Below are 115,343 nucleotides of genomic sequence, written 5' to 3'. Positions count from 1 at the left end.
GTCGCACGGCCTTCGCAACGGCTTCACCTTTGTAATACAGCAGGGCGCTGAAGATCAGCATCAGGGAACAGTGCATCAGAAAGCGCCCGACATGCGCCGCCTGTGCAACCAACCAGGTTGCGGTTTTACCAAAATAGGGCTGCACCTTGGCGAAAAGACCGCTGCCGCCGCTTTGCAGCAGCGTCTGCCAGCTGTTGAATAATTTCTCACCGACTAAAGGAATGGACGTCAGCCACTCCAGCGCTGGCGGCGAAAAGTTTTCCTGTCTGGCTCCCCAGCTCATTAGCGCCGAACTGTTCTCCACCACGCTACTCACAAGAACGGCAATCGGGACAATAAATAGCAGGATGAGCAGCAGCGTCATAACGAGCACGGCGAGAGAACGTCTCCCCCATAATAGCGCCTGAAATTTAATCAGCATCGGCCAGGTGGCAATGACCACCATACATGCCCAGGCGAATCCCAGAATAAAAGGCTGTACCACCCAAAAACAGGCAATAATCATGATGGTAATAAACACCAGACTGAACAGGATTCTGGCCAGATCAAATCGTGGTGGCTGGGAATATTTGCTCAATGAATCGTTCCTCAATAGCAAAGAAAGGGCTTAGGCGAGGTTGCTTGGGTGAAGCCATGTAGTCACGAGCCATCATGAGATATTTCCGAGGGTTTTGACAGCGTGTTGAACATTTTGTTGGTGAAACGGCCATTAGCCAACACGCTGTATGTTTTTGCCGATCCGGGAGCGCACACGATTGCGAAATGTGATAAAACGTGATGTCCCCGATGACAGAGCGGCTATATCGGGCTCTTCACAGGCATATCACGACATATTGGCAAACACATCATGTACGGACAGGGTCAAAAAATAATGATCCCACAGATCACGCAATCTCCCGGGCTGGTCCAGCCGGTGCTTAATTTTCTGGAAGCATTGAAGAAAAATGGATTCACAGGCGATACGGCGACCAATTATGCCGATCGTCTGACGATGGCAACGGATAACAGCATCTATCAACTTTTGCCGGATGCGGTGGTTTTCCCCCGTTCAACCGCTGATGTCGCGATCCTCTCACGGCTGGCGGGCGATACGCGTTTTTCAGGGCTGACCTTTACTCCACGCGGTGGCGGGACAGGAACGAACGGGCAGGCGCTGAATCGCGGCATCGTGGTCGATATGTCGCGTTATATGAACCGCATTCTGGAGATCAATCCTGAGAAAGGCTGGGTGCGCGTCGAAGCTGGCGTCATTAAAGATCAGCTTAACCAGTATCTGAAGCCTTATGGCTATTTCTTCGCACCCGAGCTGTCGACCAGTAACCGGGCGACGCTGGGCGGCATGATCAATACCGATGCCTCAGGGCAAGGTTCGCTGGTGTACGGGAAAACTTCAGACCATGTGCTGGGGCTGCGTGCGGTGCTACTGGGTGGCGAAATGCTGGATACGCAGGCGATGCCGATAGAACTGGCAGAGAAGCTGGCGTTAGAAGATTCCGCCATCGGCCGTATTTACCATACGGTGCTGCACCGCTGTCGCGAACAGCGCGCGTTGATTATCGACAAATTCCCTAAGCTGAATCGTTTTCTGACGGGTTATGACCTGCGTCATGTGTTCAGCGACGATCTCCGCACCTTTGACCTGACGCGTATTCTGACTGGGGCGGAAGGCACGCTGGCGTTTATCACCGAAGCGAAGCTCGATATCACGCCGCTGCCGAAGAGCCGTCGTCTGGTCAATATCAAATACGACTCCTTCAACTCCGCGTTGCGCAATGCGCCGTTCATGGTGGAAGCGAAGGCGTTATCCGTTGAAACCGTGGATTCCAAAGTCTTAAACCTTGCCCGCGAAGATATCGTCTGGCATTCCGTTAGCGAACTGATTACCGATGTGCCTAATCAGGAAATGCTCGGCCTGAATATCGTTGAATTCGCAGGTGATGATGAAGCACTGATTAACGGGCAGGTCGACTCGCTCTGTCAACGGCTGGATACGCTGCTGGCAAACGGAGAAGGCGGGGTGATTGGTTACCAAACCTGTAACGATCTGGCCGGCATCGAGCGTATTTATGCCATGCGGAAAAAGGCCGTCGGGCTGCTGGGCAACAGCAAAGGGCTCGCGAAGCCGATTCCGTTTGCGGAAGATACCTGCGTGCCACCACAGCATCTGGCGGATTACATCGAAGAGTTCCGCGCGCTGCTGGACAGCCATAACCTGACGTACGGCATGTTCGGTCATGTGGATGCTGGGGTGCTGCACGTTCGTCCGGCGCTGGATATGTGCGACCCGCAACAAGAAATGCTGATGAAACAGCTTTCTGACCAAATTGTCGCGCTGACGGCCAAATATGGCGGTCTGCTGTGGGGTGAGCACGGTAAAGGCTTCCGCGCTGAGTACAGCCCCGAATTCTTTGGGCCAGAACTGTATGCCGAACTGCGCCGCATCAAGGCCGCGTTCGACCCTGATAACCGACTTAATCCGGGTAAGATTTGTGCGCCGCTAGACGTGGATGCGCCGATGATGAAAGTCGATGCGGTCAAGCGCGGCACGTTCGACCGCACGATCCCGCTGACGGTGCGTACGGCGTTCCGTGGCGCGATGGAATGTAACGGCAATGGTCTGTGCTTTAACTTTGATGCCCGTAGCCCAATGTGCCCGTCGATGAAAATCAGCGGCAACCGGATTCATTCTCCGAAAGGCCGTGCGACGCTGGTGCGTGAATGGTTACGCCTGCTGGCGGAGCAGGGCGTCGATCCAGTAGCGCTGGAGAAAGCGTTGCCGCAGCAGAAACTGAGCCTGCGAGCCTTTATCCAGAAGACCCGCAATACCTGGCAGGCGAAGCAAGGGGATTACGATTTCTCGCACGAAGTTAAAGACGCGATGTCGGGCTGTCTGGCGTGTAAAGCCTGCTCAACTCAGTGCCCTATCAAGATTGACGTGCCCGGTTTCCGTTCTCGCTTCCTGCAACTTTACCACACGCGCTATTTGCGTCCGGTGCGTGACTATCTGGTTGCCGGTGTCGAAAGCTATGCGCCGCTGATGGCACGCAGCCCGAAGACGTTTAACTTCTTCCTGAAAATGCCGCTGCTGAATAACCTGAGCCGCAGCCAGATCGGCATGGTTGATTTGCCCCTGTTGTCATCGCCATCGCTGCGCCAGCAATTTGCAGGACACAGCGGCGTCAACACCACGCTTGAGCAGTTGGAACAGTTGCCGGAAGCGAAACGCCAGCAGTACGTGTTAATCGTGCAGGATCCGTTTACCAGCTATTACGATGCGCAAGTGGTGGCAGATTTCGTCCATCTGATCGAAAAACTGAAGCTGAAGCCAGTCCTGTTGCCGTTCTCACCGAACGGGAAGGCGCAACACATTAAAGGCTTCCTGCAACGTTTTGCCAAAACGGCCTCGAAGACGGCAGATTTCCTGAACCGCGTCGCCAAACTGGGAATGCCGATGGTAGGCGTCGATCCTGCGCTGGTGCTGTGCTATCGCGACGAATACCGTGAAATTTTGGGCGAGAAGCGTGGCGATTTTCAGGTGCAACTGGTGCATGAATGGCTAGTGACGGCATTGGCAGACAGCACGCCGCAGCCTGCCACTGGCGAATCCTGGTATCTGCTGGGGCACTGTACGGAAACCACGGCGCTGCCGATCAGCACGAAACAGTGGTCCGATATCTTCTCGCGCTTTGGTGCCAAACTGGAGAATGTCAGTGTCGGATGTTGCGGCATGGCGGGAACCTACGGGCATGAAACCAAGAACCTCGCTAACTCGCAGGGAATCTATGCGCTTTCCTGGCAGCAGGTGTTGCAGAAGTTACCGCAGAAACGCTGCCTGACTACGGGCTATTCGTGCCGCAGCCAGGTGAAACGCATGGAAGGCAGCGCATTGCGCCATCCGCTACAGGCCTTGCTGGAGATTATCTGATGCTATGGAAACGACAGGTTACGCTTGAGCAGCTCAACGAACCGAGCCAAACGTGTATGGTGGGTCATGTCGGTATCCGTTATACCCATATCGCGGAGGATTCTCTGGAAGCGGTGATGCCAGTGGATTCTCGCACGCGTCAGCCATTTGGCTTATTGCACGGTGGTGCGTCCGTCGTGCTTGCGGAATCACTGGGTTCCGTCGCGGGCTATCTGTGTTCTGAGGGCGATCAGCAGGTGGTGGGGCTTGAAATCAATGCCAACCATCTGCGAGCCGTGCGTGAAGGGGAAGTGCGGGGCGTATGCCGTGCGCTTCACGTTGGCCGCCGTAGCCAGGTGTGGCAGATTGAGATTTTTGATAATCAGAATCGCCTGTGCTGCATTTCGCGTCTGACGACGTCGGTCATTACGCCGTAAACATGAAGCACGAAACCAGATTGCTGGCCGGTCTGGTTTCGTTGTTCTGGGAAAACATTGTTCTTAAGAAAACACTGTTCTCAAGAAAACATTGCTCTTCAGGGGAGAAACGGCACGCGCTTAACGAAGTCGGTCTGAAACGCGGTGGCTTTATCCCACGAGCCTTGCATGCTTAACTGATGGCAAATCGACTTCAGCGTGTTACGGGCAAAGTAGTAACTTTGCACTCGAAAGAGGTGGCAACGCCCTTCATTATTAATCTCTTTAATCAACCGATTGTGCAGTTTGACCAGCGCATGCAGATAGCTGTCGTCATCGCCATTTCTCAAACAGAGTTCAACCATGTCCATGCAGGCGTTATGATAGCGGCGTAAATGGTCAATATTGCTTCCCGGACGGTTCAGGCGAGCTTCCGCCATATAGAAATCAACGGTGGCATCGCGAATCTGAAATTTATATTCGTCAATTTGGTGGTGCAGCCAGGCATTCATGGAAAGCATGGTTATCGACCCTGAATATTAAATGATAATCATTATCATATTAATAAAAAAGGCCATGATCAATGGGTAAAATGTGCTTTAGCGTTAAAAGTGCGATCGGAAATCACATAAATCTTCATATACCTTCCCTCTTTTACAAATAGGTATCGTCGATAAATGTTATAATAATGATAACGAGATGATAATTTTTACCTTCCCGAAAGGGACAGGGGTGATGAATTTAATTCATTTATTATCAATTGGTTAGTTGATTTTTTGCCGCATTGTTTGACGCGTCAGAGACGTGTAAAATAGCGCTATTGGCTCGTTAAAAACCGAAATGTTACGAATAGCCCTGCGAAACAAGAGGTTGAAGCTAGTTTCATTATCACTAACATTAGGGGAAACCAGCCTAAAACTGGTACCACACGCAATGAGGTATTCCATATGCAAGCGGAAAATGTAGGGACGTTTTCACTGGATGAAAATGTCTGGCAAGGATTGACGCTGACCGACAGCGCCGTGAAGCAGATTAAGAATCTGATGAAGCAGGATGAAGCCGTGCAAGGATTACGGCTCGGCGTTAAACAATCAGGCTGTGCAGGGTTTGGCTATGTGCTGGATCTGGTACAGGAGTTCGAGACCGACGATCTGGTGTTCGAACGTGATGGCGCAAAACTGTATGTCCCATTGAAGGCGATGCCTTTCATTGACGGCACAGAACTTGATTTCGTCCGTGAAGGGCTGAATCAGATATTCAAGTTTAATAATCCCAGAGCGCAGCATGCTTGTGGATGTGGCGAAAGCTTTGGCATTTAAGTGATGAAAAATTATGGCACGTAGCACGGTAGATGTACCTGATGATGTCCAGATCTGGATGGGTGATGGACGCTATAAAGAAGGTTTCTTCACGCAGTTGGAAACCGATGAGCTGGCGCACGGCATCAACGAAGATGTCGTACGGGCGATCTCGGCGAAGCGTAACGAACCTGAGTGGATGCTGGAATTCCGTCTCAATGCCTTCAAAGCGTGGCTGGAGATGGAAGAACCGCATTGGCTGAAAGCCCATTACGAGAAACTGGACTATCAGGACTATAGCTATTATTCCGCGCCTTCCTGCGGTAACTGCGATGACAGCTGCGGCTCTGAGCCCGGTGCCAAGCAGCAATCCGGGATTACGGACGTGAATAATTACCTGACCAGCGAAGTAGAGAATGCGTTTAATCAGCTGGGTGTTCCTGTCCGTGAAGGCAAGAAAGTCGCGGTCGACGCGATTTTCGACTCCGTCTCTGTTGCGACCACGTATCGGCATGAGCTGGCTGAAAAAGGCATTATTTTCTGCTCATTCAGCGAAGCGATTCAGGAACATCCCGATCTGGTGCGTCAGTATCTCGGTACGGTTGTACCGGCGAACGACAACTTCTTTGCGGCGCTGAACTCGGCGGTTGCCTCTGACGGCACGTTTGTGTACATCCCGAAAGGCGTGCGCTGCCCGATGGAACTGTCGACGTATTTCCGCATCAACGCGGCGAAAACCGGTCAGTTCGAGCGTACGATCCTGATCGCCGATGACGACAGCTACGTCAGCTACATCGAAGGTTGTTCCGCGCCCGTTCGTGACACCTACCAGCTGCACGCTGCGGTGGTGGAAGTCATCATCAACAAGAATGCCGAAGTGAAATACTCCACGGTGCAGAACTGGTTCTCCGGTAAAGATGACGCCGAAGGCGGGATTCTGAACTTCGTGACCAAGCGCGCGCTGTGTGCAGGTGAGCATTCAAAAATGTCATGGACGCAGTCAGAAACTGGCTCCGCGATCACCTGGAAATACCCGAGCGTCATTCTGCGCGGTGACTACTCCGTCGGCGAGTTCTTCTCTGTCGCGTTGACCAACGGTCGTCAGCAGGCCGATACCGGCACCAAGATGATCCACATCGGTAAAAATACCCGTTCGACCATTATCTCTAAAGGGATTTCCGCCGGACGCAGTGAGAACACCTACCGTGGTCTGGTGAAGATCATGCCGAGCGCGACCAACGCCCGTAACTTCACCCAGTGTGACTCCATGCTGATCGGCAGCGAGTGCGGCGCACACACCTTCCCATACGTGGAAGTGCGCAACAATACCGCGCAGCTGGAGCACGAAGCGACGACCTCGAAAATTGGTGAAGACCAGCTGTTCTACTGTCTGCAACGCGGTATCAGCGAAGATGACGCCATCTCGATGATCGTGAACGGATTCTGTAAGGACGTCTTCTCTGAATTGCCGCTGGAATTCGCGGTAGAAGCACAAAAGTTACTGGCGATTAGCCTGGAACACAGCGTGGGTTAATTCGGCGGTTACCGGGATTTTCACAGAGAATAATGAGAATCATCGGTCCCGGAATTCATTAAGCGCCCGCCACATTGGGCGTTGGAAGGAATAAGCATGTTAAGCATCGAAAATTTAAAAGTCAGCGTAGAAGGCAAAGAGATCATCAAAGGGCTTAATCTCACCATTAAGCCAGGTGAAGTTCACGCAATTATGGGCCCGAATGGCTCAGGAAAAAGTACGCTCTCCGCGACGCTGGCTGGACGCGAAGAATATGAAGTGACCGATGGTTCGGTCAGCTTCAAAGGGAAAGATCTGCTGGAATTGTCTCCAGAAGATCGTGCGGGCGAAGGCGTCTTTATGGCGTTTCAGTACCCTGTCGAGATCCCTGGCGTCAGCAACCAGTTCTTCCTGCAAACCTCCGTTAACGCGGTGCGCAAATACCGCGAGCAGGAACCGCTGGATCGCTTTGACTTCGCCGACTTTATCGAAGAAAAGATCGCGCTGTTGAATATGCCAGAAGATTTGCTGACCCGTTCGGTCAACGTAGGTTTCTCCGGCGGCGAGAAGAAGCGTAACGACATTCTGCAGATGGCGGCGCTGGAGCCAGATTTGTGCATTCTGGATGAAACCGACTCCGGTCTGGATATCGATGCACTGAAAATCGTCTCTAACGGCGTGAACTCCCTGCGCGACGGCAAACGTTCGTTCATCATCGTCACGCACTACCAGCGTATTCTTGATTACATCAAACCGGATCACGTCCACGTTCTGTATCAGGGACGTATTGTGAAATCCGGTGATTTCTCGCTGGTGAAACAGTTGGAGGAGCAAGGCTATGGCTGGCTTACCGACGAGCAATAAGGTGACGAGCGATAACGCGACGGGTAAAACCAGCATCGCACAGAAACAAGAGCAGGCGCTGCAGCAATGGCATGGTCTGTTTGAACGTGATGCGTCGCGCCGTTCTGAAGGGGCGAACCAGCACTGGCAGGATGTGGTGCGCCTTGGCTTACCGCACCGTAAGCATGAGCACTGGAAATACACGCCGCTGGATGGCTTGCTGAGCAACGAATTTGTCGCACCACAGGCACCGTCTCTCGATCGTGCAGCGGTAGACACCTTGGCCTTAGCCGTAGATAGCTGGCGTCTGGTGTTTGTCGATGGCGTATTCAACGCCGAACTCAGCGACAGCGCCTGGGGGCCTTATCAGGTTGACGTACAGGCGGCGCATGCGCATGGCGTGCTGCCTGCTGCCATCCAGTCTGAAGTGTTCCTGCACCTGACCGAAAGTCTGGCTAGCACCAGTACGCTGATTCGTCTGGCTGCCGGCCAGCAGGCGGAAAAACCGCTTTACCTGTTGCACATCAGCAGTAGCCAGGAAGCCGCGTTGAACACGGTTCACCATCGTCATCATTTGAACGTCGAACGTGGCGCGAGCGCGGAAATTATCGAGCACTACGTCAGTCTGGATGAGCATGCGCACTTTACTGGCGCACGCCTGACGGTGAATGCGGCAGAAAATAGCCAGGTTAGCCACTATAAGCTGGCGTTTGAAGCGGCAGCGGGCTACCACTTCGCGCATAACGATCTGGTACTGGCGCGTGATGCTCGGGTTCGTAGCCACAGCTTCCTGCTGGGGGCGGGGCTGACGCGTCACCACACCAGCGCCCAGTTGAACGGCGAAGGTACCAATCTGTCCATGAACAGCCTGATCCTGCCGGTTGGCAGCGAAGTGTGCGATACGCGAACGTATCTGGAACACAATCAGGGCTATGGCGAAAGCCGCCAGTTGCATAAAGTCATCGTCAACGATCGCGCCAGAGCGGTGTTTAACGGCATGATCAAAGTTGCGCCGCATGCGCTGAAAACTGACGGACAGATGACTAACAACAACCTGCTGTTGGGCCGGTTGGCCGAGGTTGATACCAAGCCGCAGTTAGAAATCTACGCAGACGACGTGAAATGCAGTCACGGTGCCACTATTGGCCGTATGGACGAAGAACAGCTGTTCTATCTGCGTTCCCGTGGTATTACGCAGCAGGATGCGCAACAGATGATCATCTTCGCCTTTGCGGCGGAAGTCACAGAAGCGATTGAAAACGAGTCTCTGCGAGATGTGGTTCTGGAACGTATCGCGCAGCGTTTGCCAAACGCGCTGGCGAATGCCGGCAAGGCGGTATGATGAGTTATCCTATTGAACGGGTTCGTGCCGATTTCCCGTTGCTGGCAAGCGAGGTTAACGGCCAGCCGTTAGCCTATCTTGATAGCGCCGCGAGTGCGCAAAAACCGCACGCGGTTATCGATCGCGAAGCCGAATTCTATCGCCATGAATATGCAGCTGTGCATCGCGGCATTCACACGCTGAGCGCACAGGCGACCAGCGCGATGGAAGCCGTGCGCGAGAAGGTCGCCTCCTTTATCAATGCGGCCTCAGCGGAAGAGATTGTTTTTGTCCGTGGGACGACGGAGGCCATCAATCTGGTGGCTAACAGCTATGGTCGCGCTTTCATTCAGCCGGGCGACAACCTGATCATCACCGAGATGGAACACCATGCGAATATCGTTCCCTGGCAGATGCTGGCGGAAGCGCGTGGCGTTGAGGTTCGCGTATTGCCGCTGGCTGAAGATGGCTCGCTGGATGTCGCAAAGCTTCCCGGCTTGTTGGACGAGCGTACTCGCCTGCTGGCGGTGACGCAGATCTCTAACGTGCTCGGCGCGCTGAATCCGGTGAAAGCGATGATCGCGCAGGCAAAAGCGGTTGGTGCGGTCGTGCTGGTCGATGGTGCGCAGTCGATCATGCATCAGACAGTCGATGTGCAGGATCTGGACTGTGATTTCTTTGTCTTTTCAGGACATAAAATCTACGGCCCTTCGGGTATTGGCGTGCTGTATGGCAAACGTGACCTGCTTCAGGCCATGCCGCCGTGGGAAGGCGGCGGGGCGATGATTCGTCAGGTTAGCCTGCGTACCGGCACCACCTATGCCGATTCGCCGTGGCGCTTTGAAGCCGGTTCGCCGAATACTGGCGGCATCATGGGCTTAGGTGCCGCACTGGATTATGTGACGGCGCTGGGGCGTGAAGAGATTCAACGTTATGAATCCTCGCAGATGCAGTATGCGCTGGAAGCGCTCACGCAGGTGCCCGATCTGACATTGTACGGGCCTGCTGAACGCCACGGCGTGATTGCATTTAACCTTGGGCAGCACCACGCCTATGATGTCGGAAGTTTCCTCGATCGGTACGGTATTGCGATTCGCACCGGCCACCATTGTGCGATGCCGCTGATGGAACACTACGGTGTTCCTAGTATGTGCCGCGCCTCGCTGGCCGTTTATACTACACGCGAAGAAATTGACCGGCTGGTTGCCGGATTGCAACGTATCCATCGATTACTGGGCAGTTAAGCGCCGCGCGTGGACCTGTTCGGGGAGAAAAACATGGCGAGTCTGCCAGAACCGCAGAAACTGGCGCGCAACTTTGCGCGCTGTAATGACTGGGAAGAAAAATATCTTTATGTCATCGAGTTAGGGGAGCGTCTTGACCCTCTGCCCGATGAGTGGCGTAATCCAGACAACCTGATTTCAGGGTGCCAAAGTCAAGTTTGGATTGTGACACAGCCCGATGAACAGGGCGTTATCACCCTGCACGGCGACAGCGATGCCGCGATTGTGAAGGGGCTGATTGCGGTGGTGTTCAGCCTGTATCAGGGGCTGACAGCGCAGGAGATTGTTGAATTGGACGTGCGGCCATTCTTTGAATCGCTGGCGTTGAATCAACACCTCACGCCATCCCGTTCTCAGGGGCTTGAGGCTATGCTGCGCGCGATTCGTGCGCATGCTGCGGCACTGCTTTAATTTTCTTCCCTGTTTTCTGCTTTCCTGAAGTATAAAAAAGCGCTGTGACGGAAAAAAACGTCCAGCGCTTTTTTTGTTTTTTCATTTACTGATATTTACCAACGGCACGTTATTGTTTTTTGGCAGATTTATTAACTCGCTGATATTTCAGAATTCGTCCCGTATATTTATTTCCCATTAAATTTTATGCTGGCTCTGCTTTGTAAAGAATTGAATATCAATGCTTTGATTTTTAAATAAAATATTCTTTTGTTACAACAATGCTAATATATACCCACGCTCGGTGGAAAGGGGCAACAATAGCCGCATTGACACCAGATATCCCCGAACCATTCAGGTTGCAAAAACGCGAATGCACAGGCAGCTTGAGGTATGACGGGGTAAACAGGGTATAGCCAACCGGATACCGCATTCTGGGTACAGAACCGGATGTCGTTGATAAATTACTTATGTTAGTTGTGATGTAGGGAACCTAATATGAAACGCGCGTTAACTTTACTTGGTATGGCCTTCGCGGCATACCTGACCAGCACCGCCGCTACAGCGACGGAATACCCGCTACCACCACCCAATAGCCGCCTTATCGGTGAGAATATCGCTTATACGGTCCCCAATGATGGTCGTCCGCTGGAAGCTATCGCAGCGGATTTCAAAATTGGTCTGTTGGGCATGATGGAAGCGAATTCAGGCGTAGATCCTTACTTGCCGACAGCCGGTTCCACGCTCACGATCCCGACGCAAATGCTGCTGCCGGATACCCCGCGCGAAGGCATTGTGGTCAATCTGGCGGAACTGCGCCTTTACTACTACCCGAAAGGGAAGAATACCGTCATCGTTTACCCGATCGGCATTGGTCAACTGGGGCGCAATACGCCACTGATGACGACCAGCGTAAGCGAGAAGCGTGAAAATCCGACCTGGACGCCAACGGCGAACATCCGTAAACATTATCTTGAAGAGCAGGGCATTAAACTGCCTGCCGTCGTTCCGGCTGGCCCAGATAACCCGATGGGGTTACATGCGCTGCGCCTGTCAGCACACGGTGGCGTTTATCTGCTGCACGGTACGAACGCGGACTTCGGTATCGGTATGCGCGTAAGTTCCGGCTGTATCCGTCTGCGCCCAGATGACATCAAAGCGTTATTCGACAACGTGCCAGTCGGTACGCGAGTGCAGATTGTTAACGATGCGATTAAAACGTCCGTTGAACCCGACGGCAAACGCTACGTTGAAGTGCACCAGCCTCTGTCGAAAACCGATAAGGACGATCCACAAACCATGCCGATTGCGCTGACGGCGAAGACGCAGAAGTTTGTTAAAGATGCGGAGACGGACAGTAAAGCCGTTGCTGATGCCATTGTGCGTCGTTCAGGCATGCCAATCGTGGTTAGCGTAGGACAAGACATCAATACCTACCAGCCACCAGTAGAATCGGCTCCAGAAGCGCCTGAAACGCACCAGGTTGCGCCGATCACGGCGATCAGTACCACCGCTCGGTAATAATGAAATAAATCGGCCAGATGCGTTTAGGCGCATCTGTGCTGACCCAAGGATGGGGCAGAAGGATGAAGATGCCTGACAAAGCGAAAAAAGGATTGAAAGAGAACGCTGAAAAGGTAAAACGCAGGCAAAAAAAAATGGCGCACAGTGTGCGCCATTTTCACTACTTAACCAGTTCGATTACTTTTTGTAAGTACGAACTTGGTTGTCCAGACGCTGGTTAGCACGAGCTGCGTCATCTTTAGCAGCTTGTACGTCAGAGCGGATTGCGTTCACGTCGTTGCTCAGTTGGTCAACTTTAGCGTTCAGAGTCTGAACGTCAGAAGACAGCTGATCAATTTTAGCGTTGCTTGAACAACCAGCAAGCAGAGTAGAACCCAGGATTACCGCGCCCAGTACCAGTTTAGTACGATTCATTATTAATACCCTCTAGATTGAGTTAATCTCCATGTAGCGTTACAAGTATTACACAAACTTTTTTCTAATGAGAATAAATTTTTGATGAGAACATGCTTAATTTTGATCGTTCGCTCAAAGAAACAGCGAGTTTTACATATTCATTAAAAAAGTAAGGAAAACAGTGCTATTTTTATCGGATAACTCTGAGGCTTTCGGCTATTAAATGACGTGTTACACAGACGCATTAATTAGGTTATCGCACTGTAGAAAGTCGTTTCAGAATATAAAAAAAGCGCCATTAAGGCGCTTTTTACCGATCTGATTGTTGGGATCAGAGACGGTGTACGGAAGCGGTGTTGGTTGTGCCGCTGGAAACCAGTGCACCAGACACCATAACCACAACATCGCCAGCTTGCGCATGACCGGTGTTCAGTGCAGCTTCTTTACCGATGCGGTAGAAATCATCAGTAGAGGCAATTTCCTTCACCAGCAGCGTATCAATGCCTTTGCTCAGCAGAAGCTGACGCGCAGTAACTTCGTTAGTCGTCAGCGCCAGAATGCGGGCATTCGGGAAGTATTTACGGATAGATTTGGCAGACTTACCGCCGCTGGTCGCAACCACAATCAGTGGCGCATCCAGTTTCTCTGCAGTTTCTACCGCACCACGGCAGACAGCCTCGGTGATACGCAGAACCGGGGGAGTCTTGATGGTATCCAGACGGCTTTTCATCACGGAATCGGTACGCTGACAGATCGTCGCCATGATGGTAACGGATTCCAGCGGGTATTTGCCTTTCGCACTTTCGCCAGACAGCATAACGGCATCGGTGCCGTCGATGATGGCGTTCGCCACGTCGCCAGCTTCAGCACGGGTAGGGCGTGGGTTTTTGATCATGGAATCCAGCATTTGCGTTGCGGTGATCACCACTTTGCGTGCCAGGTTACATTTTTCAATCATCATCTTCTGCGCGAAGATGACTTCTTCAACTGGGATTTCAACGCCCAGATCGCCACGAGCAACCATGATGCCGTCGGATGCTTCCAGGATTTCGTCGAAATTGTTCAGGCCTTCCTGGTTTTCGATCTTGGAGATGATCTGAATGTGCTCGCCACCGTGTGCTTTCAGGTGAGCGCGGATCTCTTCAACGTCAGAACGTTTACGGATAAAGGATGCCGCAACGAAATCGACGCCTTGTTCGCAACCGAAAATCAGGTCGCGTTTGTCTTTTTCGGCCAGCGCAGGCAGTTGGATGGAAACGCCAGGCAGGTTAACGCCTTTATTCTCGCCCAGATCGCCATTATTCAGCACTTTACAAACGACGTCGTTACCGTTGACTGCGGTAACCTGCATACCGATCAAGCCGTCATCAACCAGAACGGTGTTACCGACGCTCAGGTCTTCAGTAAATCCAGCGTAGGTTACTGCAACGCGATCTTTGTTACCCACGATGCTTTGATCGGTGGTGAACGTGAACGTTTGACCTGCGGTCAGCGTGACGTCAGCGCCGTTTTCCAGCTTCATGGTACGAATTTCTGGGCCTTTGGTGTCAAGGAGGATAGCGGCTTGTTTACCGGTTTTTTCCATGACGGCACGCAGATTCTTGATGCGTTGACCGTGTTCTGCGTAATCCCCGTGAGAGAAATTCAGGCGCATAACATTCATGCCGGCAGACAGCAGGTTGCCAAGCATTTCTTCCGACTCAGTTTTCGGCCCGATGGTACAAACAATTTTTGTCTTTTTCATAAGATAGTTTCTACAAGTTGTGATGGATAAAAAAACGAGTGAACCAGTGGCGAGGCGAGACAGGCCGCTGGAAAGAATGCGTGAGGGAACAGTATAGGAGGTAAGTATAGATGGTCGTCGTGAATGGGTGATGAAGTGCACAGCCGCTCGTCGCATGAGAGCGGGATTCGCGTTGGCGATGCCGTTGATAATAATGTTATTGATAGTGGCACGTTGTTTAGCTGAAACCATTCAATTGAAACGACGTTTCGTATTATAGTTATTAAGCGACGAGAAACAAGGTGGTAAAAGGGGTGAAATTGAATATTTTGTCGTGTTTACGCAAAAAACTGAGCGATTTGGTGTTTTTACCTAACTTTGTTGCGCAACTGCCTAAGAAACCCACGGTATAAATACGGTATTACGGCGAACGACGGCAAGTGGTTGATTCTTGTAACAGTCGACAATAAATAAGGAAAACACGTGTAAGCGGCATGTTTTTCTGTCGATCCGTATCACGTTTTTGTGTCATGCTTCTTGAGAAGATGAATGCAAATGGTAGTTTACCTGCCATTGCGGATTGTTACTGCGTAAGCAGGCAAAACCAGATGCTCGTTCTTGCTACGGGTGTCTGGTTTTTTTGTTTCCAGGGTTTGAAAAATGAAGATTGCCAAAATACTCAACAATAATGTCGTCACCGTGATCGACGAAAACAATAATGAGTCGGTTGTGATGGGACGCGGGCTGGGCTTCAAAAAGCACTCTGGCGATCTGCTGGACGAAACGCTGATTGAACGTGTGTTTGTGATGAAATCCGGCGAGCTGACATCGCGTCTACAGGAGCTGCTGTCAGAGATTCCGATGGATGTCATCACGACAGCAGACAAGATCATTCTGCTGGCAAAAGACCGTTTGCCCGGGAAACTGCAAAACAGCGTCTACATATCCTTAACGGATCACTGCCATTTTGCGATAGAGCGCCACAAACAAGGGGTGGACATCCGCAATGTGCTGTTATGGGAAATAAAACGGCTGTATCCAAAGGAATTCGCTGTTGGCCTGGAGGCGCTGGATATTATTGAGCAGCGTCTTGCCGTGCGGTTACCGGAAGATGAGGCGGGATTTATTGCGCTGCATTTGGTGAATGCGCAGCTTGACAGCGAAATGCCGGAAGTCTTGCAGATTACCAAAATCATGCAGGAAATACTGAATATTGTAAAATATCAGCTGAGTCTGGATTATAACGAACAGGCGTTAAGCTATCATCGTTTTGTTACGCATCTGAAATTTTTTGCGCAGCGGCTAATAGGAAAGAGTACGGTATTTAGTGATGACGAATCATTACATGATGTCGTGAAGGAAAGATATCAATTGTCTTATCGCTGCGCGGAAAAAATACAGGTTCATATTGTTCAAAAGTATCAGTACACGTTAACGAAAGAAGAGTTGATGTTCTTAACCATTCATATTGAACGTGTGCGGACAGAAGGTCAGGATAAAATAGAGCCAGGCGATGGGGAATAAGTTCTGTTAATTTGCTTTTCGTCACAAAATAGCAGTATGGCAAGATAAATTCCCTTGCATACGACGAAAGTGAAAGCATAGAGTATGTGGAAAACAAATTATCAGATGAAGTTGGTTTTATTGTCGGCACAGTAGTTGTGCTAACAAACAATCAGGATTGTTACTGTCAGGCTAATCTAGGCGGGCAGGCAAAACCTAAATCGTTTTCTCAATGCTTATTGGGAAAAGCGATTTAGGTTTTTTTTTGTCTCAAACAGAACTGGCAACCTTAAATCATTGATATTTAGGTCTGTTTAGTATTAAGGATAGACGATGGAATACAAAGCATTAGCAACAGAGATACTCGATGGTGTCGGCGGACGCGGCAACATCATTAGCGTGATGCACTGCGCAACTCGATTACGTTTTAAATTAAAAGACGATAAAAAAGCGGATGCCGCTGCGCTGAAAAGTAATTCAGGCGTGATTATGGTCGTTGAAAGTGGCGGACAATTTCAGGTCGTCGTCGGCAATCATGTTAGTGACGTCTATCGCAGTTTACAGAATATTGCTGGGCTGACCGATCAGGCTGATTCCTCAAATAATGAGGAAGGCGATGAGAAAAAAGGGAATCTTCTTTCCCGCTTCATCGATATTATTTCTGGCATATTTACACCATTAATCGGTGTTATGGTTGCTTCCGGTATTTTAAAGGGATTCTTAGCCCTGAGTTTAGTGTGCGGCTGGATGGTTGAAACCAGCGGAACCTATAAAGTTCTGTTTGCAGCAAGCGATGCATTATTCTTTTTCTTCCCCGTGGTGTTAGGTTATACCGCAGGGAAAAAGTTTGGTGGAAATCCATTCGTTACCATGGTGATTGGCGCTACGCTGGTGCATCCTTCCATGATTGTTGAATTTGGCGCTATGCAGAACGCGAATTATCAGCAACTTTATTTCCTTGGCATTCCGATCACATTTATTAATTATGCCTCTTCCGTTATTCCCATTATTTTCTCAGCCTGGCTCTCCTCACGTCTGGAAAAGCCACTGAATGCGATATTGCATATCAACATCCGCAATTTCTTCACGCCGTTACTGTGCCTTTGTATTACGGTCCCCGTTACGTTTCTGCTGATTGGGCCGGCGGCAACCTGGCTTGGGCATATGCTGGCCGGCGGCTACCAGCTGATCTACGGGCTGAACTCCACGATTGCAGGCGCACTGATGGGCGCGCTGTGGCAGGTGTTTGTGATTTTTGGTCTGCACTGGGGCTTAACGCCGCTGATGATCAACAATCTCAGCGTGTTAGGGCATGACACACTGCTGCCGCTGCTGACGCCTGCGGTGTTGGGGCAGGCAGGAGCGGTGCTGGGCGTGTTGCTGCGTACTCGTGATATGAAACTGAAAGGAATTTCTGGTTCGGCGTTCTCGGCGGCAATTTTCGGTATTACCGAACCTGCGGTGTATGGCGTCACGCTGCCGCTGAAGCGTCCTTTCATCTTTGGCTGTTTAGGCGGTGCCATCGGCGCGGGTGTTCTGGGATATTTCAACACTACTATTTATTCCTTCGGCTTCCCGAGCATCTTCACCTTTACTCAAGTTATCCCGCCGACCGGTGTCGATAATACTGTCTGGGCTGCCATCATTGGTACGGCGATTGCCTTTACCTTCGCGGCTGTGACGACCTGGGCGTTCGGGATTCCCGCGCAAGAAAAAGCAACAGAAGCAAATGCGCCTGAGGCGGCACCACAAGCCACACAGCGTCAGAGCGATGCAACGCGCAAGCAAGAGATCAACAGCCCGATCGAAGGTACGGTTCTGCCACTTGAACAAGTCGGCGATGAAACGTTTGCCAGTGGCTTAATGGGAAAAGGGATTGCGATTAAACCGCAGGCCGGGCGCGTAGTTTCACCGGTGAATGGGACGGTTGCCTCGCTGTTTAAGACCAACCATGCCATTGGGCTCGAATCGGAAGAAGGAGCCGAGGTGCTCATTCACGTCGGTATCGATACAGTGAAATTGGATGGCCAGTATTTCACTGCACACATTAAGACTGGCGATGTCGTGAAGCAGGGCGATCTTCTGGTGGAGTTTGATTATCAGGCGATTGAGAAAGCCGGTTATGACACGACAACGCCCGTCATTATCACGAATAGCGAAGATTACGTTGATGTTCTGCCTACCGCCGGAAACGCCGTGCAGGAACAGGGCGCTTTGCTGACGTTAATCCGCTGACATTGAAATTTACGACCCAATTGGGAGGAGAAAAGATGAGCCATCAGTTTCCGAAAGCATTCTTGTGGGGCGGCGCGATCGCAGCCAATCAGGTTGAAGGTGCGTATTTAACGGACGGTAAAGGGTTATCAACGTCCGATTTACAGCCACAGGGTATTTTTGGCGAGATCGTCACGCGTACGCCGGGCGATAGCGGAATCAAAGACACTGCGATCGATTTTTATCACCGCTATCCCGAAGATATCGCGCTCTTTGCAGAAATGGGCTTCAAATGCCTGAGAATCTCGATTGCCTGGACGCGTATCTTCCCGCAGGGTGATGAAACCCAGCCGAATGAGGCAGGGCTGGCATTTTACGATCGCCTGTTTGATGAAATGGCAAAGTATGGCATTCAGCCGCTGGTGACGCTGTCCCACTATGAAATGCCGTACGGTCTGGTGAAGAATTACGGCGGCTGGGGAAGCCGTGAAACGATTACGTTCTTCGAGCGCTACGCCCGCACGGTATTCCAGCGCTATAAAGACAAAGTGAAATACTGGCTGACGTTCAACGAAATTAACTGCGCATTACATGCACCATTTACAGGAATTGGTTTACCTACCGAGAGTAGTAAGCAGGATATTTATCAGGCGATTCATCACCAGCTCGTGGCTAGTGCTAAAGCGGTGAAGGCGTGTCATGACATCATCCCTGATGCCAAAATCGGCAATATGATGTTGGGTTCCATGTTCTATCCATTAACCTGCAAGCCTGCGGATGTCATGGAAACCATGCAGCAAAACCGCGACTGGCTGTTCTTCGGTGATGTCCAAGCCCGAGGATACTACCCGGCGTACATGAAGCGTTTCTTTGCACAGCACGGTATTACGCTAACGGTAACGGAAGACGATCGTCAGTCGCTGAAAGAAACCATCGATTTCATTTCTTTCAGCTATTACATGACGGGCTGTGTGACCACGGATGAAGAAGTGAACCTGAAAGCCCGTGGCAATATTTTGAATATGGTGCCGAATCCGCATCTGGAAAGCTCCGAATGGGGCTGGCAGATCGACCCGGAAGGGCTGCGTTATTTACTGAACTATCTGTATGACCGCTACCAAAAGCCGCTGTTCATTGTGGAAAACGGTTTGGGTGCCAAAGATAAACTTGAGAGCGATGGCAACATTAACGATGACTATCGCATCCAATACCTGAACGGTCACCTGTATCAAGTGGGCGAAGCGCTGGAAGATGGCGTCGAGGTGATGGGTTACACCTGCTGGGGGCCTATCGATCTGGTGAGTGCGTCAAAAGCCGAAATGTCGAAACGCTACGGCTTCATTTATGTCGATCGTGATGATGAAGGGAACGGCACGTTAGAACGTCGACGTAAGAAAAGTTTCTACTGGTATAAAGAGGTCATTTCCTCTAATGGTGAAACGTTGAAATAAACCATCGCATCGATGAGTCATTTACGCATTCATTCTCAGAAAAATAAGCGCTGGGATGAATGCAAACTCTATTTTTTTACTACACATGGGAAAGATGGCGAGGAAATAAGATGAAACGGGAGGGAATGGACTAGCCATTAAATCATATAAACGGTTATTTAGGATTTACACAACGTGTACAAACAGGCGGACTTACGGCTAGCGTCGTGAGGGGACTGTTTCAATTTAAAATCGATGTTTAAAATTTTAAAATATACCCTACTCGGATAATAAATATGCGTAAAAAATTCCCTGTAAAGATGATGGTATTACTGATGTCGTCAGTGTTTTTGTCTAATGGTGCTATGGCCGCGAAATTGACCGTAGAAGAAAGACTGGAACTATTGGAGAAAGAACTGGCGGCAAATAAAGCCGAATTGCAGTCAACGAAAAAAGAGCTGCGCGAATATAAGACGATCGCAGAGAACAAAACCCAAGTTGCCGCAAATTCAACGGCGAAAGATAAAACACGGGCTGTTGTATCCGTTGACAGTTCTCCGGCTAACCATACGGTAGCGGCCTCTGCGACAAGCTCGGTTGATGTTGCCACGGCTGCAAATACACAGCAAAAACCGCTCACGTTGGATGAAATTAGCAAATACGTTAAAGATGACATTGGTTTCTCCTATACCGGTTATTTACGTTCCGGTTGGGCAACCGGGACAAATGGTTCACCGGAGTCCTATGCCATTGGTTCTTTAGGGCGTTTTGGTAATGAACATTCTGGTTGGTTCGATCTTCTTCTCACCCAGCGCGTTTATAACAAAGATGGCAAGACGGCACACGCCGTGGTTAAACTCGACGGAAACGTTGGACAGCAATACAGCGCGGGCTGGTTTGGTGATAATACGGGTAATGAGAACGTCCTTCAGTTCTCCGATTTATACCTGACAACCAACGGATTCCTGCCTTTTGCGCCAGAAGCAGATTTTTGGGTCGGTAAACATGTCCTCCCCGTGTATGAAATCCAAATGCTGGACTGGAAAAGCGATCGTGTTTATGCCGGTGCTGGGGTCGGTATAGAGAATATGAACGCGGGGCCGGGTAAATTAGATCTCGCTTTGACGCGTGAAGACGTTAACGTTTATGCCCGAGAATACGAAAACCCGAATATTGGTAGAAACGCGGATAAAACCAAAATGAATACCAACACGATGGAGATTCGGTATAAAAATCTGCCATTGTGGGACGACGGTGCGTTAACGCTGATTGGTAAGTATGTGATGGCAAATAAGAACGATAGCCAGAAACATAACGAAAGCAATAATGAATACTTCAAAATGAAGGACAGCTATCTGGCGACGGCGATCGTCAAGCAGAAACTGGATGCGCGCGGTGGGTTTAACGAATTTACGTTGCAGTCAGCGAATAATTCTATCGCCAGTGGGTTTGCCCGATACAATGACGGTAATCCGTCAATTGGACAGGGTGAAAATTATTATGGCGATCACACAGGCGGTAATGCGTTTCGCGTAATATCACAAGGTGAAATGTATTTGCATGACAACATCATCATGGCTAATGCGTTGGTGTACTCTTGGGGTAAAGATATTTATAGCTATGAAACGGGGGCGCACAGCGATTTCGAAAGTATCCGTACCGTTATTCGTCCCGCCTATATTTGGGATACCTATAACCAAACTGGTGTGGAGCTAGGTTGGTTTACGCAGAAAAATACCAATCAAGCCGGTGTAAACTTCCGCGAGTCTGGTTATAAAACCACGCTTTATCATGCACTGAAAGTGGATACCAGCATCCTGAATTCCAGACCAGAAATTCGCCTCTACGGTACGTACTTAAATATTCTGGATAATGAGATTTCGGGTTACAAATTCTCGGATGATAAGAATAAATCTCAGTTCATTGTCGGTGTTCAGGCTGAGGTGTGGTGGTAACGACGGATTGCCGCAAATAGGGCAGGCTGAAACGCCTGCCATCCTTACAAGATGGAGCAACAATATGCTGATAAATTTAAAGCATCGAACGGTATCGATACTGGCAACCAGTCTGTTTGCCTGTGCCTCCATGCATGCATTCGCACTACCTGCCGATTTCCCGGTTATGCCTGCGGCAACCGTCCCTGTGAGCCAATACGTCACGGCGGTGAATGCCGATAGCAGTATTACTTTCCGCCTGTTTGCGCCAACGGCGAAGCAGGTCAGTGTTTTTACCGGTTCGACGCCCGATAGCATCGTGTCCCATGCGATGACGAAAGATGAATCTGGCGTATGGTCGTTCAAAACGTCAGCGCTGGCACCGAACCTGTATGAATATTTTTTCAGCGTGGACGGTTTTCGCACCATCGATACCGGCACAGCGTTTACCAAGCCACAGCGTCAGGTGAATACCAGTCTGATTCTGGTGCCGGGGAGCATTCTGGACGTGCGTCAGGTGCCACACGGTGAGCTGAGAACGCTGACCTACCATTCGAAAGCCTTGAAATCAGAGCGCCAGGTCTATGTCTGGACGCCGCCGGGCTATAGCGAATCGTCAAAACCGCTGCCGGTACTGTACTTCTATCATGGCTTTGGCGACACGGGCGCATCGGCCGTGGTGCAGGGGCGGATACCGCAGATGATGGATAACCTGCTGGCGGAGAAAAAGATTGAGCCGATGCTGGTCGTCATTCCTGATACGGAAACGGACGTTCCCGGCATTATCCCGGAAGAATATCCCCCGCAGGAGCGTCGCAAGGTGTTCTATCCGCGCAATGCGTTAGCAGCGGACAGGGAACTCATTCATGACATTATTCCCGAGATCGGCAAACGCTTTAACGTCCGTCAGGATGCAAACGGCAGGGCGCTGGCTGGGCTGTCGCAGGGCGGCTATCAGGCACTGATATCCGGCATGAGTCACCTGGATCATTTCGGCTGGCTGGCAACGTTTAGCGGCGTGACGACTGAAACGGTGCCGAACACGGCCGTTGCCGCACAGCTTGAACGACCGGAGCAGATCAATCAGCAACTGAAGAACTTCACGGTGGTGATTGGCGAAACCGACAACATCACCGGTAAGGATATTGCGGGCCTGAAAACCATCCTGGAGCAGAAAAATATCCGGTTTGATTACCGCCATTATCCCGATCTTGGGCATGAAATGGATGTCTGGCGACCAGCCTACAGCGAGTTTGTTCAGAAGCTTTTTAAATAGCGTCTTCATGCTGCGGGCAGCGTCGTTGCATGCCCGCTTCTCTGATGGCAGCCTGAATCGCTGGGCTGCCATATCAACGACGGCCAAGCACCGTTAGCGTTAAGGATAATCATGTCTATTCGCAGCTACTTTTCCCGTTTTGCCATGTTGATCGTGGCATTGCCTTTCCTCAGTGCGTTCAGCGCGCAGGCTCAAAATTCCCCTTTTGACGTGGCCGATCATAAGCAGATTCGCGTCATTATTAGCGCCGATGCGAAAAACGAGGCTGACGATGATTTTGCCGTTGCACATGCGGTGCTGACGCCGACGATGCAGGTGAAAGGGCTGATTGCTGCCCATTACTCCCGTACCGCGCCGTTGATGAAGCGTGATGGCGAAAACAGCATGATGGAAAGCTACCATGAGCTCCAGCGCCTGATGAACGTGATGGGAAAAACGGATATTCCCGTCTATCGCGGTGCGACGCACGCGCTGAAAGCCGACGGTGGTGCGCCTGCGTTGAGTGAAGGGGCGCAAATGCTGATCAAGGAAGCGTTAAAAGAGGATTCGCACCCGCTGTTTGTGTTAGTCATGGGGCCAATTACGGATATCGCTGCTGCATTGCAGGCTGAACCAAAGATCGCCAGCAAAATGACGGTAGTGTGGATTGGCGGTATGCCTTATCCGAAGGGCGGCTGGGAATACAATATGTTCAACGATCCGGTCGCGGCGAACAGTGTATTCAAATCCCAGGTGCCTTTGTGGCAGGTGCCGCATAATGTTTATATGTCTGTGCGCGTCTCGCTGTCTGAGCTTGCCGTGCGCGTTAAGCCGCAGGGGAAGGTCGGGGAGTACCTGTGGCAACAGTTGATCGAGTTTAATCGTGCGATTTCCGAAACCATCAAAGACGTTCCGTGGCCGAAAAGTGAAGTCTGGGTCTTGGGCGATAACCCCGCGGTTTCGCTGCTGTTGGATGACCACGAATATCACTACACGTTGGTGAATGCACCGAAGTTAAATGACGATCTGACCTATGCGCCTCAGAAAAATTTGCGCCAGATTCGGGTGTATAACGCCGTTGATGCCCGCTTTACGCTGGAAGATTTCTACGCCAAGCTGGCGTTGGCCTATGGCCAAGGGAAATAAACATCCCCAAAGGGCATACTCTGGGGCACTATTTTTCACTTAAGCCCCACTTATTGAGCGTCTGAACTTTTTCTATCAGGCAAAACGCCACGCTTTATCAGAAAATACACGGGGATGAACGGCCGACATGGACGCTTCATCCCAGTACTTGCGCCACCTACCTTGATACGTAAGTAGCCAGTTTTTAAGTGCTTAATTTTCAATCCCTCAGCGTGTAATCCCCTCGCCATATCCTGCGATGTCCACCCTCTATGACTGAGACAATCCTCATATAACTTTCGATACGATTCATTACTTTTCTTTACCTTTGATCAAAAACAATATTTTGAATGCATCTTTTTGTTATTCATAGTGCGAGTAATGTCACGACAGTTGTTGTGGTTTCTGTCAAATGGATAACTAAAACGACCGCCAGTAGGCGGCTTAATTTGGACACAAACGCATGGTCAGGATAAGCATGTCAGTCTCCTATCTGTGGGGCATGGTAGCCAGTCTCTTTCTAATGATGCCAGCCTATTCCGCTGATGCTCCGGCGTCACCCCCTCCCGCCCCGATAGAAGCAAGAAACTCCGTCTTCACCAATCAACACCCCGATCAGTTCAACTCGTGGAAAGCGACCAGTGAACAGTCTGAGCGTCACGATGCGCTGGCAGAAGACCCCATGATGGTGGTCCTCTGGGCGGGCTATCCCTTCTCCAGAGACTATAACAAGCCACGCGGCCATGCCTACGCCATCACGGATGTGCGTGAAACGCTGCGTACCGGCGCACCCAAGACGGCAGAAGATGGCCCTCTGCCGATGGCGTGCTGGAGTTGTAAAAGCCCAGATGTCGCCCGCTTGATTCAACAGGAAGGCGAGGACGGCTACTTCAAAGGCAAATGGGCGCGAGGCGGGCCGGAGATTACTAACGATCTCGGCTGTGCGGACTGCCATGATACCGCGTCCCCAGATTTCGCTCAGGGTAAACCGGCGCTGACGCTGTCCCGTCCTTACGCCGAGCGCGCAATGGAATCAATTGGCAAACCGTTTGATCAAACCAGTCGATTCGGTCAGCAATCTATGGTCTGTGGACAATGCCACGTTGAGTATTATTTTTCCGGTAAAGACAAAGCGGTGAAATTTCCATGGGATAACGGCACAAAAGTCGAAGACATGGAAAAATACTATGACGCCATTTCCTTCTCCGACTGGACCAACACCCTTTCCCGTGCACCGATGCTGAAAGCCCAACATCCAGAATATGAAACCTGGAGCATTGGTATTCACGGTAAAAACAACGTGACCTGTATCGACTGCCATATGCCGAAAGTGAAAAACGCGGACGGCAAGCTGTATACCGATCACAAGATTGGCAACCCTTTCGACAATTACGGCGAAACCTGTACCAATTGCCACACGCAGGATAAAGCGGCGATGCAGGCGGTTGTCGCTGAACGCAAAACGGCCATTCAGGACTTAAAACTGAAAGCCGAAGAGCAACTGGTTCACGCGCACTTTGAGGCGAAAGCGGCCTGGGATGCTGGTGCAACCGAAGCAGAAATGCAGCCGATTCTGATGGATATCCGCCATGCGCAATGGCGCTGGGATCTGGCCGTTGCCTCTCATGGTATTCACATGCATGCACCGGATGAAGGCTTACGGATGCTCGGCACCTCGCTGAGTAAATCCGCTGAGGCGAGAACCAAACTGGTGCGCCTGTTGGCCCAGAAAGGGATAACAGGAGAAATCAAGCTGCCGGATATCTCGACGAAAGAGAAAGCGCAGCAGGCGATTGGGCTCAACATGCAGCAAATCAAAGCCGAAAAACAGGATTTCCTGAATACGGTAGTGCCGCAGTGGGATGAGCAAGCGCGTAAAGCGGGACGACTGAACTAATAACCCCTCATCGCCCGTGGACGCGGGCGATCATAAAGTGGAGTGGATATGAGCGTATTACGTTCGTTATTGACTGCCGGGGTGCTGGTATCAGGCCTGTTTTGGGCATTGCCAGGGCTGACGCAGCCCGCACCTCAGGCGGAAAAAGGAGAGCGCTGGGAGGTCATGCCGCAGCGCAATCCCGATGAGGCTTGTCTACAGTGCCATAAACCGGAAGAGGATGGCATGCAGGGCAAACATGCCTCCGCTGTCAACCCGCATAATCAGCAACAGCTGACCTGCACAAACTGTCACGGTAAGCCGTCGCTGTTGCACCGCGAAGGCGTTAAAGATGTCATGCGCTTTAACTTCCCGATGTATAAGGTGGAAGAGCAAAACAGCGTCTGTATGTCATGCCATACGCCGGAACAGTTGCAGAAATCGTTTTGGCCACACGATGTGCACGTCGCGAAAGTGGCCTGTGCCAGCTGCCACCAACTGCACCCCACGCAGGATAGTATGCAGACGCTGAACGACAAGAGTCGCATCAAACTGTGTGTGGATTGCCATAGCGATCAGCGTAATAACCCAGACTTCAACCCAGCCTCAGTTCATCTGGGTAATAAGAGGCAGCCATGAGTTGCTCTCGTCGTCAATTTCTTGCCCGTATGGGGGGGCTGATTGCCATCACCAGTACGGCGGGGCAAGTCGTCGCACAGACGCTGAATATCAACGGCGTCCGCTACGGCATGATCCACGATGAATCGCTCTGTATCGGCTGTACGGCGTGTATGGATGCCTGCCGGGACGTCAATCAGGTGCCGGAAGGCGTATCACGCTTGACGATCATTCGCAGCGAGCCGATCGGGACCTTCCCAGACGTGAAATATCGCTTTTTCCGTCACTCCTGCCAGCACTGCGATCATGCACCCTGTGTTGACGTGTGTCCTACCGGGGCGTCGTATCGTGATGCGGCAAGCGGCATTGTGGATGTGAACCCCGATCTGTGCGTAGGGTGCCAATACTGTCTTGCTGCCTGTCCTTATCAGGTGCGCTTTATTCATCCGAAGACGAAAACGGCGGATAAGTGCGATTTTTGCCGCAAGACCAACCTGAAAGCCGGAAAACTGCCCGCCTGTGTGTTGTCTTGTCCGACTAACGCGCTGACGTTCGGCAACCTTGACGATCCTGACAGCGAGATTTCCCGTCTGCTCCGTCAACAGCCGACGTATCGCTACAAAATCGCGCTCGGCACTCGTCCTAAGGTTTATCGCGTACCGTTTAAATACGGGGAGGTTCATCAATGACGCCCGTGTCTTCAAGCGCATTCCATTTTGATTCGTTAGTCTGGGACTGGCCGATTGCGATTTACCTGTTTTTGGTGGGCATTTCTGCGGGGCTGGTGACGCTGTCGGCCTTACTGCGGCGCTACCACCCCGAGCAGGCAACCGCCGACAGTACGCTCATGCGCACCACGCTGATTCTTGCACCGTGCACCATCATTTTTGGATTGCTGATTCTGGTTTTCCACCTGACGCGCCCTTGGACGTTCTGGAAGCTGATGTTCCATTACAGCTTTACCTCGGTGATGTCGGTTGGGGTGATGCTGTTTCAGGTCTATATGGCGGCGCTGGCGGTCTGGCTGGTCAACATTTTCAGCGAGCAGGTTATCGTGCTGCAACAGCGCTGGTTGCCGAAGTTGGTCATACTTCCCAAGGTGCTCGGCTGGCTGGCACCGATGCAGAAATCACTGGATATCGTGATGTTACTGCTGGCGGTGATGTTAGGCGCTTATACCGGGTTTTTACTCTCCGCGCTGAAGACCTATCCGCTGCTGAATAACCCGATCTTACCGGCTTTATTCCTGTTTTCGGGGGTGTCCTCCGGTGCTGCCGTGGCGCTGATCGCCATGGCCTGCCGCTATCGCAGCAATCCGCATAGCGAAGAAGCGCACTTTGTACACCGTGTCGAAACGCCAGTCGTGTGGTTAGAGATCTTCTTACTGTTCGCGTTCTTTATCGGCCTTGCTTTAGGGGACGATGGGAAGCAGCGGGCCTTGGTGGCGGCTGTGGGCGGAGGATTCTGGGCCGTGTGGTTCTGGCTGGGAGTGGTAGGGATTGGATTAGTCATTCCCTTGCTGCTCAAGTCATGGGCCAGCCGACAGCATTCACCTTATGGCGTGCTGGCGGTGTGTGGCCTGAGTCTGGTGGGCGTCTTATTACTGCGCTTCTTTATCCTCTATGCGGGGCAGTTAACCGTTGTCTAATTCCCAGCAAGAGGCCTGTTGATGTTGTTATTGCCAGAATTTGGGTATGTCGCGCTGTCGCTGGCGGTTTGCGTCGGTGTGGCAACGGCGTTGCTGACATTTTCAGGCTACTCCCTGCGCTGGTCGGGCACTTACCGACTGGCGCGGTGCTGGACGTTAGTACTGTTTGGTCTTGTGCTGTTTGCGTTTATCGCGCTGACGCTGAGCGTGGTACAGGATGATTTCTCTGTTAATTACGTCGCCCAGCATAGCCATCGTGATTTACCGCTAGGGCTAAAAATTGCGGCAGTCTGGGGCGGGCATGAAGGATCGCTGCTGCTGTGGCTGTTATGTTTAACCGGCTGGAGCGCCGCGTTTGCCTGCCGCTATCGTAAGGAGACGAGCGATCTATTCCCACTGACGTTGGCGATGCTGGCCGCGATAGCGACCGCGCTGCTGGTGTTCATTGTCTTTTTCTCCGATCCCTTTGTGCGTCTCTTCCCGCCTGCCGTGGCGGGGAGGGATCTCAACCCCATGCTGCAACACATTGGCCTCATCCTCCATCCGCCGTTGCTCTATCTGGGCTATGGCGGATTAACCGTGAGTGCGGCGCTGGCGCTAGCCGCCCTGATTCATGGTGAGTTTACTGCGCCTGCCGCCTGGATTTGCTGGCGCTGGACGCTACCGGCCTGGAGTCTATTAACGCTGGGCATCATCCTCGGATCGTGGTGGGCCTATAACGAACTGGGCTGGGGAGGATGGTGGTTCTGGGATCCGGTAGAGAACGCCTCACTGCTCCCGTGGCTCACGGCCAGCGCATTACTGCACAGTCTGTCTGTCACTCGCATGCGCGGCATCTTCCGCCATTGGTCGCTGATATTGGCGCTGCTGACGTTCATTTTATGTCTGCTGGGCACGCTGATTGTGCGTTCCGGGATATTGGTGTCTGTCCATGCCTTCGCGCTCGAACACGATCGCGCGGTACCTCTATTTATCCTGTTTGCCTGCTTGAGCATGGCAGCGCTGGCGATTTATGGCTGGCGTGCCCAGCTTGTCCGCTCTGCTGCCCGCTTCTCCGGCTGGTCGCGGGAAATGGCGATACTGCTGGTGCTGCTGTTATTCAGCGCTGTCGCGCTGGTGGTACTGCTTGGCACGCTTTACCCAATGATCTACGGGCTGGCGGGCTGGGGGAAAATCTCCGTGGGCGCGCCCTATTTTAACCGCGTGCTCTTGCCCTTCGGTGGCCTGATGCTGCTGCTAATCGGGGTCGCCGCGGGAGGCTACTGGAAACGTAGCACGCGCTGGCCTGTCCGGCGTGTAGGCATGACGCTGGTGGTCGGCGTCGTCACTGCGCTGATCTTATGGCCGTATGGGTACGCTGTCGCACTGGCTGCGGGTCTGATCGGCTGGGCTATGGCCGCGCAGTGGTTACAGCCGCTGTCGGCGATACGTCAGCAGCTTCCTGCACTGTTGGCGCATACGGGCGTGGCGCTATTTGCCTTGGGGATTGCGTTCTCTGCGGGCAGCAAGCAGGAAATCAGCGCCAATGTGGGTCAAGGAGAACAGGTCACGCTGGGCGACTACCATTTCCGATTTTTACAGCTGGAGTTAGTGGCGGCGCAGAACTACACCGCAGAGCAGGCTGTGATTGCGATTTATCGTGGCGACTCGCCGATCGCTCAGGTGATGCCGGAACGCCGTTACTACAACGCACGTAAACAACAGATGGTTGAGCCGGGCATTGCCTGGGGGCCGATCAGAGAATGGTATGCCGTGATGGGAGAGAAAACCGGCGAGAACCGCTATGCGATGCGTTTCTATGTGCAAACCGGCGTCCGCTGGGTGTGGGGCGGCGGCCTGCTGATGGTCGCGGGTGCACTGCTGGGGTGGTTCCGAGGGAGAAGGGCCTATGACTAAACACATTGCGCTCCTTTTCATGCTGCTGGCTTTTTCTGTGCAGGCTCAGGTGGTCGATACCTGGGCATTTTCCAGTCAGGCACAGCGTCAGGTCGCGATGGCGATTGCTGGCGAACTGCGCTGCCCGCAATGTCAGAACCAGAGCCTGCTGGAATCGAATTCGCCCGTGGCGGTCAGCATGCGCCATGAGGTCTTTTCCATGGTGGAACAGGGCAAGGACAAGTCAGAAATTATGGCGTTTATGAACCAGCGCTATGGTGACTTTGTTCAGTACAACCCGCCGATGAAAATGCAAACCGGCATCCTCTGGCTCACGCCGCTGCTTTTGCTGTTAGCGATTGCGGTTATCGCGTGGCGAGTGATGCGGCGGCAGAACCGGGGAGCGCGCCCATGAGCCTGTTAAGCGTGAACCTGTTGGACCTGAACTTATTAAGCATGGTGTTCGTCGCGGTCGCGGTTGTCGTTCTGGCTGCCGGGCTGTTATGGCCGCTATTGCCCCTGCGTCAGTTGGAGGGGGATGGCAAGCTACCGCGTTTGGCGGAGCGCATCTGGCATTTCCAGTGTGAACAGGCAGGAAAGCATCTGTCCGAGCATGAGGCAAAAATGCTGGGCCGAGAACTGTCCCACGATCTGCCGTTAGCCTCATCCCCTTCTTCTGCGCAGCGCCCGATGCCCGCCATCGCGGTTGTAGTCGCGGTCATCGCTATCCTATTGAGCAGTGCGACGTTCTACATGCTGAGTCCGCGTGCTGCGCTGGTTCAGGCGGAACGCCAGCGGCTTGCCGATCCGCTACACGATTTTAGCGACGCGCAACAGCAGGAAAAACAGCTTGCTACCTTGCAGGACAACATTCGTAAAACGCCGGGTAACAGCGTCCTCTGGGCTGAGCTGGGTGAATATTATCTTTACCGTAACGCCTACGACAACGCGCTGCGCGCTTATCGGCAGGCGATTGCGCTAAAGGGCGACAGCGCTGAGCTGTATTCGGCGCTGGCGACGGTGCTGTATTACCAGGCGGGTCAGGCCGTCACGCCCCCGATGCAAGAGATGGTCGATAAAGCGTTGGCGCTGGATGCCAATGAAGTGACGGCGCTGATGCTGTTGGCATCTGATGCGTTCCTGAAAGCGGACTATGCGCGCGCGATTACGATTTGGCAGCGCTTGCTGGATACGTATAGCCCGCGGGTTAACCGCGTCCAGTTGATCGAGGCGATCAACACGGCAACGCTGCTGAAGAATAGCCAGAAATAACGCGTGATACCCCTTGAATGAGAGTGGGCAAGCGTGGCTTTTGCACCGCCATGATGGCGGGGGATAACCAGAATCGCTGATTTTATTGATCTCAATAAAAGAGATTAACTCTTTATGGTTACGGCCCCGAGAGGGGGAGTACGGGCACCATGTTATTCTATAGCCACTAAGAAAGTAGGAGTACACCCCGATGTTAGAAGCGCGCGATGTGGTTTGCATACGCGATGAGCATGTGCTGTTCAGCGCTTTGTCGTTTACAGCCAGCGCGGGAGAAATGGTGCAGATTGCTGGCGCCAACGGGGTGGGAAAAACGTCGCTGTTGCGCATTTTAAGCGGTCTGGCGACGCCTGAATCGGGAGAAATCTGCTGGCAAGGGCAACGCATCAACCGTATGCGCGAGCAGTTTAATCAGCAGCTTCTGTGGCTAGGCCATCAGCCGGGCATCAAGAGCGTCCTGACCGGTGAAGAGAACCTGCGCTTTTTCTATCCGCAACAGCAGCAGGATGCACTGTGGCAGGCGCTGGCCGCCGTCGGGCTGGCCGGCTATGAAGACGTGCCAGTGGCGCGTCTTTCTGCGGGACAACAGCGTCGCGTCGCGCTGGCGCGTTTGTGGCTCACCGATGTTCCGCTGTGGATTCTGGATGAACCGTTGACCGCGCTTGATGTGGCGGGCGTCGAAATGCTGACTCAGCGTATGGAACACCATATTACGTGCGGTGGCATCATCATTTTAACCACCCATCAGCCGCTGCGTCCGTTCGCTCAGGACATTCGCTGTATCCAGCTGACGCCGAGTGAGGGAACCCCATCATGCGGCGTCTGATTGCCCGAGAACTGCGCGTCGCGTTGCGCAATAACGCGGAAATCCTCAACCCTCTGTGGTTCTTCCTGATCGTCATCATTTTGTTCCCTCTGGCTATTGGACCAGAGCCGCAGCTATTGATGCGTGTGGCCCCCGGTGTGGTGTGGGTGGCGGCGTTGCTCGCTTCGCTGCTGGGGATGGATCGGCTTTTCCGCGATGACTATCAGGACGGTTCACTGGAACAGCTGACGCTGTTGCCGTTGCCGCTGCCGTTAGTGGTGCTGGCGAAAGTGGTGGTGCATTGGATGGTCAGCGGGCTGCCGTTGTTACTGCTTTCTCCGCTGGCGGCGCTTCTGTTTGGGCTGGACAGCCACGGCTGGCAGGTGATGGCGCTCACGCTGTTGCTCTGCACGCCAACGCTCAGTTTTCTGGGGGCCATTGGCGCGGGATTAACGGTCGGGCTGCGCCGCAGCGGTGTGCTGTTAAGCCTGCTGGTCTTGCCGCTCACCATACCGCTGTTGATTTTTGCAACGGCGGCGGTCGAGGCCGCCATGATGCAACTGCCGGTGGGTGGGTATCTGGCGATCCTCGGTGCCTTTCTGGCGGGCAGCGCCACCCTGAGCCCGTTTGCCACGGCGGCGGCGTTGCGGGTGAGCATTCAGTAATTTTCCGATCTCAGGATCGCCTTCATCGTCCCGCTGGGATGAGTTTTACGCAGAGTGAGCACACGATTATGTTGAAAAAGAACTATCAGCTTACGCAGCCGGATCGCCTTTATGGCCTTTGCGGCAGGCTTATCCCCTGGTTTGCCCTGCTTAGCGCGGCGCTGTTGATCGGCGGTTGCCTGCTGGGATTTGGATTTGCGCCCGCGGATTATCAGCAAGGGCAAGGGTATCGCATCATGTACGTGCACGTGCCGGCGGCCGTGTGGTCGATGGGCGTCTATGCCGTGATGGCGATATGTGCGCTTGTCGGGATAATTCGGCAGTCAAAAACGGCGGAGCTTGCCGTGGCGGCGATGGCACCCGTTGGCGCGGTGTTTACCTTTATTGCGCTCACGACGGGCGCCACCTGGGGGAAACCGATGTGGGGAACCTGGTGGGTCTGGGATGCGCGTCTGACGTCGGAACTCGTTCTGCTGTTTCTGTATGTGGGCATCATCGCGCTCTACAACGCGTTTGACGATCGCAGCCTTGCAGGTCGTGCTGCGGCCATTCTGGTGCTGGTGGGCGTGGTGAATTTACCCATCATCCATTTCTCGGTCGAGTGGTGGAATACCCTGCATCAGGGATCGACAAAAATGCAGAAAACCATCGATCCCGCTATGCGTCTCCCGCTGCGAATCATGATGTTAGGGTTTATGAGTTTATTCGTGACGTTGTCACTGATGCGGTTACGTAACTTGATACTGGTGCAGCAGCGCCGTGCGCCCTGGGTGGCTGCGCTGCTTAATAAAGGAGGGATAGCACGATGAACATCGCTTTCACAAGTTGGCAGGATTTCTTTGCGATGGGCGGCTATGCCTTTTACGTCTGGCTGGCCGTGGTGCTAACGCTGCTACCGTTGAGCGCATTGGTCAGTCATACCCTCTTGAACCGTCGCGCATTGCTGAGCGATATCCGCCGCCAGCAGGCGCGTGAGCAGCGCAAGAATACGGCTCGCCAGTCGGAAACGAGGGAGGTGACGCAATGAGTGCTCCGCGTAAAACCCGCCTCTATGCCATTCTGGCCGTCGTCTGTGGCGCGGTGTTGACGATCGCGCTGACGCTCTATGCGCTGAGTTCAAATATCGATCTCTTTTATACGCCCAGTGAAATTCTTTACGGCAAGAATGAAACGCAGGAAAAACCGGCGATTGGACAGCGTTTGCGCGTCGGCGGCATGGTGATGCCGGGCAGCGTACGTCGCGACAGCCAAAGTCTGGAAGTCCGCTTCACCGTTTATGATGCGCAGGGTTCCGTCGATGTGACCTATAACGGGATGCTGCCGGATCTGTTCCGCGAGGGGCAAGGGGTGGTGGCACAAGGCATTCTGGACACCGACGACCATATTATGGCGAAAGAAGTGCTTGCCCGACATGATGAAAACTACACGCCGCCGGAAATCAAAGCGGCGATGGAAGGACAAAACGGTCATGCACCAGCAGCGGCCACAGAGGGTAAACGGTTATGATGCCTGAAGTGGGCAATTATCTGCTCTGTCTGGCGCTGGGCGTTGCGCTGTTGCTCAGCGTGTATCCGCTGTGGGGCGCATCGCGTCAGGATACGCGTCTGATGGCGCTGGCGCGTCCGCTTGCCTGGGCGCTGTTTGCATGCATTTTGGCGTCTTTCCTCGTGTTAGTGCATGCGCTGGTGATCAATGATTTCACCGTTCTCTACGTAGCCAACAACTCGAATCGCGCGCTGCCAGTGTGGTATCGCGTGGCGGCGGCGTGGGGCGCACATGAAGGATCGCTGCTGCTCTGGGTGCTGCTGATGAGCGGTTGGACCTTCGCGGTGGCAGTATTCAGTCGTGGGATGTCGCTGGATGCGGTCGCCCGTGTGCTGGCCGTCATGGGGATGATTAATGTCGGCTTCTTGCTATTCATCATTCTGACGTCGAATCCCTTTACGCGCACGCTGCCGGACTACCCGATTGACGGGCGCGATCTCAATCCGCTGTTGCAGGATGTCGGGTTAATCTTCCACCCTCCATTGCTCTACATGGGCTATGTCGGGTTTTCCGTGGCATTTGCGTTTGCGGTCGCCTCGCTGCTGGCTGAGCGACTGGACAGCGCGTGGGCTCGTTGGTCGCGGCCGTGGACGCAGGCGGCGTGGTCATTCCTGACGTTGGGTATCGTGCTCGGTTCGGGCTGGGCATATTACGAACTCGGCTGGGGCGGCTGGTGGTTCTGGATCCGGTAGAAAATGCGTCATTGATGCCGTGGCTGGTGGGCACGGCGCTGCTGCACTCGCTGTCGGTCACCGAAAAGCGCGGCAGCTTCAAGGCCTGGACAGTGTTGCTGGCCATCGGCGCGTTCTCACTCTGTCTGTTGGGAACGTTTCTGGTACGTTCCGGCGTTCTGGTATCGGTTCACGCGTTTGCCTCCGACCCGGCGCGCGGCATGTTTATTCTCGCGTTTCTGGTCATTGTCATCGGCGGCTCTTTACTGCTGTTTGCCATCAAAGGCAATCGGGTACGGGCGCGGGTCACGAACTCGCTCTGGTCGCGTGAAACCTTCCTGCTCGGCAATAACCTGATCCTGATGGCGGCTACGCTCGTGGTGCTGCTGGGAACGCTGCTGCCGCTGGTGCATAAACAGCTGGGCTTAGGCAGCATCTCGATTGGCGCACCGTTCTTCAACACGATGTTCACTCTGTTAATGGCACCGTTTGCCTTACTGCTGGGCGTGGGGCCGCTGGTTCGCTGGCGGCGCGACGAGCCGCAAAAACTGCGCAAGCTACTGCTGATTGCGCTGGCCGTGACCGCCGCGTTGTCGCTGCTGCTGCCGTGGCTGTTCCAGGATTCCGTTGTTGCCATGACGGTGGTCGGCCTGTCGATGGCGCTGTGGGTGTTCTTCTTAACGGTGTACGAGCTGCATACCAGTTCCACCCGTCGTCATGGTCTGTTGCGCGGTTTGACCATGCTCTCACTGAGCCAATGGGGCATGGTGTGCGGCCATATTGGGCTGGCGGTGACGGTGGTAGGCATCGCCTTCAGCCAGAATTATAGCGTTGAGCGGGATGTGCGGATGCGGGCTGGCGACAGCATACAAATCCACGATTACCGTTTTACGTTTCAAGGCGTGCGTGATGTCGTGGGGCCGAACTGGCAAAGCGCGAAAGGGACGATTGAGGTAACGCGCAACGGCAAACCGGAAGCGACGCTGAAGGCGGAAAAACGCTTCTACAACACCAGCGGCGCGATCATGACGGAAGCCGCCATTGATGCGGGTGTGACGTGCGATCTCTATGCAGCCTTGGGTGAAAAGCTGGATGACGGTAGCTGGGCGGTGCGGCTGTATTACAAACCGTTTATCCGCTGGATTTGGTACGGCGGGGGCTGATGGCATTAGGGGGCATCCTGTGCATGTTTGACCCGCGCTATCGCCTGCGTCGCGCCGTTCGGGAGACAGCATCATGAGCCGTAAGATTTTGTTAATCCCGCTCGTGCTGTTTTTACTGCTGGCCGTTGCCTTGTTGTGGCAACTGGTGCGTAACAGCGACGGTGACGATCCGATGCGGCTGGAGTCCGCCCTGATTGGTAAACCGATTCCCGCGTTTCGTCTTGAATCGTTGGATCAGCCGGGGAAAGTTTATAACCAATCTGAGCTGAGTGATGGCAAGCCGCTGCTGCTGAACGTCTGGGCGACCTGGTGCCCGACGTGCCGCGCGGAGCACCAGTTTCTCAACACGCTGGCGGCGCAGGGAATTCGCGTCGTGGGCATGAATTATAAAGATGAACGCCCCAAAGCGATTGAATGGCTGAAGACGCTGGGCAACCCCTATGCGATGAGCCTGTTTGATGGCGACGGCATGCTGGGGCTGGATTTGGGCGTGTACGGTGCGCCGGAAACGTTCTTGATCGACGGGAAGGGCATCATTCGCTATCGCCATGCGGGCGATCTCAACATGCAGGTGTGGCAAGAAACGCTGCAACCGCTGTGGGAGAAATACAGCAAGGAGGGCGGCGCATGAGAGTGCTGAGTTTCCTTGGTGCGCTGCTGCTGTCGTTCAGCGTGCTGGCGACCTCCGAAGTATTGCGTTTTGACAACGACACGCAGGAGCAACAGTTTCGTGAATTAACCATGCAACTGCGCTGCCCGAAATGCCAGAACAACAGCATCGCTGATTCCAATTCGATGATTGCTTCGGATATGCGGCAGAAAGTGTATGAGCTGATGCAGCAGGGACAAACGAAAGAGCAGGTTGTCGATTATATGGTGGATCGTTACGGCTATTTTGTGACGTATGAACCGCCGATCACGCCTTTTACTATCCTGCTGTGGCTGCTGCCTGCGCTATTTTTGGCGTTGGGCGCAGGGATGATTATCCGGCGTGCACGCCGCATCAGAAGTGTCAAAGAACCCATGAGTGAACAGGATAAAAAGCGCTTGCAGATGTTGTTGGGACGTGAGGAGAAATCGGAATGATGTTACTGACAACCGTCATTGTGCTATCGCTGATTGCGCTTTCCGCGATGCTGCTTGCGCCGTGGTCGTCACGGGGCGAATACGATCGCGATGCGATCAATCAGGCGCTGTATCGCGACCGTCTGCGTGAGCTTAATGGGGATGTTGCCAATGAGCAGGAACGTGCTCAACTGGTTGAAGAGCTTCAGCATACGCTGTTGCAGGATATTCCCGTCGGCGCGAAGGCACAACAGCGTCCGCTAAACCGCTGGGTTTTGCTGCCGGGCATGCTGCTGCTGGTTATCGTCAGCCTCGGCGTGTTCTGGAAAACCTCGGCGGTTAATCGCGTGCAGGAATTGCAGCAGGTTGTGGCATTAACGCCGGATCTGATGAAGCGAGCGCTGGACCCTGACGCTGAACCGCTGACCATTGAAGAGGTCGCACGTCTCGGCCTGGGATTGCGTAGCCAGCTAGAAACGCAGCCAGACAATGTACAAGACTGGTGGATGCTGGGGCGCATTGCGGGCTTGCTGAATAACTACGACATGTCCGTGCAGGCGTTTGCCAAGGCATTCCAGCTCGATCCGAAAAATACGGATCTGGCGCTGGATTATGCCGATCTGCTGTCTCGATCCACCGATCCGCGTGATAGCCAGCGCGGTGGTGACATGCTGCGTGAACTGATGAATTCCGGCTCGACCAATGTGCGCGTGCTGAGCCTGCTGGCTTTCAATGCCTATGAAGCCCAGCGCTATCAGGACGCGATTGAGGCCTGGCAAATGATGCTGAAACTGCTACCGCAAAACGACACGCGCCGCGCGGTCATCGAGCGCAGCGTGGTGCAGGCGAAAGCGTCACTGTCGGTGCAGGCGACTACTGGGAAGTAAGCCCTCTTTTTATCTTCATCATCAATAGCGGAAGGGCGATATATCGCCCTTTTGTTGTTTCTGTTGTTACGGTGCTTGCTGTTTCTATTGCTACGACGAAGGTTTCGTGCGCATTACCCACGGTTTTTTCTGCAACCGTTGCAGCACCCGCCCGAAAAGGGGCGGCTAAGGCCGCTCTCAGCACAGACGGAAACATCCGCCCTAAAATGACAATATATTAAGTTCAATCTTTTGATTTTATGGGGTAAGTTCGCGTAAAGAATTACGCTGAGGTGAGCGTAGCCGCCGGATGAGCGGCATGGACGCCGCGAAAGTCTGCGCCGTGCCGGGAGCACGTCGCAGGCGGTCCGATCAGCGGATACGAACGCCGAAGGCACCGCGAAGCGGCGTAGTTGCCCGCGAAAAGCCAGGGGTCGCGGGGCGACGGCAATTGAGCCGCCCCGCGTCGGGCGCGTGCGACGCGAGTTGCAGAAATTCACGCGGCTTGTTGCGCACGAAACCTTCGCTGTAATTACAAAAATATTTGAGAGGAACGGATGCTTCCGTTTGTGTTGAGGACGGCATACGCCGTCCCTAGTGTTACTTCGAAGCGCGGGTTATAACCCGCTTTTGACGCCGTGCATGTCCGGCAGTTTGTGTGCGATGCCTTTGTGGCAATCGATACAGGTTTGACCGAGTTTTATCGCTTCGCTGTGTTTTTCCGCCGCGACCGTTTTTTGCCCTGAGAAGTCCATGTAGTCAAAGTTGTGACAGTTGCGGCATTCCTGAGAATTGTTATTTTTCATGCGCCGCCATTCGCTCTGCGCCATCGTCAGCCGATGGGCTTCAAATTTTTGTGGCGTATCAATCGTGCCCATTATCTTGCCGTACAGCTCTTTACTGGCCTGAATCTTACGCACCATTTTCGGCACAAACTCATGCGGAACGTGGCAATCCGGGCAGGTGGCGCGCACGCCGCTGCGGTTACTGTAGTGCGCGGTTTCCATATATTCCTGATAGACGGTATTGCGCATTTCATGACAGCTGATGCAGAACGCCTCGCTGTTGCTCATTTCCATGCCTTTCTGGGATGTCGCCAGAAAGAAAATACCGCCCGCGAAACCGATAATGAGCAATGTTCCCAGCGCCAACCGACTTGGGCGGCGCCACCATTGCCACAGCTGGCGCAACAACCGTCCCACTTTTCCTGGTTGTTTCATAGCAAACCTCACTGACCAAAGCCTTTAGAAGGGGTGAACGTGTTACCGGTAATCGGCGAACTGTCCGCTTGCGGCACGTGGCATTGCAGGCAGAAATGGCGAGCAGGTGCGACATTGCTCAGCACTTTGCCGTCTCTGTCGACAAAATGGGTCGGGCTGACGCGGGGGGCGCTGGTGGAACGATAGCTCTCCACGCCGTGACACTGTAGGCAACGGTTAAAGGTCGGGGTGACCTGATAGCCATCCACGCTATGCGGGATCATCGGTGGCTGGTTGACATAGTTGAGCGCCATACGCTCCTGCTGCTTCGGCATCCGGCTATTTCCCGGCTGTGTCGCGGCGACTTCTGGCGATTGGCTTAAATCGACCTGTGCAGTAGCGATTGCACTGCCTATTATTGTACTGCCCATTATCGCCAGGGCGGTGATCCAGCGAAACCATCCCATTCTCAGGCTTTTCATGACTTTGCTCCCGATTTCCATCTAAGGGTTATTTTAAAAACGTCTTCAGCGCAGACATCAATACAGCGTCCGCATGTTATGCAGTCTCGGTCAGTCACCTGTGCCGGACTGTGTTTATCAAGCAAGGGGGCGCGTAGCACCTGTGGCTCTGGACAGACATGAAAGCAGTCCATACAGCGCGTACAGCGTTCACGCTCAGTGGCATCCACAACCAGCGCGCCTTTACCGCCAAGCGCACCATACAGCGCGCCAGTGGGACAAAGGTGTCCGCACCAGCCATGTTCCACGACCCACAAATCAAACAGAAATAGCGCCAGCAACAGCCAGATACCTGCCCCAAACCCGAAAATCAGCCCGCGACCCATCAGTGAAACCGGGTTGACCCATTCCCACAGCAGCCCGCCCGTCAGCGCACTCCCTGCCAGAATAAGGATCAGCAGCAGATAGCGTAGATTGCGGGGATCGTCGCCGAGGCCGTGATGCCGAAACGACGACGCAGCCAGGCGGCTAAATCGGTGAGCGGATTAACCGGGCAGACCCAGCTACAGAACAGGCGCTTGCCTGCCAGCGCATAGCTCAGCGCAATAATCAGCGCACCGACCAGCGCGAGGGTGGTGGGCAGATGGCCGCTAGCCAGACTTTGCAGCACCATCAGCGGATCGCTGAGTGGCACGGTGTCGAGCAAGCGGCTGGCGCTGTAGTTACCACGCAGGATCCAGAACCCTAACAGCGGGCCGCTGAGAAACATGAGCAGCACCAGAGACTGAGTCAGACGGCGTAAGACCAGCCAGCGGTGGCTGCGCCACCAGCCTTTTTTCGCCTGAGCTTCTCGTCCGGCGTCTTGCTTACGATTTGCCATCGCGTGCCTCCAGCCAACTGAAACGGTAGTGATGTCCGAGTTCGCCTTTTGCCAACGCGCGCGGTAAGACTTTGATCGCTGGCTGTTCCAGCACGCAGGCTTTTTCACATTTGCCGCAGCCAGTACAGACATCGCTATGCACCGTAGGCAGAAAACGGGCATGTTTTCCGGTACGGGCATTGCGCTCTGGCTCCAATGTGATGGCGCTATCGATGAGAGGGCAGACGCGATAGCACACATCGCAGCGTAACCCCTGATAGTTCAGGCAGTTTTCCTGATCTAACAGCACCGCTAATCCCATACGGGCATCATCAATCGTGTCTAACGGCTGTAACGCACCGCTGGGGCAGGCGACCACGCAGGGAATGTCCTCACACATCTCACACGGGATATCGCGTGCAACAAAGTAAGGGCTGCCGGCGGCGGAACCGGAGACCAGCGTTGCCAGCTTCAGCGTGTCGTACGGACAGGCCTGAACACATTGGCCACAGCGTATGCAGGCACCGGAAAACGCCGCCTCAGACAGTGCACCCGGTGGCCGCAGCCGGAGTACGTCTGCCTGAGCGCGTCGCTGCTGAATGCCGAGAATCGTCACCGCTGCTGATAAGCCAGCAACGGCGCGGACGGCGTCACGCAGAAAGCGACGGCGAGCGGGTGATGAATTCTCCGGGCGTGCCATGTGCGCTACACCTTAGCCAGCTTGACGGCGCATTTCTTAAAGTCCGCTTCTTTCGACAGCGGATCGGTCGCATCCAGCGTTAGGACGTTGGTCATCTGTGCGGCGTCGAAGAACGGCATATACACCAGGCCGCGCGGCGGTTTATTACGGCCACGTGTCTCAACAATCGAGACGACTTCACCACGGCGCGAGATAATGCGGACTTTCTCACCGCGACGCAGATCGCGCGTTTTGGCATCCTGCGGGTGCATAAACAGCACGGCCTCGGGGAAGGCGCGGTGCAGCTCTGGTACACGACGCGTCATGCTGCCGGTGTGCCAGTGCTCCAGAACACGACCGGTGGAGAGCCAGAGATCGTATTCTTCGTCCGGCGCTTCGGCGGCAGGCTCGTACGGCAGCGCGAAAATCACCGCCTTGCCATCTGGTTTGCCGTAGAAACGGTAGGCTTCTCCCGCTTTGACGTAAGGATCGTTTCCTTCGCTGTAACGCCATTGCGTTTCTTTGCCATCAACCACTGGCCAGCGCAGTCCACGAACTTTGTGGTAGGTATCGAACGGTGCCAGGTCGTGACCGTGCCCACGACCAAACGCGGCGTATTCTTCAAACAGGCCTTTTTGCAGGTAAAAACCGAACTCGCGAGATTCATCGTTCAGCTGGTTTTCCGCTAACTCGCTGAGCGGGAAGCGCGTGGTGACATCGTTCGCAAACAGCACGTCGTAGAGTGTCTTGCCGCGATAGGCTGGTTTCTGCGCCAGGAGTTCTTCCGGCCACACGTCCTCGATGGCGAAGCGCTTGGCAAAGCTCACCACCTGCCACAGATCCGATTTTGACTCGCCCGGTGCTTTAACCTGCTGACGCCAGAACTGCGTCCGGCGCTCGGCATTGCCGTAGGCACCTTCTTTTTCCACCCACATTGCAGTCGGTAAAATCAGGTCAGCAGACAATGCGCTGATCGTCGGGTAGGGGTCGGATACGACGATGAAGTTACGTGGATCGCGCCAGCCGGGCATACGTTCCTGATTGATGTTCGGGCCGGCCTGCATGTTGTTGTTACACATCACCCAATAGGCATTCAGCGTGCCATCTTTCAGCGCCCGATCCTGTGCGACGGCGTGCAGGCCGATCTTTTCAGGAATCGTGCCTGTCGGTAGCTGCCACAGTTTTTCCGCTATCGCGCGGTGTTTCTCGTTGGTTACCACCATGTCCGCAGGCAGGCGGTGGGCGAAGGTGCCGACTTCACGCGCGGTGCCGCAGGCAGACGGTTGACCGGTTAACGAGAACGGCCCGCAGCCCGGTTGAGAGATCTTGCCCGTCAGCAGGTGGATGTTATAAACCAGATTGTTAGCCCAGACGCCGCGCGTGTGCTGGTTAAAGCCCATCGTCCAGTAGGAGATCACTTTCTTCTTCGGATCGGCATAGAGTTTTGCCAGCGCTTCCAATTGATCGGCGGGAACGCCGCTGAGCGCGACCGTTTTTTCCAGCGTGTAGTCGGCGACAAAGGCTTTGTATTCTTCAAAACTCATCGGCTCAGACGCATCGGAACCGGGGTTTTTCGCCGCTTTTTCCAGCGGGTGCGTCGGACGCAGCCCGTAGCCGATATCGGTCACGCCTCGGCGCAGGTTCACGTGGCGGGTAAAGAAAGCCTCGTTCACCGCATTGTTTTGGATAATGTAGTTGGCGATATAGTTGAGAATGGCCAGATCGGTTTGCGGCGTAAACACCATACCGTTATCCGCCAGCTCAAAACTGCGGTGCTGATAGGTGGACAGCACGGCGACGGTGACATTGCTGTTCGACAGTCGACGGTCGGTGATGCGCGACCAGAGGATCGGGTGCATCTCCGCCATGTTAGAGCCCCACAGTACAAACGCATCGGTCTGCTCGATGTCGTCGTAGCAGCCCATCGGCTCATCCATACCGAAGGTACGCATAAAGCCGACGACCGCCGATGCCATACAGTGGCGCGCGTTGGGGTCAATGTTGTTGGAACGGAAGCCCGCTTTGAACAGTTTGGCGGCCGCATAGCCTTCCCAAATGGTTGATTGCCCAGAGCCAAACATTCCTATCGCGTTCGGGCCTTTCTCCTTCAGGGCGGTTTTGAATTTCTCCGCCATGATGTCAAACGCCTGATCCCAGGAGATCGGCGTAAATTCGCCTTCTTTATCGAATTTTCCGTCGCGCATACGCAGCAAAGGCTGGGTCACGCGATCCTGTCCGTACATGATTTTTGGCAGGAAATAGCCTTTGATGCAGTTTAATCCACGGTTAACCGGCGCCTCGGGGTCGCCCTGGCTAGCGACGATGCGACCGTTTTGCGTACCGACCAGTACACCGCACCCAACGCCACAGAAGCGGCAAGGGGCTTTATCCCAGTGGATAGCATCCGACTGTTCGGTCACGGCACGAACCGCGGTGGGTATGGTGATGCCTGCGACCGCGGCTGCCGCTGCAACCGCGTTCGCCTTCATAAAGTGTCGTCGACTGAGTTTCATAGTATTTCCTCACCCTGAGCTTGTTGATCAAGAGGTTGTTCATCGAAAGCAAAAGATTGTTCATCAAAAGACGCTTCATCAAGCTGGTGATAAACCAGCGAAACCGCCAGTACGCCTGTAAGCTCGCGTATTGACGCTATTTGTTTTAACAGCGCGTCTTCTGAATCTGACTCCAGCACCACGACCATTTTTCCGGTATCGCTATCACTGGCACCTACCTCTAAATTGGGTTGCGTCGCTAACGCCTCGTCAACGGCCGCCAACTGCGCCGGGTTGACGTGAACCACTACACTGCAAACATGCCAGACTGTGCTCATCGGTTTTCCTGTTGCGTCGGGAGACGCGCTGGCGCGGTGTGATATCCCGCGGTGATTTTTTTCATCGAGATGGCGCTGACAGGGCACCCAGAAATACATGCGCCACAGGTAGTACAGGCGTCGTCATCGATAGACGGTGCAGCAACGCGCCCTAGGGCGGGACGAAACCGTATCGCGCCGGTTTCACACGCATCTTGACAGCTGCGGCATTCCACCTGATGCAGCGATAAACAGGCATCCTGAATTGTCAGGTGGTATTCCCATGGCGGAGTGTGGCTCTCCGCGAACAGCGCTTGTGGACACGCGCGAGCGCAGTCGTAGCAGAACGTGCATTCGCCGCGCTGAAAGTCGATGGTGGGGAAACCGCCCGAACCGCGCTGGATAATCCCGGAACCGCAGGCATCAATGCAGACGTTGCAGCGCGTGCACTGGCTCAGGAACTGGCTTTCTGCGCCGCTCCACGGCGGACGCAACGCGTTGTCTGCCCGCTGTAGGCCACCAGTCAGTAGGGAACGCCGGGAGAGGTTAGTCATGGCTGTTTGTCGCTCTGGTGCTCAATGAAATATCCAATAAAAAACACGCTGTTTTTGTAGGGGTTACACTATTCCTCTTGGGGTGTATGCGATAATCACCCTTTAGAGGTAAATGGGGGTGCCGGATCAAGCTTATGTGGGATTCGCGTCTCATTGGCTTGCGGGAGCGTGTGGGGATCGTGATAGTACGCTGAAATGTTGATCTACCTATTTAGAGTAGGTATGACGCCAAAGAGGATTACTCGTTGTGATGGTCAAACGTCCTGTTTCTACCAGCCTGGCTCGCGCGTTTTTTTATATCGCGCTGCTTTCATTCCTGACGACGGGCATTGCGCTGCTGACGTTAGCCAGCGGTTTACGCGATGCGGAAGCGATCAACGTAGCCGGTTCCATGCGCATGCAAAGCTATCGCATGGGGTATGACCTACAGGGTGATCGCGCAGCGTTAGAACCGCATCGCCGCCTCTACGCGCAAACGCTGGATTCCCCGGTTTTTCACCTGTTAGATCGCTGGTATGTGCCGCGCGATGTGCGCGATCGTTATGCCGCGCTGTTGCAGAGCTGGAAAACGATGGATGAACGCCTGAACGCAGGGGATCGGGTGTGGTATCAGGACAATATTGTCGGCTATGTCACGCAGATCGATCTCTTTGTGCTGGCGTTACAGCACTATTCCGAACGCAAGATGATGATAGTCGTTGTGACATCAATAATTGGCTCGATCACTATCTATATACTGATCTTCTTTACGCTGCGTCGCATCCGTCGTCAGGTAGTCGTGCCGTTGAATAAGCTCATGGCGGCCTGTACGTCCATTGAGAAGGGACGCTTTACCCATTCGCGGCTGGACGTCAATCTGCCTAACGAATTGGGATTACTGGCGCAAACCTTCAGTAATATGACTGACGAGCTGCAAAAACTTTACCGTTCTCTGGAAGATAAGGTACGGCAGAAAACGCTGCGCTTGCAGGAAGTGAACCGCATGCTGAAGGTGTTGTACAACTGCTCTCAGGCGATGAACGTCAGCACGATAGACCGGCATTGTTTTCAGCAGATTCTGCAAATTGTTCGCCGCTATGAAACGGTCGGTTGTCTGGAAATGCGGGTCGGGGAGAACTGGCGGTTATGTGAAGGCCAGCCGGATGAGCAGGCTGCGTGGCAGGCCTTGCCTATTCGTTTGCAAGAGGTCGAGTTTGGGCAACTGCGCTGGCAGGCATCAACGCAACAGCCGTCGGCGCAGCTGATGGAAAGCGTCGCCACTATGCTGGGTCGCGGACTCTATTTTAATCAGGCGCAGAAGCACTACCAGCAGCTGTTACTGATGGAAGAGCGCGCCACTATCGCGCGTGAACTGCATGACTCACTGGCTCAGGTGCTTTCTTATCTGAATATTCAGATGGCGTTATTAAAGCGTTCGGTTGCGGAAGAAAATGCGCAGGCCCGGCAGATCATCACCGATTTCGAGCAGGCGTTAAGCGATGCTTATCGTCAACTGCGCGAACTATTGGGCACATTCCGACTGACGCTGCAACAGGCCGATTTGCCGGCGGCGATGCAGGAAATGATTGAGCCACTGCGCACGCAGACCTCGGCGACCATCGCGATTGATTGCCGGATTCCTACGCAGGCGTTGGATGCATCACAGCAGGTTCACTTGTTGCAAATCATCCGTGAAGCGGTGCTGAACGCCATTAAACACGCGCAGGCGACGACGATTACCGTCAATTGCCGTACGCAGCCTGATGGTAGTCATTGTGTTGATATTCGTGATGACGGCTGCGGCATTATCAATCAGGAGGAACCTGCGGGACATTACGGCTTAAATATTATGCAGGAGCGCGCCGAACGGTTAGGAGGAAAGCTCTCTATTGGCCTCCACCCTGAAGGGGGACGCAGGTTAGCGTCTGTTTCTCGACGCCGACGACCGCGCGTGAACGCGACAACACGAACAATCTCTATCCTGAATAAATCGAGTGGGAAGCAGGCCGCTTGAGGTATGACGGCGATAAATCATAGACCATAATCATAAATAAAATAATAAGATCCATATTACATTGGGGCTGGGCATGTCAGAAAAACCATCTTATCGTGTTTTGATCGTCGACGATCATCCACTTATGCGCCGGGGAATCCGTCAGTTACTGGCAACCGATGCCATTTTTGATGTGATCGGGGAAGCCAGTAATGGCATGGAGGCGCTGAGCCTCGCGAATCGGGATTCTCCCGATATCATCTTGCTCGATCTCAACATGAAAGGATTGAGCGGGTTGGATACGCTCCACGCGCTGCGGCGCGATGGGATCTGCGCCCGCGTCATTGTATTGACGGTCTCCGATGCGCCCAGCGATATTTATGCGCTGATGGATGCGGGTGCCGATGGCTATCTGCTTAAAGATAGCGCCCCGGAACACTTGTTGGAGGCCATTCGTAACGGTGATGCCTTCAGCGAACAGGTGCGGGACGTGCTGCGCCACCGTATCGCCATAAAGGACACGCCGTCGCCCTTTACCGTATTGACGGAGCGCGAACTGGATGTGCTTCAGGAAGTCGCATCAGGACTATCCAACAAGCAAATTGCGAGTGTGCTGTATATCTCAGAAGAGACGGTAAAAGTGCATATCCGCAACATGCTGCGCAAACTCAACGTGCGCTCCCGCGTCGCCGCCACGGTGTTGTATCTGGAGACGCGCGGCCAGTAGGGTCGTTGAAACAGACAGACCGTGTGAATAGGGCTTCCGAATGACGTCCAGAAGCCCAAACGGTTATTCACAAAGGCGGAAAAAGGCTCAATACTGCGGGAATCGTGACGAGTGCGAGCAGTAGCGAGACGATGATCGATAGTGCGATCACATCCGGTTGATAATTATACTTCTTGGCAAACACATACACGCCAGCGCCAATTGGCTGCGCGGCCATCACCACGGCGGTTGCCAGCCAGATCCCCTGAGATTGTCCCATCCCGAATACATAGACGGCAGTGGCGAACGTGACGGCAGGCTGTATCACGAGTTTTAGCACAACCATCGGTAATACCGTTTTGCTGACCGTGACGTTCAGATGCTCTTTTACCTTCAGTCTGGCAAGGCCCAGTCCGAGAGCAAATAGCGCGGTGGGGCCCGCAGCATTGCCCAGAAAGCGCGCAAAGGATTCGATGACGACGGGGACCTGAATGTCGAGCAGGACGAACGCCAGACCGGCAAGCACTGAGATCGTTAATGGATTCTTCACGGTCGTCAGCGCCGAGCGTCCCACACTGTGAATCAGTCGCGTATTCGCGTCTGTCGCTCGTGTAGAAAACACATCCCAACTGACGATCACGGCCATGATGGCGGGGATATTATGCAGAATGGTTGCCATCGCTGCGGGTAGTGCCGCCTGTTCGCCATAGACTGAAATCAAAATCGGCACCCCCATGTATCCCGTGGTGCCATAACACGCGCCCATGCTAAGAAGGGAGGAGTGGGGCAATCCAATCCTCATGCGCTTCGCCAGCAACGCGGCAAGCATGTAGGACGCTGCAATTCCGCACAGCGTTGACAGCATAAAGCCCCACTGTTTCAGGTCGCTGGTGTCGGCACGCGCCACGGCAATAAACAATAAGGCTGGCAGCGAGATATACAAGACGTAGTCGTTGATTAACTTATCTGCTTGGCCGCTGTCGGGCTTTATTCTTCCATAACAATAACCAACGAGAATCACCAGAAATAAGGGGACGACAATCAAGAACATGGATGGGCCTCTTTTTTATATTTTTGAAGATATCGACCCGTGGATTTTGCGGGGTGTTTCATAAACCGCTAAATGAATTATGATGTGTTCATAATTGATTTAATCAATAGCGATAATCTCAAGAGGTCAGGATAACGGTGCGAGCACAGGTCGAGCGGATAGAGGGGCGTGGTATCACGCTGGAGCAGCTGCGTATTTTTGTCTCCATCGCGGAGTGCGGTGGCTTCGGACGCGCGGGTGAAGAGCTGGGACGGACGCAATCAACGCTGAGTGCTGGCCTGAAACGCTTAGAAGAGGATGTCGGCTGTCGCCTTATCGAGCGGCGTCAGGGACACATTCTCGGGTTGACCGAAGAAGGGCGACAGCTGCTGCCTGCCGCGCGTGACATCCTGCTACGTACGCATCGGGCCATCGGCGCGTTGCAGAAGTCCCCGATGACAGGCCGCGTAGCACTCGGCGTCCCGGATGATTTCGAGGTTAAAAATCTGCACGAAATCATTTCGCTATGTCTTGAAGAGAATCCTGGCCTAAAGGTGGAAATCACGGCGGCGTCATCGACCGTGTTGTCTTCGATGGTTGCTCAGCAACGCCTGGATGTCGTGATCCTCAAAGGGCTAGCAGGGCAGCCGCTGATTTCTGAAACAGAAAGAATTTTGCGGGTTGAATCCCTTCACTGGGTCAGTTCCGGTGCGGTGAATTTCAGTGAGATGGATGAAGTCCCTCTCGTCACGTTCCCTGATGGCTGTGTGATTCGGAAATGCGCGGTTTCTGCGCTGGAGCATGTCGGACGCCCCTATTACTTTTCTTATGTGAGCGGGTCTTTCGATAATATCCGCAGCGCGGCGGCAAAAGGGCTGGGGATTGGTTTACTGCCGAAAAGTGCGCTGTCCGAAGCTCTGTATGTTCTGGGGCCGGAAGATGGCGCTCCCAGCGTTCCGGCGATTCAGCTCGTGCTCAGCGTGACGCGACCCGGTAAACTCTACCAACAGTTTACCCGCTATATCGATCGGGCATTGGCGCAATAGGCTGAGGTCGGATTTTAGTTCTCGGTAATATCGATTATCGCGGCCAGTTGGGCCGCGGTGTTGCGTGCTTCGCTTTGTTAGCTAATTTTATTATCAACCTTTGGCTCAATTAGCCCTTGCTTCGTCAACTCTGACACAATGGCGCCCTTTGTTCTCTCAAAAGTTGTCGCCAGTTCGTCAATAGACGCGCCATTTTGGAATGTCGAGGCCAACAACGCCTTTAATTCATCATCCCATGAAATACCTGCATTTTTCGGGCGGCCTGCTTTAATATTGTCCTGCTGCTTTTCTTCGAGTGTCTTCTTAGGTTGTTTCTTGATTTTGATTGTATCCAACACGGTGAATAAGGCTCGAATGACCTGTGGGTTGTTGTATGGACTTTCCTCTGGTAAGACTTCTCCCGTTGCAGGATCAATGCCGTTTATCAATGCTGTTACGATATCTTTAGCTTCACTACGTTCCATATTCTCGTTGCCTTTCGAGTACTAACACGGATCATAAATGACGAATGGTTTTTCACGAATCGAGCCTAAAGGAAGGCAGATTCTTATCAAGAGCGACTCATAGCAGTAGCCTGAATCCAAACCAATTAGCAGATAAAGCAGATGAAAAATTTGGATTTAATTTGACTTAGATGAAATTAACAAGACACGAGTAAGGGAAATTTCAATTCACATTCATTAACCTACGGGCGTAGGGTAATATTTACAGAACATGAATTGGTACGACCGAGTGGACTCGAACCACCGACCCCCACCATGTCAAGGTGGTGCTCTAACCAACTGAGCTACGGTCGTACAGTAGATAACATCTTAATCAGTAACGTTTTGATTAGAATGCTTTTCTTCATTCCAGCATTTGGAATGGGCGCTATTATGGACGGCTCTGACGTTGGTGGCAAGCGCTTTGTTTATCATCCCCTTTCAAGTGTTGAATGTTTAGCCGAATTCGTCGGATAAAGCCGTTGCTGACGTAACGTTAAAAATTTCTCCCAGAAATTTTTATGCGATTTCGCCGCTTGGCGGATCGTTTGCGCAAAGACTTTACTCCCTGATAGCGCAACGTTATCGTATCGCGGCATAGCATCCTGACAGGGGACGACCCCTGACGCGAAAAGGATTCACGGGACGACCCCCTATTCGATGTTTAAGGAGAACAGGGTATGGCCTGGTTTCTATTAGCGCTTGCCGGTTTGTTTGAAATTGTCTGGTCTTACAGCATGAAACTGTCTGATGGCTTCACGAAAGTAGGCGCATCGGTTGTCACGATTGTCGCCATGATCGTCAGCTTTGCGCTGTTATCCATGGCGATGAAATCTCTTCCTCTAGGCACGGCTTACACTATCTGGACAGGGATTGGCGCGGTAGGGGCGTTTGTAGTGGGATTGGTCTTCCTGAATGAACCCGCAAATGCGATGAGGATTATCGCTGCGCTGTTGATCGTCAGCGGCTTGGTCCTGATGAAGCTGTCCTCATAGCGTATATACCCGTCATACTTCAAGCTGCTTGTGCGTTGGCTGCCCTTACTCACCCCAGTCACTTACCTGAGTAAGCTCCTGGGGACTCGAGCGGTTGCCGCGTTACAAGGCCATAAATTGGCCTTGCCCTAAAGGGTCAACGCAGAGCGTTGTTCAAAACGCTCACGTTTTGTCACGCAACTCGAATTATTTAGGGTATAGTTTTTGAATAACGCATTGCCTCTGAACGTCAGGTTTATCTTGATATGAACATCTGGCGTGTGGCAGGGCCATCGTCACCTGACTCTGCCACTTCCTCTCACTCTCTTGTTGCTCATTATTGATTAATTTTGCTCCTTGTTGCGTATTATCAATAAGTGCTATGCTGATTTCCGCGTAATATCTCAATAAATCTGTCGAAAGTGATTCTCATTAGTGTGCTGTATGCTCTTTTAAGTGTATTTACTACTTCATCGAGCTAAATCGAGCATTGCCGATTAATCATCACGTCAGTCATCTAACAACCGCACAAAAGCGATATCTCTTGGTTCAGGCAGGTTACGGCCTGACTCGCGGCTATCTGTGTACGTACAATCTGCAAGGGGAGTGGAATGATCAAGTTGGTAATTACCGATCTCGACGGCACGTTTCTTCACAGCGATGGCGATTACAACAGGGCCTTGTTTGCCGATGTTTATGCATTAATGAAAGAGAAGAACGTGCGGTTTGCTGTCTGCACAGGCAAGCAGTGCGAGCGGGTCGAAGCGCTTTTTGGCGATGATGCGAAAGACATCTGGATCCTGGGAGACAGCGCGACGCGCATCAAGTATCAGGGAGAATACGTTTACCAGTCACTCATCAAAAACCGCCTTGCCTTGAGCCTGATTGGCGTGTTGGAAAGCGTAGACGATCGGCACGTCGTCATCGGTTGTACCCCGCACGGTGCGATGGTGAAGGAAACGATCGATCCTGCTTTACTGGAAACGGTGAAAAAGTCGTACACCAATGTGACGTTGATCTCCAGCTTTGCTACCGTGACCGATGACTTTGTGAAAATCACGGTTTATGACCCAGAAGGGCACTGCCACGAGACGGCGAAGTACCTTGATGCGTTTCACGATCATGTCTATATCGTCGTCTCTGAAGCGGCCTGGATCGACATTGCGGATGTCGGCGTACACAAAGGACACACCGTAGACATCCTTCAGGAGAAATTGGCGATTAAGCTAGAGGAAACGATGGTGTTTGGCGACGGCTACAATGATATTGAGTTAATGAGCCGTGGGGCTTACAGCTTTGCGATGCGCAATGCGTTTGAAGAAACCAAAGCCTCGGCAAACTTTATTGCCCGCAGCAATGACGACGATGGGGTACTGAAAACGATAAAGCTGCTGCTTTCATAAAGTGAACTGCATGAAGCAAACCGGCAACCGCTGGGGCTACCGTTGCATTATCGGGCAATAATCACATCCAGATTTTTTTCGCTTAAGACGCTCTGGCAGGCAGGAGAGATTTCATCATCGGTCACCAGCGTGGTGATTTCATCACATGCAGCCACACGATAGCGCGTGAGGGCAGAGATCTTATTGGCGGTCAGGGCAACGATCACTTCGCTGCTGCGGGTCACCAGACATTTTTTGAATTCGGCATCGTCATATTCAAAAACGGTCAGGCCTTCATTGGCATCAAAGGCACAGCCTCCCAGCAGGCATTGATCGAAAAACATTTTCTCTAGCTGCCTGAGCGTATCGATACCAATCGCGCCGCCGACCTCTTTCTGGATCCTTCCGCCAAGAAAAATCACTTCTACATCCGGATACTGCATCAGCTCTGCTGCGATGATGGGCGAATTACACACGGCGGTAAACTTCAGGCCAGCCGGGATCTGTTTCGCCACGGCCAGATTGGTGGTGCCGGTGTCAAAGAAGACGCAGCTGTTGGGCTTTATCAGCGGGATGACGGCCTGAGCGATACGATCTTTCTGGGCAGCGTCGATGGTGGCTCGGCTGGCAAAATCAATCACCTCTGGCGGCATGCTGACCGCACCGCCGTAGACGCGTTTGCAGGCACCGGATTGCGCCAGTTCTTTCAGGTCACGCCGTATGGTGTGCTCGGATACGTTCAATTCACGTGAGAGCTGGGCGCAGACAACTTTGCCTTCCTCGCTGAGGATCTGCCTGATTTTGGATTGCCGTTGCTCGGGAAAGTCGGTGTAATCGAACATACATGTCCTTGGTTAATCAAAATGATGCACAACCTGCCGCCAGCGAGCAGGCTTCATTCGGGTCAATGATGTGTACAGCATGGAATTGCGCCATGTTAATCTGCACCTTCTGGCAACACAACACCTCTACCGCGTTGATCTGCAATGCGTGAGTCATAGTGTAAAATTTACGCGTCAATATACCGACATCACCGATAAAGAGAGAAAAACAGCCGTGTTTCATGTCATTACTGGGTTTATCGCCCTCTATGTTATCTGGCGTCTGGTCTGGCGCTTGCGTGTTGGTGTGCCTGTAAAGCGCATGCTGGCGGTGTTAGTGCTGCTGGCTTCGCAGCATCATCTGATTACGCGCACCTTTTTTGGCACGATGGCGTCGCCGGAAGTGCCCGCGTTTGTCCTGATGCTGCTGGGATGGGCGTTTGGCGCGCTGCTGATATCCGCATTCCTGCTGTTGGCCATCGATCTGCTCGGCGTCGTGGGGCGTCTGTTATCCCGCTCGGTTGGGCAGGTTCTACTGAACAATATGGCGCTGCGTGGCGGAATTGCCGTGGTGGCGATGGGACTGGCGGCGATTGGCGTTTGGGAGGCGGTGCGCATTCCTGAAGTGCGCACGGTAGAAGTCGAGTTGAAGCAGCTACCGCCTGCGCTGGATGGTTTCCGGCTGGTGCAACTCACGGATTTACATGCCAGTCGCCTGTTACAGCGCCCCTGGATGGAAGCGGTGGTGGCAAAAACTAACGCGCTTAAACCCGATCTGACGGTGATTACTGGCGATATGGCCGACGGCACCGTGAACGCCCGTCACGATGATATGGAACCGCTGCGTAGCCTGACCGCGCCACACGGCGTGTTTGCCATTGTGGGCAATCATGAATATTACGTGGAATATACGCAATGGGTGCAGCGGCTGAATGCTCTGGGCTTACGCATGTTACTCAATGAAAATGTATCGATCGGCCGCGATAATGCCGCGTTTGTACTGGCAGGGATCACCGATCGCACCGCCGCTGATTTTCAACAACAGCTGCCAGATACTGGCGCGGCGCTCAACGGAATAGCACCGGATACCGCCGTCGTTCTGCTTAGCCATCGGCCAACGGGAGCGAAAGAGAATGCGCGTGCTGGAGCGGATTTACAGCTCTCCGGCCATACGCACGGCGGTCAGGTGTTGGGTATGCATTGGGTGACGCAGATGGCGAATGAAGGGTATGTGTCCGGTAGCTATGACGTGGATGGCATGCATCTGTACGTGAGCAATGGCGCGGGCCTGTGGAACGGTTTTCCGATCCGCTTAGGGAAACGTGCCGAGATTACTCAGTTCATACTCCGTTCGCCGTCGCTGTAGTTTTGGGGTAGCAGAAGAACTCGCGGCCTCTTAAAAGAGGCCGCGATGACAAGCGGGCTCATTATCACAAGCGGTTCTATCGGCGAGATTATTATGCATACCCTAAATAATTCGAGTTTCAGGCAGGCGGCAAGCGAGGGAGTCCCGATGAGCTTACTCAAGTAAGTGATTCGGGTGACTGAACGTAGCCAACGCACATGCAACTTGAAGTATGACGGGTATAGATAGGAAAAATGTGCGATTGAGCTACTTTTCATCAGGTTAAGCTATCGCAGAAGTTAGCATATACAATTATAAATTATAGGGAGACTCTGGCACTGTCTTGCATCAAGAAGAAGGAATCGGTGAAGCGCTCCGCTGCCATAAGGCAAGGCTATCGGAGAACGACCCACCTTCTTGCGCAGCGATTAAGGCAATGCAACATACTGGGAGATAACGATGGACGAGAATAAAACGAAACCAGCCGGCAAGTGTCCGGTTATGCACGGCGGAAACACTTCTACTGGCTCATCAAACACCGACTGGTGGCCAAATGCCCTCAATCTCGACATTCTTCATCAGCATGATACCAAGACCAACCCGTTAGGCAGCGATTTCAGCTACCGTGATGCCCTCAAAACCCTCGATGTCGATGCCCTCAAAAAAGATTTGCATGCACTGATGACCGACAGCCAGGAGTGGTGGCCAGCGGACTGGGGTCACTACGGCGGCCTGATGATTCGTATGGCCTGGCACTCGGCGGGCTCCTACCGTACGACCGATGGTCGCGGCGGCGGCGGAACCGGTAACCAGCGTTTTGCACCGCTTAACTCCTGGCCAGATAACGTCAGTCTCGATAAAGCGCGCCGCTTACTGTGGCCCATCAAAAGAAAATACGGCAATAAACTCAGCTGGGCGGACCTGATTATTCTGGCGGGCAATATCGCGTATGAATCTATGGGGCTGAAAACATTTGGTTTCGCTTTTGGTCGTGAAGACATCTGGCACCCGGAAAAAGACACCTACTGGGGTTCGGAAAAAGAGTGGCTGGCAAAGAGCACGGGGCGCTATGGCAGCGACGATCGTACTTCGCTGGAAAACCCGCTGGCGGCCGTACAAATGGGGCTGATTTACGTTAACCCAGAAGGCGTCGATGGTAATCCCGATCCGCTGCGTACCGCACAGGATATGCGCGTGACGTTCTCCCGTATGGCGATGAATGATGAAGAAACTGTTGCGCTGACGGCAGGTGGGCATACGGTAGGTAAAACGCACGGCAATGGTGATGCCAGCCTGCTGGGGGCGGCACCAGAAAGTGCAGATGTTGAGGAACAAGGTCTCGGCTGGCATAACCCGACGGGATCGGGCAAAGGGCGCTACACCGTCACCAGCGGGCTGGAAGGAGCCTGGACAACGCATCCGACGCAATGGGATAACGGCTTCTTCCACATGCTGTTGAATCACGAATGGGAACTGAGAAAGAGCCCGGCCGGTGCATCGCAGTGGGAGCCTGTCAGCATTAAAGAAGAAGACAAACCGGTTGATGTTGAAGATCCGTCTATCCGCTACAATCCGATGATGACCGATGCCGACATGGCGCTGAAAGTTGACCCGGAATATCGCAAGATTTCCGAACGTTTCTATCAGGATCAGGCTTACTTCTCCGAAGTGTTTGCCCGAGCATGGTTCAAACTGACGCACCGCGATATGGGGCCGAAAGCGCGCTACGTGGGTCCAGATGCGCCGCAGGAAGATTTACTGTGGCAGGATCCGGTTCCGGCTGGCCGTACCGACTATGATGTTGATGTGGTCAAAGCACGCATTGCAGAAAGTAGCCTTTCCATCAGTGAACTGGTCGCAACCGCTTGGGACAGCGCCCGTACATTCCGTGGTTCCGATATGCGCGGCGGTGCCAACGGCGCGCGTATTCGCCTCGCCCCGCAGAAAGACTGGGTAGGGAACGAACCTGATCGTCTGGCGCGTGTGTTAGTCGTTCTGGAAAGTATTGCCGCCGCAACGGGGGCCAGCGTGGCCGATACCATTGTGCTGGCGGGTAATGTAGGGATTGAGAAAGCGGCTAAAGCGGCTGGCGTGCATGTGACAGTGCCTTTTGCGCCGGGACGCGGCGACACCACCGACGCCCTGACCGATGCAGAGTCTTTTGACGTCCTTGAACCTATCCACGATGGTTACCGTAACTGGCTGAAGAAAGACTATGCCGTGAGCGTGGAAGAGCTGATGCTCGATCGTACCCAACTGATGGGGCTGACGGCGAAAGAGATGACGGTGCTGGTTGGCGGCCTGCGTGTGCTGGGGACCAACTACGGCGGCACCAAACACGGCGTATTTACGAATCGTGAAGGGGCGCTGACGAATGATTTCTTCGTCAACCTGACCGATATGAAATACACGTGGAAGCCATACCGTAAAGACCTGTATGAAATCCGCGACCGTAAAACGGGTGAAGTCAAATGGACTGCGACGCGTCTGGATCTGGTCTTTGGTTCCAATTCCATTCTGCGCGCTTACGCTGAGGTTTACGCACAGGACGACAGCAAAGAGAAGTTTGTGAATGACTTTGTTGCTGCCTGGGTGAAAGTGATGAATGCGGATCGTTTCGATCTGGCAGAGTAAGACGTCACGCTCCCCACGCTGGTGTTTTCACGGCGTGGGGAGCATCATTTTTGCTGCGCAACCTTGTATCTCACTGCTTCTTAAGATTAAGCATGAATTCTCTGAATGGGGCGGCGAATTCCTTAAACAGCGGGTGCTTTCTATTCTGCATCATCACTTCGCTAAATAGCTTCAAACCCACAATAAAGGCCTGAGTCTGTTCCGGCGTCATGTCCATCTTGCCATCGACTTTTTCAAGAATCTTGAACACATCATCGTGAATTGCGCATTCAAACGACAGCGTGCGCTGCTGCTCGGCTTTTTCTTCCACCGTAATTTGATAGATATTTCCCATTGTGGCCTCGGTAAATTGAACTCGTGATAGATAGTTGATAAAATCAACTATATGATCATTGGTTGACTGAGTCAATAAAGCATGATGAAACCCCTTTTTGCCTTATTAGAAAGCTATAAGGCACAGATGCAGGAACAGATGAAAGCGCACGACATTAGTCTGGATGTGGTGCATATCCGCTTATGTAAGATCATCGCGATGGAAGGGCGCATTACGCCTCAGTCGCTGGCGAAAAGGGTCTGTCGGGATAAGGCGCAGATCACCCGAATGGTAGCGGAGCTGGTCAAACGCGATTATGTCCGCAAGATCGATAACCCGGATGACGGCCGCAGCGTGTGGCTCAGTTTGTCCGATAAAGGCGTCGCGTTTACGCAGGTTTTTCTGCATCAGGAAAAGCAGATTGAGGTGCAGATGCTTCAGGCGCTGTCCCCTGACGAACAAGCCACGTTTAGTGCGCTGTTGGAAAAGATAGCAGCCAGCCGTGCTGCACACTAAGCCCCGCATCCGCTAATTCTTGCTGCACTGCCGTGAAGCGTACTCGCTGTGCTACTGCACCGCGATAGCGCGATAGCGGCGTGCTTCCCCACATCATTCTCCCTATAAACCACAGCCGTACCGGCAATTTCGGTGCTGGCACGCATTTTGCTTTTCTCTATTCGGGACAGCACCACGCATGGCGCTGAACAACCTGAATAGCTGGCTAGGGTTCCGATCCATACCATATGGATGTCTGGTCCGAGAGCTGGCGACCTCCAGTTGAGGTTACACGGCGGGACAAAAGCCCGGGAGACAGCAACACCCATGGTGTCGCGCTGTTCCCGCTTTTTTCCTACTCAACCGGAGGTCTGGCATGAACCTATCTCGTTTACTGGGCGTTTGCGTCCTCAGTCTCTCAGCGCTGCTGAGTTTCCCTTCTCAGGCTGCGCCTAAAACGCAATTCAACGTGTGCTGGACGATCTATGCCGGATGGATGCCGTGGGGATTCATCGGCACGCAGGGCATTATCGATAAATGGGCCGACAAGTACGGCATCAAGATTAAGGTCACCCAGCTTAACGACTACGTCGAGTCGATCAATCAATACACTGCCGGGCAATTTGACGGTTGCACGATGACCAACATGGATGCCCTGACGATTCCGGCCGCGGGCGGTGTGGATACCACGGCGCTGCTGCTCGGCAGTTTCTCCGCAGGTAACGATGGCATCGTGCTCAAAGGCAAAGGGAAAACGCTGAGCGATTTGCGTGGGATGAAGGTTAACCTGCCTGAACTCTCTGTCTCGCATTACCTGCTAGTGCGCGGTCTTGAAACGGCCGGATTGCGGGAGCGAGATGTCACCGTTGTCAACACGTCGGATGCCGATATTGTCGCGGCCTTCGCCACCCGCAGCGTGCAGGCCGCCGTCGCCTGGAATCCCCAACTTTCAGCAATCAAAAGCCAGCCGGACACCACGGAAGTCTTTCAGTCCGGCCAGATCCCCGGTGAGCTGATCGACATGATGGTCGTGAACACGCAGACGCTACAGGACAATCCGGCGTTGGGCAAAGCGCTGGCTGGTGCCTGGTTTGAAATGATGGCGCTGATGAAGGCGGGCGACAAACCGGCGCTGGAGTCAATGGCGGCGGCTTCCGGTACCGATTTAGCCGGCTATCAGGCGCAGCTAAAAACTACTCATCTGTTTTATTCCCCACAGGACAATCTGGCGTTTCTGACCAGCTCGGATCTCCCTAACACCATGAAGCGAGTGGCCGATTTCTCCTTCGACAAAGGGCTACTCGGTACTGGCGCACAGAGCGCAGATTTTATCGGTATGACGTTCCCCGGACAGATTACACAGGGTGACAGCGCCAATGTGAAATTGCGCTTTGACGACACCTTCGTGCGTCTGGCCGCAGAGAACAAACTCTGACCCGCAAACTGGAGAGACTATCGTGCGCTTGATCAATCGCTACCCCAGTCGGGGGGACGGCTGTTGCTGGTCCTGCTGCCGTTTGTCGTGCTGCTGGTGCTGTACCTCATCGGGTCGGCGCTGCGGCTGGAGGACAACCCCAATGACAAACTCCTGCCGAGTCTTGGGCAAATGGCCGAGGCGATTCAGCGTATGGCATTCACCGAGGATAAACGCAGCGGTGATTACCTGTTCTGGCTGGATACGCAGGCCAGTCTGGTGCGCCTCGCACTGGGGCTGGGGATCGCCAGCCTGTTGAGCCTGCTGTTCGGGATTGCAGCCGGGGCTTTTCCGCTGTTCCGTGCGTCGCTCTCGCCGCTGATGACCGTGCTGTCGATGATCCCACCGCTGGCGATTTTGCCCATTCTTTTCATCATCTTCGGGCTGGATGAACTCTCGAAAGTGATGCTGATCGTGATTGGCGTTACGCCGATGCTGGCGCGCGATCTCGAACAGCGCGCCCGCAACATACCGCAGGAAACGCTGATTAAAGCGCAGACGCTGGGGGCGAACAGCTGGGTCGTGGTGCTGCGCGTCATCCTGCCACAGCTGCTGTCGCGGCTGTTGATTTCACTGCGGCTGCTGTTGGGCGCGGCATGGTTGTTCCTGATTTCTGCCGAAGCGATTTCGGCAACGGCAGGGCTCGGTTACCGCATCTTTCTGGTACGCCGCTATCTGGCAATGGATGTGATTCTGCCTTACGTCGTGTGGATCACGCTGCTGGCATGGCTCATGGATATGGCGCTGCGCTGGCTGCATCGCCGTTGGTTCCCGTGGTCAGAGGAAAGCAAAGCATGAGTTTTATCGAGATCGATAACATCTGGCAGGAATACGGCGACCACGTCGTGCTGGAACGGCTCAACCTGAACGTTGAGGAAGGGGAGTTCTGCACGATGGTCGGGGCATCCGGCTGTGGTAAATCCACCTTTCTGCGTCTGCTGCTGGGGCAGGAAACGCCCAGCCGTGGTGAAGTGCGGCTCGAAGGGAAGCGGCTGCCCGCTGAACCGGATGCCAGCCGCGGCGTGGTGTTTCAACGCTATTCGGTTTTTCCACATTTAACCGTGCTGGAAAACGTGGTGATTGGGCTGGAGATACCACGTTCCCCTTGGCTCGGCAGGCTGTTTGGGCAGCGCAAGCAGGCGGCGCGAGACGATGCTGCCCGGATGCTGGAGCGCGTCGGGCTGGGACACGCCATGCACAAATACCCCAACCAGCTTTCCGGCGGCATGCAGCAACGGCTAGCCATTGCTCAGGCGTTTATTGTCCAGCCGCGCATCCTGTTGCTCGATGAACCCTTCGGGGCGCTGGATCCCGGTATTCGCGGCGATATGCATACGCTGCTGCTGGAGCTGTGGCGGGAAACCCGCTTGACGGTCTTTATGGTTACCCACGATTTGCCGGAAGGTTTTCACCTCGGCACGCGCTTGCTGGTGTTCGACAAAGTGCGCATCGACCCGCATGCGCCAGAAGCCTATGGCGCACGCATTACCTATGACATCCCACTTAATCAGGCGCGTCTCGCCACGCGACAGCGTGCACTTACGCTGGTGCCTCCTGTGGTCAGCGTGGCGACATCCCCTATTTAAGGAGCTTTCGGTTATGACAGCGATACAGACATCGACAAACACATCGACAGGCCGAACAACATTTGATGAAGAAATCGTGCCGGGCGGAGGACATACCTCCTTCATTCTCAAACGTGGACAGATTCTGCGTATCGAAGATGTGGAGGGCGGCGGCAATGTGGGCCTGCTGCTGTTTAACGCGCACCAGACCAGCGAACGTTTGAACCTGCCGGATACCCTGAAAGGGCAACATACTGCCAGGCTGACGGTCGGGCACTGTCTCTATTCCGATATGGGACGCGTGCTGGCAGCCATCATTGCCGACACATGCGGCTGGCACGACAGCTTTGGCGGCGTGCTCAATGCGCAGGAAGTGCAGGAGAAATACGGGCAGGGGCGCTATCAGGAGCGGCGCAACGGCTTTTTCCGTAACGGCATGGATAACCTGCTGGTCGAGATGGGGAAATGGAACCTCAATCTGCAAGATCTGCTGATGACGATCAATCTGTTCAGCAAAGTCACAGTAGATGCGCAGGGGCAGTTTCACTTTCACGCCAATCATTCGCAGGAGGGGGATTACATCGAGCTGTATGCGCCAATGGATACGCTGGTGGTGCTGACCGCCTTGCAACACCCGATGGATCCTAACCCGACGTATGCGCCGCAGCCGATCGCGCTCACCTGGATCCGGGCAGACGGTGAGGATGTCGCCGCGTACTGCCGTGCGTTCCGTGAGGAAAATGCACGCGCGTTTCACAATACCGAACGCTTTTGCCTGTAAGGAGGCCGGACATGACGTTAATTGCCAGCAATAAAACGGCCGAGGACGCGGTATTCCGCCATGTGATTCCTGCCGGAGAACCCTATCTGTTTGAGGTCAAGCAGGGACAGACGCTGCGGCTGCTGGATTTGGAAGGCAATCAGGCGGTGGATACGCTGTTCTATCGCGTCGATGACCCTCGTGAACGTTACGATCCGCAACGTACGCTGCGCCGCCAGAATAGTGTCTACCTGACAACGGGCAGCGTGCTGTATTCCAATCTTGGCAATCCGCTGCTGACGATTGTCGCCGACACTTGCGGTCGCCATGACACGCTGGGCGGAGCCTGTGCGCAAGAGAGCAACACCGTGCGTTATGCGCTCGACCGACGCTACATGCATAGCTGCCGCGACAACTTTCTCTGCGCCTGCCTGCACGATGGCCGCCTGAACAAAAAGGACATCGGCGCGAACATCAACTTCTTCATGAACGTGCCGGTGACGGCGGAAGGCGGGCTGACCTTCGAGGATGGCATTTCCGCGCCGGGTAAATACGTGGAGCTGCGCGCCGAAACGGACGTCATCGTGCTGATTTCTAACTGTCCGCAGTTGAATAACCCGTGCAACGGCTGGAACCCAACGCCAGCGGAGGTGCTGATATGGAACTGATACCGGATCGCGGTGATGAAAAACGTACGCGCTGGCAGCGGGTGAAAGCGTGGCTGGTGAGCGCGCTGGAGGCACGGGCAAACCGGTATTATCTGCCGCCAGCTAATACCCGAACGGACAACGCTCCGTGATTCCGGCGTTATAGCCCGTTTCAGTATCTGACCGTTACCGCGATGGACGACCATCATGCGGATCGCATTTTGGCGGGACGACCCGCCCTTGCATGAGTCTAGCGTATGTTCGACAAACTTCTGATTGCCAACCGTGGCGCGATTGCGTGCCGTATTCTGCGTTCGCTGCGCGAGATGAACGTCCGTGGCGTCGCGGTCTATTCTGATGCTGATATCAGTAGCCTGCATATTCAGGACGCCGATGAAGCCATTAGCCTGGGTGAAGGCGCGGCGGCTCACACCTATCTGGATGTAGAAAAAATTCTCTCTGCGGCGCAGCGCAGCGGCGCGCAGGCCATTCATCCCGGCTATGGTTTTTTGTCCGAGAATGCGGCGTTTGCCGAAGCCTGCGAAGCGGCACAGATCGCCTTTGTCGGGCCGACACCGCAGCAGCTACGAGTATTTGGTTTAAAGCATACGGCGCGAGCGCTGGCGAAGCAGCACAACGTGCCGCTGCTGGAAGGCACCGAGCTGCTGGAAAATATTGATGCGGCCCTCGGTGCGTCGGCAGCGATCGGCTATCCGGTCATGCTTAAAAGCACGGCCGGAGGCGGCGGGATCGGGATGCGCGTCTGCTACAGCGCCACGGAACTGTCCGATGCGTTTGAAACGGTAAAACGTCTGGGCCAGAACAACTTCAGCGATGCGGGCGTGTTCATCGAAAAGTATATCGAACGCGCCCGACATCTGGAGGTGCAGATTTTTGGCGATGGGCAGGGCGAGGTGCTGGCGTTGGGGGTACGCGACTGCTCGGTGCAGCGTCGCAATCAGAAAGTGATTGAAGAAACGCCTGCGCCCAATCTGCCGGATGGGGTCGCCGATGCACTGTGCGCGGCGGCAATCAGTCTGGCACAGGCGGTGAATTACCGCAGCGCCGGAACGGTGGAATTCGTTTATGACAGCGCGACGGATCGTTTTTATTTTCTTGAAGTCAATACGCGCCTACAGGTAGAACACGGCGTAACGGAACAGGTTTGGGGCGTGGATCTGGTGCGCTGGATGATCGCACTGGCCGCAGGCGATCTGCCGCCGCTGCGCGAACTGGCTGCCGGATTGAAGCCGCAGGGGCATGCGATTCAGGCGCGGTTGTACGCAGAAGATCCGGGTAAACAGTTCCAGCCGTCGCCGGGATTGTTGACGGAAGTTGCGTTTCCCGCCGCAGAAGGACAGAGCTTGCGCATCGATACCTGGGTGACGGCGGGGTGCGAGATTCCACCATTTTTCGATCCGATGCTGGCTAAGATCATCGCCAGTGCGCCCACCCGCGAGCAGGCGATGGCTGGGCTGGATCGGGCTCTGGCGGACACGCGACTCTACGGCGTGGAACACAACCGTGACTATTTGCGTCAGATTCTGGCGGCAGATCCATTTGCCAGCGGCCAGCCGTGGACGCGCTGTCTGGATACGTTGGTTTACCAGGCGACAACCTGCGAAGTGGTGAGCGCTGGCACGCAAACCACCGTACAGGATTATCCCGGCCGTCTCGGCTACTGGGCGGTCGGCGTGCCGCCGTCGGGGCCGATGGACGATCGCGCGCTGCGTTTAGGCAACCGTCTGGTGGGGAATCCGGCGGGGATGGCGGCGCTGGAAATCACGATGAACGGGCCGACATTGCGTTTTAATACGGATGCCGTGGCGGCAGTCACCGGTGCGGCTATCGCTATCGAGCTGGACGGTCAACCCGTACCGATGGATTGCGTATTTGCGATACCGGCGGGTGGCACGCTGCGGTTAGGCGCGACGAATGCGCAGGGGGTTCGCAGCTATCTCTGCCTGCGTGGCGGTATTAATGTGCCGGATTATCTCGGCAGTAAAAGTACTTTCACATTGGGGCAATTTGGCGGCCACGCGGGCAGGGCGCTGCGGGCGGGTGACGTCTTGCATCTCACGCCACTGACGGACAAACGCACTGGCGATTGCCTGCCGGACACCTTGCGCACCACGTTGTCTACGGTGCGTGAACTGCGTGTGATTTACGGCCCGCATGCAGCACCGGACTATTTCACGCCTGCCTATATGGAAACGTTCCTCACCACCGAGTGGGAAGTGCATTTTAACTCCAGCCGCACGGGCGTCCGCCTAATTGGGCCAAAACCGGAGTGGGTGCGCGACAGCGGCGGAGAGGCGGGGCTGCATCCTTCGAATATTCACGACAACCCGTATGCCATCGGCGCGGTGGATTTCACGGGTGATATGCCAGTTATTCTGGGGCCGGATGGCCCGAGTTTGGGGGGATTCGTCTGTCCGGTGACGATAATTGAAGCCGACCTGTGGGCGATGGGACAGCTTAATGCGGGTGACCGTGTACGCTTTATTCCTGTCGATCTCCCAACGGCGCGCGCGTTGGCGCTGGCACGTCAGGCGGAGGTGGAACAGCTTGCTCCGCTCGCTGTCGACTGGTCACCTGTCGCGCTCATTTCTCCGGTGGTGTTGGATACCGGTGAGGCGGATAAACGGCTGGTTGCACGGCTGTCCGGCGATACCCATTTGTTGCTGGAGGTAGGCGCTGCGGAGCTGGATGTGGCGCTGCGTTTCCGCGTCCATGCGCTGATGCTGGCGCTGGAAAAACAGACACTCAATGGCATCATTGATGTGACGCCGGGCATTCGTTCATTGCAGGTGCACTATCGCCCTGAAGTGCTTTCGTTACAGCACCTGTTGGATGTGCTTTCCACGCTATGGCAGGACGTTTGCACCCAGCAGAATCTGACTGTGCCATCACGAGTGGTTTATCTGCCGCTGTCCTGGGACGATCCCGCTTGCCAACTGGCGATTCAAAAGTACATGACCACGGTACGCAGCGATGCGCCCTGGTGCCCGAGCAACCTTGAATTTATCCGCCGTATTAACGAACTGGATAATCTCGATGAGGTTTACCGTACGGTCTTTGAGGCCAGCTATTTGGTGATGGGACTGGGCGACGTTTACCTTGGCGCACCGGTGGCAACGCCACTGGATCCCCGCCACCGTTTAGTCACCACCAAATATAATCCGGCGCGCACCTGGACGGCGGAAAACTCGGTAGGCATCGGCGGCGCTTACCTGTGCGTTTACGGCATGGAAGGGCCGGGCGGCTATCAGTTTGTCGGACGCACGCTGCAAATGTGGGATCGCTATCGCGGCGTTGGCGCATTTGACGGTAAGCCGTGGCTGCTGCGTTTCTTTGACCAAATTCGCTTCTATCCGGTGTCGGCTGACGAATTGTTATCTATTCGACGGGATTTCCCGCTGGGGCGCTATCCGCTACGGATCGAGCAAAGCGAACTGGCGTTAAACGCCTATCAGGATTTCCTGTCGCGGGAAGCTGAGGAGATAGAAACATTTCGCGTGCGCCAGCGGGCTGCATTTGAGGCAGAACGCGAGCGCTGGCGTATTGCCGGTCAATCGGTAACGGATAGCGTGGACGTGGTGATTGAAGAAGCGAGCGAAGCCTCGATCCTGCCGGGACAGGTCGGCGTAGAAAGCCCGATTTCTGGCAATCTCTGGCAGGTGACGACGGAGATTGGCAAAACGGTAGACGAGGGAGAAACGCTGATGATCCTCGAATCCATGAAAATGGAGATCCCGATTGTCTCGCCGCAGCGCGGTATTGTGCGGGAGATCCGCTGTCAGCCTGGCGCATCCGTTCGCGCAGGGCAGTGCGTGGTGGTGATCGAGTCACAGGTGGAATAACGGCGGCGCTCCGTCGTCTATCCCCGTCATACTTCAAGTGGTATGTGTGTTTGAGCCCTGTTTTTCCAGACGGTTAAGCAGGGTAGAAAAATTGGCGGGGCGCTTGCCTTTGCGCCAGAGTAACGCTCTGGCGTGACATGACCTGTGACAAGTTTGGACACCATGCAAAGTTACAGTGAGACGTTGCTGATGCTGTCAGAGTGAATAAAAGTGAGAGAAATACACGTGCAGCCAGTCAGGGAGGAGCAAATATTTTTTGATGAGGAAGACGCTAACGACGAACGTTCCTATTGAAAAAATAATATGAAAACCGATCCAAAAACTAAACCAAAATTCGCCACGATGAAATGTCACGTCTTTTCTATTAATTCTCTCGACTAACACGCCAGATTTGAGTCCGTTATAGACGTGAAAAATTTCCCATATCCCACCACCAATGAGGAGTAGTGGTATGTAATCTTTTAACCAATCCATTGCAATCTACTCTTTCAATATCATTTTCGCGGAAGAATTCTATCATAATCACCGAGGTGCCTATACAAACCAGTGGAAGTTCAGTGCGTTGCGTTGAGTCAGATCAAATAGACGGAATGAAATTGATATTACGGGAAGATAATCAATGCAGATTCAACAAAGGATTGAGTCGATTATTTTTCAGTAGAAAAGAGTGGTAATAACGTATTTTGAAAACAAGGAATGGTGCGTTCAATTGGACTCGAACCAACGACCCCCACCATGTCAAGGTGGTGCTCTAACCAACTGAGCTATGAACGCATTGAGATACCGTGCTGCCTGTCTGACAGCGAGGCAAATAGTAGCGAGCAAGGGGAAAGCTGGCAAGAGGAAAAATGCAATTTTGTGCTCTTGCCAGTGCGATTGCTGGGGTTGTATCCATTGTGTCGTTTTTTTCGACTCAAATTGGATGAAACGTTATCTAGCGGGCGGCCCGCGCTAAAATTCGTGCGGCGGGTTGGCGCTGAAGAAAACGAATCCGCGTCACCATCATCACTGCCGCTGCCGTCAGGCCAATGATGAAACCACACCAGAAGCCCGCAGGCCCCATGCGTGGCACGATGCTATCCGTCAAGGCCAGCAGGTAACCGCTCGGTAATCCCAATACCCAATAAGCGACAAAGGTAATATAGAAAATTGAACGGGTATCTTTATAGCCACGCAAAACGCCAGTGCCGATCACCTGAACGGCATCGGAAATTTGATAAACGGCGGCCAGTAGCATGAGCTGAGAAGCCATCGCCACAACCAGCGGATCCTGATTGTAGAGCAGGGCGATAGGCTCACGCAGCAGCGTGGTGAAAATGGCTGTGCAGCAGGCTAATGCCACACCCGCCATGATACCCGTGTGCGCGGCAATGCGGGCGTTCTCAACCGAGCCTTCTCCTAAGCGATGCCCGACGCGAATGGTCGTGGCGACGCCAACCGAGAGCGGAAGAACGAACATCAGCGAGCTGAAGTTCAGGGCAATCTGGTGACCGGCCACATCGACGACGCCCAGCGGCAACACCAACAGCGCCACCACGGCAAACAATGTCACTTCAAAAAGCAGTGCCAGCGCGATAGGTAAACCGAGGCCAAAGAGGCGCTTCAGCACAGCAACGTCTGGGCGGAATGCGGGACGGTGCAAGCGGATATCGCGTAGCCAAGAGGCGCGTCGGGTATAAAGCATCATCAACAACATCATGATCCAGTACACCGAGGCGGTAGCCACGCCGCAACCGACGCCGCCCAGCTCGGGCATGCCAAATTTACCGTGGATAAAGATGTAGTTGATCGGGATGTTGATTAACAACCCGATGAACCCAATCATCATGCCGGGATAGGTTTTGGACAGCCCTTCACACTGGCAACGTAAAACCTGATAGAACAGATAGCCGGGAACGCCCCACAGTAGCGCATGCAGATAGCCGATGGCTTTCGCAGCCAGTTCAGGCGAATCGTCGCTCATCAGGTTGATGGCGTATTCCCCCTGATACAGCACCAGCATCGTAAGCACAGAAATGATGGCGGCGAGAAAGAAAGACTGTCGCACCTGATGAGAAATGCGATCGCGACGGCCGGAACCATTGAGCTGTGCGACAACGGGCGTTAACGCCAGTAGCAGGCCATGACCAAAAAGAATGGCGGGTAGCCAGATAGAGGTTCCCACAGCGACGGCGGCCATATCGGTGGCGCTATAAGCACCGGCCATGATGGTGTCAACTACACCCATCGACGTTTGGGACACTTGCGCAATAATGACAGGAACAGCAAGCGCCGATAATTTACGCGCTTCTGTCAGATACTGTTGCACGGATACCTTCCTTGAATGACTAACGTAATAGCAGGGTAAATGACTCAGATATGAAAAACAGATCGGGGTAAAGCGAGCATTATTGTAACGACTTAACGAAAGTAAACCAGCATGGAAGAGAATATATTCTTTTTGTTACGCTACGGTTTCGATAGCTATGCGGTATACGGCATTCCGGTTTGGTTTTCCGCGAAATATCGGGCACACTGCACAGAGTCATTTCTTTGTTTTTAAGAGGCAAACCGCATGTTTACCGGTATTGTTCAGGGCACCGCGCCAGTGGTGTCGATTGAAGAAAAATCCAACTTTCGCACGCACATTGTCCAGCTCCCGCCCGAGTTGTTGCCAGGGCTCGTGCCCGGCGCATCGGTGGCGCATAATGGCTGTTGCCTGACAGTAACCGCTGTTGACGGCGATCGTGTCAGCTTCGATCTCATGAAGGAAACGCTGCGGTTAACGAATCTGGGCGATATTCATGAAGGCGATGTCGTCAATATTGAGCGAGCCGCGAAATTCGGTGACGAGATCGGTGGGCACGTCATGTCAGGCCACATCATGTGTACGGCGGAAGTGGTTAAGATTCAGGTTTCAGAGAATAACCATCAGATTTGGTTCCGCCTTGCAGATGAAGCGCTGATGAAATACGTGCTGCATAAAGGCTTCGTTGGAATTGATGGCATTAGCCTGACGGTGGGAGAAGTAACCCGTGGACGTTTCTGCGTGCATTTAATTCCAGAAACGCTGAACCGCACCACGCTGGGACAGAAGCGTCTGGGAAATCGCATTAATATCGAAATCGACCCGCAGACACAGGCCGTGGTCGATACGGTCGAGCGCGTGTTGGCTAGCAAGCAGGCGAGCGAGCTCGGCAAGGAAGAGTAATTCCTACATTGCACATTTTGGTAAACCGGACGGCGTTTCTACCGTCCGGTTTTCTCTTTTCTGTCAGCACACGACTTTCTGTCAACACACGACGCTGTCAGCGCGCAACGCGCAATCCACCTTCGATCCCATCGGTGCTGAACACGACCTGCCAGAGCTGAAGGTTTCTTGCTCTGAAGGCCCCTGCACAAAAGTTAAGATAGTAGCTGAACATCCGGCGGAAGCGGGCCGTATAGCGTGTGGAAAGCGGTGGCCAGTTTTGCTGAAAGCGAGCGTGCCAGGCCATTAATGTACGATCGTAATCAGCACCGAAATTGTGCCAGTCTTCCATTACCAGATAAGGCTCACTCGCCTGTGCAATATGCTGTATGGAGGGAATACAGCCGTTGGGGAATATGTATTTATGAATCCAGGGATCGATGTGCGGATTGGTCTTATTGGCCCCGATGGTATGTAGCAGAAACAGTCCATCGGGTTTTAGATTACGCCGTACGACGCGGAAATAATTGTCATAGTTGCGCGGCCCGACGTGTTCAAACATGCCTACCGACACCACACGATCAAATTGCCGATCGAGATCGCGATAATCTTGTAATTCAATGGTGACGTTCAGGTCCTGACAACGCTGCTGTGCCAGCACCTGCTGCTCTCTGGAAATGGTGACGCCGTAAACTGACACGCCGTAGTGGCGTGCCGCGAACTCGGCAAGTCCGCCCCAACCACAGCCGATATCCAGCAGCGTCATTCCTGATTTTAGCTGGAGCTTTTCGCAGATCATGGTGAGTTTATCTTCCTGCGCCTGTTCCAGCGTTTTTGCCTGTTTCCAATAAGCGCAGGAGTATTGCATGTAAGGATCCAGCATCAGGGTAAAGAGGTCATTACCTAAATCGTAATGCGCTTTACCGACAACCTGAGCGCGTCGGCGGGATTGTAAATTCGTGAAGCGGGAGAGGGCGACACGTGTGAGATCGTGCAGGCGACGGGGTAGTTGATTGTCCAGCCCCGCGCGCAGAACGCGATGGGAAAACATATCCAGCCGTTCACACTCCCACCATTCATCCATGTAGCTTTCTCCCAACCCCAGCGATCCCTCACGCAGGATACGCTTAAAGAAATTGGGGTTGGTGACGCGGATGTCAAAAGGGCGAGTGCCGTTGATGGTGATATCCGCGGTGGCCAGCATGTCCTGCACGATGTGGAACCAGGGCGCGGTATTAGGATCCCATTCTTCTGTATAAGGTAAACCCATCATGTCTCCTTAACTTTTCACATGCAAAAGTATCGTAAAACACACCAGGACAACACTTATCGCAGCCGAGGTATCGGCTGTCACCAGAGAAAATGAAACACGGTATTAAATTTTGAACTGCTTCAGCCAACATACAAGAGAATTGGCTGAAGCAGAGAGGGGAAGCAGCAGAAATAAGAAAATTGTCTGTACAGAATGGCTACGGCTAGCGGCGATAGTCGAGGTAGGGGCCGTCTGCAACCGAGCGGCGTTCAATCAGCGTCGGGTGCACTTCAATGACGTGCGCATCTTCCCGCTTACTGGTAATGCGATCCAATAGCATAGAGAACGCGGATTGGCCCAGACGCTCCTTTGGCTGGTGGATGGTGGTCAGCGCAGGCGTAAAGAAACGCGCGTGGCGCACGTTGTCATAACCGATCACCGAAATATCCTGCGGTACGCGCAGACCCAGTTCGTCAGCCGCACAGATGGCACCCATCGCCATGATATCGCCACCGCAGAAGACGGCTGTAGGTCGCTGTTTCTGTGCGAGGATCTGATGCATGGCTTTGTAGCCGGATTCCGGTTCGAAATCGCCGCGAACCACCCATTCGTCACGCACGGTGATGTCGGCTTCCTTCAATGCTTTCAAAAAGCCGAGGTAGCGTCCGCTGCCGGTGTTGCGTTCTTGAGTACCGGGGATGGCACCGATATCCCGATGGCCGCGTTCAATCAGGTAGCGACCTGCCATATAACCGCCTTCAAAGGCGTTATCGATAATGGTATCGGTAAAGTCGCTGTGCATCTGTCCCCAGTCCATCACGACCATCGGAATGCTGCGATAATCTTCCAGCATACCTAATAACTCGGGCGGATATTCGGCACACATCACCAACAGGCCGTCGACGCGTTTTTGCGCCAACATGGAAAGATAAGCGCGCTGCTTGCCGATGTCGTTATGCGAATTACACAGCACCAGCGTGTAGCCTTTGGCGTAGCAGCTGTTTTCAACGGCTTCAATGATCTCGGCGAAATAGGGGGCTTCGCTGGAAGTGGCCAGCAAGCCGATAGATTTAGTGTGATTAACTTTGAGGCTGCGGGCGACGGCGCTGGGTGAATAGTGCAATTCTTTGATTGCTGCCCTGACGGCTGCCTTAGTCTCTTCGGCGACGAAACGTGTTTTATTGATCACGTGCGATACGGTTGTGGTGGAAACGCCAGCACGTTTTGCCACATCTTTAATCGTTGCCATCTAAAAATGACTCCTGAACTTACCTGTTACAGACGTAAGTATATTGTTAATCGTTTGCCTACGTTTAATGTTCTTCTTCTAAGCTAAAAAACAGGATTTCAGAAGGAGAATGCCGAATGTTATACCGAAGGGATCTGGGTTGACGTTTTTCGACTGATACGCAGCGCTTTCATAAACAGCGGATTGTGTCCGATTTATCATGAAAGTGAAAGGGCTAATTTATACTATTAGTGATGCATTCGTCCGAGATTTTTCGCTACAATTATGAAAGAATCGTAATAACCCTATTATTTGTAGCTTTAACTACCTAAACGGGTTCGGCTGTGAATGGTGGTGTCTTTTCAGATGAAGCTTTCAGATAAAATTTGTTCGTTAATAAGGAGTAATTTATGGATACAGATCTGAAGATGTCTTTGCTGACAACCGTTGGCTCGTTGGCTGTGATCATCGCGTTTAGTTTTATTGCGGTGATGAACTAACCGAAGGGTGCCTCTGGGCAGGTTAGATATTCAGACACGTTGATGTTACATAAACGTGTCTGAATCGTTTTATACCCGTCATACTTCAAGTTGTATGTGCGTTGGCTTCGTTCACTCACCCGAATCACTTACCTGAGTAAGCTCATCGGGATTCCCTCTCTTGCCGCCTTCCTACAACTCGAATTATTTAGGGTATACCAGATGGTATAATCTGCTCTTAACGAATCGTCTGCGGTGTGACTACGCGACGTGCGCCAACGTAGTGCTCCTGCCAATAATCTTCACTCAGCTTGCTGATACGAATATCTGAGCCTGTACGCGGCGACTGGATAAATTTCCCTTCACCCAGATAAACCCCGACGTGATCGGCTGCGCCACGATTATTGATGCGGAAGAAGACCAGATCGCCACTTTCCAGCTCACTCTTTTTAATCGGAGCAGCATCACGCAGGTGATACATTTCGTTTGCGGTGCGTGGAATTTGGATCTTAACGACATCTTTGTAGGCGTAATAAACCAGTCCGCTACAGTCGAATCCGGTAAAAGGAGAGGAGCCGCCCCAGTGGTAAGGTTTGCCTATCTGGCTCATCAACTTATTCATTGCGGTCGTTTTGGCATGTTGATAGCGTTTTTTATGCGCGGCGCTTAGCGCCATTCCTTTTTCTGTCGGCGCTGGATTTTTATCCGCTTTCCCCTTGAGTGCGGTCTTCTTCAGTCCGGTTTTGACTCTGGCTTGGGCGGTTGTTTGTTTCTCTTCTTCAGGCTTCAGCTTTTTAAGATTTTTTTTCACTAGCGCGGGCGTGCTGCTTTGCGTTCGTGACGGCTTTTTCTCTGTCACTTTGCTCGCGGTGCGGGATTTGGTTTTATTGCTGACGGCGGTAGGTTCTGGTTTTTTGCTTTTGATCGGCGTCGGGGATTTAGCATTACCCTTTGTTTGGCGGCTTTTCTTATTCGTTTCTGCCATGGCGCTTTTCTTCGGCGCAGAATGCGGGGTATGCGGCGCAGCCTGAACCACGTTCAGGGATAGATTACTGAAAAATAATATAAAAAGAGTAATAAATAAGCGCATAATAACAGTGACCGAACATAATCCTTAACTCGCTCAATCCTCACAGTATTCCTGAAAACGGCGTCATAAAAAAGTGGGCACGGTCGCTTTATTCATACAGAATAGTGAAAAAACGTTAATAGTTATTTTTTCGATTGATTTATCAGCGTTTTCTGGCGTTGATTTCATCAATGATGAATACCTTCAGGGAAAAATAACCCTACAAAAAATGGCGTTTTTTTGTGGCTAGTGGCATCGGTACAATATCACCGAGTCAATGTCGCTGTCGTAGCACCTCTGACGGCGGCTCATGGCTAGCGTTTTGGACGTTAGCCATCCTATAGAATTAAGGAAGCAAGAAGATGACGACACCGACAATTGAAAAAATTCAGCGCCAAATTGCTGAAAACCCGATTCTGCTGTACATGAAAGGCTCCCCGAAGTTGCCAAGCTGCGGCTTTTCCGCACAGACTGTTCAGGCGTTGTCTGCCTGTGGCGAACGTTTTGCGTATGTTGATATTTTGCAGAACCCAGACATTCGTGCTGAACTGCCGAAATACGCAAACTGGCCGACATTCCCACAGCTGTGGGTTGACGGTGAGCTGGTTGGCGGTTGTGATATCGTGGTAGAAATGTTTCAGCGCGGTGAACTGCAACCGCTGATCAAAGAAACGGCAGACAAATATAAAGCGCAGCAGGCCGATCAAGAGTAATGCTTTCGTCTGGCGTAATGACAATATCAAATGTTGTTACGAAGCGAACGTAAATCCTTCCAACGGGTGCCTCTATGGCACCCGTTTTTTGATCTCAGCCTTTTCAGTCTTCGGCTGACGCGTCTTCCAGCGAATTTTCTTCCAGTACAATCGGCCATCCGCCCAGACGTTTCCAGCGGTTAACCAACTCACAGAACAGCAATGCCGTCTGGTTGGTGTCATACAGCGCAGAGTGCGCCTGGCTGGAATCAAACGCTATTCCTGCGGTAATACAGGCTTTAGCAAGAACCGTTTGGCCTAACACCAGTCCGCTAAGTGCTGCGGTATCGAAAGTGGCGAAAGGATGGAACGGATTACGTTTCAGACTACAGCGCTCGGCCGCTGCGGCCATAAAGCTATGATCGAATGTGGCATTATGCGCCACGATAATCGCGCGGTTGCAGCCTTGATCTTTGATCCCTTTACGCACGACTTTGAAAATTTCATGCAGCGCATCATATTCGCTCACCGCGCCACGCAGTGGGTTGGTGGGGTCAATGCCATTAAACGCCAGTGCAGCGGGTTCCAGAATCGCACCCTCAAATGGCTCGACATGAAAATGTAGCGTTTCATCTGGCTGTAACCAACCGTCTTGATCCATTTTTAATGTTACCGCCGCAACTTCCAGCAAGGCATCGGTTTTCGCATTAAATCCGGCGGTTTCAACATCAATCACTACCGGGTAAAACCCACGAAAACGGCCGCTCAGGGCGTTCAGATCACTTTTATCAGCCATTTTTCTCTTAATTGTTAGCAAAACGCAGCGCGCATTATTGCAAATTTTGGCCGGAGATGCAGCATGCCGTTGTGGTTTCAAACCGCGGAGATAGCAGAAGAAGGGGGGAGAGAACAGGTGCCGATGCAGCACCTGTAGAATGCGGGAGTATTAGTGACCGATGCCGTTACCGGCGTGGGCGTTCTCGATCAATTCGATTTTATAACCGTCTGGATCTTCGATGAACGCGATCACGGTAGTACCGCCTTTGACCGGGCCCGCTTCGCGCGTTACATTGCCACCCGCTTTGCGGATACGCTCACAGGTTGCGGCAACATCGTCAACGCCCAGCGCGATATGACCATAGGCGTTGCCCAAATCATAGCTGTCGACGCCCCAGTTGTAGGTCAGTTCGATAACCGCACCTTCGCTCTCTTCGGTATAGCCGACGAAAGCCAACGTGTATTTGTATTCGGTATTCTCGCTGGTGCGCAGCACGCGCATACCCAGGATCTGGGTATAGAAATCGATAGAACGTTGTAAATCGCCAACACGCAGCATGGTGTGAAGTAAGCGCATAGTGTCCTCGTTAAAAAGTGCAACAAAGAGGGAAGTATAGCGTTGTGGCTCTACCGAGTCCAAGCTGTTGGGATGATGCTAAAAATGCGACACAATAGTGGGGTTTGTGTTAAAACGTACTCTCAGGAGGGGTAAATAGCGCGTTGGGTCACTTTTAGACTGCCTGACGTGTAAAAAAATCGTCAGTTATTACAATGGTTACCTAATTATTTTCATTGTGACTGTCCGTTTGGGCTTGCCAGCGGTAAAGAACAGGGCTTCAATAAATAGAGTTGTCGCAGGAGGTGTTGTGCCAGAGCAACTTGAACTCTTTGTTGTCCCTAATCCATGCCGTGGTATTTGTCAGACGGATGAAGGCGGATATTGTCGCGGTTGCTTTCGCAGTCGTAATGAGCGCTTTAGTTGGGGCCAAATGAGTGATGCGCAGAAACAGGATGTGCTGCGTTTGTGTCGGCAGAGAATGAAACGTTCACAGCGTTCAGAGAAATCCGATACACCAGCAGAGTCCCGTCAGCCATCGTTGTTTTAAGTTATCTTGTCTTAGATGATCTATTTACGTGAAATTTTGTTTAAGCAACGCAGGAGCGTTCGATTGAATAAAATAAGCCTGAGATCATTTTTAAAAGACTTTTATTTGATAGAATCCATTCCATGATGGAGCTATTTTTACAACAATAAAGTCATTTTTTATTCTTATAAATCAGAGTTGATTGCAATCCAGGGATATAACTTAGCGTGCTAACAATAAGGAGAGGTGATGGAATTGCCATTAGGATCTGATTTAGCCCGTCTGGTGCGCGTATGGCGTGCGCTGGTCGATCATCGATTAAAACCACTTGAACTGACTCAGACGCATTGGGTCACGTTGCATAACATATACCATCTACCCCCTGGGCAGTCGCAGATTCAGCTCGCCAAAGCGATAGGTATTGAGCAACCCTCATTAGTCCGAACATTGGATCAGCTTGAGGAGAAAGGGTTAATCACTCGCCACGTTTGTGCGCACGATCGTCGGGCAAAACGTATTATGCTGACCGAATCAGCAGAGCCAATCATACAGGCAGTCAATGGTGTAATTAGCCATACACGTAGTGAAGTATTATTTGGTATTACGCCGGAACAGGTGGATGAATTAGCGTTGCTGGTTTCGCGTCTTGAGAAAAATATATTGGCATTACATGAGAATCAAGCGTAGCTAAATTTGGGTTACGCAGAGGGAGAATTAAATCCCGGCAATATTACCAGTATTGATTATTGGTTATTTATTCCGGGAGTTGATTATTCGTTGTGACGATCGCCGCAGAGAGTGGCGATCGTCACACAGCATTAGCGTGGGGAAACGGTAATACTGCGGCCATTGCTGGCCATGGCAACGCGTTGACCTGCGCTGAATTTCGTATCGCCTTGTTTCTGTACCACCATAATGGTACTGCCATCATCACGACGAATTTCCAATTCTACGCCCTGTGTGCGGTTCAGCGCACCTGTGGCGCCTTGACCCGCCACACCACCGGCTACTGCGCCAGCTGCTGTCGCCAGGCTACGACCGGAACCACCACCGATCGTGTTGCCCAGGAAACCACCCAGCACCGCACCGCCCAGCGCGCCGATCACGTTAGAATCTTCTCCCGCCTGAATTTGAACCGGACGCATAGAAACAATCGTACCGTAGGTCACGGTCTGCACTTGTTTAGCTTCGGATGCGCTGTAAACATCACCTGAAAGCGTGCTGGTATTAGCACAACCAGCCAGCGTGATACCAGCAAGGGTAACCACAAGTAAACGCTTCATCATAATACAAACTCCTTAATAGCGAATATGTCGGGCTGGCTCAGCCTCGGCCGACGCAGTGTTATACCAATAAATTATGGTCTGGCTCAGTGTAGCATGCCACTCTTTTTACTCTTTTTTTCAGAATATAATAGTGCGCTTAAATTACGTATAAACAGAGAAGTAAATAGTACGAGAAAGGGCTTTTTTTGTAGCAAATATTATCAAAAACCGACATTTGGTTAAAACCTAACCCGTGTGGCAAAAACGTAAAAAATTTAATAATTCAGAGTGTTAACGTGCTACTTTTATTCTCAACGTAACGGTTGTTATAGGCGTTCTCTTTTTATCCCACAGGGGCAAAGGCTATATAATGAGATCAGGCAGATATATTGGCGTAATGTCCGGCACCAGCCTTGATGGTGTGGATGTTGTGCTAGCCGCGATTGACGAACATACGGTTGCCCAGCAGGCCAGCTACTGTCACCCGATACCGCAGGATATCAAAATGGCCATCCTGGGGATGTGTCAGGGGCAGGCGGTGACGCTGTCGGCGCTGGGGCAGTTGGATACCCGTCTGGGCATCTTGTTTGCCGAAGCGGTGCTGACGCTGCTTAAAGAGACGGAACTGAGGGCTCAGGATATTACCGCGATTGGCTGCCACGGGCAGACGGTCTGGCATGAGCCCACGGGCGATGCGCCTTGTACGTTGCAGATCGGTGATAATAACCGCGTTGCTGCCTTGACGGGCATCACGACCGTAGGGGATTTTCGCCGCCGAGATTTGGCTTATGGCGGGCAGGGCGCGCCGCTGGTGCCATCGTTCCACCATGCGTTGCTATTGCATCCTGTTGAACGACGTATCGTACTCAACATCGGTGGCATCGCCAATCTGTCGCTGCTGGTGCCGGGTGCGCTCGTGCGCGGTTACGACACGGGGCCCGGAAATATGCTGCTGGATGCTTGGATCTGGCGGCACTGTGCGCAGCCGTATGATAAAGATGCCGTGTGGGCGATGAGCGGTCAGGTGAATCCGCTATTGCTACGTCGCATGCTGAGCGATCCTTATTTTGCGTTACGGGCACCGAAAAGCACTGGGCGTGAGTATTTCAATCTGGGCTGGCTGGAAAGAATGCTGGCTGGCTTGCCGCCGATCGCGCCGCAGGATGTTCAGGCGACGCTGGCTGAGTTAACGGTTGTGAGCATTGCTGAACAGGCGCTGTTGGTCGGTGGATGCGAACGCTTACTGGTTTGCGGCGGTGGCGCGCGTAATCCGCTCATTATGGCGCGTCTCTCGGCGCTGCTACCGGGGATTGAAGTCAGCACGACGGATGAATACGGCGTGAGTGGCGATGATATGGAAGCGCTGGCGTTTGCCTGGCTGGCCTCTCGCACGCTATCAGGGCTGCCAGGCAATCTGCCGTCCGTCACGGGGGCGAGTCAGGAAACGGTGCTAGGCGCGATTTATCCGGCCAACGCGGATTAATCAGATTTTGCCGAGAGTTTCATCGTTATCCTCTTGTTAAACTTAAATGAGCGGCAGCGCCAGTTGCCGCCATCGACAAGAATGACAGGGGAAAAAAATGAAACGATTACTGACAGGGACAGCGCTTATTCTGCTGAGCGGATGCAGCTATTTTGGTCATAAACAGACGGTGGAGACGCTGCATTATCAATGCGGGACAATGCCGCTAACCGTGACGCTACAGCAGGGCGGTGAAGCGACTCCACAGGTGAGTTTCCTGCTGGACGGTGAACGTCTCACGCTCCCTCAAGTGGTATCCGCTTCTGGCGTCAGATACAGCAATGACACCTATACATTCTGGAGCAAAGGCGATCGTGCATTTATCCAACGGGGTGAACGAGTTATCATCGACGACTGCGTGTTGGCTCCGATGTAACTGACGCCGCACGCTAGTGGTGTTGCTGCTGATTGCGATTTTTCGGGTACGGGAGCAAAATGGGATTTTCGCCCGCTTCTGGCCCGACATTGCGACAGTAGGATATTATGACTCAGGAACGCTCCCCTTCTGACGGTTCTCCTCTTATTCAACCCGCCGATATTGCCGACATCCGCCGTGAATACACGCGTGGTGGGCTTCGCCGTAGCGATCTTCCCGCGAACCCGCTGGATTTATTTGAACGCTGGCTGAAGCAGGCCTGCGATGCAAAACTGGCCGATCCTACCGCGATGTCTGTCGCGACCGTGGATGAGCACGGGCAGCCTTACCAGCGTATCGTTCTGCTGAAACACTATGATGAGAAAGGCATGGTGTTTTATACCAATATGGGCAGCCGCAAAGCCCATCATCTGGAAAACAATCCGCGAATCAGCCTGCTGTTCCCTTGGCATATGTTAGAGCGGCAGGTCATGGTGCTGGGTCGCGTAGAGAAGCTGCCAGCGCTCGAGGTGCTGAAGTATTTCCACAGCCGTCCGAAAGACAGCCAGATTGGCGCGTGGGTATCAAAGCAGTCCAGCCGGATTTCAGCGCGCGGCGTGCTGGAAAGCAAATTTTTGGAATTGAAGCAAAAATTCCAGAATGGCGAGGTGCCTTTGCCGAGTTTTTGGGGGGGCTTCCGCGTCGTTATCGATTCTGTCGAGTTTTGGCAGGGCGGCGAACACCGCCTGCATGACCGCTTTTTCTACCAGCGGCAGGACGAAGGCTGGCAGATTGATCGTTTAGCGCCTTAATCACGAAATATCCGTGTTAAACGCTGGCGCTCCTATCATCAGCACTTTATCCTATGAAGTTTCGCGTTGACTGGGCATTGCGCGGCGATATGGCGTTCATAGCCTGTTGCATAAAGTCATGCAACAGCGAAATCATCATGCGACAGCAGACAGGTATGCTGCGCATCTCTCACGGCGTTGTGCGTAAACCCAATGGGAACGTAACGGCCTATTTTTATAAAAATGGAGTTATCGATGGCGAGTAGTAACCTGATTAAACAATTGCAAGAGCGGGGCTTGATTGCCCAGGTGACGGATGAGGAAGCGTTAGCAGAGCGGCTGGCGCAAGGGCCAATTGCACTGTATTGCGGTTTTGATCCCACCGCCGACAGCTTGCATTTGGGGCATCTGGTGCCGCTGCTCTGCCTGAAACGCTTCCAGCTGTCTGGCCACAAGCCGGTTGCGCTGGTTGGCGGTGCTACGGGGCTGATCGGTGACCCAAGCTTTAAAGCCACAGAGCGTAAGCTGAACACAGCTGAAACCGTGGGTGAATGGGTAGAGAAAATTCGCCGTCAGGTTTCCCCATTCCTGGATTTTGACTGCGGTAACAACAGCGCGATCGCGGCGAATAACTACGATTGGTTCGGCAATATGAACGTGCTGGATTTCCTGCGTGATATCGGTAAACACTTCTCCGTTAATCAGATGATTAGCAAAGAAGCCGTGAAGCAGCGTTTAAACCGTGATGACGTCGGCATTTCGTTCACCGAGTTTTCTTACAACCTGTTGCAGGGATACGACTTTGCCTCGCTGAACAAGCAGCATGATGTCGAGCTGCAAATCGGTGGTTCCGACCAGTGGGGTAATATCACGTCCGGTATCGACTTGACGCGCCGTATGAACCAGAAACAGGTTTACGGTTTGACCGTGCCGCTGATCACCAAATCTGATGGGACGAAATTCGGCAAAACGGAAGGCGGCGCAATCTGGCTGGATGCCAGCAAAACCAGTCCTTACAAATTCTACCAGTTCTGGATCAACACGGCGGATGCCGATGTGTACCGCTTCCTGAAATTCTTCACGTTCATGAGCCTCGAAGATATCGATGCACTGGAAGAAGAAGACAAAAACAGCGGTAAGGCTCCACGCGCGCAGTACGTGCTGGCGGAAGACGTGACCCGTATGGTTCACGGCGAAGCAGGTCTGGAAGCGGCTCGTCGCATTACACAAAGCCTGTTCTCTGGCGCATTGCAGGATATGACGCAGGACGACTTTGCGCAGCTGGCGCAGGATGGTATGCCGATTATCGAACTGGAAAACGGTGCGGATTTGCAACAGGCGTTGGTCAGCGCTGAGTTAGTGCCGTCACGCGGTCAGGCCCGTACGATGATCTCTTCAAATGCGGTCACCATTAACGGCGAGAAACAGGCCGATCCTGAATACACCTTCAGCGATGCCGACCGTCTGTTTGATCGCTACACCTTGCTGCGTCGCGGCAAAAAGCACTACTGCCTGATCTGCTGGAAAGCATAAGCATTACCGATAAGGGAGCGTTAGCTCCCTTTCTTCTTGTAAGTTGAGGCGCACAGGCGCTGGCAAGGATTTGAGTCATAGCTAATGAAAAATATACTTTCCATCCAATCACATGTCGTTTTTGGTCATGCCGGTAACAGCGCGGCAGAGTTTCCGATGCGTCGGATGGGCGCAAACGTTTGGCCGTTGAATACGGTGCAGTTCTCGAACCATACCCAATATGGTCACTGGACGGGATGTGTGATGCCCGCCAGCCACCTGACCGAGGTAGTGCAGGGAATTGCGAACATCGACAAATTGAAGACCTGTAATGCGGTGTTGAGCGGCTATATCGGCTCCGCCGAGCAAGGGGAACATATTCTAGATATTGTTCGTCAGGTGAAAGCGGCTAATCCTGATGCGCTGTACTTCTGCGATCCGGTAATGGGTACGCCGGAGAAAGGCTGTATCGTCGCGCCCGGTGTGTCTGATTTCCACTGCCAGCAGTCGCTGTTAGCGGCCGACATTATCGCGCCGAATCTGCCTGAACTGGAATTGCTGGGTGGCCGTACCGTGCATAACGTGGCGGAAGCTGTAGAGACCGCGCGTGCCCTGTGTGAAAAAGGGCCAAAAATCGTTCTGGTAAAGCACCTTAGCCGAGCGGCCACACGTGAAGACAGCTTTGAAATGCTGCTGGTGACGCCGACGGATGCCTGGCACATCAGCCGCCCGCTGGTAGAGTTTGAACGTCAACCTGTCGGCGTGGGCGATTTGACCAGTGGATTACTGCTGGTGAACTTGCTGAAGGGCGTGGCGTTGGATAAAGCGCTGGAGCACACGACGGCAGCAGTGTATGAAGTCATGCTGGTGACGAAAGAGATGAATGAGTATGAGCTACAGTTGGTTGCGGCTCAGGATGGGATTGCTAATCCGCGTCATCACTTCCAGGCGATTCGCCTGTCGTAAAACGTATAACGCCCCGAATGCCGGGGCGTTATTGCATGTTAGCCTTTCAACCTTTCAACCTTTCAACCTTAAGCGCGGTAACGACGGAAGGGCGCTCGGCAATATGGTCGAGGTAAGCCGCCAGCGCAGGGTAGCGGAACATATCCAGTTTTAGCGACTGCGCCCAGCGCATTACGGTAAACAGGTACGCATCGGCGATACTAAAGCGGTTGGCGACCAGATAGTTCTGTTCACTCAACACCAGATTGATATAGCGGAATTTGACCTGCAAATATTCCATCAGCAGCTCTTTATACGTTTCCGGCGTGCCAGGACGGAAGAGCGGCGTAAACGTTTTGTGCAGCTCAGCAGAAATGTAATTCAGCCATTCGAGCGTATGGTAACGCGCCATGCTGCCAGTCGGAGCGATAAGGTTACAGTGCGGAACCAGATCGGCAATGTACTCGGCGATAGCAACGCCTTCAGTCAGGACAGACCCATCATCCAGCTCTAACGCTGGCACCATCCCTTTCGGGTTGATGAACGTATAGTCGGTTCCACGCTCTGTCTTTTTCGTACGCAAATTGACCTTCTCCAGCTTGAATTCCAGTTTGGATTCGATCAAAACAATGTGTGTAAAAAGAGAACTGCTTTCAGCTTTGTAAAACAGTTTCATGGGAACCCCTTCCTATTATTATTTTTCCATCAACACATGCGCTGATGATTGTTGAATAACGACATGTCGTTTTTTTACAACAAAACGTAACGGGAGAGTGTGAGGCCTCTTGCAAAATACTCCTTATGTATGATTTTTGCGTGAAATTTGGGCGATTTTTGCGGTGCAAAGCCAAATTTTCATCCGCCTTTTGGGGCGAGCTTGTTGGTTTTAACGGCGGCGATAAGTGAAGCTGTATCGCGTGTGACACATGCCGCTTTTGACTGGGGCGAAAACAGCCGCGTTACGGGTTATGAAGACGATTTCTGGGCTGGAAAAATCGCGATAGGGTGATGGTAAGGAGGATTGGTCAGGGGGAAGCGTTAAATAAAATGGTATTGTTGGTTTTTAACGCTAATACGGTGAAATCAGCTACGTTGAGGATGTTTTTCGACGCATGATTTATAGCGGTTAATTAATTATTACTAAATCTGTTGATAAGAAAAATTTAATTAGTGACAGATTTCGTATTTTTCATGATACCGTCGATTTAAGTTATTTCCCCATGGTGAACGTCTAATGGATATTCAAAAATAACAATAGGAAAAGGTATGAAGGGAAACTATTGCAAAGTGAATTTAGTTAAATTACCCCTTTATTTATCGTATGTAATAAATGAGGGGTAGTCATGTCCAACGATTTCCATCGCGCTCGCACCATATTAATTAACAGCGACGTTTTCAATTATACGTTACGTACCGTCGACATTTTTTCTATCAGTGATGGAAAAATAAATACGCTTCCCGAGTAACTATTATCACCACATCAAAACACAGAGAATACGCCGATAAAAATCGGATAAGCCGTAGGTTGCTTACGCCTGGGCGTTAGGTAGTTCATGTTGGCTAATAGTGCGTATTGTCTGATTCTATTCATTATCATGAGGTTACTATGAAAAAGAACAGGTTATTGTTTTTTATAGCCTTGGCTATTCTTCTCGGGATTATTGTCGGCGGAGCCTGTCATTCTTTATTAACGGAGCAGGAGGCCAAAGAGGTCGTATCCTACTTTAATTTAGTGACCGATGTTTTTCTGCGCCTGATAAAAATGATTATTGCGCCATTGGTATTCGCCACCTTGGTTTCTGGTCTTGCTAGCATGGGGAATTCTTCTTCCGTTGGCCGAATAGGGCTGAAGGCGATGGTGTGGTTTATTTGTTCTTCCGTGGTTTCTCTTTTTATTGGCATGATGTTAGCAAATATCTTCGAGCCAGGCGTTGGAATGAATCTCGCTATTCCAAGTACGCCAATAGCGGTAGATACCGGCGTGAATACCGGTGGATTTACACTGAAAAGCTTCATTGCCCATATATTTCCACGCAGCATCGTCGAAGCGATGGCGAATAATGAAATATTGCAGATTCTGGTGTTCTCCATGTTTTTCGGTTCCGCGCTGGCTTTTGTGAAAGGCCAGAATAAACATGCTGTCACGATGGAATCGATGATAGAAGAACTGGCGAAAGTGATGTTCCGGGTGACGGACTATGTCATGCGGTTAGCGCCTCTGGCCGTATTTTCCTCGCTGGCGTCGTCTATTACGACCGAAGGGCTGGGGCTTCTCCTCGACTTTGGCAAAGTCATTGGTGAGTTCTACCTGGGTCTGGCGCTGCTATGGGGGCTCATGTTCGGTGCAGGTGCGTTGTTCCTCGGTAAGAAAGCAACCTGGGGTCTGATCAAACTGCTGCGCGAACCCAGTATGCTGGCATTTGCTACCGCCAGTAGCGAAGCGGCCTACCCGAAAACGATGGAAGCGCTGAGCGAATTTGGCGTTCCCAAAAAAATCACCAGCTTTGTACTCCCGTTGGGGTATTCCTTTAACCTTGTCGGCTCCATGATCTATCAGGCTTTTGCCATTCTGTTTATCGCACAGGCTTACAATATCCACTTAAGCTTGACGGAGCAGACTTTAATTCTGCTGACGCTGATGATCACCAGTAAAGGTATGGCTGGCGTGGCACGTGCCGCGGTCGTGGTGGTAGCTGCCACCTTGCCGATGTTCAGCTTACCCGAAGCGGGCATTTTGCTGATTATTGGTATCGATCAGTTCCTGGATATGGGCCGCACGGCGACCAATGTGATTGGTAACGGCATGGCGACCGCAGTTGTTGCCAAACTGGAACGAAACCATGACCTGGAAGAACAAGACCATGCCGACGAAGAAGCACCCGTGATGGCAACTGGGAATGCCTAAATTAACGTCAGGTTAATGCATTGAGACAGACGGCCTTCGGGCCGTTTTTCTCTTCACTCGCCTCCGTACGCTGCCGTGACTGTTTTTCATCCCCTTCACGTTCCCATTGGCGTTTATTCTGATTTGCTTCTTTTCAATAGTTAACGGCTATCGCTGCGTTCATATCGCATTGTTGCAAAAACGTTATTTTTTGTTTGTGTTATCTTTAAATAAGACCGCAAGCTCAGGCTGGTTATTGATTAATCGCCCGATGCAGAATAACGAATAGCAAGTTAATTTGGGAGGAAGCATGTCATCACACCTTCGCGACACTTGTCTGGACACACTGACGGTACAGAAGCAGATTTACCATTACTACAGCCTGCCGACGGCGGCGAAAACGCTCGGTAACATCGATAAATTACCGAAGTCGCTCAAAGTGCTGTTGGAGAATTTATTGCGCCATCAGGACGGTGACACGGTAGAGCAGGCCGACCTTCAGGCGGTCGTAGACTGGCTGAAAACGGGCCATGTCGATCGGGAAATTGCCTATCGTCCCGCACGCGTACTGATGCAGGATTTTACCGGCGTGCCCGCCGTGGTCGATTTGGCGGCGATGCGAGCGGCGGTGAAACGGCTGGGCGGCGATGTGAATAAAGTTAACCCGCTGTCGCCAGTCGATCTGGTTATCGACCACTCGGTGACGGTTGACCACTTCGGCGATCGTCAGGCGCTTACGGATAACACGCAGTTGGAAATGGCGCGTAACCGTGAGCGTTATGAGTTTTTGCGCTGGGGGCAGAATGCCTTTAGTTACTTCAGCGTCGTGCCGCCGGGAACCGGAATTTGCCATCAGGTGAACCTGGAGTATCTCGCCAAGGCCATCTGGTACGAAAAGCAGGGCGACAAACAGTTTGCCTATCCCGATACGCTGGTGGGAACCGATTCGCATACCACGATGATTAACGGTTTGGGCGTGCTCGGCTGGGGCGTCGGCGGAATAGAGGCCGAGGCTGCGATGCTGGGGCAGCCTGTTTCGATGCTGATCCCTGACGTGGTCGGCGTCAAGCTAAGCGGCAAGATGCGCGAAGGGATCACGGCAACCGATCTGGTCCTGACAGTCACACAGATGCTGCGTAAACACGGCGTGGTCGGTAAGTTTGTGGAATTTTACGGCGATGGACTGGATTCGCTGCCGCTGGCGGATCGCGCGACCATCGCCAACATGGCACCGGAGTATGGTGCAACCTGTGGCTTCTTCCCTATCGATCAAATCACGCTGGACTACATGCGGTTGACCAACCGTGCGGAAGAGCAGATCGCGCTGGTGGAAGCCTACAGTAAGCAGCAGGGGCTGTGGCGTAATGCGGGTGATGAACCGGTCTTTACCAGCCAGCTTGCACTGGATTTGTCGACGGTGGAAACCAGTCTGGCAGGGCCGAAACGCCCGCAGGATCGTGTGCCGTTAGCGGGCGTACCTGAAGCCTTTAAAGCCAGCCGGGAGCTGGAAGTCAGCACGGTGAAGAACCATTCTGACTATGAAGAATTCACGCTGGAAGGCGAAACGCACCGTTTACAGCAGGGGGCCGTCGTGATCGCCGCGATTACTTCCTGTACCAACACCTCTAACCCGAGCGTGCTGATGACGGCCGGACTGCTGGCAAAAAATGCCGTAGAGCGCGGTCTGAAAACCAAGCCGTGGGTCAAGACCTCGCTGGCACCCGGTTCGCGGGTTGTAACGGATTACTATGCTAAAGCGGGATTAACGCCGTTCCTCGACGAGCTGGGATTCAATCTGGTGGGCTACGGCTGCACCACCTGTATTGGTAACTCAGGTCCGCTGCCGGATGCGATTGAAGCCGCGATAAAAGCAGGCGATCTGACGGTTGGCGCGGTGCTGTCAGGTAACCGCAACTTTGAAGGTCGTATTCATCCGTTGGTGAAGACGAACTGGCTGGCATCGCCGCCGTTGGTGGTCGCGTATGCGTTGGCAGGGAATATGAACGTCGATCTGACGCAAGAACCGCTGGGTGAAGATCGTGACGGAAAAGCCGTCTACCTGAAAGACATCTGGCCGTCGGCCAAAGCGGTGGCGGACGCGGTGTTGAACGTCAGCGCAGGCATGTTCCACAAACAGTATGCCGCCGTGTTTGAAGGCACGCAGGAGTGGCAAGATATTGAGGTCGATGACAATCCTACCTATCAATGGCCGGAAGAATCGACCTATATCCGCCAGACGCCTTTCTTCCTGGATATGGGGAAAGAGCCTGAGCCGGTTCAGGATATCCACAATGCACGCATTCTGGCGATGCTGGGCGATTCGGTCACCACCGACCATATCTCGCCGGCAGGCAACATCAAGCGCGATAGCCCAGCAGGGAAATATTTGCTGGAGCGCGGCGTCGAAACTGCGGAGTTCAACTCTTACGGTTCACGGCGTGGTAACCACGAAGTGATGATGCGCGGGACGTTTGCCAACATTCGTATCCGTAATGAGATGGTGCCCGGTAAAGAGGGCGGCTATACCCGCCACATCCCGTCGCAGAATGAGATGACGATCTATGATGCGGCGATGCGCTACAAGGACGAAAATGTCCCGCTGGCGCTGTTTGCGGGTAAAGAGTATGGCTCCGGCTCCAGCCGTGACTGGGCCGCGAAAGGCCCACGTCTGTTGGGCGTCCGCGTGGTGATTGCCGAATCGTTCGAACGTATTCACCGTTCTAACCTGATCGGGATGGGGATTCTGCCGCTGGAGTTTCCTGACGGTGTGACGCGTAAAACGCTGCAATTAACCGGCGACGAGCAAATTTCGATTACAGGGCTAAATCAGCTGACCCCAGGGGCGACGGTTGAGATCAACATCACGGATACCAGCGGTAACACGCAGACCATCAGCACCCGCTGCCGCATCGATACCCGTAACGAACTAACCTACTACCAGAACGACGGCATCCTGCACTACGTTATCCGCAATATGCTGTAATTTTATGTCTCGCCACCGAGGGCTGAAATCCGGCTCTCGGTGGATTCGCTCAACTCGAAGAGCGAATACGTCAGTAATACGCAGCTTCATCCTTCCTCAGCGGTACGTTTCGGACGTTACCGTGCGTAAATGCTATCGCAGAGACGATGCTTCTTCGTGAATCGCTGTGCTTTTTCGATTGCAGGATATACCTGACGACGTATGTCCTGTCGTCTGAAAAGCGGTAAAAAGAAGGAGGAATGCACAGTTCGCCTTGTGTAACGACGACGCTGGGATTTTCATACAGCGTCCATTCCTGTGGCTGAGCGGTTCTTGTGCTGATAGCGATAAGAGTAGGTTGATAATCCTGCGCATCGCTAACTAAAAAACAGAGATCGTTTGCCGCTTGTCTGACTGACGTCAATTCGTCCGGCTGTAATCGATCGCCTGAACCGGGACAACCGACAAGAAGAAAACTCGTGGCTATAAGCAGAAATGCAGGCAATTTTGCGGTCAATGTCATCATTAATTCCAGGGAAAGAACTGCATGGTTTTTTGATATTGTTGCCGTATTTCTGTCTCAGAAATATCGCCATCAAGGGTGACATCTCCCCGCGCCCTCAGAATTTTCCACGCTTGATAGCCGTATGTTTTTTAAAACGAAATAATCAGCGATTATTTGCGCCTGCTGCTCCATTTGTTATAGCTAGGTAGGCTTATAGCTTGGACTATCGACGGCTAAAAATGAAGCGTTAATCCAAGCCGTGTAACGTTCGTTCCTTACGGCTAGAAAGATATATTATCCCTAACGCACCAGCACACGTTTCTTCACATTAAATACTCGAATCCTTAGATGAATTGTGGTTATGTTGTCGTGATGCTAACTATATGGGGAATAAGTAAAAACTATTGCCCAGCCACGCCCCGAATACAACGCCAATGCCGCTTGAGAATGACGGGGATATAACAGGAGGTTATATGAATGAGTTGATCAAAAAACGCTTTAAACATTCGCTGCTGCTTCTCACGCTGTGTGCAACAGGCGCGATGACATCGGCCTTTGCTGCTCAGGTTCCTGCTGGTGTGGAACTGGCGGATAAACAGGAGCTGGTGCGAGGCAATGGTTCAGAACCTGCCTCGTTAGATCCGCATAAGGTGGAAAGCGATGTAGAAGGCCACATTATCAATGACTTCTTCGATAATCTGGTTCGCGTGGGCGATGACGGCACCATTCAGCCACGACTGGCCGAGCGCTGGGATAATAAAGACAACACGGTGTGGACATTCCACCTGCGGCCTGATGCCAAATGGTCCGATGGTTCACCGATTACTGCGGATGATGTGGTGTACAGCTGGCGACGCCTTAGCGACCCTAAAACGTTGTCGCCTTACGGCACTTACGTCTCCAGCATGTATGTGCAGAACGCGGCGGATATTCTGGCAGGCAAGAAAGCGCCGGATTCGCTGGGCGTGAAAGCGCTGGATAGTCACACGGTTGAAGTCACTCTGGAACACCCGCTGTCGTATTTCCTGGAAATGTCGGCGTACCATGTTCTGGTCCCGCTGCCGAAAGCAGTTATCGAAAAACACCCTGATAACTGGACGCAGGTCGGGAATTTCGTCAGCAGCGGCCCCTATACGCTGAGCGAATGGGTGGTTAACGAACGTATCGTCGGCAAGCGCAATAGCCAGTATTGGGATAACGCGCATACCGTCATTAACAAAGTGACGTACCTGCCGATCAGTTCGCAGGCGGCGGAGCTGAACCGCTATAAATCTGGCGAAATTGATGTCACGGGCATTTTGTCGCCTGTTCAATTTGCATCGCTGAAAAAAGAGTATCCGCAGGAGGTGAAAGTATCACCACAGATCGGAACCTATTTTTATCGCTTCAATACGCAAAAAGCGCCTTTTGACGATCCACGCGTCCGTCGTGCACTGGATCTCAGTTTGGATAAAGATATTATCGCAAACAATGTGCTAGGTATGGGGCAGACGCCGGCTTACAGCTTGATTCCCAAAAATGTAGGCGGTTTCCAGCGCAAGGATCCCGAGTGGGCAAGCTGGACGCAGCAGCAGCGTAATGATGAAGCGAAGAAACTGTTGAAAGAGGCTGGGTTTGATGACAGGCATCCGCTGAAATTCAACTTGCTTTACAACACCTCCGAGTCGCATTTACGCGTGGCGATTGCCGCCAGTTCAATGTGGAAGAAGAATCTTGGGTCGGAAGTGACGTTGCAAAATCAGGAATGGAAAACGATGCTGGATACCGTACGTACCGGTAACTTTGAGGTGGTCAGACAGTCCTGGACTGGGGATTACAACGAAGCCAGTACGTTCTTGAATACTCTGGAAACGAATGACAGCAACAACAATGGTAAATTCAGTAATGTACACTATGATGCGTTGTTGAAAAAGGCGCTGACGGCGAAGGATAAGCAGGAGAAGGAGGCGATTTATCAACAAGCCTCGGATATTTTAGATAGCAATATCCCTTTGTTGCCCATCTACTACTATGTCCAGCCGCAGATGGTTAAGACCTACATCGGTGGTTTTTCCCCCAACGTGCGTGGTGATTATTACACGCAAGACATGTACATCCTCAAGCACTGATCCCAATAAAACAGCCGGTTAAAAACCGGCTGTCAGCATTGAAAGAAACGATCCTGACGTGAAGCGGGATCGTTACTTCATATCCAGCAAGTGACCCATTTTGGCCGCTTTGGTCGCCAGATAGTTCTCGTTTTTCGGGTTGCGCCCGACGATTAATGGCACGCGCTCAACGATATTGATGCCTGCTTCATTGAGTATTTTCACTTTCTGCGGGTTATTGGTCAGCAGGCGAACTTCATCAACGTCGAGCAGCTTGAACATGTCGGCGCACAGTGTGAAATCGCGCTCGTCGGCGGCGAACCCAAGTTGGTGATTCGCTTCCACCGTATCCGCCCCCAGATCCTGCAACGCGTAAGCGCGGATTTTATTGAGCAGCCCAATATTACGGCCTTCCTGACGGTGGTATAGCAGCACGCCGCGGCCTTCTTCAGCGATGTGGCCTAATGCGGCCTCAAGCTGGAAACCACAGTCGCAGCGCAGGCTAAACAGGGCATCCCCCGTCAGGCACTCGGAGTGCACGCGGGCAAGTACGGGAACTGAACCGGAAATATCACCATAAACCAGTGCAAGGTGATCGTGACCCGTGGCGATCTCTTCAAAACCCACCATCAGAAAATCGCCCCACGGAGTGGGTAACTTGGCTTCCGCCACCCGTTTTAGCTGCATACTTTTCTCCAAAAAATCTGTATCCAAAAAAGCTGTGTCTAAAAAACCATGTTCAAAAACAAGAATGCTGAGGCGAATCCTACTGCTGCCCACCGTGCTTGACCAGCAAAAAAGCCTGTTTAAGAACGTCATAAAAATTGAATTACAACGTGGCCTGACCGCCGTCTGGTTTCAGGTTCGTTGACAGAACTGAGCGCTATTTTACGCCATACTGACAGTCCGTGTCGGATTTTCTGATAGAATTGTGAAAGTTTTGTTGCAAAGCATCATACTGAATTATGGGAAGAAACTATCTGCATTATGGGAAGAAACTATGTACGAAATTGCCAAACGAACCACCATCGGCGCAGCGTTATTACTGATTATGCCAATGATTATCTGGATGAGCGGTTGGCAGTGGCAACCGGAGTATGACGGGCTCTGGTTACGCGTACTCTTCTGGATTACCGAAACGGTGACATCGCCGTGGGGCATTCTGACCAGCATTGTGCTAAGCCTCTGGTTTCTCTGGTGCCTGCGTTTTCGCCTGAAGCCAGCGATCGGCCTGTTGGTCATCATGGCGATTACGGTGCTGATTGGGCAGGGAATCAAATCGGCGATTAAAGAGTGGGTGCAGGAATCACGGCCCTATGTGGTTTGGCTGGAGAAAAATCATCAGGTGGACGACAGCTATTTCTATTCGCTGCCGCGCAATGAGCGTTCGGAACTGGTGAAGACACAGTTGCAGGACCAAACACAGATCCCACAATGGCTACGCAGCCATTGGCAATTTGAAACCGGCTTTGCTTTCCCTTCTGGGCACACCATGTTTGCCGCAACCTGGGCGCTGCTGGGCGTCGGACTGCTGTGGGCACGTCGCCATTATAAAACGGTGGTGATCCTGATGCTGTGGGCCAGCGGCGTGATGGGTAGCCGTCTGGTTCTCGGCATGCATTGGCCGCAGGATTTGGTGGTGGCGACGTTAATTAGCTGGCTGTTGGTGGTGGTCGCCAGTTGGCTGGCGCAGCGCTGGTGCGGCCCGCTCTCGCTCCAGTATGAAGAAATCAAAGAACAGGCGGAGGAGGATGCCGCCGAAAATAAATCCTCGTAGCGCTTGAGTTGTTGTTCCTGTTGTAGGTCGTACTCCATAGTTAATCACCAGTAGCACGTAATCTGCGGATGGCATTCGTCATCCGCATTTTTATGACGAACCTCCTTGTCCGTCACCCTGCGGGCCGTTGCTGACGCAACGTTAAAAATTTCTCCCGGAAATTTTTTATCTCTCCCGTCGCTGTTTCTTCACGACTCTTACAACTATCGCCTCGCGCAAAATGTAAACAATTTGTGAGCTGCTTCGCTATTCCTGTTTTTGCTGTTGGACAATTTTTCGGTTGGTTGTAAAACTTCATTTGAATGTTAATTCAATATTGAATATATATTCAAACAGGAGAATAACAATGAAACCTTACCGTCTGAAATCCTCCCTGCTGGCTATCATGTTTTCCTTCTCTGCCGGTGCGTTCGCCGCAGATAACGGGTTGATCGCCATAATTACCCCTTCGCACGACAACCCATTCTTTAAAGCCGAAGCCGAAGGTGCCAGAACCAAAGCCATCGAACTGGGCTACACCACGCTGGTGGCGTCGCATGACGATGATGTCAGCAAACAAAACCAACTGATTGAAACCGCCATTGCCCGCAAGGCGAAAGCCATCATTCTGGATAATGCAGGGGCCGATGCCACCATTGGCCCGTTGAAAAAAGCGAAAGCTGCCGGTATTCCCGCTTTCCTGATCGACCGTGAAATCAATGAAACCGGCGTGGCCGTGGCGCAGATCGTTTCCAATAACTATCAGGGCGCGCAGCTCGGTGCGGAGAAATTCGTCGAGCTGATGGGGCAGAAGGGCAAATACGTCGAGCTGATTGGCCGTGAGTCAGACACCAATGCGCACGTCCGTTCGCAGGGCTACCACGATGTGATCGACCAATATAGCGACATGAAGCGAGTCGCCAGACAAACGGCGAACTGGAGCCAGACGGAAGCCTTTACTCGCATGGAAGCCATCTTGCAGGCAAACCCAGGTATCACCGGCGTGATTTCCGGCAATGACACCATGGCGCTAGGGGCGGAAGCCGCGCTGAAAGCGGCGGGGCGTCACGACGTGATTGTGGTGGGTTTTGACGGCAGCGACTACGTGCGTGATTCCATCATCAATAAAAGCAACATCAAGGCCACGGTGCTGCAACCCGGCTGGCAGCAGGCGCAGATGGCAGTCGAACAGGCGGATTACTACCTGAAGAACGGCAAGGCACAGCACGAAGAAAAACAGCTGATGGACTGCATTCTGATCGACGAATCTAATGCGACCAAACTCAACACCTTTGCGTTGAAACCGTAATCGAGGCGGCAGGAGCGTCAGCTCCTGCTGATAAAGGAGTCGTTATGCTGTTCGATGAACGATACCGCGCCAGTTGGATTGGGCTCTGTGCCTTGCTGCTGTCGGCCTGTACGGTGGTCGATCTGGATGAAAACGGTAAACCGATCATTCCGGTCGACCCCACGGCTACGCCGGGCTATAGCTCCATGACGCCAGAGAACATCGCGACAGCGCTGTGGCAGCCAACGCTGCTTCCAGCTGCGCAGCAGCAGGCGCTGTCCTGGGATGATGTGAAGAAAACGCAGGCCGAGCTGGAGGATTCAGGGCGTAAAGCCGTCTACGCAAGGCTTCAGGGCACGGTCAGCGGAATTGACCGGGAAAGTCGCGAAGGAAAATTGACGCTTGATGTGCAAGGTGACGCCGTCACGCTTCAATTAGGGCCTATCGTCAAAGGCAATGCCATTCGCGATGCGGCTGGATTTATTCGCTTTGATGACTTCAAAAATCAGGTTCAGTTTGCCCAACTGGCTCGTGCGCTGAATAACAAAGCGCTTGCGTCATTGCCGGCGCTGGATGCAGGTGTGCAGGGCAAGTCCGTTAACGTACTGGCGGCATTGGTGGTGACCAAACAGGGCATCAGCGAAGCGGTGCCGATGACGTTAAACCTGACTGAAGTGAGCAGCGGAGGGGCGCAGTGATGGAAAAACCAGACGCTTCTCTGCAATCAAACGCGGTGAACCGACCCGATATCGTCATGGCGACTCGCGGCATCACCATGCTGTTTCCCGGCACCAAAGCGCTGGATAACGTCGATTACAACGTTTATCGCGGCAAGGTTAACGTGATTATCGGTGAAAACGGCGCGGGTAAATCGACGCTGATGAAGATTCTGGCCGGTGTGCAGCAGCCGACGTCCGGCCAGATTCTACTGAATGGCGAAGTGGTGCGCATCGCGGATACGCGTGATGCGGCGGCAAAAGGCATCGGCATGGTGCATCAGGAACTCAACCTGTCCGAGAACCTGAGCGTGGCGGAGAACATCTTCCTGGGTCGAGAATTGCAAAAGGGCGTTGCGCCTATCGATTATTTGTCACAGGAGCGGATTGCGGCGGAGCTGATGGCGCGCCTCGATCAGGATATTTCCCCGCGTACCGAGGTTGCCAGCCTGAAAGTCGGCCAACAGCAGCTGGTGGAAATTGCCAAGGCGCTGGCGGATCAGGCCGACATTCTGATTCTGGACGAACCCACCTCCGCGCTGAGCAAAACTGAGGTAGAGATTCTGTTTCGCGTGATCCGCGAGCTGACTCGCCAGAATGTGTCGATTATCTACATTTCACACCGGCTGGAAGAGCTGATGGCGATCGGCGACTACATCACCATCCTGCGCGACGGGTGTTTTCAGGCAGAGGCGGCCGTCAGCGACATCGACGTGCCGTGGATCGTGCGGGAAATGCTCGGCGGTGACCCTGTCACCAGCTTCCTGCATCCTGGCAGAACGTTTGGCGCGCCGATATTGGAAGCGGAGCACCTTACCTGCCTCAATGATGCCGGGCATCAGGTGGTTAATGATGTCTCGCTGATGGTGCGTGAAGGGGAAATCGTCGGCATTTACGGGCTGATGGGCGCGGGCCGCACCGAACTCTTCGAATGTCTGCTGGGTATTCAGAATGACTATCTGGGCAAGATTTATCTCGATAGCAAACCGGTGAATCCGCGTCTTGCTACCGCGCAGCGCATTCGTATGGGCATGAGTCTGGTGCCGGAAGATCGTAAAAAAACCGGCATCTTTCCGCTTTCGTCGGTGGCTTCCAATCTCACGATTGCCAGCCTGTGGCGGCGGCTGAAATACGGCATGGCGATCTTCCAACGACAGGAGCAGGAGGTGGTTGCCAGCACGATTGGGCAACTGGCGATCAAAGTCTCTTCGCCTGAAGTGGAAATTCAGGCGCTCAGCGGTGGCAATCAGCAAAAAGTGGTGATTGGCCGCTCGTTGTTGACCAGCCCCAAGGTGCTGCTGCTGGATGAACCAACGCGAGGTATCGATGTAGGTGCCAAGGCCGATGTGTTTGAAATGATGGTCGGGCTGTCCGAACAGGGCATCGGCGTGCTGTTTTCCACTTCAGATCTGAAAGAAATTATGGCGGTATCGGACCGTATTTTGGTGATGTCGAATGGCAAGCTGACGGCGAATATCGTGCGTCAGTCGGCCAGCGAGTCGGCATTGGTTTCGGCAAGTGCACAAGGGTTCTGACATGAAAACGACTCACCTTCCGGCAGCGTCCGGCGCGCTATCACCGGGTAAGTTTGTACGCTCACGAGAGAGCATCCTGCTGTTGATTCTCAGGCTGCGCACGTTTATCGCGCTGTTCCTGATTCTGGGGTTCTTTGCCTTCACGGTGCCCGGATTTTTGGCCACCGGCAGCCTGATCATCATGGTGAAGCACATTGCCATCAATGCGTTTCTGGCGCTGGGGATCACGTTTGTCATCATCACCGCTGGGATTGACCTGTCAATCGGTGCCACGTTAGGGCTATGCGGCATGGTGGCGGGCTACATGATTACTCAGGGAATTGTGCTGCCGATGTTCGGCGTCGCGATTTTCCCCAGCGTGTGGATCATCGTGCCTGTCGTGCTGCTGATTGGCGCGCTCATTGGCGCTATTAACGGTTGGATCATCACTCGGTATAACGTTGCGCCCTTTATCTGCACGCTTGGAACGATGTACATCGTGCGTGGGGCATCGATGCTGATTTCCGGTGGGGAAACGTTCCCCGGTTTGGGCGGTAATCCGCAGTTGGGCAATACCGGTTTTGAGCTGATTGGTTCCGCCACGATCCTGGGATTACCGCTGGCTATCTGGCTGATGCTGGTGCTGGCCGTGGTGATTGCTTACGTGGCACGCCGCCTGCCGTTCGGCCGCCATGTCTATGCGATTGGTGACAATGAACGTGCTGCTGAACTTTCCGGCGTCAAAGTGCGTCAGGTCAAAGTCTGGGTCTACACCATTTCCGGCTTTTGTGCGGCTATCGCGGGCATCGTGGTGTCTTCTCAGTTGGTCGCCAGCCATCCGGCAACCGGTACCGCCTTTGAAATGAACGCGATTGCTGCTGTGGTGCTTGGCGGAACGTCGCTGGCGGGCGGGCGCGGTACGATTCTGGGCACGCTGATTGGCGCGTTTGTCATCGGGATTCTTGCCGACGGGCTGGTGATGATGGGCGTGAGTGAATTCTGGCAGATGGTGATTAAAGGCATCGTCATCATTGTGGCGGTGATTATCGACCAGATGCAAAACCGTATGCAGCACAAGGCCGCAATCGTGTCCCAGAAGGCCGCGGCGGAAGGAACATAGTTGATGAAGGGACGTAGTTAATTAAGCATAGATCGCACATTAAGCATAAATCGTACGTTAAGCGTAACTAGCACGGGGCGTTGAGTTGTGGCGAGAGCGATGTCGGTAGGCATACCGAGGCCCGATTTGAGCGCAATTTTTTTTGATTTTATATGAATAAATATTCGTTTTTGAGTAAAAATTCAAGTGAGGTGAAGTATGAATCCGTACGCATTGTCGGTGGAGGCGCTGACGCACAAAGCCCGCGCCATTCGTCGCCGCATTATTCATCTGAATGCCAATAGCCCGGCTGGCGGGCACACGGGCGCCGACCTGTCACAGGTTGAGATTCTGACGGCGCTGTATTTTCGCATTCTGAACTGTGCACCAGATCGCCTTCAGGATCCGCAGCGGGATATTTACATCCAGTCAAAAGGTCATGCGGTCGGCGGCTATTACTGTTGTCTGGCGGAGGCTGGCTATTTCCCGGAAGCGTGGCTGGAGACCTATCAGCACCCTGACTCGCATTTGCCGGGGCATCCAGTCAAGCACAAAACGCCGGGGATTGAACTGAACACCGGCGCGCTCGGTCACGGGCTGCCGGTTGCCGTCGGCATTGCGCTGGCGGCGAAGCGCGATAACAGCCCGCGTCGAGTGTTTGTCCTGACGGGTGATGGCGAACTGGCGGAAGGCAGCAACTGGGAAGCGGCGCTGGCAGCGGCACATTACCAACTGGACAACCTGATCATCATCAACGACAAGAACAAGCTGCAACTGGCGGGAACGACCTGTTCCATCATGAACACCGATCCGCTGGCGGAAAAGTGGCAGGCTTTTGGCCTCCAGGTCACGGAATGCGCGGGTAATGACATGCGCTCGGTGGTGGAAACGCTGGAGAATTTGCCTCGCAACGGCAAACCGAATGTGGTGATTGCGAATACGGAGAAAGGTGCGGGCGTGTCGTTTATTCAGGGGCGGGCTGAGTGGCATCACCGCGTGCCGAAAGGCGAGGAAATTGCACTGGCGCTGGAGGAATTAAAAGATGAGTAACGCAGAGCATCTGGCAACCGTCATGGTCGAGCAGTTCATCAAGGCCGTCGAACAGGGGATTGATATCGTTCCGGTGTTGGCGGATTCGACCTCTACGGCGAAGATTTCACCGTTCATACAGCGTTTCCCCGACCGCATCGTCAACGTGGGGATCGCAGAACAAACCATGGTGGGGACGGCGGTAGGGCTGTCCATCGGTGGCAAGATTGCGGTGACCTGTAACGCGGCTCCGTTTTTGATCTCCCGTGCGAATGAACAGCTTAAAGTCGACGTCTGTTACAACAACAGCAACGTTAAGCTATTTGGGCTGAATGCGGGCTGTAGCTATGGCCCGCTCGCCAGCACGCACCACAGTATTGACGACATCGCGGTGCTGAGAGGGTTTGGCAATATTGAGATCTACGCGCCGTCCAGCCCGGAAGAGTGCCGTCAGATTATCGATTATGCGTTTGAACATCAGGGGCCGGTCTATATCCGCCTCGATGGGAAACCGCTGCCTGCCTTGCACGATGAGCAGTATCGCTTTGTGCCAGGACAGATCGATGTGCTGCGCAAAGGTCGCGATATCACGCTGGTCGGGCTGGGGTCTACCGTGCATGAAATTGTGACGGCGGCTGAATTATTAGCAGAAAAAGGGCTTTCCGCTACGGTGGTTAATCTTTCCTCTATCCGCCCGTGCAATACTCAGCAATTGCTTGAAATTCTGAGTGAAACACCTCGAGTCATCACAGTCGAGGAACATAACGTCAACGGCGGTGCAGGCAGTCTGGTAGCGGAAGTGCTGGCGGAAGCGGGCAGCGGAATTCCTCTTGTGCGTTTGGGAATTCCCGATGGTCAATACGCGATTGCCGCCGATCGGAGCGCGATGCGAGCGCATCACGGGCTAGACGCGACGGGCATTGTCAACGCAGCACTGCGTCTTTGCCCGGGAGGCTGATGATGTTTACGCCGGTTATTTTGGCCATCGATGAAGGAACGACGAACGCCAAGGCGATTGCCGTCGATGAGCGGGGGCGCATTCTGGCTAAGGCGGCGGTCGCTTTACAGGTGACGCACCCGCAGCCGGGCAGAGCCGAGCAGGACGCGATGGCGATCTGGCATGCGGTTTGTCAGGCGGCAGAAGCCTGTCTGTCGTCATTACATCGGGCTCAGGTGGTGGGCATTGCGATCAGCAATCAGCGTGAGTCGGTACTGATTTGGGACAGGCGAACCGGAAAGCCGCTGACGCCGCTGGTCAGCTGGCAGGATCGCCGCGCCGAGAAATTTTGTCAGGCATTGCAGGGCAGTGCGGAAGCACGTCTGATCGAATCCCGTACCGGGCTACAGGTCGATCCACTTTTTCCCGCCGCCAAACTGCACGCTATGCTGGCGGAACTGCCGGACGGTGTCGTCCGGGCGATGCAGGGGGAACTGTGCATCGGAACGGTGGACTGCTGGCTTAACTGGCAGTTTAGCGGTGGACAGGCGTATTCCACCGACTATTCCAACGCGGCAAGAACCCAGCTGTTTAATATCCACCGCGGCTGCTGGGATGAGGATCTGCTGGCACTGTTCGGTATTCCCAGCGTGTGCCTGCCTGCCGTTACGCCGTCCTCGGCGTTACATGGTCACACCGGCGTGACGGGCATCAAGGGGCTTGCCGCTGGCGTACCGATCGTGGCGCTGATTGGCGATTCTCATGCAGCCCTGTACGGTCAGGGCATCACCCAAAGCGGTGAAATCAAGGCGACGTACGGCACCGGCTCGTCGCTGATGACCACCATCAACACGCCGCATCAACAGGCCGCAGGGCTTAGCACCACCATTGCCTGGCACGATGGCGAGCTGCGCTATGCGCTGGAAGGCAATATTACCCACACCGGTTCGGGATTTGCCTGGATTGGTCAGATGCTGGGCATTCCTTCCGTAACACAACTTACCGAACTGGCGCTCAGCGCCGACGCTAATCAAGGCGTCTTCTTTGTTCCTGCGTTATCCGGGCTAGGCGCGCCCTATTGGGATGTGCAAGCGCGTGGCCTGCTGTGCGGCTTATGCGATGCCACCACGCCCGCCATCATCGCCCGTGCGGGATTGGAAGCCATCGCCTACCAAATTGCCGACGTCTTTTTCGCGATGGAACAGGCATCGCAGGCCGCATTACCCGCTTTGCGCGTGGACGGCGGCGCGACACAAAACCGCTGGCTGATGCAGTTTCAGGCCGACCTTTTGCAGCGCCCGTTGATTCGCAACCATAACGCGGAAGTGTCGGCGCTGGGAGCGGCTTATCTGGGCGGAAAAATGCTGGGGTGGTGGGAACACCGCGAACAGATTGCCGCGTTGCCCAGAGAAGTCGAGGTCATCGAACCGTCGACGACCAACCACGGGATTTTGGAGAGCTATCAACAGTGGCGTACGGCGGTAGCGCGTGCGCGCCTGCGGCCCGAGCCATAACCATTTTTAACCGTAAGACATTTTTAGCAGTAAGAACCTATCCGATACGAAAGAAAAGACAAGCAGCTCAATACCATCAGAAATCAATGAGGTGACTTTTATGGCAACGTATAACTACCCTGAATTTGGTGCCGGTTTGTGGCATTTTGCGAACTATATCGACCGCTATGCCGTAGACGGCTACGGCCCGGCATTGAGCACGATCGATCAGATCAAAGCGGCGAAAGAGGTCGGCGAACTTTCCTATGTCGACTTGCCTTATCCCTTCACGCCGGGCGTGACGCTCAGCGAAGTGAAAGATGCACTGAAAGATGCGGGGCTGAAGGCGATTGGTATCACGCCGGAAATTTATCTGCAAAAATGGTCGCGTGGTGCCTTTACCAACCCCGATCCCGCGGCCCGAGCGGCGGCGTTTGAATTAATGCACGAATCTGCGGGCATTGTGCGTGAACTCGGCGCGAATTACGTCAAAGTCTGGCCGGGTCAGGATGGCTGGGATTATCCGTTCCAGGTCAGCCATAAAAACCTGTGGAAGCTGGCGGTTGATGGCATGCGCGATCTGGCGGGGGCTAACCCCGATGTGAAATTTGCTATCGAATACAAACCGCGTGAACCGCGTGTGAAAATGACCTGGGATTCTGCCGCGCGAACGCTGCTGGGTATTGAAGATATCGGGCTGGATAACGTGGGCGTGCTGCTGGACTTCGGGCATGCGCTGTATGGCGGCGAATCACCGGCCGATTCTGCTCAGTTGATTATCGATCGCGGTCGTCTGTTCGGCATGGATGTGAACGATAACCTGCGCGGCTGGGATGACGATCTGGTGGTCGGCACCGTGCATATGACCGAGATCTTCGAATTCTTCTACGTGCTGAAAATCAACAACTGGCAGGGCGTCTGGCAGCTCGATCAGTTCCCGTTCCGTGAGAACCACGTTGAGGCGGCGCAGTTGTCGATTCGTTTCCTGAAACACATCTATCGCGCGCTGGATAAGCTGGATATCCCGGCGCTTCAGGCGGCGCAGGAAGCACAAAATCCGTTACAGGCGCAGCGGATTGTGCAGGATGCGCTGCTGTCATCCATTAACGTTGACGAGTAATCACGTCACGCTACGTCAGGCACGGAGCAGGGGAATCATTCCGCGCCTGACGTGACTATTATTTGCTAACCGCTGGGTGATGAGTGTTTAGATCAACGTCTCAGCGGTTAATCGATCGGTAATCAACACATCAACGTAGTGCCCGGTTAATGCTCCGCGAATCGCGGCACTTTTCTCGACACCGCCCGCTAACGCCACCACGCGTGGACACTGACGCAGCTGCGGCAGCGCCATACCAATCACTGGATCTTCATCGTCCTGCAACACCGGTTCACCTTCCGCGTTGTAGTAATGCAGGCATAAATCGCCCACGGCACCGCGTTCGGCTAACTGTTGCAGCATCGCTTCGTGATAGTAGTTACCGGAGTTTTTCAGCAGTTGCGATGGCTCTAGCACGCCAATACCGACCAGCGCCAGACTCACTTCGCTGAATTTATCAACTACGCTGGAAACCTCATCGCTGGTCACCAAACGGGCGCGATCTTCCACCGAGCGTTCGATGCTCTGCGCGGGCAAAAGGTAAGCGGGGCAACTGAGCTGATTGGCTAAGGTTTGCGTCAGGATTGTCGCCTGCACGTTGCCGTTCGGCCCGACGCCACCTAACAGTTGGATGACACCCTGCGCCTTGACGCTTTGCGGATGCAGGCTATCCACCATCGCCCGCAGCGTGCTGCTCCAGGACGAGATACCGACCAGATCGTCAGAGCGGATACTGGTTTGGACATAGTGCGCGGCCGCAGAGCCAATCGCCTGCTTGATTTGCGCCAGCGTGGCGTTATCGGCGACGTCCACCACGATAGCCTGATCGATGCCGTAGCGCTTCTGAATCGCCGCTTCCAGCCCCATGAACATGTTCGGGGTTGAATTACGCTGATTTTGACCACACCTTCTTTAACACAGCGCGTGATCGCGCGGGAGACAAAAGACTGTGACAAATGGAGTGAGGCGGCAATTTCTGCTTGTTTCATCCCTTCGCTATAATAGAGCGTAGCGATCTTGACCAATAATCGCTGTTCGTCCTGCTTTGACATGACTTTTCCCCTTGCTGGCTTGCTGCTGTCATTTTTATTCAGCACAGAATAAATAACAAGCGCAGACGGCAGTGGAGTGCGGTTCTTGATTTCCCTGTCTGCGTCGGACATGGTAATTTAATGGGGTTTGTCGCCAAAATTTGGCATAATTCATCCGGTTAATGGATATCACAGGAAGGACAATGTGAAATATTTGCTGATTTTTTTACTCGTGCTGGCGATATTCATCATTTCTGTCACACTGGGTGCGCACAACGATCAGGTTGTGACATTTAACTACCTACTGGCACAGGGGGAGTATCGTATCTCCACACTGCTCGCCACGCTGTTTGCCCTGGGTTTTGCCCTTGGCTGGGTTATCTGTGGTCTGTTTTATCTGCGTCAGCGCATTGCGCTTGGCCGTGCACAACGTAAAATCAAGCGTCTGGAACAACAGCTTTCTACCTCCACCGAGGAGAACGTGGCGCCAGTGCAGACGGTCACCCACTAAGGAATTCTCTCTATGTTAGAACTGCTGTTTCTGTTGCTGCCCGTGGCCGCCGCGTACGGTTGGTACATGGGTCGCAGAAGTGCGCAGCAGGACAAAGAGCAGGAATCGAACCGCCTGTCCCGTGAGTATGTCACCGGGGTTAACTTCCTGTTGTCCAATCAGCAGGATAAGGCGGTTGAGCTGTTCCTCGACATGCTCAAGGATGACAGCAACACCTTTGAAGCCCACCTCACGCTCGGTAACCTGTTCCGTTCGCGCGGCGAAGTTGACCGTGCGATTCGCATCCATCAGGCTTTAACTGAAAGCGCATCGCTAACCTTTGAACAACGCCTGCTGGCGGTGCAACAGCTAGGCCGTGACTACATGGCCGCAGGGTTGTATGACCGCGCCGAAGAAAGTTTCAACCAGTTGGTGGATGAAGAAGATTTTCGACGCAGCGCCTTGCAGCAGCTCTTGCAGATCCATCAGGCGACCAGCGATTGGCCGACGGCAATCGATGTGGCGGAAAAACTGGTCAAAATGGGAAAAGACCAGCTTCGCGTGGACATTGCGCATTTTTACTGTGAATTGGCGCTGTTGGCGATGGGTAGCGACGATCTGGATAAGGCGCTCACGCTCCTGAAAAAAGGGGCAGCGGCGGACAGTCAATGCGCCCGTGCGTCTATCATGATGGGACGCATCTACATGGCGCAGCAGGATTATGCGCGTGCCGTGGAAGCCTTACGACAGGTTCTCGATCAGGATAAAGAGCTGGTTAGCGAAACGCTGCCGATGCTGCAAGAGTGCTATCAGCATTTAGATAAGCCCTTGGATTGGGCGAATTTCATCAAACGCTGCGTAGAAGAAAATACCGGTGCGACGGCGGAATTGATGCTGGCCGACATCCTCGAAAGAGAAGAGGGTGCCGAGGTTGCACAGGCTTATATTAACCGTCAGCTTCAACGCCACCCCACGATGCGCGTGTTCCATCGCCTGATGGATTTTCACCTGCATGAAGCGGAAGATGGGCGAACAAAAGAGAATCTTCAGGGGTTGCGCGACATGGTAGGCGAACAGATTCGCACCAAACCGCGCTATAACTGCCGCAAGTGTGGCTTCACGTCGCAATCGCTCTATTGGCAATGTCCTTCTTGCCGCACCTGGGCTAGCATCAAGCCGATCCGTGGGCTCGACGGCCAGTAACGTTTCACGATATCGAGTTAGTGTTGCTTAATGCATTTTAGTTACAACATACTGATAGCTGCATATGATTTCGGTTCCAGCTAGCTTCTTTAATCGCATTGGTCTTCAGGCGGCTGGGATTTCAGGGGCGGTGCATGTAGAATGCGGCGGGAATTTTGGCTTCGCAAGAGACTGGGTGACGAATGAAAAACGAGAATCTACAGCAAAAGAATCAAACGGTATCATCCCCGATTGTGGTCGCGCTGGACTATGCCAGTCAGCAGGCGGCGCTGTCGTTTGTTGACCGTATCGATCCGCAGGATTGCCGTTTGAAGGTAGGCAAAGAGATGTTTACCTTATTCGGCCCACAGTTCGTGCAAACGCTACAACAGCGCGGCTTTGATGTGTTTCTCGATCTGAAATTCCACGATATTCCAAACACTGTCGCTCACGCCGTTGCGGCCGCGGCCGATCTTGGCGTGTGGATGGTCAATGTCCATGCCAGCGGTGGTTCGCGCATGATGACGGCGGCGAAAGAAGCGCTGGTGCCGTTTGGTAACGATGCGCCGCTGCTGATTGCCGTGACCGTGTTAACCAGCATGGATGAAGACGATCTGCGCGGGCTTGGCATTACCGTCAGCCCGGCGGAGCAGGCGGAACGATTGGCTGTGTTAACGCATAACAGCGGGCTGGATGGCGTGGTGTGTTCCGCGCATGAAGCGCAGCGGTTGAAGCAGGTATGCGGTCAGGCATTTCAACTGGTCACGCCGGGAATTCGTCCAGCGGGCAGCGACGTTGGCGATCAGCGCCGCATCATGACGCCGGTTCAGGCGCAGCAGGCTGGCGTCGATTATATGGTGATTGGACGTCCGATCACCCAATCGGCGGATCCGGCACAGACGCTGCGTGATATTCGTGCTTCATTGTTAAACGGTGCGGCATCATGAACATGCGTCGTGACGAGAATAGCCAACTGGTTTACTCCACGGAAACCGGGCGTATTAAGCCGGAAGAAGAACAGGTAACTCGGCCAAAAGGTGATGGCATCGTGCGTATCCAGCGTCAGACCAGCGGGCGCAAAGGAAAAGGCGTATGCCTGATTAGCGGCCTCGATCTTGACGATGCTGCGCTGGAGAAGTTGGCGGCTGAATTGAAGAAGAAATGCGGCTGCGGTGGCTCAGTGAAAGACGGCGTGATCGAAATTCAGGGCGATAAACGCGACCTGCTAAAACAGCTTCTGGAAGCGAAAGGGATGAAGGTTAAGCTGGCTGGCGGCTAAGAAGGCATGACGAGTATGGCAGCAGGTTTACTCCCGTGAACCTGCTGCCCATAATTCGTTATTTATCGACCTGACGGCCAATCAGCCCGCCGATAGCTGCACCGCCCAGCGTTCCTAATGTTCCGCCATCCGTTAAGATAGCCCCACCAACTGCACCCGCACCGGCACCAATCGCGGTATTACGGTCACGTTTGGACATGTTTGAACAGCCCGCGAGCGTTACAGCAAGCGTAATTGCCAGCGCGGCTGTCGCAAAACGTTTGTTTAATTTCATTTTATTCCCCTTTCTGCTCTTGGCCTCACGTTTCTTGTGAGGAAAATATCGAACAACGTGCTTTTTACGGTATTAAATAAAGAAACAGGCCTTCTACTGCTTGGTGACAAGTATAATCATCGGAAAAAACTGCAACAGGTAAAAAATCTTAATTCCCCAGCGTTATGTTAACGATAGCAATAATTGATAAAGTTGGCTGTTTTTTGCCCAATTCTGTGGGGTGTCTCTTTCTTTTTCCCATAGCAGAACACCGCTAGGTCTTTAGCGATTTAGCCCATAGCGACGATCTCGTCAGGCCGCGAGAATGGTGTCATCGCGCCAAGGGGAGGCTGATTATGTTAGAAACGCTAAAAAAACAGGTGTTGGAAGCCAATCTGGCCTTACCGCAGCACAATCTGGTGACGTTTACGTGGGGAAATGTCAGCGCGGTCGATCGACAGCGCGGCCTGATGGTGATCAAACCTTCCGGCGTGGAGTATTCGGCCATGACGCTGGAGGATATGGTTGTCGTTGAGCTGGAAAGCGGCAAAGTGGTGGAGGGGACGAAGAAACCGTCGTCAGATACCGATACCCACCGCGTGCTGTATCTGGAATTTGCTGATATCGGTGGTATTGTGCATACCCATTCCCGCCATGCCACGATCTGGGCGCAAGCCGGTAAAGATATCCCCGCCTGGGGAACGACGCACGCGGACTACTTTTATGGCTCTATTCCCTGCACGCGTCTGATGTCGGATGCGGAAATCAACGGGCGCTATGAGTGGGAAACGGGAAGGGTGATCGTCGAAACTTTCCGTCAGCGTGGCATTTCTCCGATAGATGTTCCTGCCGTCTTGGTTAACTCGCATGGCCCCTTTGCGTGGGGGAAAGATGCCGACAACGCGGTGCACAACGCCGTTGTTCTGGAAGAGCTTGCCTACATGGGGATTTTCTCACGCCAGTTAACGCCTCAGTTGGGCGAGATGCAGCAAACGCTGTTGGATAAACACTACTTACGCAAGCACGGCAAGAACGCGTATTACGGACAATAAACCGCAGCCATTCCTTTCTTGTTACCTTTAAGCCATATAGCGCCGCAAATGCGGCGCTATTGTTATTTGTGGGGGCTTGGGTGTCGGCCAGGGATGGCATGCCATAAAAAATCCCTCCGCGAGGGAGGGATCGAAGGAGTTATACAGAGGATGTTTAAGGCTGAGCGCCGTCTCGTAAGACAATCGGGCTCTCTTTTGCCGTTGGGACATCGCTATTCATCGCACGACGAATGACGAAGAATGCGGAAATCAGCATTGTCACCGCCACCAGCATGAAGAACCCGCACAGCGCGGCGTTGATCTGATTACTGAAGACGATAGTTTCCATGTCTTTAATCGATTTGGCCGGTGCGATCAGCGTGTTCTGTTCAATACCCGCGGCGAAGCGTTTTGCCTGAGCCAGAAAGCCGATGCTCGGTTTTTCATGGAAAATTTTCTGCCAACCCGCCGTCATCGACGTAATAAACAGCCAGACGGTAGGCACGATAGTCACCCACGCATAGCGCTGTTTCTTCATCTTAAACAACACCACGGTGCCGAGAATCAACGCCATCGAAGCCAGCATCTGGTTACCGATACCGAACAGCGGCCAGAGTGTGTTGATGCCGCCCAGCGGATCGATCACGCCTTGATAGACGAAGAATCCCCAACCGGAAACGGCGACGGTTGTACCGGCCAGATTCCCCAGCCAGGAACGGCTGTTCGCTAATCTGGGAATCGCAATACCGACCAGATCCTGCACCATGAAGCGACAGGCGCGCGTTCCGGCGTCAACCGCGGTCAGGATGAACAGGGCTTCAAACAGAATCGCGAAGTGATACCAGAATGCCATCATCGCCCGGCTGTTAAAGATTTCGGTGATGATGTAGGCCATGCCCACCGCGAAGGTCGGTGCGCCACCGGCACGCGAAAGAATAGAGGCTTCGCCAACGTCATTGGCAATGGCACTCAATTCCTGCGGGGTAATCACAAATCCCCAGTTATTGATGGCTAACGAGGCGCTCTCAACCGTGGTGCCGATCAAGGCAGCGGGTGAGTTCATGGCGAAGTAGATGCCCGGTTCGATGACCGAGGCACAAATCAGCGCCATAATCGCCACGAAGGATTCCATCAACATTGCGCCATAGCCGATGAAGCGGATATGGCTTTCACGTTCAACCAACTTCGGCGTGGTGCCGCTGGACACCAGCGCATGGAAGCCGGAAATCGCGCCGCAGGCGATAGTGATAAACAGGAAGGGGAACAGCGTACCGGAGAAGACTGGGCCGGTGCCGTCAATAAAACGAGAAACGGCAGGCATTTTCATTTCCGGCATGGCGAACACAATACCGAAGGCCAGCCCGACAATGACCCCGATTTTCAGGAACGTAGAGAGATAATCACGCGGTGCCAGCAGCAGCCAGACGGGCAGGACTGAGGCCACGAAGCCGTAAATCACCAGAACCCAGGTGAGTGACGTCCCTTTCAATGTGAAGAACGGTCCCCAGTAAGGGTGTACCGCGATGTTACCGCCGTAGACAATCGCCAGCATCATCAGCACAAAGCCGATGATAGAGACTTCAGCGATTTTGCCCGGACGCAAAAAGCGCATGTAAACGCCCATGAAGAGCGCGATAGGGATGGTGGCGGCAATCGTGAACAGCCCCCACGGACTTTCTGCCAGCGCTTTAACGACGACCAGCGCCAGCGCCGAGAGAATGATGATCATCACGCCCAGCGCACCGAGCATGGTGATAATACCCGCGAACGTGCCCAGCTCCTGTTTTGCCATCTCACCCAGAGAACGACCGTCCCGGCGGGTTGAGATAAACAGCACCAGAAAATCCTGCACCGCACCCGCCAGCATGACGCCGACCAAGATCCAGATCGTACCGGGGAGGAAGCCCATCTGTGCGGCGAGAATCGGCCCGACCAGCGGACCGGCCCCAGCGATGGCGGCGAAGTGGTGGCCGAATAGGACCCATTTATTGGTGGGAACGTAATCCAGACCGTCGTTATGACGCTCCGCCGGTGTCAGTCGGCGATCGTCGAGCTCAAACACTTTTTTGGCGATAAACAGGCTGTAAAACCGATAGGCGATGCTGTAACACGATACTGCCGCGATAACCAACCACACGGCATTGACGTGTTCACCGCGGCTTAGCGCCAGCGTGGCGAACGAAAAGGCGCCCGCCAGGCCGACTAGCAGCCAGATCACAATGCTCTTTACGTTACTCATAACAACGGCTCCTTCGTTATTCAGAAAAGGTATAGCGCGGGTGTTAATGCAATTTAACAATAGTGGGTTTAATGGCGAAGAGAAGGGAATGGATGAGAAAATGTGAGCGAAGGTGAATTTTTGTAAAGAAACTTAAAGCGTAAACAAGGGCTAACGAAATGCGCGGCGATGTAACCCGCGCATTTCTGCATGCTACGTCTATTTCATCAGTGGCATTCTAAAGATTCTGTCAACGGGCTGCTTCGTTTATCGACCACACCGACCGCGATAGCAAGAACCAGCGCACTCAGCGACAGAACCCCGCCCGCCCAGTTTGGCGCAGTGAAACCGAAGCCGCTGGCGATAACGCTCCCACCGACCCAGGCACCGAGGGCATTACCAAGATTAAAGAGGCCAATATTGACCGCTGAGGCCAGCGTTGGGGCACCTGCGGCTCTTGCTTTGTCCATCACCAGTTTCTGAATAGGAGAAACGGTCGCAAATCCAAACGCCGCCATCAGGAAGATACACAATACCGAGGCAATCTGGCTGCTGGCCGTCAAATGGAAGATGAACAAAATAGCAGCCTGCCCAAACAGCGTGATATACAGCATCGGCATGAGCGCTCTGTCAGCGAAGCGCCCACCCAGCCAGTTCCCAACGAACAAGCCCAAACCAAATACCATCAACAGCCAGGTAATCGATCCTTCTGAGAAGCGCGCCACTTCCGTCATCATGGGCGCGATATACGTAATTGAAGTAAAGAAGGCCGCGGGTCCAAGAATGGTTATGCCCATGGATAGCAATACTTTTGAGTTGCCGAATGCGGCAAATTCATGCCCGATATGCTGTGCTTTGGGTTTGGCGGTGGAAGGGATAAGCACCAGTACGCCGACCGCAGTGGCGATACCAATCAGCGTGATGGCGTAGAACGTCGTTTGCCAGGAAAACTGATGGCTAATCCAGGTTCCCACTGGCACGCCAATAAGGTTAGCCACCGTAAGGCCGGAGAACATAAAGGCGATAGCACTGACGCGTTTCTCTTTAGGCACCATCTCCGCGGCGAGCACAGAGCCAATGCCGAAGAATGCCCCGTGTGTCAGAGAGGTGATAACGCGTCCGACGATCGCCATACCGATGGACGGCGCGAGGGCGGTGACCAAATTCCCCAGCACAAAGATCCCGGCAAGAAAAAGCAGCATGGTTTTTTTGGGTAATCGGGAACCCAGAATAATGAGTACCGGCGCGCCCACAAAAACCCCAAGCGCGTAACTGGTGGCCATATACGCCGCCACGGGGATCGTCACCCCGTAATCCGTCGCGATGGCAGGCAAGAGACCTGCAATGATGAATTCCGTTGTTCCAATCCCAAAGGCACCAATAACCAGGGCCCATAAAGCGATAGGCATGATATCCCCTATGTCTGACAATTTTTGCATGTGCTAAATTATGCCTAATGGTATTAGGGTAAGGAAATAAAATGGCTAATGAATTAGAAAAAACGAATGCGCTTAGGCAAGAAAAGCCTATCCCGGCAAAACTGGACGACGTGGACCGAAAAATATTAGCCCTTCTTTCAGCCGACAGCAGTCGGAGCTATGCCGACTTAGGGGAAGCGCTGCATCTTTCCGCGCCGTCCGTGCATGAGCGAGTGAAGCGGCTAAAGAAGGACGGGGTCATCAAAGCGACTATTGCCAAGATCGATGGGTGTAAGGTCGGTCGGAGCTTATTAACGTTTGTCCTGGTAAACACAAAGAGTATCTTGAGCACCAAACGTTTACTGATATTAAGTGATTTGCCAGAAATTGAGGAATTTCATACCGTTGCAGGGGATAGCTGCGTCATGCTCAAGGTTCGCACTCGGGATACCGAAGGGCTAGAGGAACTGCTAGGTAAGCTACAAGAGATTGAAGGCGTCGACAGCACGCGTAGTTATATCGTTCTGTCGACCTTCGTTGAACGCGGCCCTGACCCCAGTTTGTAACGCGTCCCTGTTTGTTGTCAGGGACGCAGGGGCTGTGCAACACGCGTCTTAAGGCAGAACGTTTCCGGCGGCGCGGTAAATTTCGTACCATTCTTCGCGGCTGAGCGACAGGGTAGACGCCGCCGCGATGTCACGGATACGTTCCGGGCTCATGGTGCCGATAATCACCTGCATTGCGGCAGGGTGACGCAAGATCCACGCGGTGGCGATCGCGGTATTGGTGACGCTATGCTGCTCGGCGATGCGATCAAGGGTGACGTTCAGCTTAGGGAATTTCTCGTTATCGAGGAAAACGCCGTCAAAAAAGCCGTACTGGAAGGGTGACCAGGCCTGAATCGTCATGGTATTCAGACGGCTGTATTCCAGAATCGCGCCATCGTGATTCACCGATGCCGGGTTCGTCATATTCACGTTAAGGCCAGCATCAATCATGCCCGTGTGCATGATGCTGAACTGCAACTGGTTGGCGATCAGCGGTTGGCGTACGGATTTTTTCAGCAATTCAATCTGCAACGGATTCTGATTACTGACGCCGAAATGGCGCACTTTTCCGCTGCTTTCCAGCTCATCGAAAGCGGCCGCGACTTCATCGGGTTCAAACAGTGTGTCCGGGCGGTGCAGCAGCAGCGTATCAAGATAGTCCGTTTTTAAACGCTGTAGGCTACCTTCGACGGACGCGATGATGTGCGCCTGAGAGAAGTCAAAGAAGCCCTGACGAATGCCGCATTTGGATTGCAGAAAAATTGATTCACGGCGGATGGCGGTCTTCTGTAAACCGGCGGCGAAAATCTCTTCCGACAAACCTGAGCCATAGATATCAGCGTGATCGAAGAAATCGATGCCCGCCTCGACGGAAGCATTGAGGATGTCAGCTGCTTCACTCGTGCTTTTCTTTGCCATTCGCATACAGCCCAACGCAATGTTGGAAGCCTGTATCGCGGATGTACCGATTGTCATTTTCTTCATCGGGAACACTCCTGTGATGAGGGTTGCACGTCCGCCGAGATGACTCGGCGGCATGGCACTTAGGCGGCAGGTTTTGCCACGATGCTGCGGGTTTCCAGACGAACTTCAGCGATGACCACGTCCAGCGTATCCCCCTGACGATAGACGACCTCGCCTTTCACTGAGAGGGTGCCCATTTCCTGACTGCACACCAGCTCATCGCGCACGGCGTGGATAAAGGAGGATGGGATAAAGGCGACTGCGCCGTTATCCAGCAGGCGAACGCGCAGGCCGCCGCGTGTGACGTCAATGATTTCCGCATTGAAGCGACTATCTGTACCGGCTTTATCTTTGAGGTAGCGGGCGTACAGCCAGTCGCCGACATCGCGCTCAGCCATACGATTAAGGCGGCGGCGTTCGGCCAGTTGTACGGTGACGTCGTCCTGCGGTTTTTCCGCAGCCTGTCCGGTGATAACCGCTTTCAACAAACGGTGGTTAACCATATCGCCGTATTTACGGATCGGTGAGGTCCAGGTGGCGTAGGCTTCCAGCCCCAGACCAAAGTGTGGCCCCGGCGTGGTGCTCACTTCCGCGAAGGACTGGAAGCGGCGAATGCGGCTGTCCAGGAACTGCGTCGGTTGGGCATCCAACTCGCGGCGCAGCGTACAGAAGCCATCCAACGTCAACAATGCTTGCGCGTCGGCCTGAACGCCGTGGGTATCCAATACGGCAACCGCTTGTTCGATCGAGGCAGGATCGAAGCCGTTATGCACGTTATAGATGCCGAAGCCCAGCTTATCGCGCAGCACAATGGCCGCACAGACGTTGGCCGTAATCATGGATTCTTCAACGATACGGTTGGCGATGCGGCGATGTTCAACCACGATATCCAACACGTCGCCTTTCTCACCCAGCAGGAAACGGTAATCCGGGCGATCTTTAAACACCAGTGCGTGGGTGGTGCGCCATTCGCTACGAGCCAGACAGAGACGTTGCAGCAAACGAATTTGTTCGGCAATCGCGTCGTTTTGCGGCTGCCATTCGCCTTGATCTTCCAGCCAGTCAGAGACGCTGTCATACGCTAACTTGGCTTTGGATTCGATCCAGGCGGCAAAGAAGTGAATGTCGTCACCCAGTGCACCGTCGGCGGCAATCGTCACGCGGCAGGCGAGGACAGGGCGACGCTCGTCTGGGCGCAGGGAACAGATATCGTCCGACAGCGGGCGCGGCAGCATCGGGATGTTAAAGCCGGGCAGATAGTTGGTAAAGGCGCGCTGGCGTGCGATGTTGTCCAGCTCGCTACCCGCCGCGACATACGCAGTCGGATCGGCGATAGCGATGGTTAATTGCAGCGAACCATCACCGTTGTCCTGCACGTATAGCGCGTCGTCCATATCTTCCGTGCTGGCGCTGTCGATAGTGACAAAGCTCAGCGCGGTGAGATCTTCGCGGACGAGTTCGCCGTCATGGCGCTCAGTCGCTTCAACCTCTGGGGCCGTGCGCTCCAGATTATGACGTGACAATGTCACCCACCACGGTACCAGCGGATCGTCGCCCGTGGTGATGTACTGCGTCAATTCAGCATGAAATCCACGGTCGCCCTTCAGCGGGTGACGGCGCATTTCGGCGACGGCCCAATCACCTTCCTGAAAATCGTGCGTGATATCGCGCGCGGCGCGGCAAGGGATGGCATCTTTCAGCAGTGGATGGTCAGGCGTAATGGATAAGCGGTCGTCTTTTTTATGGATGCGCCCAACAAATCGGGTCAGGAAGGGTTCGATCAGCGTTTCTGGCTCGACAATTTCCCGCTCTTTTTCCGTATGCAGGGTGGCGGTAATCCGGTCACCGTGCATCACTTTTTTCATGTGCGGAGGGGGAATGAAATAGCTTTTTTGTCCGTCAGCTTCAAGAAAGCCAAATCCTTTATCGGTGCCTTTGACGACACCTTCAACACGCGGTGTCTGAGAGTGAAGTTGCTGTTTTAGCTGTGCAAGCAGCGGATTATCTTGAAACATAGCGTCCAGAAATACGGTTGTGAGTAGCTCAATTAGCAATTCACAGTTTTACTCGAATCGGGTGCTGGCGGCAAGAATAATCGGGGAAAGTGTGGTCGCAGATCGGCAGCAGAAGCGCGGATAAATCCGAGTAAAGTCAACGCTGATTTGAACGTGTCCACCTGCCGTGCACGCGATTGATTTCACGGCACGGCAGCGTCGTTTATGTGATGAGTTGCCGCCTAGCCGACAGATGCTTAGGCGATACGCAGCAGAGACTCTTCTTGCGTACTACGACGAACGACAACCGGCACTGATTTAGAGGTCGGCGTGTGCGTTTCATCCCCAAAGCTGGACAGCGGCACCAGCGGATTGGTTTCCGGGTAATAGGCGGCCAGGTTGCCGCGCGGAATCGCGTAGCTCACCAGCTTGAAGCCGTTGACGATACGGGTAATGCCGTCATTCCACAGCGTTTCGATATCGACGAGATCGCCGTCTTCCAACCCTAACGCACTGATGTCATCCGGGTGCATGAAGAGCACTTCCCGCTGCCCGTACACGCCGCGATAGCGGTCATCCAGCCCATAAATCGTGGTGTTGTATTGATCGTGTGAGCGCAGGGTTTGCAGCGTAAAGGGCACATCGCTGCCTCGTAGCTGCGGAAACAGCGTATCGGGCAGAGCGGCATGGCTGAATTGCGCTTTCCCGTTGAGGGTATTGAAGTGCAGTTCAGCGGCGGCGTTACCGAGATAGAATCCGCCCGGCAGGTCGCAGTTAGCATTGAAATCGGTAAAGCCGGGAATAGTCGCGGCGATATGGTCACGGATGCGTGAGTAATCGTCCGCCAGCGCCAGCCAGTCGAGCTTTTCATGACCGAGTACCGCATTGGCAATCCCGGCAACAATCGCCGTTTCCGAACGCTGCAACGGCGAAAGCGGCTGCCCGACGCCCTGCGACGCGTGCACCATGCTGAAAGAGTCTTCGACAGTAATAAACTGCGCGCCGCTGGCCTGCATGTCGAGATCGGTACGGCCGAGCGTCGGCAGAATCAATGCATCGACCTTGCCCGTCACCAGATGGCTGCGGTTGAGCTTGGTGCTGATATGTACGGTCAGGTCGCAGCGGCTGAGCGCTTCTTCGGTGCGTGCCGAATCCGGTGCGGCGGCAGCGAGGTTACCGCCCAGCGCGATCAGCACTTTTATCTCGTCGCGCAGCATC

At 53.4% G+C, this 115,343-nt stretch carries 102 protein-coding genes, 2 tRNA genes, 4 pseudogenes and 1 riboswitch (2 of these 109 running past the window's edge); of the genes and pseudogenes, 74 read left to right on the top strand and 34 right to left on the bottom strand.

Annotation, left to right across the window (positions count from 1 at the left end; translation table 11 throughout):
• Window positions 1-577, bottom strand: the 5' portion of a protein-coding gene (ydiK, locus tag BJJ97_RS17825; protein ID WP_095994822.1) for an AI-2E family transporter YdiK. The gene continues 533 nt to the left of window position 1, outside the view; the window shows 577 of its 1,110 coding nt (coding positions 1-577); it begins with the start codon at window positions 575-577; its stop codon lies beyond the left edge, outside the window.
• A gap of 294 nt (window positions 578-871) precedes the next feature.
• Between ydiK and ydiJ the strand changes: the two genes are divergently transcribed.
• Window positions 872-3,925, top strand: a complete 3,054-nt coding sequence (ydiJ, locus tag BJJ97_RS17820) for a D-2-hydroxyglutarate dehydrogenase YdiJ (protein WP_095994821.1) — start codon at window positions 872-874, stop codon at window positions 3,923-3,925.
• A complete protein-coding gene (gene menI / locus BJJ97_RS17815) occupies window positions 3,925-4,341 on the top strand; it encodes a 1,4-dihydroxy-2-naphthoyl-CoA hydrolase (RefSeq protein ID WP_095699829.1) in 417 nt (138 codons plus the stop codon). Before ydiJ ends, menI begins: the two co-directional genes overlap by 1 nt.
• Before the next feature lie 98 nt (window positions 4,342-4,439).
• On the opposite strand, the gene BJJ97_RS17810 is transcribed toward menI, so the two are convergent.
• The gene (locus BJJ97_RS17810) at window positions 4,440-4,841 is read right to left on the bottom strand and encodes a hypothetical protein (RefSeq protein WP_095699828.1); all 402 of its coding nucleotides are present in this window, start codon (window positions 4,839-4,841) and stop codon (window positions 4,440-4,442) included.
• A 426-nt stretch (window positions 4,842-5,267) separates the two neighbouring features.
• Here BJJ97_RS17810 and sufA point away from each other — a divergent pair, with 426 nt between their 5' ends.
• From sufA to BJJ97_RS17775, 7 genes are all read left to right on the top strand, one after another.
• Window positions 5,268-5,639 (top strand): Fe-S cluster assembly scaffold SufA, encoded by a 372-nt coding sequence (sufA, locus tag BJJ97_RS17805; protein WP_005970398.1) that lies wholly within the window; start codon window positions 5,268-5,270, stop codon window positions 5,637-5,639.
• Window positions 5,640-5,652: 13 nt separating this feature from the next.
• The gene (gene sufB, locus BJJ97_RS17800; protein ID WP_039481195.1) at window positions 5,653-7,152 is read left to right on the top strand and encodes a Fe-S cluster assembly protein SufB; all 1,500 of its coding nucleotides are present in this window, start codon (window positions 5,653-5,655) and stop codon (window positions 7,150-7,152) included.
• Between the two features lie 96 nt (window positions 7,153-7,248).
• A complete protein-coding gene (sufC, locus tag BJJ97_RS17795) occupies window positions 7,249-7,995 on the top strand; it encodes a Fe-S cluster assembly ATPase SufC (RefSeq protein ID WP_039481193.1) in 747 nt (248 codons plus the stop codon).
• A complete protein-coding gene (sufD, locus tag BJJ97_RS17790) occupies window positions 7,970-9,316 on the top strand; it encodes a Fe-S cluster assembly protein SufD (RefSeq protein ID WP_095994820.1) in 1,347 nt (448 codons plus the stop codon). Before sufC ends, sufD begins: the two co-directional genes overlap by 26 nt.
• A complete protein-coding gene (gene sufS / locus BJJ97_RS17785; protein ID WP_095994819.1) occupies window positions 9,316-10,539 on the top strand; it encodes a cysteine desulfurase SufS in 1,224 nt (407 codons plus the stop codon). The genes sufD and sufS overlap by 1 nt, the downstream gene beginning before the upstream one ends.
• 33 nt (window positions 10,540-10,572) lie before the next feature.
• Window positions 10,573-10,989 carry a cysteine desulfuration protein SufE gene (sufE, locus tag BJJ97_RS17780; protein WP_039481183.1) on the top strand — a complete coding sequence of 139 codons (417 nt, stop codon included), beginning with the start codon at window positions 10,573-10,575 and terminating at the stop codon, window positions 10,987-10,989.
• Between the two features lie 477 nt (window positions 10,990-11,466).
• Window positions 11,467-12,489, top strand: a complete 1,023-nt coding sequence (locus BJJ97_RS17775) for a L,D-transpeptidase family protein (protein ID WP_095699825.1) — start codon at window positions 11,467-11,469, stop codon at window positions 12,487-12,489.
• Window positions 12,490-12,669: 180 nt separating this feature from the next.
• On the opposite strand, the gene BJJ97_RS17770 is transcribed toward BJJ97_RS17775, so the two are convergent.
• Window positions 12,670-12,906, bottom strand: a complete 237-nt coding sequence (locus tag BJJ97_RS17770) for a major outer membrane lipoprotein (RefSeq protein ID WP_005970385.1) — start codon at window positions 12,904-12,906, stop codon at window positions 12,670-12,672.
• Between the two features lie 313 nt (window positions 12,907-13,219).
• Complete coding sequence (gene pykF, locus BJJ97_RS17765) at window positions 13,220-14,632, bottom strand: pyruvate kinase PykF (RefSeq protein ID WP_039481178.1); 1,413 nt, start codon at window positions 14,630-14,632, stop codon at window positions 13,220-13,222.
• A 639-nt stretch (window positions 14,633-15,271) separates the two neighbouring features.
• Here pykF and licT point away from each other — a divergent pair.
• The 22 genes and pseudogenes from licT to ccmI all read left to right on the top strand — a co-directional run bounded on the left by licT (window position 15,272) and on the right by ccmI (window position 38,159).
• Window positions 15,272-16,135 (top strand): BglG family transcription antiterminator LicT, encoded by an 864-nt coding sequence (licT, locus tag BJJ97_RS17755; RefSeq protein ID WP_014915788.1) that lies wholly within the window; start codon window positions 15,272-15,274, stop codon window positions 16,133-16,135.
• Window positions 16,136-16,447: 312 nt separating this feature from the next.
• A complete protein-coding gene (gene bglF / locus BJJ97_RS17750) occupies window positions 16,448-18,349 on the top strand; it encodes a PTS beta-glucoside transporter subunit IIABC (protein ID WP_095994818.1) in 1,902 nt (633 codons plus the stop codon).
• A gap of 35 nt (window positions 18,350-18,384) precedes the next feature.
• Complete coding sequence (locus BJJ97_RS17745; protein ID WP_095994817.1) at window positions 18,385-19,779, top strand: glycoside hydrolase family 1 protein; 1,395 nt, start codon at window positions 18,385-18,387, stop codon at window positions 19,777-19,779.
• A 275-nt stretch (window positions 19,780-20,054) separates the two neighbouring features.
• Window positions 20,055-21,713 (top strand): carbohydrate porin, encoded by a 1,659-nt coding sequence (locus BJJ97_RS17740; RefSeq protein ID WP_095994816.1) that lies wholly within the window; start codon window positions 20,055-20,057, stop codon window positions 21,711-21,713.
• A gap of 130 nt (window positions 21,714-21,843) precedes the next feature.
• A complete protein-coding gene (locus BJJ97_RS17735) occupies window positions 21,844-22,968 on the top strand; it encodes an esterase (RefSeq protein WP_319424414.1) in 1,125 nt (374 codons plus the stop codon).
• A gap of 111 nt (window positions 22,969-23,079) precedes the next feature.
• Entirely contained in the window at window positions 23,080-24,093 is a 1,014-nt protein-coding gene (locus BJJ97_RS17730) for a nucleoside hydrolase (RefSeq protein ID WP_095994815.1), read from the top strand.
• 502 nt (window positions 24,094-24,595) lie between these two features.
• On the top strand, window positions 24,596-25,969 hold the full coding sequence (nrfA, locus tag BJJ97_RS17725) for an ammonia-forming nitrite reductase cytochrome c552 subunit (protein ID WP_240355614.1): 1,374 nt from the start codon (window positions 24,596-24,598) through the stop codon (window positions 25,967-25,969).
• A gap of 48 nt (window positions 25,970-26,017) precedes the next feature.
• Entirely contained in the window at window positions 26,018-26,587 is a 570-nt protein-coding gene (gene nrfB / locus BJJ97_RS17720; RefSeq protein ID WP_095994814.1) for a cytochrome c nitrite reductase pentaheme subunit, read from the top strand.
• The gene (nrfC, locus tag BJJ97_RS17715; protein ID WP_095994813.1) at window positions 26,584-27,255 is read left to right on the top strand and encodes a cytochrome c nitrite reductase Fe-S protein; all 672 of its coding nucleotides are present in this window, start codon (window positions 26,584-26,586) and stop codon (window positions 27,253-27,255) included. Before nrfB ends, nrfC begins: the two co-directional genes overlap by 4 nt.
• Window positions 27,252-28,214, top strand: coding sequence for a cytochrome c nitrite reductase subunit NrfD (nrfD, locus tag BJJ97_RS17710; protein WP_095994812.1), 963 nt, complete (start codon window positions 27,252-27,254; stop codon window positions 28,212-28,214). Before nrfC ends, nrfD begins: the two co-directional genes overlap by 4 nt.
• 21 nt (window positions 28,215-28,235) lie before the next feature.
• The gene (locus BJJ97_RS17705; protein ID WP_095994811.1) at window positions 28,236-30,110 is read left to right on the top strand and encodes a heme lyase CcmF/NrfE family subunit; all 1,875 of its coding nucleotides are present in this window, start codon (window positions 28,236-28,238) and stop codon (window positions 30,108-30,110) included.
• The gene (gene nrfF / locus BJJ97_RS17700; RefSeq protein WP_095994810.1) at window positions 30,103-30,504 is read left to right on the top strand and encodes a heme lyase NrfEFG subunit NrfF; all 402 of its coding nucleotides are present in this window, start codon (window positions 30,103-30,105) and stop codon (window positions 30,502-30,504) included. Before BJJ97_RS17705 ends, nrfF begins: the two co-directional genes overlap by 8 nt.
• Window positions 30,501-31,361 carry a heme lyase NrfEFG subunit NrfG gene (gene nrfG / locus BJJ97_RS17695; RefSeq protein WP_095994809.1) on the top strand — a complete coding sequence of 287 codons (861 nt, stop codon included), beginning with the start codon at window positions 30,501-30,503 and terminating at the stop codon, window positions 31,359-31,361. The genes nrfF and nrfG overlap by 4 nt, the downstream gene beginning before the upstream one ends.
• A 190-nt stretch (window positions 31,362-31,551) precedes the next feature.
• Window positions 31,552-32,184, top strand: coding sequence for a cytochrome c biogenesis heme-transporting ATPase CcmA (ccmA, locus tag BJJ97_RS17690; RefSeq protein ID WP_095994808.1), 633 nt, complete (start codon window positions 31,552-31,554; stop codon window positions 32,182-32,184).
• Window positions 32,172-32,828 (top strand): heme exporter protein CcmB, encoded by a 657-nt coding sequence (gene ccmB, locus BJJ97_RS17685; protein WP_095994807.1) that lies wholly within the window; start codon window positions 32,172-32,174, stop codon window positions 32,826-32,828. Before ccmA ends, ccmB begins: the two co-directional genes overlap by 13 nt.
• 68 nt (window positions 32,829-32,896) lie before the next feature.
• Window positions 32,897-33,637 carry a heme ABC transporter permease gene (locus BJJ97_RS17680; protein WP_095995395.1) on the top strand — a complete coding sequence of 247 codons (741 nt, stop codon included), beginning with the start codon at window positions 32,897-32,899 and terminating at the stop codon, window positions 33,635-33,637.
• A complete protein-coding gene (ccmD, locus tag BJJ97_RS17675) occupies window positions 33,634-33,855 on the top strand; it encodes a heme exporter protein CcmD (protein ID WP_095994806.1) in 222 nt (73 codons plus the stop codon). The genes BJJ97_RS17680 and ccmD overlap by 4 nt, the downstream gene beginning before the upstream one ends.
• Entirely contained in the window at window positions 33,852-34,334 is a 483-nt protein-coding gene (gene ccmE / locus BJJ97_RS17670) for a cytochrome c maturation protein CcmE (RefSeq protein ID WP_095994805.1), read from the top strand. Before ccmD ends, ccmE begins: the two co-directional genes overlap by 4 nt.
• Window positions 34,331-36,284 (top strand): annotated as a pseudogene (locus BJJ97_RS17665) (heme lyase CcmF/NrfE family subunit). Before ccmE ends, BJJ97_RS17665 begins: the two are co-directional and overlap by 4 nt.
• Entirely contained in the window at window positions 36,281-36,838 is a 558-nt protein-coding gene (locus BJJ97_RS17660) for a DsbE family thiol:disulfide interchange protein (RefSeq protein WP_095994804.1), read from the top strand. Before BJJ97_RS17665 ends, BJJ97_RS17660 begins: the two are co-directional and overlap by 4 nt.
• Entirely contained in the window at window positions 36,835-37,293 is a 459-nt protein-coding gene (locus BJJ97_RS17655; protein ID WP_095994803.1) for a cytochrome c-type biogenesis protein, read from the top strand. The genes BJJ97_RS17660 and BJJ97_RS17655 overlap by 4 nt, the downstream gene beginning before the upstream one ends.
• A complete protein-coding gene (gene ccmI, locus BJJ97_RS17650) occupies window positions 37,290-38,159 on the top strand; it encodes a c-type cytochrome biogenesis protein CcmI (RefSeq protein ID WP_095994802.1) in 870 nt (289 codons plus the stop codon). Before BJJ97_RS17655 ends, ccmI begins: the two co-directional genes overlap by 4 nt.
• A gap of 596 nt (window positions 38,160-38,755) precedes the next feature.
• Here the strand turns inward: ccmI and napC are convergent.
• From napC to napF, 7 genes and pseudogenes are all read right to left on the bottom strand, one after another.
• Entirely contained in the window at window positions 38,756-39,358 is a 603-nt protein-coding gene (napC, locus tag BJJ97_RS17640; RefSeq protein ID WP_010276503.1) for a cytochrome c-type protein NapC, read from the bottom strand.
• A gap of 8 nt (window positions 39,359-39,366) precedes the next feature.
• The gene (gene napB, locus BJJ97_RS17635) at window positions 39,367-39,819 is read right to left on the bottom strand and encodes a nitrate reductase cytochrome c-type subunit (protein WP_095994800.1); all 453 of its coding nucleotides are present in this window, start codon (window positions 39,817-39,819) and stop codon (window positions 39,367-39,369) included.
• Window positions 39,816-40,678 (bottom strand): annotated as a pseudogene (gene napH / locus BJJ97_RS17630) (quinol dehydrogenase ferredoxin subunit NapH). The gene napB and the pseudogene napH overlap by 4 nt, the downstream one beginning before the upstream one ends.
• Complete coding sequence (gene napG / locus BJJ97_RS17625) at window positions 40,665-41,357, bottom strand: ferredoxin-type protein NapG (protein ID WP_095994799.1); 693 nt, start codon at window positions 41,355-41,357, stop codon at window positions 40,665-40,667. The pseudogene napH and the gene napG overlap by 14 nt, the downstream one beginning before the upstream one ends.
• Window positions 41,358-41,362: 5 nt before the next feature.
• Window positions 41,363-43,849, bottom strand: a complete 2,487-nt coding sequence (gene napA, locus BJJ97_RS17620; protein WP_095994798.1) for a nitrate reductase catalytic subunit NapA — start codon at window positions 43,847-43,849, stop codon at window positions 41,363-41,365.
• Window positions 43,846-44,166 (bottom strand): chaperone NapD, encoded by a 321-nt coding sequence (napD, locus tag BJJ97_RS17615; protein ID WP_095994797.1) that lies wholly within the window; start codon window positions 44,164-44,166, stop codon window positions 43,846-43,848. The genes napA and napD overlap by 4 nt, the downstream gene beginning before the upstream one ends.
• Window positions 44,163-44,699, bottom strand: coding sequence for a ferredoxin-type protein NapF (gene napF / locus BJJ97_RS17610; RefSeq protein ID WP_095994796.1), 537 nt, complete (start codon window positions 44,697-44,699; stop codon window positions 44,163-44,165). Before napF ends, napD begins: the two co-directional genes overlap by 4 nt.
• Window positions 44,700-44,946: 247 nt before the next feature.
• Between napF and narQ the strand changes: the two genes are divergently transcribed.
• Both narQ and narP read left to right on the top strand, forming a co-directional pair.
• Entirely contained in the window at window positions 44,947-46,692 is a 1,746-nt protein-coding gene (gene narQ, locus BJJ97_RS17605) for a nitrate/nitrite two-component system sensor histidine kinase NarQ (RefSeq protein ID WP_099606223.1), read from the top strand.
• 73 nt (window positions 46,693-46,765) lie between these two features.
• Window positions 46,766-47,398, top strand: coding sequence for a nitrate/nitrite response regulator protein NarP (narP, locus tag BJJ97_RS17600; RefSeq protein WP_095994795.1), 633 nt, complete (start codon window positions 46,766-46,768; stop codon window positions 47,396-47,398).
• A 67-nt stretch (window positions 47,399-47,465) separates the two neighbouring features.
• On the opposite strand, the gene BJJ97_RS17595 is transcribed toward narP, so the two are convergent.
• Window positions 47,466-48,428 (bottom strand): AEC family transporter, encoded by a 963-nt coding sequence (locus BJJ97_RS17595; RefSeq protein WP_095994794.1) that lies wholly within the window; start codon window positions 48,426-48,428, stop codon window positions 47,466-47,468.
• Window positions 48,429-48,565: 137 nt separating this feature from the next.
• Here BJJ97_RS17595 and BJJ97_RS17590 point away from each other — a divergent pair, with 137 nt between their 5' ends.
• A complete protein-coding gene (locus BJJ97_RS17590) occupies window positions 48,566-49,453 on the top strand; it encodes a LysR family transcriptional regulator (protein ID WP_095994793.1) in 888 nt (295 codons plus the stop codon).
• Window positions 49,454-49,530: 77 nt separating this feature from the next.
• Here the strand turns inward: BJJ97_RS17590 and BJJ97_RS17585 are convergent, their stop codons facing one another.
• Window positions 49,531-49,917 carry a hypothetical protein gene (locus BJJ97_RS17585; RefSeq protein WP_095994792.1) on the bottom strand — a complete coding sequence of 129 codons (387 nt, stop codon included), beginning with the start codon at window positions 49,915-49,917 and terminating at the stop codon, window positions 49,531-49,533.
• 256 nt (window positions 49,918-50,173) lie between these two features.
• Window positions 50,174-50,250: transfer RNA gene (locus BJJ97_RS17580), tRNA-Val, on the bottom strand.
• 365 nt (window positions 50,251-50,615) lie between these two features.
• Between BJJ97_RS17580 and BJJ97_RS17575 the strand changes: the two genes are divergently transcribed.
• Together BJJ97_RS17575 and BJJ97_RS17570 are read left to right on the top strand one after the other, a co-directional pair.
• Entirely contained in the window at window positions 50,616-50,930 is a 315-nt protein-coding gene (locus tag BJJ97_RS17575; protein ID WP_095699728.1) for a DMT family transporter, read from the top strand.
• A gap of 590 nt (window positions 50,931-51,520) precedes the next feature.
• Window positions 51,521-52,312, top strand: coding sequence for an HAD-IIB family hydrolase (locus BJJ97_RS17570; protein ID WP_095994791.1), 792 nt, complete (start codon window positions 51,521-51,523; stop codon window positions 52,310-52,312).
• 47 nt (window positions 52,313-52,359) lie between these two features.
• Here the strand turns inward: BJJ97_RS17570 and BJJ97_RS17565 are convergent, their stop codons facing one another.
• Window positions 52,360-53,133 (bottom strand): DeoR/GlpR family DNA-binding transcription regulator, encoded by a 774-nt coding sequence (locus BJJ97_RS17565; protein WP_095699726.1) that lies wholly within the window; start codon window positions 53,131-53,133, stop codon window positions 52,360-52,362.
• Window positions 53,134-53,212: 79 nt separating this feature from the next.
• Here BJJ97_RS17565 and BJJ97_RS17560 point away from each other — a divergent pair, with 79 nt between their 5' ends.
• Window positions 53,213-54,478, top strand: coding sequence for a metallophosphoesterase (locus BJJ97_RS17560; RefSeq protein WP_095994790.1), 1,266 nt, complete (start codon window positions 53,213-53,215; stop codon window positions 54,476-54,478).
• 438 nt (window positions 54,479-54,916) lie between these two features.
• Window positions 54,917-57,091 (top strand): catalase/peroxidase HPI, encoded by a 2,175-nt coding sequence (gene katG / locus BJJ97_RS17550; RefSeq protein ID WP_095994788.1) that lies wholly within the window; start codon window positions 54,917-54,919, stop codon window positions 57,089-57,091.
• A gap of 70 nt (window positions 57,092-57,161) precedes the next feature.
• On the opposite strand, the gene BJJ97_RS17545 is transcribed toward katG, so the two are convergent.
• On the bottom strand, window positions 57,162-57,425 hold the full coding sequence (locus tag BJJ97_RS17545) for a DUF3861 domain-containing protein (protein ID WP_095994787.1): 264 nt from the start codon (window positions 57,423-57,425) through the stop codon (window positions 57,162-57,164).
• A gap of 81 nt (window positions 57,426-57,506) precedes the next feature.
• On the opposite strand from BJJ97_RS17545, the gene BJJ97_RS17540 reads away from it, so the two are divergent.
• From BJJ97_RS17540 to uca, 8 genes and pseudogenes are all read left to right on the top strand, one after another.
• Window positions 57,507-57,920 carry a MarR family winged helix-turn-helix transcriptional regulator gene (locus BJJ97_RS17540; RefSeq protein ID WP_095994786.1) on the top strand — a complete coding sequence of 138 codons (414 nt, stop codon included), beginning with the start codon at window positions 57,507-57,509 and terminating at the stop codon, window positions 57,918-57,920.
• A gap of 194 nt (window positions 57,921-58,114) precedes the next feature.
• A riboswitch (guanidine-I (ykkC/yxkD leader) is annotated at window positions 58,115-58,216 on the top strand.
• 59 nt (window positions 58,217-58,275) lie between these two features.
• Entirely contained in the window at window positions 58,276-59,334 is a 1,059-nt protein-coding gene (locus BJJ97_RS17535; protein ID WP_095994785.1) for a putative urea ABC transporter substrate-binding protein, read from the top strand.
• 22 nt (window positions 59,335-59,356) lie between these two features.
• Window positions 59,357-60,171: pseudogene (locus BJJ97_RS17530) on the top strand (ABC transporter permease).
• Window positions 60,168-60,959, top strand: a complete 792-nt coding sequence (locus BJJ97_RS17525) for an ABC transporter ATP-binding protein (protein WP_095994784.1) — start codon at window positions 60,168-60,170, stop codon at window positions 60,957-60,959. Before BJJ97_RS17530 ends, BJJ97_RS17525 begins: the two are co-directional and overlap by 4 nt.
• 13 nt (window positions 60,960-60,972) lie before the next feature.
• Entirely contained in the window at window positions 60,973-61,719 is a 747-nt protein-coding gene (locus BJJ97_RS17520; RefSeq protein WP_095994783.1) for an urea amidolyase associated protein UAAP1, read from the top strand.
• An 11-nt stretch (window positions 61,720-61,730) separates the two neighbouring features.
• Entirely contained in the window at window positions 61,731-62,366 is a 636-nt protein-coding gene (locus BJJ97_RS17515) for an urea amidolyase associated protein UAAP2 (RefSeq protein WP_039467800.1), read from the top strand.
• Window positions 62,357-62,497: a hypothetical protein gene (locus tag BJJ97_RS22170; protein ID WP_167385207.1), complete on the top strand. Its 141-nt coding sequence runs from the start codon at window positions 62,357-62,359 to the stop codon at window positions 62,495-62,497. Before BJJ97_RS17515 ends, BJJ97_RS22170 begins: the two co-directional genes overlap by 10 nt.
• Window positions 62,498-62,602: 105 nt before the next feature.
• Window positions 62,603-66,208: an urea carboxylase gene (uca, locus tag BJJ97_RS17510; protein ID WP_095994782.1), complete on the top strand. Its 3,606-nt coding sequence runs from the start codon at window positions 62,603-62,605 to the stop codon at window positions 66,206-66,208.
• Window positions 66,209-66,905: 697 nt separating this feature from the next.
• Here the strand turns inward: uca and BJJ97_RS17500 are convergent.
• Together BJJ97_RS17500 and BJJ97_RS17495 are read right to left on the bottom strand one after the other, a co-directional pair.
• Window positions 66,906-66,982: transfer RNA gene (locus tag BJJ97_RS17500), tRNA-Val, on the bottom strand.
• 160 nt (window positions 66,983-67,142) lie between these two features.
• The gene (locus tag BJJ97_RS17495) at window positions 67,143-68,516 is read right to left on the bottom strand and encodes an MATE family efflux transporter (RefSeq protein WP_095994780.1); all 1,374 of its coding nucleotides are present in this window, start codon (window positions 68,514-68,516) and stop codon (window positions 67,143-67,145) included.
• Between the two features lie 246 nt (window positions 68,517-68,762).
• Here BJJ97_RS17495 and BJJ97_RS17490 point away from each other — a divergent pair, with 246 nt between their 5' ends.
• On the top strand, window positions 68,763-69,398 hold the full coding sequence (locus BJJ97_RS17490; protein ID WP_095699713.1) for a riboflavin synthase subunit alpha: 636 nt from the start codon (window positions 68,763-68,765) through the stop codon (window positions 69,396-69,398).
• Window positions 69,399-69,495: 97 nt separating this feature from the next.
• On the opposite strand, the gene cfa is transcribed toward BJJ97_RS17490, so the two are convergent.
• Both cfa and purR read right to left on the bottom strand, forming a co-directional pair.
• Entirely contained in the window at window positions 69,496-70,647 is a 1,152-nt protein-coding gene (cfa, locus tag BJJ97_RS17485; protein WP_095994779.1) for a cyclopropane fatty acyl phospholipid synthase, read from the bottom strand.
• A gap of 205 nt (window positions 70,648-70,852) precedes the next feature.
• The gene (gene purR, locus BJJ97_RS17480) at window positions 70,853-71,878 is read right to left on the bottom strand and encodes an HTH-type transcriptional repressor PurR (RefSeq protein WP_095699711.1); all 1,026 of its coding nucleotides are present in this window, start codon (window positions 71,876-71,878) and stop codon (window positions 70,853-70,855) included.
• Between the two features lie 389 nt (window positions 71,879-72,267).
• Between purR and cydH the strand changes: the two genes are divergently transcribed.
• Entirely contained in the window at window positions 72,268-72,357 is a 90-nt protein-coding gene (cydH, locus tag BJJ97_RS17475; protein WP_095699710.1) for a cytochrome bd-I oxidase subunit CydH, read from the top strand.
• Between the two features lie 217 nt (window positions 72,358-72,574).
• Here cydH and BJJ97_RS17470 read toward each other — a convergent pair whose 3' ends face one another.
• Complete coding sequence (locus BJJ97_RS17470) at window positions 72,575-73,426, bottom strand: C40 family peptidase (protein WP_095994778.1); 852 nt, start codon at window positions 73,424-73,426, stop codon at window positions 72,575-72,577.
• 341 nt (window positions 73,427-73,767) lie between these two features.
• On the opposite strand from BJJ97_RS17470, the gene BJJ97_RS17465 reads away from it, so the two are divergent.
• Window positions 73,768-74,118 (top strand): Grx4 family monothiol glutaredoxin, encoded by a 351-nt coding sequence (locus BJJ97_RS17465; RefSeq protein ID WP_039481070.1) that lies wholly within the window; start codon window positions 73,768-73,770, stop codon window positions 74,116-74,118.
• Between the two features lie 103 nt (window positions 74,119-74,221).
• Here BJJ97_RS17465 and rnt read toward each other — a convergent pair whose 3' ends face one another.
• Window positions 74,222-74,893: a ribonuclease T gene (gene rnt / locus BJJ97_RS17460; protein ID WP_095699708.1), complete on the bottom strand. Its 672-nt coding sequence runs from the start codon at window positions 74,891-74,893 to the stop codon at window positions 74,222-74,224.
• 150 nt (window positions 74,894-75,043) lie between these two features.
• A complete protein-coding gene (gene gloA / locus BJJ97_RS17455) occupies window positions 75,044-75,451 on the bottom strand; it encodes a lactoylglutathione lyase (RefSeq protein WP_010276601.1) in 408 nt (135 codons plus the stop codon).
• Window positions 75,452-75,740: 289 nt separating this feature from the next.
• Here gloA and BJJ97_RS17450 point away from each other — a divergent pair, with 289 nt between their 5' ends.
• Window positions 75,741-75,980, top strand: coding sequence for a DUF1289 domain-containing protein (locus tag BJJ97_RS17450; RefSeq protein ID WP_010302285.1), 240 nt, complete (start codon window positions 75,741-75,743; stop codon window positions 75,978-75,980).
• A gap of 228 nt (window positions 75,981-76,208) precedes the next feature.
• On the top strand, window positions 76,209-76,646 hold the full coding sequence (gene slyA, locus BJJ97_RS17445) for a transcriptional regulator SlyA (protein ID WP_010276609.1): 438 nt from the start codon (window positions 76,209-76,211) through the stop codon (window positions 76,644-76,646).
• 131 nt (window positions 76,647-76,777) lie between these two features.
• Here the strand turns inward: slyA and BJJ97_RS17440 are convergent, their stop codons facing one another.
• Window positions 76,778-77,245 carry an outer membrane lipoprotein gene (locus tag BJJ97_RS17440; protein ID WP_095699707.1) on the bottom strand — a complete coding sequence of 156 codons (468 nt, stop codon included), beginning with the start codon at window positions 77,243-77,245 and terminating at the stop codon, window positions 76,778-76,780.
• 349 nt (window positions 77,246-77,594) lie between these two features.
• Between BJJ97_RS17440 and anmK the strand changes: the two genes are divergently transcribed.
• From anmK to pdxY, 5 genes are all read left to right on the top strand, one after another.
• Entirely contained in the window at window positions 77,595-78,707 is a 1,113-nt protein-coding gene (gene anmK, locus BJJ97_RS17435) for an anhydro-N-acetylmuramic acid kinase (RefSeq protein WP_095994777.1), read from the top strand.
• A gap of 97 nt (window positions 78,708-78,804) precedes the next feature.
• Window positions 78,805-79,122, top strand: coding sequence for an MliC family protein (locus BJJ97_RS17430; protein ID WP_039467780.1), 318 nt, complete (start codon window positions 78,805-78,807; stop codon window positions 79,120-79,122).
• 107 nt (window positions 79,123-79,229) lie between these two features.
• Window positions 79,230-79,913 carry a pyridoxamine 5'-phosphate oxidase gene (pdxH, locus tag BJJ97_RS17425; RefSeq protein ID WP_095701922.1) on the top strand — a complete coding sequence of 228 codons (684 nt, stop codon included), beginning with the start codon at window positions 79,230-79,232 and terminating at the stop codon, window positions 79,911-79,913.
• A 234-nt stretch (window positions 79,914-80,147) separates the two neighbouring features.
• Window positions 80,148-81,425, top strand: a complete 1,278-nt coding sequence (gene tyrS / locus BJJ97_RS17415) for a tyrosine--tRNA ligase (protein ID WP_039481051.1) — start codon at window positions 80,148-80,150, stop codon at window positions 81,423-81,425.
• 84 nt (window positions 81,426-81,509) lie between these two features.
• Window positions 81,510-82,370: a pyridoxal kinase PdxY gene (gene pdxY / locus BJJ97_RS17410; protein ID WP_095994775.1), complete on the top strand. Its 861-nt coding sequence runs from the start codon at window positions 81,510-81,512 to the stop codon at window positions 82,368-82,370.
• Window positions 82,371-82,416: 46 nt separating this feature from the next.
• Here pdxY and gstA read toward each other — a convergent pair whose 3' ends face one another.
• Complete coding sequence (gene gstA, locus BJJ97_RS17405; RefSeq protein ID WP_010276635.1) at window positions 82,417-83,025, bottom strand: glutathione transferase GstA; 609 nt, start codon at window positions 83,023-83,025, stop codon at window positions 82,417-82,419.
• Between the two features lie 930 nt (window positions 83,026-83,955).
• Between gstA and BJJ97_RS17400 the strand changes: the two genes are divergently transcribed.
• Both BJJ97_RS17400 and acnA read left to right on the top strand, forming a co-directional pair.
• The gene (locus BJJ97_RS17400) at window positions 83,956-85,254 is read left to right on the top strand and encodes a dicarboxylate/amino acid:cation symporter (RefSeq protein WP_095994774.1); all 1,299 of its coding nucleotides are present in this window, start codon (window positions 83,956-83,958) and stop codon (window positions 85,252-85,254) included.
• 289 nt (window positions 85,255-85,543) lie between these two features.
• Window positions 85,544-88,216 carry an aconitate hydratase AcnA gene (acnA, locus tag BJJ97_RS17395; RefSeq protein ID WP_095994773.1) on the top strand — a complete coding sequence of 891 codons (2,673 nt, stop codon included), beginning with the start codon at window positions 85,544-85,546 and terminating at the stop codon, window positions 88,214-88,216.
• A gap of 70 nt (window positions 88,217-88,286) precedes the next feature.
• Here the strand turns inward: acnA and BJJ97_RS17390 are convergent, their stop codons facing one another.
• Window positions 88,287-88,721, bottom strand: a complete 435-nt coding sequence (locus tag BJJ97_RS17390; RefSeq protein ID WP_227003535.1) for a putative T6SS immunity periplasmic lipoprotein — start codon at window positions 88,719-88,721, stop codon at window positions 88,287-88,289.
• A 452-nt stretch (window positions 88,722-89,173) separates the two neighbouring features.
• Between BJJ97_RS17390 and BJJ97_RS17380 the strand changes: the two genes are divergently transcribed.
• The gene (locus tag BJJ97_RS17380) at window positions 89,174-90,808 is read left to right on the top strand and encodes an ABC transporter substrate-binding protein (RefSeq protein ID WP_095994771.1); all 1,635 of its coding nucleotides are present in this window, start codon (window positions 89,174-89,176) and stop codon (window positions 90,806-90,808) included.
• A 72-nt stretch (window positions 90,809-90,880) separates the two neighbouring features.
• Here the strand turns inward: BJJ97_RS17380 and ribA are convergent, their stop codons facing one another.
• Window positions 90,881-91,474, bottom strand: a complete 594-nt coding sequence (gene ribA / locus BJJ97_RS17375; RefSeq protein ID WP_010302319.1) for a GTP cyclohydrolase II — start codon at window positions 91,472-91,474, stop codon at window positions 90,881-90,883.
• A 313-nt stretch (window positions 91,475-91,787) separates the two neighbouring features.
• On the opposite strand from ribA, the gene pgpB reads away from it, so the two are divergent.
• From pgpB to BJJ97_RS17330, 9 genes are all read left to right on the top strand, one after another.
• Window positions 91,788-92,564, top strand: coding sequence for a phosphatidylglycerophosphatase B (pgpB, locus tag BJJ97_RS17370; RefSeq protein ID WP_095994770.1), 777 nt, complete (start codon window positions 91,788-91,790; stop codon window positions 92,562-92,564).
• 346 nt (window positions 92,565-92,910) lie between these two features.
• Window positions 92,911-93,852, top strand: a complete 942-nt coding sequence (locus tag BJJ97_RS17365) for a D-ribose ABC transporter substrate-binding protein (RefSeq protein WP_167385206.1) — start codon at window positions 92,911-92,913, stop codon at window positions 93,850-93,852.
• 44 nt (window positions 93,853-93,896) lie between these two features.
• Window positions 93,897-94,529, top strand: coding sequence for a DUF2291 family protein (locus BJJ97_RS17360; RefSeq protein WP_095994769.1), 633 nt, complete (start codon window positions 93,897-93,899; stop codon window positions 94,527-94,529).
• Window positions 94,529-96,082, top strand: coding sequence for a sugar ABC transporter ATP-binding protein (locus BJJ97_RS17355; RefSeq protein WP_095994768.1), 1,554 nt, complete (start codon window positions 94,529-94,531; stop codon window positions 96,080-96,082). Before BJJ97_RS17360 ends, BJJ97_RS17355 begins: the two co-directional genes overlap by 1 nt.
• Window position 96,083: 1 nt before the next feature.
• A complete protein-coding gene (locus BJJ97_RS17350; protein ID WP_095994767.1) occupies window positions 96,084-97,181 on the top strand; it encodes an ABC transporter permease in 1,098 nt (365 codons plus the stop codon).
• A 198-nt stretch (window positions 97,182-97,379) separates the two neighbouring features.
• Complete coding sequence (locus BJJ97_RS17345; protein WP_039288981.1) at window positions 97,380-98,210, top strand: transketolase; 831 nt, start codon at window positions 97,380-97,382, stop codon at window positions 98,208-98,210.
• A complete protein-coding gene (locus tag BJJ97_RS17340) occupies window positions 98,203-99,147 on the top strand; it encodes a transketolase family protein (protein ID WP_095994766.1) in 945 nt (314 codons plus the stop codon). Before BJJ97_RS17345 ends, BJJ97_RS17340 begins: the two co-directional genes overlap by 8 nt.
• A 2-nt stretch (window positions 99,148-99,149) precedes the next feature.
• Window positions 99,150-100,640, top strand: coding sequence for an FGGY-family carbohydrate kinase (locus tag BJJ97_RS17335; protein ID WP_095995393.1), 1,491 nt, complete (start codon window positions 99,150-99,152; stop codon window positions 100,638-100,640).
• Window positions 100,641-100,740: 100 nt separating this feature from the next.
• The gene (locus BJJ97_RS17330) at window positions 100,741-101,739 is read left to right on the top strand and encodes a sugar phosphate isomerase/epimerase family protein (RefSeq protein WP_095699692.1); all 999 of its coding nucleotides are present in this window, start codon (window positions 100,741-100,743) and stop codon (window positions 101,737-101,739) included.
• Window positions 101,740-101,826: 87 nt separating this feature from the next.
• Here BJJ97_RS17330 and BJJ97_RS17325 read toward each other — a convergent pair.
• Window positions 101,827-102,770, bottom strand: a pseudogene (locus tag BJJ97_RS17325) (sugar-binding transcriptional regulator).
• 184 nt (window positions 102,771-102,954) lie between these two features.
• Between BJJ97_RS17325 and BJJ97_RS17320 the strand changes: the two are divergent.
• The 4 genes from BJJ97_RS17320 (at window position 102,955) to yciH (ending at window position 105,700) form a co-directional block, all read left to right on the top strand.
• Window positions 102,955-103,260: a LapA family protein gene (locus BJJ97_RS17320; RefSeq protein ID WP_010276674.1), complete on the top strand. Its 306-nt coding sequence runs from the start codon at window positions 102,955-102,957 to the stop codon at window positions 103,258-103,260.
• A gap of 12 nt (window positions 103,261-103,272) precedes the next feature.
• A complete protein-coding gene (gene lapB, locus BJJ97_RS17315) occupies window positions 103,273-104,442 on the top strand; it encodes a lipopolysaccharide assembly protein LapB (RefSeq protein WP_095994765.1) in 1,170 nt (389 codons plus the stop codon).
• Between the two features lie 182 nt (window positions 104,443-104,624).
• The gene (gene pyrF, locus BJJ97_RS17310) at window positions 104,625-105,368 is read left to right on the top strand and encodes an orotidine-5'-phosphate decarboxylase (RefSeq protein WP_095994764.1); all 744 of its coding nucleotides are present in this window, start codon (window positions 104,625-104,627) and stop codon (window positions 105,366-105,368) included.
• On the top strand, window positions 105,365-105,700 hold the full coding sequence (gene yciH / locus BJJ97_RS17305) for a stress response translation initiation inhibitor YciH (RefSeq protein WP_095994763.1): 336 nt from the start codon (window positions 105,365-105,367) through the stop codon (window positions 105,698-105,700). The genes pyrF and yciH overlap by 4 nt, the downstream gene beginning before the upstream one ends.
• A 58-nt stretch (window positions 105,701-105,758) precedes the next feature.
• On the opposite strand, the gene osmB is transcribed toward yciH, so the two are convergent.
• Window positions 105,759-105,974 carry an osmotically-inducible lipoprotein OsmB gene (gene osmB / locus BJJ97_RS17300; protein WP_010276685.1) on the bottom strand — a complete coding sequence of 72 codons (216 nt, stop codon included), beginning with the start codon at window positions 105,972-105,974 and terminating at the stop codon, window positions 105,759-105,761.
• A 335-nt stretch (window positions 105,975-106,309) separates the two neighbouring features.
• Here osmB and araD point away from each other — a divergent pair, with 335 nt between their 5' ends.
• Complete coding sequence (gene araD, locus BJJ97_RS17295; RefSeq protein ID WP_095994762.1) at window positions 106,310-107,005, top strand: L-ribulose-5-phosphate 4-epimerase; 696 nt, start codon at window positions 106,310-106,312, stop codon at window positions 107,003-107,005.
• A 154-nt stretch (window positions 107,006-107,159) separates the two neighbouring features.
• Here araD and BJJ97_RS17290 read toward each other — a convergent pair whose 3' ends face one another.
• On the bottom strand, window positions 107,160-109,223 hold the full coding sequence (locus tag BJJ97_RS17290) for a carbon starvation CstA family protein (RefSeq protein ID WP_010276693.1): 2,064 nt from the start codon (window positions 109,221-109,223) through the stop codon (window positions 107,160-107,162).
• A 206-nt stretch (window positions 109,224-109,429) separates the two neighbouring features.
• A complete protein-coding gene (locus BJJ97_RS17285; protein WP_095994761.1) occupies window positions 109,430-110,611 on the bottom strand; it encodes an MFS transporter in 1,182 nt (393 codons plus the stop codon).
• A gap of 71 nt (window positions 110,612-110,682) precedes the next feature.
• On the opposite strand from BJJ97_RS17285, the gene BJJ97_RS17280 reads away from it, so the two are divergent.
• On the top strand, window positions 110,683-111,186 hold the full coding sequence (locus BJJ97_RS17280) for an Lrp/AsnC family transcriptional regulator (RefSeq protein ID WP_095994760.1): 504 nt from the start codon (window positions 110,683-110,685) through the stop codon (window positions 111,184-111,186).
• 48 nt (window positions 111,187-111,234) lie between these two features.
• Here BJJ97_RS17280 and BJJ97_RS17275 read toward each other — a convergent pair whose 3' ends face one another.
• The 3 genes from BJJ97_RS17275 to BJJ97_RS17265 form a co-directional block, all read right to left on the bottom strand.
• Window positions 111,235-112,152: an aldo/keto reductase gene (locus tag BJJ97_RS17275; RefSeq protein WP_095994759.1), complete on the bottom strand. Its 918-nt coding sequence runs from the start codon at window positions 112,150-112,152 to the stop codon at window positions 111,235-111,237.
• Window positions 112,153-112,211: 59 nt separating this feature from the next.
• Window positions 112,212-114,146, bottom strand: coding sequence for an exoribonuclease II (locus BJJ97_RS17270; RefSeq protein WP_095994758.1), 1,935 nt, complete (start codon window positions 114,144-114,146; stop codon window positions 112,212-112,214).
• A gap of 236 nt (window positions 114,147-114,382) precedes the next feature.
• Window positions 114,383-115,343, bottom strand: the 3' end of a protein-coding gene (locus BJJ97_RS17265) for an FdhF/YdeP family oxidoreductase (RefSeq protein WP_095994757.1). Its footprint extends 1,352 nt past the window's final position; the window shows 961 of its 2,313 coding nt (coding positions 1,353-2,313); the start codon falls outside the window, past its right edge; it ends in the stop codon at window positions 114,383-114,385.

The organism is Pectobacterium polaris, from assembly GCF_002307355.1.
Classification (GTDB): Bacteria; Pseudomonadota; Gammaproteobacteria; order Enterobacterales; family Enterobacteriaceae; genus Pectobacterium; species Pectobacterium polare.
The sequence above is the reverse complement of the archived record's forward strand: the minus strand, read 5'-3'. Positions and strand labels throughout refer to the sequence as shown.

What these genes read in the sequence shown, in the direction of transcription:
- BJJ97_RS17565 (WP_095699726.1), bottom strand. Translation starts at nt 53,133, where the DNA reads ATGTTCGATTACACCGACTTTCCCGAGCAACGGCAATCCAAAATCAGG.
- nrfG (WP_095994809.1), top strand. Translation starts at nt 30,501, where the DNA reads ATGAGCCTGTTAAGCGTGAACCTGTTGGACCTGAACTTATTAAGCATG.
- acnA (WP_095994773.1), top strand. Translation starts at nt 85,544, where the DNA reads ATGTCATCACACCTTCGCGACACTTGTCTGGACACACTGACGGTACAG.
- ccmE (WP_095994805.1), top strand. Translation starts at nt 33,852, where the DNA reads ATGAGTGCTCCGCGTAAAACCCGCCTCTATGCCATTCTGGCCGTCGTC.
- menI (WP_095699829.1), top strand. Translation starts at nt 3,925, where the DNA reads ATGCTATGGAAACGACAGGTTACGCTTGAGCAGCTCAACGAACCGAGC.
- BJJ97_RS17740 (WP_095994816.1), top strand. Translation starts at nt 20,055, where the DNA reads ATGCGTAAAAAATTCCCTGTAAAGATGATGGTATTACTGATGTCGTCA.
- BJJ97_RS17390 (WP_227003535.1), bottom strand. Translation starts at nt 88,721, where the DNA reads ATGATGACATTGACCGCAAAATTGCCTGCATTTCTGCTTATAGCCACG.
- napG (WP_095994799.1), bottom strand. Translation starts at nt 41,357, where the DNA reads ATGGCACGCCCGGAGAATTCATCACCCGCTCGCCGTCGCTTTCTGCGT.
- BJJ97_RS17660 (WP_095994804.1), top strand. Translation starts at nt 36,281, where the DNA reads ATGAGCCGTAAGATTTTGTTAATCCCGCTCGTGCTGTTTTTACTGCTG.
- anmK (WP_095994777.1), top strand. Translation starts at nt 77,595, where the DNA reads ATGAGATCAGGCAGATATATTGGCGTAATGTCCGGCACCAGCCTTGAT.
- BJJ97_RS17545 (WP_095994787.1), bottom strand. Translation starts at nt 57,425, where the DNA reads ATGGGAAATATCTATCAAATTACGGTGGAAGAAAAAGCCGAGCAGCAG.
- sufS (WP_095994819.1), top strand. Translation starts at nt 9,316, where the DNA reads ATGAGTTATCCTATTGAACGGGTTCGTGCCGATTTCCCGTTGCTGGCA.
- BJJ97_RS17330 (WP_095699692.1), top strand. Translation starts at nt 100,741, where the DNA reads ATGGCAACGTATAACTACCCTGAATTTGGTGCCGGTTTGTGGCATTTT.
- BJJ97_RS17345 (WP_039288981.1), top strand. Translation starts at nt 97,380, where the DNA reads ATGAATCCGTACGCATTGTCGGTGGAGGCGCTGACGCACAAAGCCCGC.
- cfa (WP_095994779.1), bottom strand. Translation starts at nt 70,647, where the DNA reads ATGGGTTTACCTTATACAGAAGAATGGGATCCTAATACCGCGCCCTGG.
- sufB (WP_039481195.1), top strand. Translation starts at nt 5,653, where the DNA reads ATGGCACGTAGCACGGTAGATGTACCTGATGATGTCCAGATCTGGATG.
- BJJ97_RS17380 (WP_095994771.1), top strand. Translation starts at nt 89,174, where the DNA reads ATGAATGAGTTGATCAAAAAACGCTTTAAACATTCGCTGCTGCTTCTC.
- ccmD (WP_095994806.1), top strand. Translation starts at nt 33,634, where the DNA reads ATGAACATCGCTTTCACAAGTTGGCAGGATTTCTTTGCGATGGGCGGC.
- gstA (WP_010276635.1), bottom strand. Translation starts at nt 83,025, where the DNA reads ATGAAACTGTTTTACAAAGCTGAAAGCAGTTCTCTTTTTACACACATT.
- BJJ97_RS17705 (WP_095994811.1), top strand. Translation starts at nt 28,236, where the DNA reads ATGTTGTTATTGCCAGAATTTGGGTATGTCGCGCTGTCGCTGGCGGTT.
- ccmB (WP_095994807.1), top strand. Translation starts at nt 32,172, where the DNA reads ATGCGGCGTCTGATTGCCCGAGAACTGCGCGTCGCGTTGCGCAATAAC.
- yciH (WP_095994763.1), top strand. Translation starts at nt 105,365, where the DNA reads ATGAACATGCGTCGTGACGAGAATAGCCAACTGGTTTACTCCACGGAA.
- BJJ97_RS17730 (WP_095994815.1), top strand. Translation starts at nt 23,080, where the DNA reads ATGTCTATTCGCAGCTACTTTTCCCGTTTTGCCATGTTGATCGTGGCA.
- BJJ97_RS17430 (WP_039467780.1), top strand. Translation starts at nt 78,805, where the DNA reads ATGAAACGATTACTGACAGGGACAGCGCTTATTCTGCTGAGCGGATGC.
- sufE (WP_039481183.1), top strand. Translation starts at nt 10,573, where the DNA reads ATGGCGAGTCTGCCAGAACCGCAGAAACTGGCGCGCAACTTTGCGCGC.
- lapB (WP_095994765.1), top strand. Translation starts at nt 103,273, where the DNA reads ATGTTAGAACTGCTGTTTCTGTTGCTGCCCGTGGCCGCCGCGTACGGT.
- BJJ97_RS17525 (WP_095994784.1), top strand. Translation starts at nt 60,168, where the DNA reads ATGAGTTTTATCGAGATCGATAACATCTGGCAGGAATACGGCGACCAC.
- ydiJ (WP_095994821.1), top strand. Translation starts at nt 872, where the DNA reads ATGATCCCACAGATCACGCAATCTCCCGGGCTGGTCCAGCCGGTGCTT.
- BJJ97_RS17285 (WP_095994761.1), bottom strand. Translation starts at nt 110,611, where the DNA reads ATGCCTATCGCTTTATGGGCCCTGGTTATTGGTGCCTTTGGGATTGGA.
- BJJ97_RS17810 (WP_095699828.1), bottom strand. Translation starts at nt 4,841, where the DNA reads ATGCTTTCCATGAATGCCTGGCTGCACCACCAAATTGACGAATATAAA.
- BJJ97_RS17335 (WP_095995393.1), top strand. Translation starts at nt 99,150, where the DNA reads ATGTTTACGCCGGTTATTTTGGCCATCGATGAAGGAACGACGAACGCC.
- BJJ97_RS17340 (WP_095994766.1), top strand. Translation starts at nt 98,203, where the DNA reads ATGAGTAACGCAGAGCATCTGGCAACCGTCATGGTCGAGCAGTTCATC.
- BJJ97_RS17735 (WP_319424414.1), top strand. Translation starts at nt 21,844, where the DNA reads ATGCATGCATTCGCACTACCTGCCGATTTCCCGGTTATGCCTGCGGCA.
- BJJ97_RS17465 (WP_039481070.1), top strand. Translation starts at nt 73,768, where the DNA reads ATGACGACACCGACAATTGAAAAAATTCAGCGCCAAATTGCTGAAAAC.
- BJJ97_RS17595 (WP_095994794.1), bottom strand. Translation starts at nt 48,428, where the DNA reads ATGTTCTTGATTGTCGTCCCCTTATTTCTGGTGATTCTCGTTGGTTAT.
- BJJ97_RS17365 (WP_167385206.1), top strand. Translation starts at nt 92,911, where the DNA reads ATGAAACCTTACCGTCTGAAATCCTCCCTGCTGGCTATCATGTTTTCC.
- BJJ97_RS17350 (WP_095994767.1), top strand. Translation starts at nt 96,084, where the DNA reads ATGAAAACGACTCACCTTCCGGCAGCGTCCGGCGCGCTATCACCGGGT.
- BJJ97_RS17490 (WP_095699713.1), top strand. Translation starts at nt 68,763, where the DNA reads ATGTTTACCGGTATTGTTCAGGGCACCGCGCCAGTGGTGTCGATTGAA.
- nrfB (WP_095994814.1), top strand. Translation starts at nt 26,018, where the DNA reads ATGAGCGTATTACGTTCGTTATTGACTGCCGGGGTGCTGGTATCAGGC.
- BJJ97_RS17655 (WP_095994803.1), top strand. Translation starts at nt 36,835, where the DNA reads ATGAGAGTGCTGAGTTTCCTTGGTGCGCTGCTGCTGTCGTTCAGCGTG.
- BJJ97_RS17270 (WP_095994758.1), bottom strand. Translation starts at nt 114,146, where the DNA reads ATGTTTCAAGATAATCCGCTGCTTGCACAGCTAAAACAGCAACTTCAC.
- tyrS (WP_039481051.1), top strand. Translation starts at nt 80,148, where the DNA reads ATGGCGAGTAGTAACCTGATTAAACAATTGCAAGAGCGGGGCTTGATT.
- BJJ97_RS17540 (WP_095994786.1), top strand. Translation starts at nt 57,507, where the DNA reads ATGATGAAACCCCTTTTTGCCTTATTAGAAAGCTATAAGGCACAGATG.
- bglF (WP_095994818.1), top strand. Translation starts at nt 16,448, where the DNA reads ATGGAATACAAAGCATTAGCAACAGAGATACTCGATGGTGTCGGCGGA.
- sufD (WP_095994820.1), top strand. Translation starts at nt 7,970, where the DNA reads ATGGCTGGCTTACCGACGAGCAATAAGGTGACGAGCGATAACGCGACG.
- nrfA (WP_240355614.1), top strand. Translation starts at nt 24,596, where the DNA reads ATGATGCCAGCCTATTCCGCTGATGCTCCGGCGTCACCCCCTCCCGCC.
- narP (WP_095994795.1), top strand. Translation starts at nt 46,766, where the DNA reads ATGTCAGAAAAACCATCTTATCGTGTTTTGATCGTCGACGATCATCCA.
- BJJ97_RS17440 (WP_095699707.1), bottom strand. Translation starts at nt 77,245, where the DNA reads ATGATGAAGCGTTTACTTGTGGTTACCCTTGCTGGTATCACGCTGGCT.
- cydH (WP_095699710.1), top strand. Translation starts at nt 72,268, where the DNA reads ATGGATACAGATCTGAAGATGTCTTTGCTGACAACCGTTGGCTCGTTG.
- BJJ97_RS17560 (WP_095994790.1), top strand. Translation starts at nt 53,213, where the DNA reads ATGGAATTGCGCCATGTTAATCTGCACCTTCTGGCAACACAACACCTC.
- sufA (WP_005970398.1), top strand. Translation starts at nt 5,268, where the DNA reads ATGCAAGCGGAAAATGTAGGGACGTTTTCACTGGATGAAAATGTCTGG.
- ccmA (WP_095994808.1), top strand. Translation starts at nt 31,552, where the DNA reads ATGTTAGAAGCGCGCGATGTGGTTTGCATACGCGATGAGCATGTGCTG.
- BJJ97_RS17275 (WP_095994759.1), bottom strand. Translation starts at nt 112,152, where the DNA reads ATGAAGAAAATGACAATCGGTACATCCGCGATACAGGCTTCCAACATT.
- uca (WP_095994782.1), top strand. Translation starts at nt 62,603, where the DNA reads ATGTTCGACAAACTTCTGATTGCCAACCGTGGCGCGATTGCGTGCCGT.
- BJJ97_RS17570 (WP_095994791.1), top strand. Translation starts at nt 51,521, where the DNA reads ATGATCAAGTTGGTAATTACCGATCTCGACGGCACGTTTCTTCACAGC.
- napA (WP_095994798.1), bottom strand. Translation starts at nt 43,849, where the DNA reads ATGAAACTCAGTCGACGACACTTTATGAAGGCGAACGCGGTTGCAGCG.
- pyrF (WP_095994764.1), top strand. Translation starts at nt 104,625, where the DNA reads ATGAAAAACGAGAATCTACAGCAAAAGAATCAAACGGTATCATCCCCG.
- BJJ97_RS17515 (WP_039467800.1), top strand. Translation starts at nt 61,731, where the DNA reads ATGACGTTAATTGCCAGCAATAAAACGGCCGAGGACGCGGTATTCCGC.
- katG (WP_095994788.1), top strand. Translation starts at nt 54,917, where the DNA reads ATGGACGAGAATAAAACGAAACCAGCCGGCAAGTGTCCGGTTATGCAC.
- BJJ97_RS17360 (WP_095994769.1), top strand. Translation starts at nt 93,897, where the DNA reads ATGCTGTTCGATGAACGATACCGCGCCAGTTGGATTGGGCTCTGTGCC.
- BJJ97_RS17680 (WP_095995395.1), top strand. Translation starts at nt 32,897, where the DNA reads ATGTTGAAAAAGAACTATCAGCTTACGCAGCCGGATCGCCTTTATGGC.
- BJJ97_RS17745 (WP_095994817.1), top strand. Translation starts at nt 18,385, where the DNA reads ATGAGCCATCAGTTTCCGAAAGCATTCTTGTGGGGCGGCGCGATCGCA.
- BJJ97_RS22170 (WP_167385207.1), top strand. Translation starts at nt 62,357, where the DNA reads ATGGAACTGATACCGGATCGCGGTGATGAAAAACGTACGCGCTGGCAG.
- araD (WP_095994762.1), top strand. Translation starts at nt 106,310, where the DNA reads ATGTTAGAAACGCTAAAAAAACAGGTGTTGGAAGCCAATCTGGCCTTA.
- pgpB (WP_095994770.1), top strand. Translation starts at nt 91,788, where the DNA reads ATGTACGAAATTGCCAAACGAACCACCATCGGCGCAGCGTTATTACTG.
- BJJ97_RS17355 (WP_095994768.1), top strand. Translation starts at nt 94,529, where the DNA reads ATGGAAAAACCAGACGCTTCTCTGCAATCAAACGCGGTGAACCGACCC.
- purR (WP_095699711.1), bottom strand. Translation starts at nt 71,878, where the DNA reads ATGGCAACGATTAAAGATGTGGCAAAACGTGCTGGCGTTTCCACCACA.
- napF (WP_095994796.1), bottom strand. Translation starts at nt 44,699, where the DNA reads ATGACTAACCTCTCCCGGCGTTCCCTACTGACTGGTGGCCTACAGCGG.
- BJJ97_RS17585 (WP_095994792.1), bottom strand. Translation starts at nt 49,917, where the DNA reads ATGGAACGTAGTGAAGCTAAAGATATCGTAACAGCATTGATAAACGGC.
- BJJ97_RS17575 (WP_095699728.1), top strand. Translation starts at nt 50,616, where the DNA reads ATGGCCTGGTTTCTATTAGCGCTTGCCGGTTTGTTTGAAATTGTCTGG.
- BJJ97_RS17535 (WP_095994785.1), top strand. Translation starts at nt 58,276, where the DNA reads ATGAACCTATCTCGTTTACTGGGCGTTTGCGTCCTCAGTCTCTCAGCG.
- BJJ97_RS17290 (WP_010276693.1), bottom strand. Translation starts at nt 109,223, where the DNA reads ATGAGTAACGTAAAGAGCATTGTGATCTGGCTGCTAGTCGGCCTGGCG.
- napC (WP_010276503.1), bottom strand. Translation starts at nt 39,358, where the DNA reads ATGAAACAACCAGGAAAAGTGGGACGGTTGTTGCGCCAGCTGTGGCAA.
- pdxH (WP_095701922.1), top strand. Translation starts at nt 79,230, where the DNA reads ATGACTCAGGAACGCTCCCCTTCTGACGGTTCTCCTCTTATTCAACCC.
- gloA (WP_010276601.1), bottom strand. Translation starts at nt 75,451, where the DNA reads ATGCGCTTACTTCACACCATGCTGCGTGTTGGCGATTTACAACGTTCT.
- osmB (WP_010276685.1), bottom strand. Translation starts at nt 105,974, where the DNA reads ATGAAATTAAACAAACGTTTTGCGACAGCCGCGCTGGCAATTACGCTT.
- pdxY (WP_095994775.1), top strand. Translation starts at nt 81,510, where the DNA reads ATGAAAAATATACTTTCCATCCAATCACATGTCGTTTTTGGTCATGCC.
- nrfD (WP_095994812.1), top strand. Translation starts at nt 27,252, where the DNA reads ATGACGCCCGTGTCTTCAAGCGCATTCCATTTTGATTCGTTAGTCTGG.
- rnt (WP_095699708.1), bottom strand. Translation starts at nt 74,893, where the DNA reads ATGGCTGATAAAAGTGATCTGAACGCCCTGAGCGGCCGTTTTCGTGGG.
- napD (WP_095994797.1), bottom strand. Translation starts at nt 44,166, where the DNA reads ATGAGCACAGTCTGGCATGTTTGCAGTGTAGTGGTTCACGTCAACCCG.
- BJJ97_RS17770 (WP_005970385.1), bottom strand. Translation starts at nt 12,906, where the DNA reads ATGAATCGTACTAAACTGGTACTGGGCGCGGTAATCCTGGGTTCTACT.
- ccmI (WP_095994802.1), top strand. Translation starts at nt 37,290, where the DNA reads ATGATGTTACTGACAACCGTCATTGTGCTATCGCTGATTGCGCTTTCC.
- nrfF (WP_095994810.1), top strand. Translation starts at nt 30,103, where the DNA reads ATGACTAAACACATTGCGCTCCTTTTCATGCTGCTGGCTTTTTCTGTG.
- napB (WP_095994800.1), bottom strand. Translation starts at nt 39,819, where the DNA reads ATGAAAAGCCTGAGAATGGGATGGTTTCGCTGGATCACCGCCCTGGCG.
- BJJ97_RS17775 (WP_095699825.1), top strand. Translation starts at nt 11,467, where the DNA reads ATGAAACGCGCGTTAACTTTACTTGGTATGGCCTTCGCGGCATACCTG.
- ribA (WP_010302319.1), bottom strand. Translation starts at nt 91,474, where the DNA reads ATGCAGCTAAAACGGGTGGCGGAAGCCAAGTTACCCACTCCGTGGGGC.
- BJJ97_RS17520 (WP_095994783.1), top strand. Translation starts at nt 60,973, where the DNA reads ATGACAGCGATACAGACATCGACAAACACATCGACAGGCCGAACAACA.
- BJJ97_RS17400 (WP_095994774.1), top strand. Translation starts at nt 83,956, where the DNA reads ATGAAAAAGAACAGGTTATTGTTTTTTATAGCCTTGGCTATTCTTCTC.
- nrfC (WP_095994813.1), top strand. Translation starts at nt 26,584, where the DNA reads ATGAGTTGCTCTCGTCGTCAATTTCTTGCCCGTATGGGGGGGCTGATT.
- slyA (WP_010276609.1), top strand. Translation starts at nt 76,209, where the DNA reads ATGGAATTGCCATTAGGATCTGATTTAGCCCGTCTGGTGCGCGTATGG.
- pykF (WP_039481178.1), bottom strand. Translation starts at nt 14,632, where the DNA reads ATGAAAAAGACAAAAATTGTTTGTACCATCGGGCCGAAAACTGAGTCG.
- sufC (WP_039481193.1), top strand. Translation starts at nt 7,249, where the DNA reads ATGTTAAGCATCGAAAATTTAAAAGTCAGCGTAGAAGGCAAAGAGATC.
- BJJ97_RS17280 (WP_095994760.1), top strand. Translation starts at nt 110,683, where the DNA reads ATGGCTAATGAATTAGAAAAAACGAATGCGCTTAGGCAAGAAAAGCCT.
- BJJ97_RS17470 (WP_095994778.1), bottom strand. Translation starts at nt 73,426, where the DNA reads ATGCGCTTATTTATTACTCTTTTTATATTATTTTTCAGTAATCTATCC.
- licT (WP_014915788.1), top strand. Translation starts at nt 15,272, where the DNA reads ATGAAGATTGCCAAAATACTCAACAATAATGTCGTCACCGTGATCGAC.